Consider the following 115,343-nt stretch of genomic DNA (forward strand, 5'->3'; position numbering starts at 1 on the left):
CGGCCGGGGCTTGATCTTTCAGCCCGTCCGGCGTTTGAGGACGAGGCCGTCCAGGCCGAACGGGGGTCTGGGGGCGGCAGCCCCCAGGGGACGATGGGGGTCCCCCCTGCTCGAGCGAAGCCGAGAGCTTGGGGGAGGGTAGGGGCGGCGGGGGCGAAAGAAACCGGGCGGGCGACGTGGGTCGCGGGGGTGGCGGGACGTGTGTCACAGCGGGACGTGGTTCCGTCGGGCGGGGGCGGAGCCTATCGTCAAGGTCATGTTCGCTGCCTATGCCGCCCGGATTGACCGTGACCAGCCGCTCAGAGGCCTGGAGTTGGGGGAGCGCCCGGCCCCCGAGCCGAGGCCGGGCTGGACGACCGTGAACGTCAGGGCCGCGTCCCTGAATCACCATGACCTTTGGTCCCTGCGGGGCGTCGGTCTGGCCGAGGACAAGTTGCCGATGATCCTCGGGTGCGACGCGGCCGGGATCGACGAGGACGGCAACGAGGTCGTGCTGCATTCGGTCATCGGGCAGACGGGGCACGGGGTCGGCCCCAAGGAGCCCCGCTCCATCCTCACGGAGCGCTACCAGGGCACGTTCGCCGAGCAGGTCACGGTCCCGGCGTGGAACGTCATTCCGAAGCCCAAGGAGCTGTCGTTCGAGGAGGCCGCCTGTCTGCCGACGGCGTGGCTGACGGCGTACCGCATGCTCTTCACCAACGCCGGGGTGCGCCCCGGCGACTCCGTGCTCGTCCAAGGCGCCGGCGGGGGCGTGGCCACCGCCGCGATCGTGCTCGGCAAGGCGGCCGGTCTTCGGGTCTTCGCCACCAGTCGCGACGAGGCCAAGCGGAAGCGGGCCGTCGAACTGGGCGCGGTGGAGGCGCTGGAGTCCGGCGCGCGGCTGCCGCAGCGGGTGGACGCGGTCATCGAGACGGTCGGTGCGGCGACCTGGTCGCACAGCATCAAGTCGCTGCGGCCCGGGGGGACTCTGGTGATCTCGGGTGCCACCAGCGGCGACCGTCCCTCGCACGCCGAGCTCACGCGCATCTTCTTCCTGGAGCTCAAGGTCGTCGGCTCCACCATGGGCACCAAGGATGAGCTGGAGGACCTGTTGTCCTTCTGCGCCGCGACCGGCGTGCGGCCCGTCATCGACGAGGTGCTTCCGCTCGATCGGGCCCGGGAGGGGTTCGAGCGGCTGGAGGCCGGCGATCAGTTCGGGAAGATCGTTCTTGGCGTGGGGTGAGGTTGCGTCTTTTGGCTGCGGCGGGCTCGGGAGTCTTCGAGCCCGCCGTTTGCGTGCCGGGTCGTGTTGTCAACGTCGGTTGACGGGGGCTTGATGTCAATGTAGGTTGACAGTCATGACCGAAGCAACGGATCTCGCCGCGCGCGCGGGTGACCGCGATCCGCGGATCGGGCTGCGGGCGGTCTCCGCGCTGCGGAGGCTGCTGGAGCAGTTGGAAGCGGTGCAGGTGCGCAGTGCGCGCAATCAGGGCTGGTCGTGGCAGGAGATCGCCGCGGAACTCGGAGTGAGCAGGCAGGCCGTGCACAAAAAGTACGGGAGGCAGTGATGTTCGAGCGGTTCACGAAGGATGCCCGGGCTGTGGTCGAGGGCGCGGTCGGGCACTCCGAGCGGGTCGGTGCCGAGACGGTGGAGGAGGAGCACATGCTGCTCGCCCTCTTCGATCGGGAGGGCAGCCGCGGTGCATTCGTGCTGGCGTCGCTCGGGGTGGACCGGCGCCGAGACTCGGTGGAACGGGGGCTCGCCGAGGCGCGTCGGCGTGGCGGGCTCTCCCGTGCCGACGCTGATGCGCTGTCCGGGCTCGGTATCTCCGTCTCGGAGATCGTCTCCAGGGTTGAAGAGGCGCACGGGGTGGGGGCGTTGGAGTCGGGGAAGCGGGGCGGAAGGGGGTGGTGGTCCAGGCATCGGCCGTTCGCGCAGGGGGCCAGGGATGTGCTGACGCAGTCCCTGCGCATCGCGCTGGCTCGCCATGACCGGACCATCGGGGACGAGCATCTTCTGATGGCTCTCACCGTCCGGCCCGGTGTGCTCGCGGAGGTGTTGGCCGACCATGGAGTTACGTACGAGTCGGTGACGCGTGTGTTGTACGGCGGGGGAGTGGCCAAGGCGGGGTGAGGAGGGGGTGGGTGCTCAGGGGGGTTGCAGTGGGTCTCGGTGGGTATTCCGAGCCGTGCACTCCGGGGCGTTGGAGTTCGCCCCCGCCGCCCCTACCCGTCCCATCCGTCCTTGGGGGCTCCGCCCCCAAACCCCCGCCAGGGGCGCTGCGCCCCCTGGACCCCCGCCATCGCCCGAAGGGCTAGTCCTCAAACGCCGGACGGGCTGGATGTCCCCGGCCGGGGCTGAAGGGCTGTCGCCCGGGGCCTGAAGGGCTGTCGCCCGGGGCCTGAAAAATCAAGCCCCGGCCTGGGGCTTCAGCTCTTCGGGGTGCGCAGCGTCGCCCCGATGTGTGCTGCCGCTGTCGACAAGTGGCGGCGGGCCGCTTGGAGTTGTTCCTCCGATACCCCGTGGTCCCGGGCCGCGTCGCGGATGTCGTCGCGGAAGCGGTCCAGGAGGCGGTCGAGGTCTCGGGCGGGGTCGCCGGTGGAGTCCCCGTGGGCCCAGGAGGGTTCGTAGTCGGCGGGGAAGTCCTCGCGGGTGACCGAGTACTCGGGCTTTGAGGTCGATCCGGGTGTTGGTCCCTTTGTTCCCTCGCGGCCGGAGCTGGGCTCCTTGCCGAAGTCCATTCCGAAGCTCTTGCCGAAGTCGCCGAACTCCTTGGCGAGTTCGGTCAGGCCTTCGCTGACCCCCGTCGGCCAGTCGCCGCGCGTGAAGTGGTCCTGGACCTTCTCCTGGACCCGCTTGGCCATGCGCTGCATCTCCTCCTGGGCCTGGGCGCGGACCTTCTCCTGGGTCTCCGTGGCCTGGCGCCGGGCGCGCTGGGCCTCGTCACGAGCCCGGCGGCTCTCGTCCTTCGCGCGCCGGGCCTGCTCCTTCCACTCCTGCTTGACGCGCCGCATCTCCTCCTTCGCGGTCCGCCACGACTCCTTGTCGCGGTAGTCCCCGAAGTCGCCGAACTCGCCTGCCGGGCCCTCGTGTTCGGCGGCGGTGCCGTCGGCGGCCTTGGCGCCGCGCCGGGCCTCCGTGGCCGCCGCCCGCATCTCGCGGCGCAGATCGCCCGCCGCGCCCCGCACATCGGCGCGGATCTCCGCGGCGAGCTCCGCGACCGAATCGCGGATCTCCAGCTCCAGGTCGGCCAGCTCGCCACTGCGGTCGGCCAGTTCGGCGCGGCCCGCGTCCGTGATCGCGTACACCTTGCGGCCGCCCTCGGTGGTGTGGGTTACCAGTCCTTCGGTCTCCAGCTTCGCCAGCCGGGGGTAGACGGTGCCCGCCGAGGGTGCGTACAGCCCCTGGAAGCGCTCCTCCAGGAGGCGGATCACCTCGTACCCGTGGCGCGGGGCCTCGTCCAGCAGCTTGAGCAGGTAGAGGCGCAGGCGGCCGTGGGCGAAGACGGGGGGCATGTCAGAGCACCTTCTTGTCGGTCGGGGCCTGCGGTGAGGCGTCGGTCGTGTCCCGAGGTGCCGGACCGTCCTCGCGCCCAGCGTCTTCATGCCGGTCGTCCCCGTGCCCATCGTCCTCGTAGGGGGCGTCGTCCGTCGGTGGCCTGCGGAGCAGGGCGATGGAGCCCGAGACGGTCATCGCCTTCAGCTTGCCGTTGCCGGCGCCCAGTCGGCCGGTGATCTTCTTGGCGCCCCACTGGCCGCTGACCCGGAGATCCTCGAAGGCGCTGGAGACCGTGCCGCTCGCGGTGTTGGCCTCGACCTCGGCGTCGGCGGGGTGCGGGAGGCGGAGGGCGATCTCGCCCGACATGTTCGACAGGTGGACGTCGGTGGGGGTGCCCGTGGGGTTGAGGTCCACGATCATCGAGCCGCTCACCGAGTCGGCCCGCACGGAGGAGCCCGAGGCCTCGACCACGGTCAGGTCGCCGGAGATGGAGTTGAAGCGGAGGTTGCCGGTGACGGCCTGGGCCTCCAGGCTGCCGGACACGGTGTCCACACGGACGGGGCCGGAGATGCGTACGAGTGTCGTGTCGCCCGTGACGCCCTTCACCTCCACTCGGCCCTCCACCCCGGAGACCACGGCGGCGGCGCCGACCACGCCCACCTCGACCGGCGTGCCCGCGGGGACGGTCAGCGAGACCACCGCGCTGCGGCGCCAGCCTTTGTGGTCGAGCCACTTGAGGAAGCCCTTCCAGGGCAGGTCCTCATACGCCACGGTGAGCGTGCCGTCCTGGTGGGTCACCTGAAGGGGCGGGCCCTCCAGCTCGGACACCTCGAGTCGGGCGGAACCCTCGTCGGTGCCCACGACGTTCACCGTTCCGTTGACGACGCGCACGTGGAGTGCCGTCACGGGGTCGTCGAAGGTCAGCTTCCTCGGCTCTGCGACGGACCACTCGGACATGGTGCAGACCTCCCGTGACTCCCATGGAACCGGCCATGGAACCGACCATGGAACCGGCCATGGACTCGACGCGCCATATCGCGTCTTCCGTTATTCACGATATATCGCGGGTCCGGAAAGTCAAGACACTCGTTTCGGGTCAAGCGGACAGGTCGAGAGGGTCGCGTGGGATCAAGTCGTCTCAAAAGGGGCGACTCGGTCCCGAGTCGCCCTAACCTATGACCATGCCCACGACGCCCGACGCGCCTCAGGCCAAGGCCCCCGGCGCACTGCTGCTCTGCCGGAAGCGGCCCGAGTCCGTCGGTCCCGGGCCCGGGGCCGGCGCCCTCGCGGCCGGGCAGTTGGCTGCCGGGGTGCCGCTCACGGTCTGGGGTGTACGCCGTCGCAGTGCCGGGTGGGTTGTCGTGGGGACGGTGCTGATGGTTCGCGGCGTGCTCGGACTGGCGTACGACCGGCTGCGGGCCTTCGACTGAGGCTCACCTGAGACACAGGGGCTGAAGCTCAGCCCCAGCGCCCTACTCCTCGTCGTCCTCGTCGTCCAGCCGCGCCAGCCACGTCGCCAGTCGTTCCACCGGCACTTCGAAGTCCGGATTGAGGTCGACGAACGTACGCAGCTGCTCGGCGAGCCACTCGAAGGTGACCTCCTCCTCGCCGCGCCGCTTCTCCAGTTCCTCGATGCCACGGTCGGTGAAGTACATGGATGGTGCTCCGTCGGTGAAAGTGAAATGGAAGGCTGGGAAAAGGATAAGTGGGGGCGCGCGGCGCACGGAGGTCCTCTGTCGCGGGCGCCCCCCTGCGACTAGCCTGCGGCAACCGGCGGGCGGTACCACGGGGGCGTGGGGGAACGGGGGAACGGGGGATGTCATGGGTGATGCAGTGACCCGTATCGCACGGATCGAGATGCCGGACGGGACGCCGGTGTGGGCCCGGATATCGGGGGCCGAGGCGCTGGAGGAGCCGTCCGGGGGGCTTTCGTACACGGACACCGGGTTCGGCGAGCGGGTGGAGGCGCAGGTCGAGAGCCTGCAGTCGGTGATCACGAGTGTGGCGCGCTCGCTGGCCGCGCCCCTGCGTGCGGTGCGGCCCGACGAGGTCAGCGTCGAGTTCGGGATCGAGTTGACGGCGAAGGCAGGCAAGGTGGTCGGCCTCCTCGCGGACGGCGAGGCCAAGGCCGGGATCACGGTGACGCTCACGTGGAACGGCGGCCCACCGGACCTCGAGAACCCTGGCGCCTCCGGCCCTGAAGGCACCGGTCCCGGAGACACCGGCCCCGCAGGCCCCGGAAGCCCCGGAAGCCCCGCAAGCCCCAGAGGCACCCGCACCAGGGGCGCGTCACCCGGCGCCCCGGCGCACGGGGGCGCGGCGGACGGCTCCGTCGGAGGCGGAGCATGACGGACGGGCACGCCCGGGGCGCACCGGGCGGCCCCGAGAACGCTCACCGTGCGCTGCGTGATCTCGTCATGGCGGCGACGGTGCGCATCCATCGCGCGGGGGCCGGGTATGCCCTGGAGGAACCCGGCACGTTCCTCGGGAGCGGATTCTTCATCGCTCCGAACTGGGTTCTCACCTGCGCACACGTGGCACGGAGTGGGGAGGGGGGCGAGGTCACGGTGGTGTACGAGACCGGGCCGGGGCGCGGCACGTCCGCCGTCGCCGGTGAGGTGGCGACGGCCCTTCCGGAGGCCCTTCCGCGGCACCTGGAGCGGGCCGTGCGGGGCAGCTGGCCTGCCCCGGACCTGGCCCTCGTCCAGCTGCGCGAGCCCGTCGACCACGACTGCGCGTACATCACCGAACGCCCGGCCGCCTACTACGGCGAGGCGACCGTCCTCTACTCCGGCTGGTCCGTCGTGGGCGGGGAGCTGCGCCGTCTGATCGGGACCTGCTCGGTGCAGGGCACCCTCGGCGGCTGGTCCACGGACGAGCAGATACGGCTGGGCGGCGACGTCCTGCCGCCCGGTGTCTCCGGCGGGCCGGTGGTCGATCCCGTACGTGGTGAGGTCGTCGGTGTCCTGAAGTCGCAGGCGGATCGGGGACTGGGCGGCACGTCCACCGGGGTGGAGCAGTTACGGTCCCTGCCGGTCCCGGCGGGCGCGGTGCGGGCCGAGCACGACGATCCGTACACGGCGGTCTTCCATGCCCACGACCGCTACCACCGCGACCGCCAGCGCCACCCCGACTCTGACCGCAGCACCTGGGCCGACGTGCAGGGCCAGCTCGGCGCGCGGCCCGGCCGCGCCCTCAGCCCGGACGAGCGGACCCAGTTGCTCGGCAGGCTCGCCGATCTGCCGCCCCCGGTCAGCACCCGCGCCCTGCTCGGGCTGCTGGAATCCCTCCTCGGCAGCCAGGCCTCGATCCCGCATCCGGCACCGCGCGGCTGGCGCGACGGACTCGGCGCGCTGTACGAGAGCTCGCGTCAGGACGGCGCGCTGGAACTCGTCCTCGACTACGCGATGCGCGTCATGTCCGCCGAGCGGCCCTTCGTGACGCCCGGCACGCAGAGCGCGGAGCGGGCCCTGTGGGAGTGGGTGCGGCAGGCCGCGGAGGGACTCGGCCTGCGGTACCGGCGCGACCTCGCGCAGCGGCGGATCGAGCTGCTCCGGGTGCCGCCCCGGAGCCAGGAACCGCCGCCCCGGCTCCAGGAACTGCCCCAGCTGCCGCCGGGGCCCGAGCGGTACGGCGTCGTGGATGTCGTCCATGACGCGCCGGGCGGCCGACATGCCGTGCGCGAGCCGGCCGAGGCCGTACCCACGGCTGTATCGACAGCCGTACCGACGGCCGTTCCGACGCATGCCGTCGACCGCGCGCCCCGCCTGTTCGCGCTGCTCGAACTGGTGCAGCGGGGCTGGGAACCGGACCGCTGCGACTGGCGCGTATCGGTGGCCCATCCGACCGGAGAGGTGGTGCGCCTGCACGAGGGTGAGCGCACCCCGCTGGCTGAACTCCCGGGCACTCTCGCGGCCTCCCTCGCGGAGGCCTTCCGCCGCTGCGACGAACCGGGGCGGCCCGCCCTCCTCCAGGTCGCGCTGCCCCATCTGCTGCTCGACCTCGACGTCGATGCCTGGCAGCTCCATCCGGACGAGCCGCCGCTCGGTGCCCACCGGCCCGTCGTGGTGCGCTGCGCCGACCGGGAGCAGCTGCCCGACGGGGAGGATTCCGCCGCCTTCGGGGGGAAGCAGGCACTTGCCTACGGGGCGCACGAGGGCGAGTACGGCGCGCACGGAGAGTACGAAGGGGAGCGCGGTCAGGAACACGGCGAGGAACGCGACAGCGAGTACGGCGGCGAGCGTGGTCCGGAGTACGACGAGGAGCACCTCGAACGCGAGGCCCGCTGGCGCTGGATCCACGCGTACGGGGCGGAGGCCGAAGTCCTGGACTGCGAGGACGGGTTACGGGTACCCGTGCCCCCCGCGCAGTCGCTGCGCGGGCTGCCGCACCGTACGGTTCCGGTGCTCTGCCGTTATGGCGACCAGCGGTTCGAGGACGACCCGGTGGCGCTCGTCCGGATCGTGCACGGCGGTTTCGGCGTGGCGCTGTGGCGGCGCTGGAGGGGGCAGTCGGACGCCGTGTGCGGGGAGTTCCATCGCAGAGCGGGTGACACCGTCGCCGGCGCGGGCAGCGCGGAGCGGCTCCCGGAGCTGGTGCGGGCGCTGCGGGCCGGGGTGCGGGCAGGCAGGGCGGAGACCTACTGGGCGGACGGCATCGCCCTGTTCTACGACGATCCGCGTCGGCCCCTGCCCGGCTCGGGTGACCTGCTGGAGGCGCCATGAGCTCACCCGGTGGGCCACCCGGCACCGTGCCCGGCGCTCTGCGCGACCGGGCCCTTACGACGCGTGGTGAGGGTCGATACCGTGAGCACGTTCGACGGCTGCCGAGCGGACGAGCGGCGAGGACGAGTGACGAGGGACGAGTGACGACGAGGGCTGGGTGGACCGAGCAATGACCGAATCCAGTGAGTGGCTCATCTACCGAGGCGCCGGTGAACCCCATGAGGGCATAGACCGCCTTCCGGCCCCGCCTCCCTGGCGCGACTTCGCGAGCCGGGACGCGGCCCGCAGGAACGGCGGCGGGGACGGTTCCGAGGACCGCAGGCTCGGCGCGCACCGGCACCTGGCCGAACTGCACCGGCCGGGCGCCGAGGAACTCGAGATGATCAACGCGGCGCTCTATCTGCGCCGGCCCCTCCTCGTCACCGGCAGCCCCGGCGCGGGCAAGAGCACGCTCGCGCACTCGGTGGCGTACGAGCTGGGTCTCGGCAATGTGTTGCGGTGGCCGATCGTCAGCCGGTCCACGTTGCAGGACGGGCTCTATCACTACGACGCGATCGCCCGGCTCCAGGACGTGCAGATAGCGGCCGGCGGGGCGCAGACGGGCGCGGCCGGGACGGAGAGGGCCCCCACTCCCGGTTCCGTCGAGGGCATCGGCAGCTATATCCGCCTAGGGCCCCTCGGCACCGCGCTGCTGCCGTCCGACACCCCGCGCGTGCTGCTCATCGACGAGCTGGACAAGAGCGACATCGACCTGCCCAACGATCTTCTCAACGTGCTGGAGGAGGGCGAGTTCGCCGTCCCCGAACTGGAGCGCATCGCCGACCGGCTGCCCGACGGCGAGGCCGAGGTGCTCACCGCGGACGGCACCAAGGCGCGGGTGCGCGACGGCCGGGTGCGCTGCCACGCCTTCCCCTTCGTGGTGCTCACCAGCAACGGCGAGCGGGATTTCCCCGCTCCGCTCATGCGCCGCTGCATCCACCTGGAGCTCGGCAGGCCCGACCACAAGCGGCTGGCCACCTTTGTCCGCGCCCACCTCGGCGACGAGGCGGCGCGCGCCGGGGACGACCTCATCACCCACTTCCTGGAGCGCTCGCGCAGCGAACTCGTGGCCGCCGACCAGCTGTTGAACGCCATCTACCTCACCGACGCGGCCGCTCCGCCCAGTCGTGACCGGCTCGCGGACCTGCTCATCCAGCGACTCGACCGCCCGAGGTGACGCGCTGATGCCCGACGCCGCGGCGCGCCACGGACCTCCCGGCACCTCCGTACCCTCGGCGGGTACCGGTGGCGACCCCATCGCCGAACTCGTCTCCCGGTTGCGGCAGATCGGGCTCGATCCCGACGCCGAGCAGGTGTGCGACGTGCTCTGGCTGGCCCGTTGGGCGCGGTCCACGGACAGTGCCGAGGTGACGGAGGGGAACACGCCGTCGTCGGGCCGGTCGCCCATGGGACGGGACTTCGCCGGGGCGCGTCCGGGTGTTCCCGACGCCGCCGCGGCGCCGCCCGTCGAGCGGCCCGCCGACCGGCCGGTCGCGGGGGCGGACCGGCGGGTGGCGCTGTACCCCGTGCCGCAGGACGGCCCGCCGCGGACCCGCGGGCGGGGCCGGGCGACGGCGCTTCCGGTGGGGGTGCCCGCCGCGCCCGCGTTCCCTTCGCCGCTCGAACTCCAGCGCGCACTACGGCCGTTGCAGGGCTATCGGACCGCGGCGCCGCCGTTGCGTACGACGCTCGACGAGACGGCGACGGCGGAGCGGAGCGCTCGGGCCGGGGGCCTGGTGTTACCCGTCTTCCGCGGCGTGACCCGTGCCGACGCGGCGCTCCAGCTGGTGATGGACGCCTCCTCGTCGATGCGGGTGTGGGACCGGATGTTCGCCGAACTGGAGCAGGTCTTCGGTCAGTTGGGCGCCTTCTGGGACATTCAGGTGAGCCATCTGCATCAGGGTCCGGACGGTGAGCCGGCCGTCAGCCGCAGTCCCGAGCCGCACACCGCCCCCCTGCACTCCGCGGACCGGCTGAGCGACCCCACCGGCCGCCGGATCACCCTTCTGGTCAGCGACTGCGCGGGCCCGCTGTGGCACAGCGGCCACGCCCACCGGCTGCTCCACCAGCTGTCCCGGCAGGGCCCCGCCGCCGTGCTCCAGCCGTTGCCGCAGCGCATGTGGAACCGCACCCGACTGCCCGTCTCGTACGGCGAGTTGACCCGCGGCGAGGGCCTGGCGGGCGCCGCCACGCTGAAGGTCCGCCTCCCGACGGGCACTCCGCCGGACGCCCGCGGTGGCGCGCTCCCCGTGCCCGTGCTGCCGCCCGAGCCCGCGGCGCTGGGTGCCTGGGCGCGGCTGCTGTCCGGGGCCGGTGCCGGGCCGGTGGCCGGCGCGGTCGGCTGGGTGCGCCCGCACCATCCGCCCGCTCCGGCGTCCCGTCCCGGGCGTCGGCTGTCCGCGCTCGAACTGGTCAGCCGGTTCCGTTCCAACGCCTCCAAACCCGCGGGACGGCTGGCCGGTTACCTGGCGGCGGCGCCGCTCAGCCTGCCCGTGATGCAGTTGGTGCAGCGGACCATGCTCCCCGATTCCGGCCCCTCCGAACTGGCCGAGGTGCTGCTCAGCGGCCTGGTCTCGCGGGCGAGGGCGGAGGAGTACGGGGCGGACGGCGCCCAGTGGTACCAGTTCGCGCCCGGCGTGCAGGAGGCGCTGCTGTCGCCGCTCGGCCGGGACGAGGCCATGCTGGTGCTCAAGCACTGCTCGGAGTACATCGAGAACCGCTTCGGCAAGGGCGGCCCCAACTTCCCGGCCCTGGCGCTCGCCCAGCTCGGCGAGGGCGAGGCCGAGGGCGCAAGCGGCATCGGACGCCCGTACACGCCCGGCGCCGCCTACCCCGGCGAGAACGGCGAGAACGGCGACAACGGCGGCGCCCTCCTGGTCCCGCAGCCCTTCGCCGAGGTCGCCGCGCGTGTCCTGGAGCGCTTCATGCCGCTGCCCGAGCAGTTCGCGCTGTACGGCGGTCAGGGCGTCCGGGGGCGCACCGACCCGCCCGACGAGCGGCCCACGCACGCGGCGGTGAGCCGGGCCCGGACCCTGGCCGGGCGGTTCGACACGGACGGCATGGTGCAGGACCTGATCGACGCCGTACAGCTGCTGCGCGGTGCCACCGAACACGAGCCGCTCGCGGGTACGGACCCCGAGCTGTGGGCCGAGTACGCCAACTGTCTGCTGCGGCTGTGGGAGGTGCAGGGCGGCGGCGCGGAACTGCTGCGGGAGGCGGAGACGGCCGCCGAACGAGCCGTCGCACATCCGCGGGCCCTGCGCGAACGGGCCGTGCTGGCCCGGGTGCTGCACGCCGCCGCCACCGACCGCAGGCGCCGCGACGACCGGCGCGGCGCGCTCGACCTGCTGCGCCGCGCCGACCGTGAGTACGCCGTGGCCTGCGCCGCGCCCGACCTGGAGACCACCGAAGCCCTGCGGCTCACCCTGGAGCGGGTGCGCGCGCTGGAGGCGCAGTGGCGGCTGGGCGGCGACAGTGCGCTGCTCCAGGGCGCGGTCGGCATGCTGGAGGCGTTCGCCGACGCCTGGCCCGACCCGCGCAGCCGCCCGCCCGAACTCCCGCTGGCCCACGGCCGCGTCCTGCTGCGCCTGTCGAGCGCCACGGCCGACCCGGAGCAGGCCCGGCTCTACGCCGAACAGAGCGTCCACTCGCTCAGTGACGCCCTCGAGCTCGGCGACGCCCTCGAAACGGGCCCCGGGGCCGTGCCCCCCGACGCGGGCGAACCTCCCCGGAACGCCAACCGCGACCGTGACCGGGACCGCGTGCGCATCCTCATCGACCTCGTCGACGCCCTCCTGAGATCGGGCGGTGCGCTGGACGAGGCCCAGACACGCGTCGACGAGGCCCTGGGCCTCACCCGCGAACAGGGGGCGCGCGCCTCGCTGATGGTGCGCGCCGGGCGCATCCGGGTGGCGCGGTACGCCGAGTCGGGCGACCCACGCGAACTCCAGGAGGCCGCGGAGCGGTTCGAGCACGCCGCCAAGGGCGTGCCCCGGGACGCCCCCGCGCACGCGGACGTGCTCGCCGAATGGGGCGAGGTGCTGCTGCGCCGGGCGGTGCTGGACAACGGACCCCGTACGCGCGAGTCGCTGTCGCAGGCCATCCGGGTGCTGCGGGACTGCCGCACGGAGACCCCGGCGGGTAGCGCGGAGTTGGCGTACCGCCTCCTGCTGCTGGGCGGGGCGCTGATGCTGCGGTACCGGGCCCGGGGCGACCGGGTGGATCTGCGGGAGGCCGAGCATCTCTTCGGGCTGGCCGCGGCCGAGGCGGACGATCCGCTGCTGGCCGCGCGGTGCTCGCTGGAACTGGGGCAGGCCCAGTTCGAGGCGTACCAGAGCCTGGGCCGGCCCGCGCGGCTCGACGAGGCCGTCGACGCCTTCCGCAGTGCCGCGGAGTCGGCGCGCGAGGCGGAGGGCGAGGCAGAAACGGACCGGCGGCGGCAGGACGCCGTGGAGTTGGGGGCGCAGGCGCACCACTGGCGGGGTATGTCCTATGAGGCGGCGGCACGCCCGCGCGCCGCACGCGAGGCCTACCGGGCCGCCCGGGCCGAGTGGTCCAGGCTGCCGGACGACGTGGTGGCCACGGGTGAGCCGACGGCCCGGCAGACGGCGCAGCGGCTGGCCGAGCTGGAGTGACGGAGGAGGGGGAGACCATGGGCGTACGGGACGACGCGTCGGATTCCGAGGCGCGACTTCCGGATCCGGCGCGACTTCCGGATCCGGCGCGGCTGCCGGATGCGGAGCAGCTGCCGGATCCGGAGGGGCTGCCGGATCTGCTGGGGCTGGATCTTGCGGATCTGAGGACCATTCGACATCCCGTGCTGGAAGAGGTGCTGGAGGAACTCAGGGAGCGGGCCGACCGGCCGAGCGAGATGTTGTGGGGGTTCAACAACGCCTTCTGAGGCAGTGCATAGGGCGCAGGAAAGCGGTCAAATGACGTCGCCGAAACGTCGGTTCCGGTCGCCCCCCGTATCCGAACCGGACAATTTCGATCGGGCCGCGTTTGTGTCGGGCCCGCGTCAGGGAATGCGGCCTCGTACGGCAGGGGGCCGTGGCGTGGGACCGCGAGCCGTACGGCATGGGGGTGCGGAGTGTCTGAAGAGGTGACCTCCGTCCGAGCACCCGAACGGACCGCCGTACCACCGCCACTACCCGAACCGCCCTTCCCGTTCCGGCAGTTCATCGTCAAGATGCACGGCCGCTGCAACCTCGCCTGCCGCTACTGCTACCTCTACGAGGGGCCCGACGAGACCTGGCGCACCCGCCCCGCCACCGCCTCACCCGCCGTCCTCGGCCGCACCGCGGACCGCGTGGCCGAGCACGCGCGAGCCCATGACCTGACAGCCCTCTCCCTCGTCCTGCACGGCGGCGAGCCCCTGCTCGCGGGCGCGGACACGCTCGCCCGTTTCACCGACCTCGTACGCGACCGGGTCCCGGCCTCCTGCGCGGTCCACCCGACCGTCCAGACCAACGCCACGCTCCTCACCGAGCGGCGGCTCGCCGTCCTGGCCCGGCACGGCATCCGCGTCGGCGTCAGCCTCGACGGCGGCCTGCCCGCCCACAACGCCCGGCGCACCGACCGCGCCGGACGCCCGTCCTGGCCCGCCGCGTCGCGCGGCGCCCGCCTGCTCGCCGACCGCTTTCCCGAGGCGTACGCCGGCATCCTCATGGTCGTCGACCCGGCGACGGACCCGGTCGAGACGTACGAGTCCCTGCTCGCCCTGCGGCCCCCGGCCCTCGACCTGCTGCTGCCGCACGGCAACTGGGCTGCCCCACCGCCGCGTTGGGTCAGCACCGGTGCCCCGTACGGCGACTGGCTGTGCGCCGTCTTCGACCGCTGGTGGTCGGCCGGGCGGCGGGAAACACGGGTGCGGCTCTTCGAGGAGTGCATCGCGCTGCTGCTCGGGCTGCCAGCCGCCACCGAGTCGCTGGGGCTGGCCCCGTTCGACGCGGTGGTCGTGGAGACGGACGGGGCGATCGAGCAGGTGGATTCCCTGAAGTCCTGTTACGAGGGGGCGGCGGAGACCGGGCTCGATGTCTTCCGGCACGGCTTCGACGAGGCGCTGCGTCACCCCGGCATCGCGGCCAGGCAGGCGGGTGCCGCCTCGCTGGCCGCGCGCTGCCGGGACTGTCCGCTGCTCTCCGTCTGCGGCGGCGGACACTACGCGCATCGATACCGCGCCGGACACGGCTTCGCGAACCCCTCCGTGTACTGCGCCGACCTGCAGCGCTTCATCCGCCACGTGGCCCGCAGGCTCCCGGCGGACGCCTCCGGTGAAAGGAGCGCCTCGTGATCCTGCCGGAGGTCCCCGAGCGGGCCCTGGACGAACTGGGCCGCACCGAAGGCGGCGCCGAGACCCTGGGCCTGCTGGTACGCGATCAGCACACGCGGCGGTTTCTTCTGCTGCGCGCCGTACTCGACGCCGTGGAGGCGGCCGACCCCGCGCTCTGCTCCGCCGCGGCGAAGGGCCGCCTATGGGATGACTGGGCGCTGCTGGTGGCGGCGGACCGGGCGGAAAGGGATGTGCGGCGAGGAGAGGGGAGGGGCGTGCGGCGAGGGGAGGGAAGGGATGTGCGCGGGTTCTCCGGGCTCCCGCCCGACCCCGGTGCCGAGCCCGACAACGCTGCCCTGGACGGACCGGTTGTTCGGTCGGTGGCCCTCGGCGTCGGGGCCGAGTCGGCCCCGTACGAGGGCACCATGATCCCCGGGGTGGCCGGCCTTCCCCTCCCGCCCGTCCGTGCCCTCCTCCTGCACCCCTTCGTGGGCCCCTGGGCCCGGCGCTGTCTGCGTGGGCTCGGTGCGGGCGGCGGCGAGCGGGAGCCGCGTGAACTGCGCCGCGATCTCGCCTACTTCGGCGCACTCGCGGCCGTGGCCGCCGCCCGGGCCGCAGTGCCGTACGCGGTACGGCTGACCGCGCGCGACGGCGTGCTGACCCTGCCCTCCCTCGGCGCGCTGCGCACGGCCGCGCCGGGGGACGCCCCGGTCGACGTCGTCCACCGCCGGCAGAGTCTGACGCTGCGGCAATCGGGGGAGAAGGACATCGTCGTACGTCTGCAGAGCGGTGGTATCGGTGCGTGGTCGGGCGCCGCCGCCTGGACCCCCGCGCACGCGCTGCCCGGTCTGCTGCCCGGAGCGGCCCCCGTACCGCTGGACGACCTCGACCCGTACCGCACCTCACGCGGCGGCCCCGGCCATCACACGCTGAGCGGGCCGGTCACCCTCGACGACGCCGAGCGCAAACACTGGCTGCAGTCCTGGGCGGGCATCGCCACCGTGCTCAGGCAGGGCGGTGAGCAACGCGTCACCGAGGCCGCCGCGCTGCTGCGTTGTGTCGTCCCGCTCTCCGCGCCGCCCGGCTCGACACCCGGCGGCCGCACCACCGGCAGCTGCAGCGGCACCCGGCGCGAGGCGTTCGGCGCCGTCCTGAGCAGCATCCCGCCGACTCCCACGACCTTCGCGGCGACCCTGGTACACGAACTGCAGCACACCAAGCTCGCCGCGCTCAGCGATATGCTGACGCTCCATCACGCAGACGGCCAAGCACGGTACTTCGCGCCCTGGCGCCCGGACCCGCGCCCGTACGACGGTCTGCTCCAGGGCGCCTACTCCCACCTCGCCCTGGCGGACTTCTTCCAGCGCTGCGCGCTCGTGATCACGCACCCCGCCCACCGAGACTCCGCGTGGGCCCAGCACGCGCGCTACCAGGAGCAGGTCGGGGCGGTCCTGCCTGCCCTGGTCGGATCGGGCGATCTCACCGCGCGGGGGCGCCGGTTCGTCGACCGGATGGTCGTGGTCTACGAACGGCTCGCCGAGCATCCCGCGCCTCGCGGACAGGCGGCACGCGCTCAGGCGTACGTCCGGGCGGCCCGCGCGCTCTGGACGCAGCGTCACGCCCCGACGGATTGAGCCATGTGCCGCCGAACGAGCCATGCCGCCGCCGAATGCTCCGGGATCCCGGACGCGGGACGATCATTGCGCCAAGATCGTCGCTTGAAAGGGAACCGTGCGGAAACCGTGGAGCAAGCGACTGGTATCTCGTCAGCGCCCTATCGCGGGACCTCGCCCAGGTTCTAAAATCACGCGCGGGGAGGCCGCTGCATGTCTGGAGCTCGTACGCCGGTCGGGCCAGCCGAGAGGGGGGCCGCGAGGCAGACCGTCACGATCAGCTTCGCCGGTTTCAACCGGGCCTGGGCGGCCTGGATCGGGGACCGTCTGAAGCGGCGCGGCCTGCGCGTCAACTACCTGCTGTGGGAGTCTCCGGCCGAGGTTCCCCTCGTCGACCTGCTGCGTGACCTGAAACTCGCCGAGGGCCGGATCCTGGTCATCGTCAGCGAGTGGTATTTCCAGCTGGGGCCGCGTACCCATGAGGAGTGGAACGCGGCTCTGCGTGAGGTGGTGGTCCCCGACCCTACGCGTTTCGCGGCCGTCTCCGTCACCACGGCCTCGGTGCCCAGCGCCGCCGCGGTCTTCGCCGCCGTCGACGTGACCAACATGGGCGCCGACGAGGCCGAGCGGCGCGTCCTGGACCGTCTGGACCTGCCCGCCGACCCGCTGCCCGAGTCCGCGGAGGGCGCCCGGCGTGGTCCGCGCTTCCCGGCGGCGATGCCCGAGGTGTGGGGCGGCGTACCGCGGCGCAACACCCGTTTCACCGGCCGTGAGCGGCTGCTGAACGACGCCTACCACCTGCTCCAGGGCGCCGAGGCCGGCGCGGGTGTTGTCACGATGCACGGCATGTCGGGGGTGGGCAAGACACAGCTCGCCGCCGAGTACGTGTACCGATTCGGGTCCGAGTACGACGTGGTGTGGTGGGTCAACGCCGAGAAGCGGGTCACCTATCGGCGCCGACTGGCCGAACTCGCACCGCAGTTGGGGCTGTCCACGGGTGCAGAGTACGGCGAGCGGTTGCGCGCGGTCCGGGACTCGCTGCGCCGCGGTGAGCCGTACTCTCGCTGGCTGCTGATCCTGGACGGCGCGGACGAGCCCGACCAGATCTGGGACCTCGTACCCACGGGTCCCGGCCACGTCCTGATCACGTCCCGCAACCCCGAGTGGAGCGAGCACAACAGCAAACTGCTGGAGGTGCCGGTCTACGCCCGCGACGAGTCGGTCGCCTTCATCCGCCGCAGGGCACCCCGGCTCACCGACGCCGAGGCCGACCAACTGGCCGATGCCCTGGAGGACCTGCCCCTCCTCCTCGACCAGACGGCGGGCTGGCTCAACGACTCCGACCTCTCCGTGCAGGACTACATTGCCCTCCTGGAGGGCGGTATCGACGGGGATGTCGTCAAGGTGTCCGCGGACTTCCCGGTCGCCTTCCAGACCGCCTGGTCGATACTGCTGAACAAGCTTCGCGACACCGTCCCGGAGTCCGTCGACCTGCTGCGCCTGTGCACCTTCTTCGCGCCCGGCTTCATCCCCGTACGCCTCCTCAAGGAGATGCCGCACGACGAGCTGCCCGAGCAGATCGCGGGGCTGCTCAATGACCCGCTCCTGTGGAACAAGGCGATCAACCAGCTGCGCCAGTACTCCGTCGTGCGCCTGGAGTCCCACGAGACCGCCACCGACGAGACCACGTCCTCCGGCGAGTCCCTCTACCTGCACCGCATGGTCCACCAGATCGTCCACAAGGACATGCCCGACGAGGACCGCGGCGAGTTCGTCGACGTGGTGCGGCGGGCCCTGGCAGCGGCCGATCCTCGCCGCCCCACGGACACCCGGCTGTGGCCCGGATACGCCGAGATCGTTCCGCACCTGAAGTACGCGGACGTACTGCAGAGCAAGGACCCGGCCGTCCAGGGGCTGGTCTTCAACTGCCTTCGCTACATGTACCTCTCGGGCGAGTACAACGCCGGCATCAAGCTGGGCGAACGTGCCATGAAGGCCTGGACGACGCTGCTCGGCGAGAACCACCCCCGGGTCTGGGAGCTGACCCACCACTACGCCAACCTGCTGCGCGTGGTCGGCGACTACCAGCGCACCGAGGCCATCGAGCGCGCCGCCGTCGAGCATCTGAAGGAAGAACGCGGATCCCAGGACCTGGAGCACCTGCGCGCCGCCACCGGCCTCGCCGCCGACCTGCGGGGCCTCGCCCGCTACGACGAGGCGCTGGAACTCTCCCAGTGGATCTTCACGGCCTATCGGGACCTTCTCGGCGACGCCGACTCGCGCACCCTGGGGGCCCAGAACAACCTGGCGGTGTCCCTGCGCCTGCTCGGCCGCTTCGAAGAGGCCCTGGACATCGATCGGCGGACGATGGAGTCGCGTCGGCTGCTGCTGCGAGGCCGGCACCCGTGGACGCTCTCCTCCCAGATCCACTACGCCACCGATCTGCGCCTCCTGGGCCGCTACACCGAGGCGGAGTCCATTCAGGCGGAAAGTGTGCGCGAACACCGCATCGTCATGGGGATGGACACTCCGCAGACCCTGGACGCCGAGCACAACCTCGCCCTGTGCCAGTACCGCAGCGGCGACCGCAGGGGCGCGGGCCCGCTGTTCGCCCGCGTACTGGAGCGCTGCGAACGCGTGCTGGGCGAGACCCACCCGCAGACCCTGAGGTTCGCCGCCAACACGAGCTGCTTCGTGCGCGAGCACGGCGACATCGACCAGGCGCGGGAGATCGGTGAGTCCGCCATCGCCCGCTACGAGGTGATGCTCGCCGCGGGGCACCCCTACATTGCGGGAGTCCAGGCCAACCACGCCCTGGTCCTGCGCAGCGTCGGCGAACGCGACCACGCCCACGTCGTCATCGAGGAAGCGCTGGCCGACATGACCGCGGCCGTCGGCGAGAACCACCCCTGGACGCTGGGCTGCGCCATCAACGCTGCCGCCCTGCGCAACCTCGTCGGCGACCCCGAGTCGGCCGCCGCGCTCAGCCAGGACGTGGTCACCCGGGCCACCGAGACCCTTGGCCGCACCCACCCGCTGACTCTCTCGGCCCGTGTCGCCCTCGCCGCCGACCTACGGGGCCTGAGGGACCGTCAGCAGGCCGAGAAGGTTGAGGAGGAGGCGCTGACCGACCTGGTCGCCACGCTGGGCCTCCAGCACGTCCACACCATCTCGGCCCGCTCCCGCAACCGGCCCTACTGGGACTTCGAACCCCAGGAGACGTGACCGGCGCCCCTCCACATCTGCCGGAGGCCCGGTTCCTCGCAAGGGAACCGGGCCTCCGGTGTCGTACCAGACCGTGCTTCGAGCTACGCCTCGAACACCTCACGCACCAACTGCTCCTGCTCCGCCTGGTGCCGCTTCGCGGAACCGACGGCGGGCGACGAGCCGGCCGGGCGCGAGATGCGCCGCAGGCGCTCGCCGTGCGGGACGTCGGCGCCGACCGCCAGGTCCAGGTGGTCGATCAGGTTGAGGGCGATGAAGGGCCAGGCGCCCTGGTTCGCCGGCTCTTCCTGGGCCCACAGGTACTTCTCGGCGTTGGGGTACTTGTTGACCTCCGCCTGGAGCTCGGCACCCGGCAGCGGGTACAGGCGCTCGATGCGGATGATGGCCGTGTCCGTGACGCCGCGCTTCTTCCGCTCGGCCTCGAGGTCGTAGTACAGCTTGCCGGCGCAGAAGACGACCTTGCGGACCGCCGCGGCCTCGACCGAGTCGTCGCCGATGACGGGGCGGAAGGCGCCCGTCGTGAACTCCTCCGTCTTCGACGCGGCGGCCTTGAGGCGCAGCATCGACTTCGGGGTGAAGACCACCAGCGGCTTGTGGTGCGGGTTGTGCACCTGCCACCGCAGGAGGTGGAAGTAGTTCGACGGGAGCGTCGGCTGGGCGACCGTCATGTTGTTCTGCGCGCACAGCTGGAGGAAGCGCTCGATGCGGGCGGACGAGTGGTCCGGGCCCTGGCCCTCGTAGCCGTGCGGGAGGAGCAGGGTGACGCCGGACGTCTGGCCCCACTTCTGCTCCGCCGCCGAGATGTACTCGTCGACGACCGTCTGCGCGCCGTTGACGAAGTCGCCGAACTGCGCCTCCCACATCACGAGGGCGTCGGGGCGGGCCAGCGAGTAGCCGTACTCGAAGCCCATGACCGCGTACTCGGAGAGCAGGGAGTCGTAGACGTTCAGGCGGGCCTGGTCGTCCGCGAGGTACTGCAGCGGGGTGTAGTCCTCGCCCGTGACCCGGTCGATCAGCACCGCGTGGCGCTGGCCGAAGGTGCCGCGGCGGGAGTCCTGGCCGGAGAGGCGGACCGGAGTGCCATCGAGGAGCAGGGAGCCGATGGCGAGGGTCTCGCCCATGCCCCAGTCGATCGTGTCGTCCTCGATCATCGACGCCCGGCGCTGCAGCTGCGGGAGCAGCCGCGGGTGCACGGTGACGTGGTCGGGGATGTTGACCTGGGACTCGGCGATCCGCTTCACGACCTCCTGGGAGACCGCGGTCGTCACGGCCACCGGGAACTCGGCCTGCGGGTCGGGGACGTGCACGACGGCCGGAGCGGCGACGGCCTCGCGGACCTCGGTGAAGACCTTCTCCAGCTGGCCCTGGAAGTCCTGCAGCGCCTGCTCGGCCTCTTCCAGGGTGATGTCGCCGCGACCGATCAGGGACTCGGTGTAGAGCTTGCGCACCGAGCGCTTCTTGTCGATCAGGTCGTACATCAGCGGCTGCGTGAACGCCGGGTTGTCGGACTCGTTGTGTCCGCGGCGGCGGTAGCAGATGAGGTCGATCACGACGTCCTTGTTGAACGCCTGACGGAACTCGAAGGCCAGGCGGGCGACGCGGACGACGGCCTCGGGGTCGTCGCCGTTCACGTGGAAGATCGGGGCCTCGATCATCCTCGCCACGTCCGTCGCGTACATGGAGGAACGCGAGGACTCGGGGGCCGCCGTGAAGCCGACCTGGTTGTTGATGACGATGTGGACCGTGCCGCCCGTGCGGTAGCCGCGCAGCTGCGACATGTTGAGCGTCTCGGCGACCACGCCCTGGCCCGCGAAGGCCGCGTCACCGTGCAGGGCGACGGGGAGGACCGTGAAGTCCGTGCCGCCCTTGTTGATGATGTCCTGCTTGGCGCGGGCGATGCCCTCGATGATCGGGTCGACCGTCTCCAGGTGGGACGGGTTGGCGGCCAGCGAGACGTTGATCTGCTCGCCGTCCAGGCCCGTGAACACGCCCTGGGCACCCAGGTGGTACTTCACGTCGCCGGAGCCGTGCATCGACTTCGGGTCGAGGTTGCCCTCGAACTCACGGAAGATCTGCGCGTACGACTTGCCGACGATGTTGGCGAGAACGTTCAGGCGGCCGCGGTGGGCCATGCCGATGACGACCTCGTCCAGGCGCGACTCGGCCGCGCTGTCGATGACCGCGTCGAGGAGCGGGATGACCGACTCGCCGCCCTCGAGGGAGAAGCGCTTCTGGCCGACGTACTTCGTCTGCAGGAAGGTCTCGAAGGCCTCCGCCGCGTTCAGCCGGCGCAGGATGCGCAGCTGCTCCTCGCGCTCCGGCTTGCTGTGCGGGCGCTCGATGCGGTCCTGGATCCACTTGCGCTGCTTGGGGTCCTGGATGTGCATGAACTCGATGCCGGTGGTGCGGCAGTACGAGTCACGCAGCACGCCGAGGATGTCGCGCAGGTTCATCAGGGACTTGCCCGCGAAACCGCCGACCGCGAACTCGCGCTCCAGGTCCCACAGGGTGAGGCCGTGCTCGGTGATGTCCAGGTCGGGGTGCTTGCGCTGGCGGTACTCCAGCGGGTCGGTGTCGGCCATGACGTGGCCGCGGACCCGGTAGGAGTGGATCAGCTCGAAGACGCGGGCTGCCTTGGTGACGTCGTCGTCGTGGCTGGCGTCGATGTCCTTGAGCCAGCGGACCGGCTCGTAGGGGATGCGCAGCGACTCGAAGATCTCGTCGAAGAAGCCGTTCTCGCCGAGGAGGAGGTTCGCGACGACGCGCAGGAACTCGCCGGAGGCGGCGCCCTGGATCACCCGGTGGTCGTAGGTCGACGTGAGCGTCATGACCTTCGAGATGCCGAGCTTGTTCAGGGTGTCCTGGGAGGTGCCCTGGAACTCCGCCGGGTAGTCCATGGAGCCGACGCCCATGATGACCGACTGGCCGGGCATCAGGCGGGGCACGGAGTGGACGGTGCCGAGGCCACCCGGGTTGGTCAGGGAGACCGTGACACCGGTGAAGTCGTCCATCGTCAGCTTGCCGTCACGGGCGCGGCGGACGATGTCCTCGTAGGCCTGCCAGAACTCGAAGAAGTTCAGCGTCTCGGCCTTCTTGATGCCCGCGACGACCAGCTGACGGTCGCCGTTGGGCTTCACCAGGTCGATGGCGAGGCCGAAGTTGATGTGCGGCGGCTTGACGAGGGTGGGCTTCCCGTCCTTCTCCGCGAAGTGCCAGTTCATCGACGGCATGGCCTTGATGGCCTGCACCATCGCGTAGCCGATGAGGTGGGTGAAGGAGATCTTCCCGCCCCGGGCGCGCTTCAGGTGGTTGTTGATGACGATGCGGTTGTCGAAGAGCAGCTTCACCGGGACCGCGCGCACGGACGTGGCCGTGGGCACCTCGATCGAGGCGTTCATGTTCTTCGCGACCGCGGCGGCAGGGCCGCGCAGCGGGATGTACTCCGGGCCCGCGGGGGCCTCGGTGGCCGGCTCGGCCGTCGGCTTCGCGGCGGCCGGAGCGGCCTTCGCGGGCGCCGGAGCGGCCTTCACGGGCGCCGGGGCGGCGGCAGCGGGCTTCGGCGCGGCCGGAGCAGCCGCGGGAGCGGCGGCCGGGGCGGGCGCGGGAGCCGCGGGAGCGGCCTGAGCCGGGGCCTGGGGCGCCGCAGGGGCCGCCGGAGCGGCAGGCGCGGCCTGAACCGCTGTGGTGGTCTCTGCGGCCCCCGCGGCCGCAGTACCCGCCGGAGCCGAGGCAGCAGCCGCCCCAGGCTTGTAATCGGCGAAGAAGTCCCACCAGGCTCGGTCTACCGAATTCGGGTCCTGGAGGTACTGCTGATAGATCTCGTCGACGAGCCACTCATTGGGTCCGAAGGCGGCAGCAGGGTTCTTCCCGGCTTGGTCCTCGGTCGAGATGCTCGATGAGTTACTGGGGGACTGTGGCGACACGGCGGCAACCGCCCTCTTCCGCTTCACAAGGTGATGGACAGCGGAAATAAAGGCTACGCCTCCATGGCCGAGAAGGTCAGGCCGGGCCCGTCCAACGTCGTGTAAGTCACATCGGAAAGTGTGTTTCGGCTGTGGAAATGGCGGGAAACAAGCGGGGTTTCGGCCCGGCTGGGTACGTTCATTCAGGGTCGCGGTACGACTCACGCGGCCCTGTGCCTGATCACACGTGTCCACGAGCGCGGGACTTCGATGGATCCTGTGGCTCCGGTTCGAACTTTACGTCAACTTGGCAAAGATGGAAGCCCCGGAAGGGTGACTTGGATCAGGCAGCCGCGCCTTGATTCGGCCACACCGATCCGGCCGCCGTGCAGATCGACGGCCCAGCGGGCGATGGCGAGCCCCAGGCCCGTACCGCCGTCGCTGCCCGGTCCGTGCGGCGACGGCACCCCGCCCCGGTTGAATCGCTCGAAGATCTGGTGCCACTCCGACTGCGGAATGCCGGGGCCCTCGTCCAGGATCTCCAGGGCCAGCGACTCCGGGAGGTCGCCCCGCCGGGCCTTCACGGTGACCCGGCCGTGCGGCGGGCTGTGCTTCACCGCGTTGTCGATGAGATTGGCGACGACCTGGTGGATCCGCTCCGGGTCCGCGTGCGCGGTCAGCTCCGGAGGCGACACGTCGAGGTGCAGATGGACGTCCGTGCGGGTGTGGCTGCCGGAGCCCGAGGCGATGCCCGCGCGCGCGGAGGCGACCATGTTGGCCTCCTTCAGCACACCCGACAGGTACGGCCACACCTCGAAACGGCGCTTGCGCAGGGGTACGACCCCGTTGTCCAGCCGCGACAGGTCCAGCAGCGTCTCCACCAGCCGTCCGAGGCGCTCCGTCTGCTTGAGCGCCGTCCGCATGGTCTCGGGGTCGGCGGCGGAGATGCCGTCCACGATGTTCTCCAGGACGGCGCGCAGGCCCGCGATGGGGGTGCGCAGCTCGTGCGAGACGTTCGCCACGAGCTCCTTGCGCTGGCGGTCCTGGGCCTCCAGCTCGTCCGCCATGAGGTTGATCGTCTGGGCCAGGTCGCCCAGCTCGTCCCGGCGGTTCTCACTCACCCGGCGCGTGTAGTCGCCGCGTGAGATGGACCGGGCGACCGCGTTCATCTCGTCCAGCGGGGCGGTGAGCGAATGCGCCACGAACTGCGTTATCAACAGTGTGGCGATCATCGAGAAGACCGTGATGAAGCGCAGCTCGGTCTCGGTGCGCATCGCGATCACCATCAGACCGGTGGTGATGAAGACCGAGACGACGACCAGCGTGCCCAGCTTCGTCTTGATCGAGAAAGGACGCACGGAGCCCCAGGGCTCCGTGTTCCTGCGCTCTCCCGGTCCGCCCGGTCCGCTCAATCCACCCGATCCGCCCGGTCCGCTCGATCCACTCATGAGATCTGCCCCCTCAAACAGGTCCTTCAAAAGGCCCCGCTCAGGGAGTCGGGGTCTCCAGCGCGTAGCCCACGCCATGGACGGTACGGATCCGCTCGGCGCCGATCTTCCGACGCAGCGCCTTGATGTGGCTGTCCACGGTCCGCGTACCCGAGGCGTCCGCCCAGTCCCAGACCTCGGCCAGCAACTGCTCGCGGGAGAGTACCGCGCGCGGCGTGTTGGCCAGACAGACCAGGAGGTCGAACTCGGTGGGCGTCAGGTGCACGTCCTCCGAGCGCACTCGTACCCGGCGCTGTGCGTGATCGATCTCCAGCTCGCCCAGGCGCAGGATCCCGGTGCGCGGCGTCGAGGCGGCCACTACGGCGCGCTCGACCCGGCGCAGCAGGACGTGCACGCGGGCAGCCAGCTCGCGCATCGAGAACGGCTTGGTCATGTAGTCGTCGGCGCCGACGCCGAGCCCGACCAGCATGTCGGTCTCGTCGTCGCGCGCGGTGAGCATCAGCACCGGCACCGGGCGCTGGGCCTGCACGCGGCGGCAGACCTCCAGGCCGTCGAAGCCCGGCAGCATGATGTCGAGGATCAGCAGATCGGGCTGCCATGCCTCGGCGGTGTCGACGGCGGCCGGCCCGTCGCCCGCGGTTTGTACGAGAAATCCCTCGGCGCGCAGGCGGGCCGCGATGGCGTCGACGATCGTCGGGTCGTCCTCGACCACCAGCACCCGGCGCTGAGCGCCCGGCGTCGCCGCCGTGCCGTTGTGGGATGTGTGGGTCTGCTCCATCGCCCGCCCCTGAAGTGTGCTTTCCGGAATCCGTGGGGTGATCCCATGACTGCGCTTGACGCTTGAATGATCTGCGTCAGGGAAGCAGGGTACGGGCAGTCACCTTCGCTCGGCTATCCAGGCCCGACCGCGAGATGGACGACGTCCGGAACGCCCCGGGCAACGGGGATCTCTTTGGTACGCACCCGTCGGAACCCGGCATTCCGCAAGGTTCCTTCAAATTCCGGAGAGGGCTGGGCCGACCACACCGCGAGCACCCCGCCGGGCTTCAACGCCCTTGCGCAGCTTGCCAATCCGGCCGGTGCATAGAGGGCCCTGTTGCCCTCCGTGACGGTCCAGCCGGGCCCGTTGTCGATGTCCAGGCACAGCGCGTCATATGTGGCGGAGATCTCATTGACGTGAGCGAGCAGATCGGCCTCGGCAATTTCCGTACGCGGGTCGGCGAGCGCCCGCGCGGAGAGCTCCGCGAGTGGTCCGTCGCGGTGCCAGTCGACGATGGCCCGCTCACGTTCGACGACGGTGATACGTCCCCAGCGGGGGTCCGCGGCGGCATGCGCGAGGGAGAAGCCGACGCCGAGGCCGCCGATCAGCAGGCTCGGCTCCGCCCGCCCGTCCAGGGCCTCGAGCGCCGCGTCGACCAGTAACCGCTCCGAGCGGCCGTCGGAGGTGTCCATCAGGAAGCACCCGTTGGCGATGATCTGCAGCAGCGTGCCGTGGCGCCGCAGCACGACCTCGCCGTACGGGCCCTCGCGACGGTCGATGACTACCGGGGTGTCGTACGAGGTGGGCATCGGCCCATCGTGACAGTTCCTTGACGCCGAGCCGAGGGAATTCCGGATGTCCGACGCGCGCCGCGGCGGACTGAGGGGGGCGGTTCAGGTGCTCCGGGCCGTGGCCAGCCGCAGGGCCAGCTCCGGGATGCCGAGTCGGCGCTCCTGCTCGGCGGAGGCCCCGTGCAGCTTGTTGGTGAGCTGGTAGGGGTCGGCGCGCAGGTCGTAGTACTCGCGGAAGAGCACCTGGCCGCTGTGGGACCCCCGGGGCGGGCGGCCCTGTTTGTCGAGGCGGAGCCGGTAGTACTCCGTGTACTGCTCGGTCTTGCCGATGTACGACGCCCAGCTGTGGATCGGCTGCTTGTCCTGGCGGTTCCACCACCACTCGGCGAGCACATGCGTGCGGTCGTTCGTGCCGAGCAGCGAGTGACCGTCGTGCGGGGTGTCCGGGGTGATCCCGGCGGCGTCGAGGAGGGTGGGCGCGATGTCGACGTGGGCGGCCAGCCGGTCGTCGGCCGCCGCCCCGCCGAGCCCGCCGCCCGGCCACGACAGGTAGAACGGCACTTCCAGGCTCGGCCGGTACGGCACCGACTTGCGCAGCCAGCCGTGGTCACCCCAGAGCAGGCCGTGGTCACTCGTGAACAGCACGAGCGTGTTGTCGAGCTGGCCGAGCGCGCGCAGCTTGTCGCGGAAGTCCCGCATCGCGTCGTCGACGGAGAGCAGGGTGCGCAGCTGACGTGCCCGCAGGGCCTGTCCGTCGGCGAGCGAGTGGTGCGCCGCGCCGCCGCGCAGGAACGGCGGCTTGTCTGCCTTGTCGCTCTTGTCGCTCTCGAAGACGGACGGGCGTCCGTCCCAGTCCGGCACCGGCGTCCGCTCGTACTTCTTCTCCGGGATGTTCACCTCGTGTGCCGCGCGCGGGGCGACGTACGCGAACCACGGCCGGTCGTCGCTCCGGGAGCGCTCCATGAAGGCGAGGGCGTGGTTCTTGATGACGGTGGTGTTGTAGCCGGGGATGTTCCGGACGGTCCCGTTGTCGTTGTAGTGGCCGTTGTAGTAGCTGACCGGCTCCTGCAGCAGCCACTCGTCGAAGTGTGGCGGGTTCACGCCCGGCTGCCAGAAGTTGAGGTACTTCCCGAACATTCCGGTGCGGTACCCGGCCTGGTGCAGCTGCCGCTGCACGGTGGTGTTCTGGTCGAGGCGGGTGGGGTGGCGGGTGTCGAGTACGCCGTGGTGGTGGGCGTACCGGCCCGACATGATCGAGGCACGGGAGGGGGCGCAGAGCGGGGTGTTGGCGTGCGCCCGCTCGAAGGTCACACCGTGCCCGCCGAGCCAGTCGATCGTCTCGGGGGTCGCCCACTCCGTCTCCTTGGGCTGGTCGTCGGTGACGACGACCAGGATGTTGGGGCGGTCGGAGCGCCCCGCGCCGGGGGTCCGGCCGGCGGCCGGCGTCTGCGGAGAGGTGGCGGGCGCCCGGCCGGCGACCGGCGCCGCGGTCCGCCGTACGGTCGCCCTTTCGGCCGCGCCTTCGCCGTCGCCCGCCGTGGCCCGGACGACCACCGTCCCGGCCGCCGCCGCGGCCACCGCCCCGGCCCCCACCACCAGACCGCGCCGCGTCGGCCCCCGCCCCTGACCCTCGCCCACTTGATCCCCCGATTCCCCGTTTTACGACCCTGCTTGCTGTGAATGAGCTTGCAGTGTGAAGGAGTTCGCTGTGAATGCCGTTGCAGTGGTGTAGCGGTGTCCTTGCGGTGGTATGAAGGCGCGGAAGCGCAGGTCGCCGCCTTGTCACCGGGCGATCGCCGAGAGCGAACACGCCTTGGGGAACAATCCAAGGCTCACCTGCATTGAGTCGGCATAGCTCAACTTGCTTGTCGAGAGGAAGATCATGGCTGCCGACTCCACGAAGTCCACTCCGCTGACCCTGCCCGTGCTGCCGCTCGACGACGAGGTCGTCCTGCCCGGGATGGTGGTTCCGCTCGACCTGAACGACGCCGATGTGCGCGCCGCGGTGGAGGCCGCCCAGGCCGCCGCGCGGACCGAGCCCGGCAAGCCGAAGGTGCTGCTGGTGCCGCGCATCGACGGGGCGTACCCGAGCACCGGTGTGCTCGGCACCGTCGAGCAGGTCGGCCGCCTGGCCGACGGTGACCCGGGCGCGCTGATCCGCGGCCGTGGGCGCGTACAGATCGGCGCCGGCACGACCGGTCCGGGCGCCGCGCTGTGGGTGGAGGGGACGCGCGTCGACGAGACCGTGCCGGACCCGCTGCCCGGCCATGTCGCCGAGCTGGTCAAGGAGTACAAGGCCCTCGCCACCAGCTGGCTGCGCAAGCGCGGCGCCTGGCAGGTCGTGGACCGCGTACAGGCCATCGACGACGTTTCCGCCCTTGCCGACAATTCCGGTTACTCGCCGTTCCTGTCCACCGAGCAGAAGGTCACGCTGCTGGAGACCGCAGACCCGGTCGCCCGGCTGAAGCTCGCCACCGAGCAGCTGCGTGAACACCTCGCGGAGCAGGATGTCGCCGAGTCCATCGCCAAGGACGTACAGGAAGGCGTCGACAAGCAGCAGCGCGAGTTCCTGCTGCGGCGCCAGCTCGAGGCAGTGCGCAAGGAACTGCGCGAGCTGAACGGCGACTCCAAGGACGGCGAGGAGTCCGACGACTACCGGGCCCGTGTCGAGTCCGCCGACCTCCCCGAGAACGTTCGCGAGGCGGCGCTCAAGGAGGTCGACAAGCTGGAGCGGTCCAGTGACCAGTCGCCCGAGGGCGGCTGGATCCGGACCTGGCTCGACACCGTTCTCGAGCTGCCGTGGAACGAGCGGACCGAGGACGAGTACGACATCCGGGGAGCGAAGGCGATCCTCGACGCCGAGCATGCCGGTCTCGAGGACGTGAAGGAGCGCATCACCGAGTACCTCGCCGTGCGCAAGCGGCGTTCCGAGCGTGGGCTCGGCGTGGTCGGCGGGCGGCGTGGCGGCGCGGTGCTCGCGCTCGTCGGACCGCCCGGCGTGGGCAAGACAAGTCTGGGTGAGTCCGTCGCGCACGCCATGGGCAGGAAGTTCGTCCGGGTCGCGCTCGGTGGTGTGCGGGACGAGGCGGAGATCCGTGGACACCGGCGTACGTACGTCGGTGCGCTGCCCGGCCGTATCGTCCGCGCCATCAAGGAGGCCGGGTCCATGAACCCGGTGGTCCTGCTCGACGAGATCGACAAGGTGGGGTCCGACTTCCGGGGCGACCCGGCCGCCGCCCTGCTCGAAGTGCTCGACCCCGCCCAGAACCACACCTTCCGGGACCACTACCTGGAGGTGGAGCTGGACCTGAGTGACGTGGTGTTCCTGGCCACGGCCAACGTGCTGGAAGCCATCCCGGAGGCCCTGCTCGACCGGATGGAGCTGGTCCGGCTCGACGGGTACACCGAGGACGAGAAGGTCGTCATCGCACGTGATCACCTGCTGCCGCGGCAGCTGGAGCGGGCCGGTCTGGAGAAGGGCGAGGTCGCGCTCGACGAGAGCGCGCTGCGCAAGCTCGCCGGGGAGTACACCCGGGAAGCGGGCGTACGCAACCTGGAGCGGGCCGTCGCGCGGCTGCTCCGCAAGGTCGCGGCGCAGCACGAACTCGGTGAGCGGGAGCTGCCGTTCACGGTGACCGACGCCGATCTGCGCGGGCTCATCGGGCGGCCGCACCATGTGCCCGAGTCCGCCCAGGACCCGGCCGAGCGCCGCACGGCGGTGCCCGGTGTCGCCACCGGTCTGGCCGTCACGGGCGCCGGCGGTGACGTCCTCTACGTGGAGGCGTCGCTGGCCGACCCGGAGACGGGCGCGGCAGGGCTGACCCTGACCGGTCAGCTGGGTGACGTGATGAAGGAGTCGGCGCAGATCGCCCTCTCCTTCCTGCGCAGCCACGGAGCCGAACTGGAACTCCCGGTCGGCGACCTGAAGGACCGGGGCGTGCACATCCACTTCCCGGCGGGCGCGGTCCCGAAGGACGGTCCGAGCGCGGGCGTCACGATGACGACGGCGCTGGCCTCGCTGCTGAGCGGACGGCTCGTCCGTACGGACGTGGCGATGACCGGCGAGGTCTCGCTCACCGGGCGGGTACTGCCCATCGGCGGCGTCAAGCAGAAGCTGCTCGCCGCGCACCGGGCCGGGGTCACGACGGTCGTGATCCCGAAGCGCAACGAGGCCGACCTGGACGACGTCCCGGCCGAGGTGCTGGACAAGCTCGCCGTCCACGCCGTCACGGACGTCCGTCAGGTCCTGGAGCTGGCCCTCGCCCCGGCGACGAACGGCGCGATCCCGGAGGTGCCGGTGGCGGCGTGACGGACGCCGCCGGACGGCCTCCGGCAGGCAAGGCCCGGATCCCTCACGAGGGGACCCGGGCCTTCGCCGTGCGGCTCAGCCGCCTGCGAGGGAGCCTGATGGAGAAGCTGCGCACGGAGAACGACCGGTGGGAAGGGGCCCGGAGGCTGCCGTTGGTCTGCGCCTGCGAAATACTGACGGAGCTGCGGCCATGGCGATTTTTGGCAGAAACTTTCAGGACCGGGAAACCAGAGCAGGGGTGCTGACGTGCACGAGGGCGGAAACGAGGGCGGGCATCCGGCCGCATCCGACGTGTCGGGAAGTGGTGTGGACCGGCCTGCCCCGCCCGGCGGCGGGGACCCCGAGTTCCTGTCCCTGGAACGCGAGTTGACCGTGTTCCTGCGCCGCGCCCGCGCCAACCAGGGCGAGATGGCCCGCGAGGTCCACCCGGACCTGGAATCCGCCGCGTACGGACTCCTCGTACGCCTCGACCAGTGCGGCCGCCAGCGCGCCACGGAGCTCGCCGGCTACATCGGCGTCGGCAAGGCCACCATGTCCCGCCAACTGCGCGCCCTGGAGGACCTCGGCCTGGTCACCCGCGAACCCGACCCGGCGGACGGCCGGGCGTGGCTGATCCGTCTCACCGAGGAGGGCCGCAGCCGCGTCGGCAAGGTCCGCGAGGCGCGGCGCGCGCGGTACGTCGGCCAGCTGTCCCACTGGGACCGGCGCGAGGTCGCGGAACTGGCGCGGCTGCTGCAGCAGCTCAACCGGGGGATGGAGAAGGACAAGTAGGACCTGTCCGGGCGCGCGAGGCGGTCCGGAGAGCCGTCAGGCAAGTCGGAGCTCGGCGTACACCACCGTCGCGTCGTCGTGCGTCTTGCTCCGCCTCAGGTACGTCCGCGCCTCCGCGTCGGCCCGCTCCAGCGCTCGTACGCGATCCACCAACTCCTGCGCGCCCTCCTTGCGTACGAGGGTGAAGCAGTCCGCCCAGTCGCCCTCGCGGAACTTCTCCACCCACCGTGTCGCCCCGTCCGTCAGCGCGGCCAGGGCGCGGACCTCGGCGCGCGGCAGCACCCCCGTCACCGCCCGCCCCGCCACCGACGGATCCGCCGCCGCCGTATAGAAGCCGCCCTCCTTGTTGCGGACCGTGGCGTCGGCCGAAGCGGCCGTGGCCAGGGAGGCACGGGGGAGACGGGACAGGCGGTCGTCCAGTACGGCGATGACCGCGCCGTCGGGAGACTCCACGAGGAGCGCCGAGTCCGAGAGGACCAGGTACTCGACCGCGTCCGCCGACCAGCGGGCCAGAACCACCGTCGCCTGGGGCGTCCGCGGGTGAGAAAGGTCACAGGTGTCGGAGTGCGTGTCGGCCACTCGGCGTATGGCCCGGGAAAGAATCTCCGGCAGCGTCAGATCCCGGCGGGAAAGGGACAGTTCGGTCAGTGCTCCGCCGAGGCGCGCGGAGAACCAGGGGACGGAATGCAGGCAGCCGTCGTCGCCCTGAGGGGGAGTCACGCCGTCCAGGAGGACCAGTGAACCCCCCTGTCCCGAGGCGGGAAGGCCGACCGATGCGAAGTCCTCATTGGGGCGGGCCGGGTCGCCCGGTTCCGAGACGAGTTCGGTGCGCATGCGATCAGTCTGCACGAGCCCTTCACTCGTTCTACGAAAGGCCCCCATCGGATGCCCCTTGGGCACGGACCTGCAGCTCAGCCGCCGGGTTTGGCATGGAATGATCTGTTCCGGCAAGGCGTGGCGGCGAATATTGCCAAAGCGCGTCGCCGACGTCCAACCGGCCCGCCGGACAAGGGCGCCGCACCCGCCGGAGGAACTTGCCCGGCAACTCCCGTCCGAGGTTCACTCCTTCGGGTGGCGGGCCGGACGATGCGGGATCACTGCCCACCGGCACTGGGAGGGTCGGGAACCGTACGGGGCGGACGCCTCAATTGACGGAACGTCACCCGGGCCCCTTGGGTACACGAGTCAGGAATGCGAGCACCGGTGCAGAAGATGCGGTCTCGGCGCACAGGCAAGCAGTCGGCCCAGCGGTCGGCCGGGCAGTCGCCCCCCGAGGCGGGCGCGGAGCGCACGCCGGGTGCCACGGGAGAGACTCCCGCCGGCAAGGGCCGCTCCGCTCATGTGCGCAATCGGCTGATCGTCGCCGTCGCGGTCGTCGCGGCCGCCATAGCCGGCGCCGGAGCGCCAACGGTGCTGGCCGCCTCCAGCCAACTGAACGACACCCAGAACCTGGTGACGCTCGCCGCGCGGACCCAGCAGGCGGTGACGCTCGCGCACGCGCTGGCCGACGAGCGCGACGAGGTCACCCCGTACATCGCCGCGGGCCGGCCCAAGTCGAAGGCACCCTCCGAGCAGCGCAGCGCCCGGGTCGACCGGCAGGTCGAGGAGTTGCGGGCGGACGAGGACACGCCCGCCGGCCTGCTGACGGACCTCGACGGCATCGCCGCCGTCCGCAGAGCGGCGCTCACCGGACAGAGCACCGCTCTCGAAGCGCACCAGGCGTACACCACCGCCATCGCCGAACTCCACGACCTCGCTGAGGACCTGGCCGAGCAGCTGCCGCCCCGCGCGGGCTCCGGCGGGTACGCCCTCGCCGAGCTCGACTCCGCCGTCCAGCAGTCCGCAGCCGCCCGCGGGCTGCTCCTCGCGGCGCTCGACATCCCGCGTACCACCCAGACCACCATCAGCCCGATCACCGGTCTGCCGGTCACCACCAGCACCTCGTCCGACGCCGACACCAAGCAGCGCGAGGCGCTCAGCGCCGCCGCCCAGCAGGCCCGGCTGCGCTCGGACGCGGCCCTCGCCGAATTCCGCGAGACGGCGTCCAAGGCGGTCCGGACCTCGTACGACTCCACGGTCACGGGACCGGACGTCACGACCGCCGACAAGTACCTCACCGGCCTCACCGACCAGCCGACGCTCTCCGACGGCGAGCTCGACTCCAGCGCGAAGAAGGTGGACGCGGCGCTGTCCGCCCGCGTCGAGCTCATGCGCGGCGCCGAGTCCGCCTTCTACGACCGCCGCACCAAGGACCTGGAACTGCTGCGGGACGACGACGTCACCGCGCTGGAGCTGCGGATCGCCCTGATCGGCACGCTGCTGCTCGTCGCGGTCGGCGTCTCGATGGCCATGGCCCGCACCCTCACCCGCCCGCTGTCCGTGCTGCGCCGCGGCTCGGCCCGCCTCGCCGCCGACCCGGGCGCCGGGGAACCGGTCAAGTTCACCGGCCGCAACGACGAGTTCGCCCAGGTCGTCCGCTCCGTCAACGCGCTGCACGCACACACCGCCGGACTCCACGAGCGGCTCACCACCCTCGACGCCGACCGCAGGCACCTCATCGGGCAGCGCCAGCTGATGGCGGACGAGCGCGACCAGCTCCGCACCGAACTCACCGCCGCGGCCGCCCACCTGGAGCAGGTGCGCGGCACCATCCACGGCACGTTCGTCAACCTCGCGCTGCGCACCCTGGGCCTCGTCGAGCGGCAGCTCGGCGTCATCGAGGGCCTGGAGGAGCGCGAGCAGGACCCGGACCGCCTCGGCACGCTCTTCAAGCTCGACCACTTCGCGACCGTCATGCGGCGCCACAGCGAGAACCTGCTCGTCCTCGCGGGCCACGAACACGTCCAGCACCACGCGGGGCCCGTGCCGCTCGTCGACGTCGTCCGCGCCGCGGTCAGCGAGATCGAGCGGTACGAGCGGGTCCGTATCGCCGCGCTTCCGCCGCACGCACACCTCGCCGGCTTCGCCGCCGACGACCTCTCGCACCTGCTGGCCGAACTCCTCGAGAACGCCTCGTCGTTCTCGCCGCCCGATCTCCCCGTCGAGGTCTCCGGCTGGCTCCTGGAGAACGGCGAGGTGATGCTCTCCGTGCAGGACGAGGGCATCGGCATGGCGGGCGAGCGGATGGACCAGCTCAACGCCAGGCTCTCCGACTTCGATCCGGACGACGCGTACGACCAGGAGAGCGGCGAGGGACTCGGGCTCGGCCTGTACGTGGTGGCCCGGCTCGCGCACCGGCACGGTGTCCGCGTGCAGCTGCGTGAGCAGCGGCAGGGCGGCACCGCGGTCGTGGTGGTCCTGCCGAAGGCCCTGTTCGCCGCCGCCCCGGCCGCCACGGTCCCCACGACCACCTCGTTCGTCGGCGGCGCCCCCTCGCTGTCCCTCCCGGGCGCCGACGCGGAGGCCAACTCCAATGTCCTGTACGGCCGCTCGGGCCGTACGGTGGCGGACCCGGTCGGCCACGAGGACCCGCTGATCGCGGCGGCGGAGGAGTCGGTACGCGAGGCCGCGTCCGAGCCCTCACCCGAGCCGACGCCCGCACCCGAGCCGACCCCCGAGTCGGCGACCGAGACCACGATGTTGCTGCTGGCGCCGGTGGCGCCGGCCGACGAGCCGGGCCAGCCGGATCGGCTGGATCAGCCCGACGAGGCCGGGACAGCCGGGGCTCCTGCCCCGGGCATCGTCGTCCCCGCCCAGACCACCACCGACCCGTACGCCATCGGCCCCGACACTCATGAGCGTGTCCAGGACGACGAGCGCGAGCGGGTCACCGACAAGGGTCTGCCCAAGCGGACGCCGAAGATCTCCGCGCCCGTGCAGGTGCCGAAGCCGCGCGCCGGGGGCGTGGACGCCGAGGCGCTGCGCCGTCGGCTCGGAGGATTCCACCGAGGTGCGGTCGAAGGCCGCCGCGACGTCGAGGCGGAGATCGCCGAGCAGACCGCGGAGACGCACGCACCCGCCGCGCGCGACCACGCGCCGGACCTAGTAGACGCAAGTGACGCATCGGGGGGCACTGTCGAGGAGGCAAGCAGTTGACCGCGACCAGTACGTTCGGCCTGAGCAGTGAAGCCCGCAATCTGCACTGGCTGTTGACGAACCTCGTCGAGGAGGTGCCGGGCCTCCTGTCGGTCGCGGTCGTCTCCTCCGACGGTCTGTTGCTGCTCTCCTCCGACCCCGGAAGGAACGCGGAGGCCCGCACGGGGGCGGAGGAACGCCCCACCGGCCCCAAGGGCTCCTCCGCCGACCTCGCCACCATCGTCTCCGGCATCGGCAGCCTCACCATCGGCGCCGCCAAGCTGATGGACGCGGGCGGTGTCAAACAGACGATGGTCGCGATGGACGAGGGCAGCGTCTTCGTCATGTCGATCAGCGACGGTTCGCTGCTCGGTGTGCACGGCGCCCCGGACTGCGACATGAGCGTGGTGGCGTACCACATGGCGCTCTTCGTCGGCCGCGCCGGACATGTGCTGACCCCCGAACTCCGCAGCGAGCTACGCCAGTCGCTGGAAGCCAAGCCGATGGGGAGTGTCCAGTGAGTACGTCCTCCACGTCCAAGCTCCCGGTCCGAGGCGGCGACCGCAAACCCGCCCGGGTACGCCCCTACTCGCTCACCGGCGGCCGTACCCGCTTCGGGCATGTGCTGCTCGTCGAGACGTTCGTCGCGGCGCTCGAGGCCCCGGAGACCCGCAAGGAGCTGACCAACGGCTCGCTGGAGACCCGGGTGATGCCCGAGATGCGGGCCATCGTCGAACTCTGCCGCCGGATGCGCACGGTGGCCGAGATAGCCGCCCTCCTCAAGATGCCGCTGGGCGTGGTCCGCGTGCTCCTGAGCGACCTGGCGGACCAGGGAAAGATCCGTGTGTACGGAACAGGTCACGGCCCGGGACAGCCGGACCGCGCTCTGCTGGAAAGGGTGCTGAATGGACTCCGTCGTCTCTGAGGGCGCGCCGAGAACCGCCTTCCCCGCCGCCGCGGCACCGGTGCCGCTCCCCGAGGCCGACGAGAACCTCAAGGCCTGGCAGACGGACCGCACCCGCGCCCCGATCGCCACCAAGATCGTGGTGGCGGGCGGCTTCGGCGTGGGCAAGACCACGCTGGTCGCCGCGGTCTCCGAGATCACGCCCCTCCAGACGGAGGCGCTGATGACCCAGGCCAGCGAGGACACCGACGACCTCACCGCGACACCGGAGAAGCTGACCACCACCGTGGCCATGGACTTCGGCCGCATCACGCTCGACGACGACCTGGTGCTCTACCTGTTCGGCACGCCGGGCCAGCAGCGGTTCTGGTTCATGTGGGACGACCTGGTGCGCGGCGCGATCGGCGCGGTCGTCCTCGCCGACACCCGCCGCCTCAAGGACTGCTTCCCGGCGCTCGACTACTTCGAGAGCTGCGGACTGCCGTACGTCGTCGCGGTCAACCACTTCGACGGCAGCGAGCGGTTCGACGCCGACGATGTGCGCGAGGCTCTCACGATCCCCCCACACATACCTGTCATGATCATGGATGCCAGGCGCCGGATCTCGGTCGTCGAGACTCTGCTCGCGCTGGTGGGGCACGCGCTCGACGTGAGCCCCGAATAAGTCGTACGTAGAGTTAGGACGCGCGCATGCGGAAGATACTCGTCGTTGGAGCCGGCCAGTCCGGACTCCAGCTCGCCCTCGGCCTCCAGTCGCACGGGTACGAGGTCACCCTGATGTCGAACCGGACGGCGGACGAGATCCGCACCGGCCGAGTCATGTCGACCCAGTGCATGTTCGACACGGCACTCCAGTACGAGCGCGATCTCCAGCTGAACTTCTGGGAGTCCCAGGCCCCGAAGATCGAAGGACTCGGCGTCTCGGTGGCTGTCCCCGGCTCCTTCGACCCGGGCCCCTCGCAGCGCGCGATCGACTGGGTCGGCAAGCTCGACGGGTACGCGCAGTCCGTCGACCAGCGGGTGAAGATGGCCGGCTGGATGGAGACGTTCGCCCAGCGCGGCGGCCAGCTGGTCATTCACGGCGCCGCGGTCTCCGACCTCGATTACTTCTCCCGTACGTACGACCTGGTGCTGGTGTCCGCGGGCAAGGGCGAGCTGGTGTCGATGTTCGGCCGGGACGCCTTCCGCTCCACGTACAGCGAGCCGCAGCGCGCCCTGGCGGTGGCTTACGTCCACGGTCTGGGGCCGCGCCCGGAGCACCCGGACTACGACGCGGTCCGCTGCAACCTGGTGCCCGGCGTCGGTGAACTCTTCGTCATGCCGACCTTCACCACCTCCGGCCGCGCGGACATCCTTTTCTGGGAGGGCATACCCGGCGGTCCGCTCGACGCCTTCAACGGCGTCAAGGATCCGGCCGAACACCTCTCCCTGACCCTGGAACTCATGGAGCGGTTCACGCCGTGGGAGTACGCGCGGGCCACCAAGGTCGAACTGACCGACGCGCACGGAACGTTGGCCGGGCGCTACGCCCCCACCGTCCGTAACCCGATCGGGCGGCTGCCCGGCGGCGGCCTGGTCCTGGGTGTCGCCGACGTGGTCGTGGCGAACGACCCGATCACCGGACAGGGCTCCAACTCCGCCTCCAAGTGCGCGGCGGCGTACCTCGCCTCGATCCTCGAGCGTGAGGACAAGGAGTTCGACGAGGAGTGGATGCGGGCGACGTTCGATCGGTACTGGGACACGGCACAGCATGTGACCAAGTGGACGAACGCGATGCTGGGGGTTCCGCCGGAGCATGTGCTGAACCTGCTCGGCGCGGCGGGTCAGCTTCAGCCGGTCGCCGATCGGTTCGCCAATGGGTTCAACGATCCGGCGGACTTCGAGAACTTCTTCTACGAGCCTGAGAAGACCGGGACTTATTTGGCTTCGGTGGCGGGGGCCTGAGGGGTCGTTGCCGGGCGCGGGGGGTTTGTGGCCGGCTGCGCCGGCGCGGCGGAGTCGCAGGTGTCACAGCCCCGCGCCGCTTTCGGGGCGCTCAGCGCCGGCGGGGTGTAGTCCTTCAGGGGCTTTGCCTTCGGGTCCGGTCGTACCGCGCCCCGTAGCGGGTTGGCCGCGACGGGGGAGACCTTGATCTTCTCTCCCGGCCTCGGCGCCTGTACCACCAGGCCGTCGCCCAGGTAGAGGGCGACGTGGGTGGCCTCGGGGAAGTAGATCACCAAGTCGCCGGGGCGCAGCTCGTTCAGGGGGATGTGGGGGAGCTTGGCCCACTGTTCCTGGCTGGTTCTGGGGATGGGGCGGCCGGCGCGTTCCCAGGCCTGGGAGGTCAGGCCCGAGCAGTCGTACGACCTCGGGCCCTCGGCACCCCATTCGTACGGCTTCCCGAGCTGCCCCACGGCGTACCGCACCGCCTCCTCGCCCTCCCGGGAGGGCGCCCGCTCGCTGCTCAGTGCCCCGGAGGCCAGGAGCTTCTGCTGGGCCGCGGCCGTCCCCGCCCGTTCCAGCTCGGCGAGCTCGGCGAGCTGATCGGCGCTGAGGGAGGCGAGCAGCTCCTCGACATCCTTGAGCCGGTCGCGTACCTCGTCCCGTTCCTTCTTCCGCCGCTCGGTGAGGGTGAGTTGATCGTCGAGGGCCTTCCGGGCCGCCCGAGCCAGCCCGTCCTTCCGCTTCTCGCTGACCGCCAGCCGGTCCACGGTCTCGACCCGGTCCCGCGAGAGCTGCCCGATCAGGTGCCCTTCGTCCAACGCGTGCTGCGGGTCACGGGCGAGGAGAAGGCGTACGTACGAGGAGATCTCGCTGCTGTTCTGGTACTGCTGCCGGGCGAGCCGCCCCGCCGCGCCACGGCTGTCGAGCAGGGACAGGCGGGCCCTGGTGAGGCTCGCGTCGAGCCGGGCGACCTCGGCCCGCTGCTTCTTCAGTTTCTCCTCGGTCGCGTTGTACGTCTCGGTGGCGCGCTCGGCGTCCCGGTACAGCCGCTGAAGGTCCGTCAGCAGCTGTGTGACGGAGGCCTTTGTGTCCGGGCCGGGGTCCGGGGCGGCCGCCGCGGGCACGGGTGCGAGCAGCGCTCCGGTCGCCGCCATGGTCGTACAGACCTTGAGCAGAAGCCTTCCTGACACGTCATCACCTCCGGTGCCGGGGTGGTCCGTCCACCTCGCACCGGCAGGATCGGGTCGGCGCATCCCGAGCGCGCGCCCGGTGACCGGTTCGGCCCAAGAAGGTCACTCGTCGGCGTGGGGCTCCGGCGTGGCGCCGGGCTCGCTCCTTGCGCCGGGCTTGGACCAGGGCCACTTCCTGCGGCCCCCCGCGTCGCCCTCGGGGTCGTACGCGTACTTCCACCCCTGGTGCAGCCCCAGCCGCTTGCTCTGCCCGGCCTGGACCCGCCGGTAGACGAGCACCGTCGGCGGGCCGCCGTGCGCGTCCGGGACCGGAACCCGGTACACCTTCGGCGGGTGTCCGGTCATGCCGAGCAGGACGGGCAGCACACGTCCGTCCAGCGGGCCGCCCTCGAAGGGGGTGTCTTCGCTCTTCACCGCACCAGTGTCACAAACGCCGCGGTTAAGACCGACCGGCAATTGGAGGGTGGGAGAAGGAGCGGGGTCTGGTGCGTGCAGCTGCAAGGCGGAGGAGGGAGTGATGGCGGAGCCATCGCGACCGACGACAACGCGGCAGATGTGCGTGCCAGGCCCCGCGACGCCGCCCTCCAATTGCCGGTCGGTCTAAAGCAGCCGCGCCGCGTCACTGAGCACCGGAAGGACGCGCCGGGCCAGCACACCCACGGCGCCTTCCCTGGGCTCCAGGGCCAGGGCGGCCCGTACCACGGCGGTGGTCTGCGGATCACGCCCGGCGCTCGCCACGAGCACCGCCACGAACTGCTCCACCAGCCAGTCGCGCAACTCGTCGAGCGGCGGCTCCTTGCCCGCGTCGAGCCAGATGAGCGAGGCGCCCTCGACCGCGGTGATCCACATCCGTACGGTCATGCGCAGCCGGGGCCCCGGGTCCTGGACGGCCAGGTGATCGAGGATGTGCTCGGCGGCGGCCCGCCGCACCCCGTCGACTATGGCCGTGGTCCGCGAGGTCTCGACCACGCTGCCGCCCTGCAACAGGGCGCTGAACCCGGCGTCGTGCTGGTCGACGAAGGCGAGATAGCGGTCCAGGGCCCGGGACAGCCGCTGAGTGAGCGGGCCCTCGGGGGGCTCCGCGAAACAGTGCTCCAGCTCCTCCGCGGCGGACCGCAGGGCGGCCTCGTACAGCTGCTGCTTGCCGCCCGGAAAGTACCGGTACACGAGCGGCCGCGACACCCCCGCCGCCTCCGCCACATCGTCCAGCGAGACCTCTTCCGGCGCCCGGTGCGCGAAGAGTGACAGGGCCGCCTCGAGGAGCTGGGAGCGCCGCTGCTCGACACTCAGTCGACGGTATGCGGGGGTGGGAGCCTGCGGGGTCATGCTGGGCAGCGTAACCGGGACCCCCGGTGGGTGCTGTCAGGCGAGCAGCCCCGACGCCCTCCACAGTCGCCGGCCCACACCCCGCAGCACACCGATGTCGTCCAGGAAGTCCGTCAGCCGCTTCGCCCCGGTCTGCATGACCTCGCGCCGGTGCCCGCTGGCCTGCACCTGCGCCACGGCCTCCCGCCGGTCGAGGCCCACGTTCGTGTAGACCTCGGGATTGACGAAGGCGACGGAGAAGACGCGGGCGAACTCGCCCGAGGTGACCCGGGTGAACTCCTGGGACCAGCGAGGAGCGGTCACCATCTGCCGCCGCAGCTCCTCACGGGCGTAGCGCACGTGCCGCGCCTCCTCCACCACGTGGATGCGCGTGACCCCCCGTATCAGGGTCTGGACCCGCTCGTCCGGGAAGGTCAGCCGCTGCATCCAGTCGAGGACCTCCTCGCCGAGCAGAGTGGCGGTGAAGGACCCCGGTGTGGTCGAGATGGTCTTGAAGACCCGCCCGAGATGCTGATGCGCGCGGCTCACCGGGTAGTACGGCGTGCCGCCCCGGGTGATCAGCCGGGCGAACATCTTCGAGTGCCGGCACTCGTCCTCGATCTCGGTCAGCGCGTAGCGCACGTGCGCGCTCGTGGCCGCCTTGTCGTAGATGTGCCGCACCAGCAGCTGCATCAGGATGAGCTCGAACCAGATCCCGAGCGAGGCGAGCGCCGCGGCCTCGTGCTGGGAGAGCAGGATCCGCTGCTCTTCGCTCATCCGCTTCCACAGCGGGGTGTCGTACAGCGACACGAGCTCCGGCGGCCAGAACCACTTGCCCTCCTCGAAGGGTGCGTCCCAGTCCAGCTCCTTGTCGGGGTCGAAGGAGTGCTTGGCGGACGAGTCGAGCAGCCGCTCGGCCACCTGCTCCCGGTCCTTGAGCAGACCGAGCGCGTCGCGCAGCACATCCGCCTCCGTCGCCGTCGTCATCGCTGTCCCCATCCGAATCCGAGTCGTACCGGATGCCTGTCGGGCTACCGGTGCCGGGTTACCGGCGGTCACGTCTTATGAGACTGCCTGTCAGCAAGCTGGTCAATCCCTCCCGCACCACTTGTTGACGACGCGTCTACCCCATGTGAGCGTGGAACGTATGCCGACGCATGAGCTGTACGCCAAGGATCCGGGAGCTCCCCTCTGGCAGATACCGGCCTCGGGAGCGGCACGCTTCAGCTGGGAGTACGACGACGGTCGCGAACGCCTGCTCGCCCTGTACCAGAAGGGCAAGGACAAGCAGTGGGACGGCCAGAAGCGCATCGACTGGGACCTGGAGGTGGACCCATGCGATGCGCTCGGCACCCCCGAGGAGGCGATGACCCTGTACGGGACGCCGTACTGGGCGAAGATGACCGACCGGGACAAGGGGGAACTGCGCCGGCATTTCGCCTCCTGGCAGTTCAGCCAGTTCCTGCACGGCGAGCAGGGCGCGATGGTCTGTGCCGCGCGCATCGTGGAATCCGTCCCCGACCTGGACGCGAAGCTCTATTCCGCCACCCAGACCATGGACGAAGCGCGCCATGCGGAGATATACGGCCGTTTCCTGCACGAGAAGATCGGGATGCTCTACCCGGTCAACGACAACCTTCAGTCGCTCCTCGGCGACACCCTCCGCGACTCCCGCTGGGACATGCCCTACCTCGGGATGCAGGTCCTGATAGAGGGCCTGGCGCTGGCGGCCTTCGGCATGATCCGCGACACCACGGACAAGCCCCTGCCCAAGCAGATCCTCGCGTACGTCATGCAGGACGAGGCCCGCCATGTCGCCTTCGGCCGCATGGCGCTGCGCGACTACTACAAGCAACTCTCCGACGCCGAACTCCGCGAGCGCGAGGAATTCGTCATCGAGGGCTGCTATCTGATGCGGGACCGGCTGCGCGGGGTGGAGGTGCTGGAGAACTTCGGCATCCCGAAGGCGGAGGCCGAGCAATACAGCGAACAGTCCGAGTTCCTGCACCTCTTCCGCCAGTTGCTCTTCAGTCGCATCGTCCCCTGCGTCAAGGACATCGGCCTGTGGGGCGAACGCCTTCAGCAGGCCTATGTCGACATGGGCGTCTTCGAGATGGGCAACTCCAACCTCGACCTGCTGATGGCCCAGGACGAGGAGATCGCGGAGCGGCTGGACGCGGAGCGGTTCGCGGCGGAGGAGAAGGAGCGCGTGGCGGAGGTGGAGGCGATGATCGAGTCGGGCGCGGACTCGTAAAACAGGTGTACGGCATCCCGTCGAAAACGGCATGATCACACCCATGACGCCCGCCCCGACCGACGCGCTCTCGAACCGGGCCGCGGCCCGCCGCAGCCTCGAAGGCCTGGCCCTCGGCGACGCCTTCGGCGAACGCTGGTTCCCCCTCTTCCGCGACCGCCCCCAGGCGTACGAGGAGATCCGCGCCCGGCGCACCCCGGAGGAGCCGGAGTGGCACTGGACGGACGACACGGCCATGGCGCTCGGTGTCTTCCGGATCCTCGACGAGCACGGTGAGATCCGGCAGCCGGAGCTGGCCCAGGTGTTCGCGCTCGGCTACGACGCGGACCAGGCGCGCGGCTACGGCTACGGCATGCACCAACTGCTCCCGCGCCTCCTCCAGGAGCCGGACCGCTGGGAGGAATTGGCGCGCGAACTCTTCGACGGCGAGGGCAGCCTGGGCAACGGTGCGGCGATGCGGGTGGCTCCGCTGGGCGCCTGGTTCCAGGAAAGCCTCCCGCTCGTCGTCGAACAGGCGACGCTCTCCGCGCAGGTGACCCATGCCCACCCCGAGGGCATCGCGGGCGCGGTCGCGGTGGCCGTGGCGGCCGCGCTGTCGGCCCGCGGCGAGCTGGACATCGACGCCGTCGCGTCCGCGACACCGGCGAGCGCGGTCCGCGACGGCCTCCTCCGAGCGTCCCGGCTCCCCTTCACCACCGAACCCTGGAAGGCCTCCGACCTCCTCGGTAACGGCCAGCGTGTCCGCGCCGACGACACCGTGCCCTTCGCCGTCTGGTGCGCCGCCCGTCACCCCGACGATCTGACCTCCGCCCTGTGGACCACGGCCGAGGGCTTCGGCGACGTCGACACGACCTGCGCCATCACGGGCGGAATCGTGGCCGCGCGTACGGGAGTCGAGGGCGTACCGGAGGAGTGGCTGCGACGCCGGGAGGCGGTACCCGGAGCCGCCTGATCGCCGAACGATCCCTTGGCGCCGGGGATCGCGTCGAGGAGTCGGCCACAGCCCCGGTACATCTCCACCTTCCGGGCGTGCCGCAAACCTCGTCGCTTCGCGTGGCGTGGTCCCCGTCCGTGACTCCAAGAACCCGAGTGGCCCGGTACTGGACTTCCCCGCCGGATCGTTCGCAACTTTCGTCGCAGCGGTTCGAGCCGGGGAGTTCGGCACTGTCTGACCACTCGACCTACCCGCACCGGTTCCTGAACCGGGGCCGGGTCCTTGACGGACACGGCCCCGCTGATCCGACGGAGTGTCAGCCCGCCCAGACCTCGGCCTCGTCGGCCGGGATGGTGGTGGCCAGGCCCAGTTCCTTGCGGGCGGCGACCGACTTGTTCGGGTCGATGTCGGTGAACGCCGGGTCGTAGGCGATGTAGAACGCGTCGGCGTCGGCGGCGTTCGCGGCCTTCTCCCAGTTCCCGGCCGCCTTCGTCAGCGTCGCGCGGAGCTTGCCGACCTCGGTGCCCTCGATGCCGTCCAGTCCCTTGACGTGTGCGTCGAGGGCGGCCGCGACGGCCTTGGCCTGCGCCTTGTAGCCGGCCAGGTCGTCCTCGACGGTGTCGCTCTCGGGCTGGTTCGCCCACAGGGCCTCGTAGACCGCGTTCGAACCCTTGAGGTACGTGGTCTGCTCGGGCTTGAGGGACTTCGCGGTGTTCAGCGAGCCGCTGAACGTGCCCTTCTCCGCGGTGTAGGTGCAGCTCACCGCGCGGTCACCCGTCGCCCAGCTCTCCTTGGTCGGGGTGTAGTAGAAGAGGGCGACGCCCTTGGGAAGCGCCCAGGTGTCCGGGGCGTAATTCTGCACCTCGACCGGGCAGCGGTTGTCCGCGATCGTCGAGACCCCGTCGTCGCCGGGGTACTCCTTGCCCTTGTCGATCGCGAACTCGCCGACGACCTGGCCCTCGTGGGCCTCGTCGCAGGGCACGATCTCGACGGCGTACGCCGTCCCCTCGGCCTTGCCGTTCGGGTTGTAGCAGTCGCCGATGTCCAGCGAGAACACCGAGCGCTGGCGAGCCGCCTTCTTCGCGCCGTCCTTGGCGCTGTCGACGGCGTCGGAGACGTCCGAGCATCCCACCGCGCCGATCGCGAGCAGGGCGGCAACGACGGATATGCCGCGAAGGGGGCGATACGGGGCACGGATTGCCATGATGTGTACATCCTCTTACGTGATCTTTATGAGGGTCGCGCGCATCGTATGCCATTCCTGTGGCCCAGCTGTGCGAAGGCCCTCACCTCATCGCGGCGTCTTTGACTCGCGACGGGCCGCGAGGGTTGTATCCGGGCTGCTCGCAGGTGGGAGTCGGGAGGGCCCTGCGATATTTCTGTGGAGCCGGGCGATGTCGAGCGTGGAGGGACGTGCGCAAGGGCGGGCGTACCGCGAGGTACGGATTCGCCACGAACCGGTCACACGTCTTGTCAGTCAGATGCCCGCAGATTCGGAGAACCTGGAGCGGGTTGAGCTGGGCGGCGAGGGACACAAAGGCACTGGGGTCCCTACAGGGCCGCGTGATCACCTCGGACCCGGGGTGATCCGAACACACCCCCTAGGACCTGTCCGGTCGATCACGGCGGAGACGCGGGGTGGGGTGCGCACATCTGCCGCGTTGTCGTCGGTTGCCGACTCCCCCAAGTTCTCGGCTTCGCTCGAACAGGGGGGACCCCCATCGCGTCGACGCCCTCCTCCGCCTTGCAGCTGCACGCACCCCACCCCGCTCACCGGCACCGACCACACACCGCTGCTTTCCTCCACCGTGATCGACCGGACAGGCCCTGGCGCGCAGTCAATCGCTTACTGGTTCCAGCTCTCGTCGTACGGGTCGCGCGGGGTCGGGACCGGCTTGGCCTCGGTGACGTCGAGGAACGGGATGATGCCGTCGTTGACGGGGTCCTTCGTTCGTTCGGCCGTGTAGGTGCCGGTGACCTGGAGCCAGGTATCGGGTTGCAGGACGGGCGGGATGTGCCCGGTCAGGCCGATCTTGACCGGCTGGGCGTCTGCGGCACAGCAGTTGAGGGCCATCCGGACCAGGTACGGGGTGCCGTCGCGGTCGAGGGCGAGGAAACCGGTGACTTCGAGCCGCCGGTCGCCCAGGGAGCGGCCGTGGTCGTAGGCGGCGCGGCCCGCGTAGTCGACGAGGCTGAGCGGGAGGGGGTCGGTGGTGGGGAGGGCCGGGTAGGCGAAGGGCTTCGTCAGGGCCGTGCCGGTGTGCGTGGCGCTGTAGGAGCCGAGTGCGGGCGGGGCGACCAGGATGAGGGCGAGCAGGGGGAGGACGAGGAGCCAGGCGATACGGGGTTCGCGGTGGGCGTCACCCTCCCCGTCCTGCTGCGGCTGTCTCCGGTCGTACCAGACCGTCGCCACCGCCGTCACGATCAGGACCACCCCGGCCGCGAGCAGCAACGGGCGCAGACCCTCCTTGACGTAGCGCAGATAGAGGTCGGTGAAGCCGGCGTGCAGCACCGCCGCGCCGACCAGGAACAGCACCGCCGCCTGCGCCTGCCGGTTCACAGCAGCACCGCCCCGACCAGGACCGACATCAGGACGGCCAGGACGAAGGTGGCGGGCGCGAACCGCAGCGCGAACCCGCGGCCGAACGTGCCGGCCTGCATGGCGAACAGCTTCAGGTCGATCGTCGGCCCCACCACGAGGAAGGCCAGCCGCGCCGTCAGCGAGAACTGGGTCAGGGACGAGGCCACGAACGCGTCGGCCTCGGAGCAGATCGACAACAGCACCGCCAGGACCGCCAGCGCGAGGATCGCCACCACCGGGTTGTCCGCCGCGGCCCGCAGCCAGTCGGCCGGTACGACGGCCTTGAGCGTGGCCGCCGCCATCGCGCCGACGACCAGGAAGCCGCCGGCGTGCATCACGTCGTGCCGTACGGATCCCCAGAACGCCGCCCCTTTGCCGAGCCCCTCGTGCGGGGGACGGGCGGGCGGCCGCAGCCAGTCGCTGCGCCCCAGCCGCTGCCAGGCCCACCCCATCGCACACGCCACGAGCAGGCTCGCCACGAACCGGGCGAGAACCATCTCGGGGTTGCGGGGGAACGCGACAGCGGTGGCCGTCAGCACGATCGGGTTGATCGCCGGGGCCGACAGCAGGAACGCCAGCGCCGCCGCGGGCGTGACGCCCCGTCGCACCAGCGCCCCGGCCACCGGCACCGACGCGCACTCGCAGCCGGGCAGCACCGCCCCGGCCATCCCCGCGACCGGCACCGCAAGGGCGGGCCGCTTCGGCAGCGCGCGGGCGAAGAACGACGGCGGGACGAAGACCGCGATGACCGCCGACAGCAGCACCCCGAGGACGAGGAAGGGCAGCGCCTGGACGACCACCGCGACGAACACGGTCATCCAGCTCTGCATCACGGGCGCGGACAGTGCCCGGCGGATCGGTCCCTGCGCCACCACCAGCGCGAGCAGCAGCATGATCAGGACGAGGGGGGAGTTGAACTGCCAGCCCTGTGAACCGTGCGCGTGGCCGTGCGGATCGTCCGCGTCGTGGTGGGCGACCTCCGGCGGGGTCGCTTTGGTGGTGCTCACGGGCGAGATACCTCCGGCAGGGCAGGGCTGGGGTTCGGTGGACGGGGTGCCCTCCCCATCAGTACGCCGGTTCAGGCGTGACTGCTCACTCCGGACCGCTCATTTCCGGACCGCTCATTCCGGCCGGAAACGATGTCCGCAACGTGAACGCGTACTCCGTGGGCCCGTGCTCGCGCAGATGCACCAGCCGGGACTCCGCCTCCGCCACCGTGGGCCGATGCCCCGCCGGAACCCACCACAGCGCGGTGACCGCCTCCTCCAGCCGTTCGAACCACTCACGACGGCGGGCCATCAGTTCACGATGCTGCCCCTGGTACATGAACGCCGTCAGGGCGTTCGTGTCCCGCCAGGTGGTCAGGTTGACGATCAGCCAGTCGTCGCCGAAGACGGCCACATCGGTCGCGTTGCCCGAGTCGCTCTGCAGCCGCCAGACGAAGCCGTCCGCCGCGTCCGCGACGGCGTTGACCGGGTCGAGGGCCTCCACGAAATCCTTCAACTGTGGTGAGTCCAGAGGGGCTTTGAGGCGGGCGATGTTGACCTGGGCGAGCTCGTACGCAGCTGCGGTCTGAGTCATGCCCGAACGATAGGTCGAGCGTCGGGTGCGAACCACCCCCCGTCTCAGAACCCGAGCACCGCCTTCATCACCGCCTTGGCGATCGGTGCCGCGTCGCCGCCTCCGCTGATGTCCACGCGGTCGGCCGCCGCGTCCTCGACGACGACCGCGACCGCCACCGCCGCCTCCATGGAGTCGTCCGCCTGGGCCCAGGAGATGAACCAGGCATACGGAATACCGGAGTTGCCGACGCCGTGCTGGGCGGTGCCGGTCTTGCCGCCGACCGTCGCGCCCCGGATCGCGGCCTTCGTCCCGGTGCCCTTGCTCACCACGTCCGTCATCAGCTCGCGCATCTGCGTGGCGGTGGTGGGGTGCATGGCCCGGTGCAGTGTCCGTGGGCCGGTCGTCGACACCGTGGTGCCGTCGCGCGTGGTCGTCCGATCCACCAGGTACGGCGCTCTGACGGACCCGTCGCCCGCCACCGCGGCCGCGATCATCGCCATCTGGAGGGGAGTGGCACGGGTGTTGAACTGGCCGATGGAGGACAGTGCCAGCTGCGCCCGGTCCAGCCGGGTGTCGAAGTTGCTCGGCGCGACGGAGAAGGGGACCTTCAGCTCCCTGTCGTTGAATCCGAAGGCCTCCGCCGCGCGCGTCATGTCGCGCAGCCCCACGTCCACGCCCAGCTTGGCGAAGACCGTGTTGCACGACCACGCGAAGGCATAGCGCAGCGAGGCGTCCTCGCAGCCCTCGACCTCGTTGGTGAGCCGCGTCGTGGTGCCGGGCAGCGTGAACGGGTCCGGGGACCCGGTCTCCGCGTCGACGTCCGTCACCACCCCCGCGTCCAGCGCCGCCGCGGCCGTCACCACCTTGAACGTCGACCCCGGTGGATACGTCTGCCGGATCGCCCGGTTGAGCATCGGCTTGCTCTCGGCCCCGTTCAGCCGCCGCCACGCCTCTTTCACGGCCGAGCCCGTCCCGGAGAGCACCGCGGGGTCGTACGACGGTGTGGAGACCAGCGCCAGGATCTTCCCCGTGGACGGCTGGAGGGCGGCGACCGCGCCCCGGCGTGAGCCGAGTCCGTCGTACGCCGCCCGTTGTGCGGCCGGGTGCAGGGTGGTGACGACCTTGCCGCCCGGGTTCTGGGCGCGGGTGATGTCGTTGTACAGGGGGAGCCGGGAGAGCATCGGGTCGGTGCCGGAGAGGATGCCGTCCTCGGTGTTCTCCAGGAACGACGTTCCGTACAGCTGCGAGGCGAAGCCGGTCACCGGTGCGTACAACGGGCCGTCACGGTAGGTCCGTTCGTAACGGAGCTGCTCGCCGCTGTCCCTGGAGCCGGTGACCGACCGGCCGTCGACGAGGATGGTGCCGCGGGGCTGGCTGTAACGGGCGATCGTCTGGCGGCGGTTGGCGGGGTTGTCGTCGTACGACCGGGCCTGGAAGACCTGGACGCGGGTGGCGTTGACCAGGAGGGCGACGAGCAGCAGGGCGCACAGCGCGGCGGCCCTGCGGATGTACTTGGTCACGGTGAGACCTCCTGGCGACTGACGCGACTGACGCGGCTTGCGCGGCTCACGGCGCCGCCGTCCCGTCGTACTGGCTGCGCGCCGAATCGCTGATCCGGATCAGCAGCGCCACGATGATCCAGTTGGTGACGACCGAGGAGCCGCCCTGGGCGAGGAACGGCATCGCCATGCCGGTCAGGGGGATCAGCCCGGTGACCCCGCCCGCGATCACGAAGACCTGGAGCGCCACGATCGACGCGAGGCCGATGGCGAGGAGTCGTCCGAAGGGGTCGCGCAGGGCGAGGCCCGCGCGGTAGCCGCGCTCCACGAGAAGGGCGTAGAGGAGGAAGATCGCCGACAGGCCGAACAGGCCCAGTTCCTCACCCGCCGTCGCCAGGATGAAGTCCGATTTGGCGGCGAAGCCGATGAGGTGGGAGTGGCCGAGTCCGAGGCCGGTGCCGAGCATGCCGCCGGCGGCGAACGCGAAGAGGGACTGGGCGAGTTGGTTGGGGCCCTGGCCCGCGTCGATCGATGCGAAGGGGTGCAGCCAGTCCTGCACCCTGCTGTGCACATGCGGTTCGAGCCGGCCGACGGTGAGGGCGCCGACGACCGCGAGGAGCAGGCCGACCGCGATCCAGCCGCTGCGGCCCGTGGCGACGTACAGCAGGATCACGAACAGACCGAAGAAGAGCAACGACGTCCCGAGGTCCCGCTCCAGGACCAGCACCAGCACGCTCAGCAGCCAGATCGTGACGATCGGGCCGAGGACGCGCCCGGTGGGGAGCTGGAGCCGTTTGAACCGCCAGATCTGGCGGCCCGCGTAGGCGAGCGCGTTGCGATTGGCCGCGAGATAGCCGGCGAAGAAGACCGCGAGCAGCACCTTCGCGAACTCGCCCGGCTGGATGGAGAATCCGGCGATTCGGATCCAGATGCGGGCGCCGTTCACGGCGGGGAAGAAGATCGGCAGGATCAGCAGGCCCAGCGCGGTGACGACCGAGACGTAGGTGTAGCGCTGCAGGACGCGGTGGTCGCGCAGGAAGAGCACGGCCACGATGAAGAAGGCGACACCGAGCGTCGACCAGACGAGCTGGGTGGTGGCGGCGGCCTGGTCGCCCGGCGTGTCCAGGTCGAGGCGGTAGATCAGCACCAGGCCCAGGCCGTTGAGGAGTACGGCGATGGGGAGCAGCAGCGGATCGGCGTACGGTGCCCGCCACCGCACCGCGAGGTGGGCGAGGAGCGCGAGCACGCCGAGCCCGGCGCCGTAACCGGCGGCGCCGGGCGGGAGGGTGCCGTGTTGGGCGAGTCCGACAGCGCAGTAGCCGTAGACGGAGAGCAGTACGGCGACGACGATGAGGCTGAACTCGATGCCGCGGCGCCTGGGGAGACGTACGGCGGGGGTGGTCGCGGTAGCGGCCGTCGCCGCGGTTGGTTCGGTTGGTCCCTTTGTTCCGGGCATGCCGTGTGTTCCGCGCATTCCGGGCTGGGTCATGTCCGGAACGTAGCAAGCGAGGGGCTTGATGTCCCGTTATGTGGTGACAAACGGGCCGTTCCGGTGTGCCTGGAATCGGATTCAGCACCAGCGCGGTGACTCCCCGATGATGTCGACGTGGCGCGCCGGGGCCCAGGACCAGGTGCCTTCGCTGACCAGGTACCAGAGCGTGTCGCCTTCGACCTGGTGGCCCGATGTCTTGCAGTAGATGTCGAGGCGCTCGCCGTGCGGCGCGACGCGGATGATCCGGCTGCCGCGGTACGGGGCGTTGCGCAGGGAGAGGCCGTTGCGGGCGGTGACGCGGCCCTCGTAGCGGCGGTCGGCGGAGTGGCCGTTGCTGCCGTTGGCGCCGTGGGCGCCGTTGCCGCCGTTTCCGCCGAAGCCGTTGCCTCCATCTCCGCCGAAGCCGTTTCCGTTGCCTCCGAAGCCGTTGTCGTCTCCGTGGTTTCCGTTGCCGCCGAAGTCGTTGCCGTTCCCGCGGTTGCCGTTGTCGTCTCCGCGGTTGCCGTTTCCGTGGCCTCCGAAGTCGTTGTCGTCTCCGCGGTTGCCGTTGTCGTTGCCGCGGTTGCCGTTGTCGTCTCCGCGGTTGCCGTTTCCGTGGCCTCCGAAGTCGTTGTCGTCTCCGCGGTTGCCGTTGTCGTTGCCGCGGTTGCCGTTGTCGTCTCCGCGGTTGCCGTTTCCGTGGCCTCCGAAGTCGTTGTCGTCTCCGCGGTTGCCGTTGTCGTTGCCGCGGTTGCCGTTGTCGTCTCCGCGGTTGCCGTTTCCGTGGCCTCCGAAGTCGTTGTCGTCTCCGCGGTTGCCGTTGTCGTTGCCGCGGTTGCCGTTGTCGTCTCCGCGGTTGCCGTTGCCGTTGCCGTTGCCGTGGCCGCCGAAGCCGTTCCCGTTCCCGTTTCCGTTCCCGCCGAAGCCGTTTCCGTTCCCGTTGCCGTGGCCGCCGAAGCCGTTCCCGTTCCCGTTTCCGTTCCCGCCGAAGCCGTTCCCGTTCCCGTTGCCGCCGAAGCCGTTCCCGTTCCCGTTGCCGCCGAAGCCGTTTCCGTTCCCGTTTCCGTTCCCGCCGAAGCCGTTCCCGTTTCCGTTCCCGCCGAAGCCGTTTCCGTTCCCGTTTCCGTTCCCGCCGAAGCCGTTCCCGTTCCCGTTCCCGTTCCCGTTCCCGTTCCCGTTCCCGTTCCCGCCGAAGCCGTTCCCGTTGCCGTTCCCGCCGAAGCCGTTCCCGTGGCCTCCGAAGCCGTTGTTATTGCCGAAGCCGTTGTTGTTGCCGTTTCCGCCGAAGCCGTTGCCGTGGCCTCCGAAGCCGTTGTTGTTGCCGTTGCCTCCGAAGCCGTTGCCTCCGAAGCCGTTGCCGTATCCGAAGCTGTTGATGCCTCCGATTACTCCGAAGCCTCCGTCGACACCGGTGAATCCGTTGGGGCTGACGCCTGCACCGAGGCTGGTGTCGCCACTTTCGCCTTTGCCGTCCCAGTCGCTGCTGTTGCCGCCCTGGTTGGTGTCCCACTCGTCGTCAGCGATGACAGGAGTCGTTCCGGCGACCGCGATGAGCGTGCCGGCGGCTAGAGCCATTCCGGTGCGGGTGAAGGTGGATCGCAGGGACATGGGGGGGCTCCTCCAATAAGTGTGCAAACCTGACTTATCGCCACATTAGGATCTGGTCAGGGCTGCGCGCAGGTCGCACTGCGCCATCGGGGACGCGCACGTGCTCAGAGTGCCCCGGGTGGCCCTTCACGGACGCTCTCTCCCGGCTCGCGCTGAGGGAGCGTCAAGGTCGCCACCGCGCCGTCCTCGGTAGCGCCCGCGAAGACCGGCCGCACGCCCGGCACCTCCACCTGGCCGAGCGCGTTCGTCAGTCCGTGCCGTGGCGCGGCTGGCTCCCTACTCCGCCAGCTCCTCCAGGAGGCGGGCCGTGGGCAGCCCGGCGCGCAGGTAGTCCACGAACAGCTCGTTGTGCAGGGCCCACGGTGAGCGACGACTCCGTATGAGCCGTATCGCCTCCTCGGTGGTGTGCCCCGCGAGGGCGAGCGCGTGCGCGACGACGAGTCCCGAGCGGTTGTAGCCGTGATAGCAGCGGACGAGGACCCGGCGCCCTTCCTCCAGCGCGTCGTCCGCGGCCCGCGCGAGACGGATCACGCCCGTCAGCTGCGTCCCGTCGAGGGGCCCGTCCGGGATCGGCCACACATGGTGTTCGACGCCCGGCGCGGGACCGTGCCCCGGCAGCCTCAGCAGCGTCAGGACCAGGTCGAACTCATCGCGTACGACGGCGAACTCCGGCTCTCCGGAACGCCCCGCGAACGCGTGCCCGCCCATCCACAGGCCGGGCACGATCTCGCTCCACGGGCTGTCGGGAGCCGGCACATCGGATTGCTTCCTACGGGTTCGCAACGGCGCCTCCAGCCGACTCCCCCAACTCCCACAACTCCTCACAAAGGTAACCGGCTTCTTGCCCCTGGAGCACCCCTCCTGTTCCCATGGTCATGGGGTGATGGTGCATGAATGGACTGCGCGTCATACCGACCTGGCGGCACGGTCAGGAGCGGCTGTACGTCTGCCTGACGGACGGGAGGAACGTCGCCTGGTACGACCGTGAGGCGGCCCGGGTCAACCTGCTCAGCGAGGACCGGCGGGAGGACGTGCTCGACGCGCTCGGCCCCTTTCTGACCGGTCCGGTGACGGTGGGGCCCCCACCGGTCCCGACCCCCGCTGAGCTGGCCCGTCTGACCCTCCACCCGGACGACGACCTCGCGCCGAACCGGCCCGGCGAGGCGCTGGTGATCGCCCTCGACCGCGACCCGGGCCCGGCGCGTCGGCTGCGGCCCGATCCGCGGCGGCGGGCGTTGGCCGCCGAGCAGGCCGTCGGTGAAGCGCTCGATCGGCTGGAGGGCGCGGGGTGGCACACCCTGCACTCGGTTCCGCTGCCCGGCGGTGACCGGATCCACCACCTTGTCGTCGGGCCCGGCGGGCTCTTCTGCGTCCGGGCGCTGTACGCCCGTAAGCAGAGGGTTCTCGTTGCCGATCCCATGGTGACGGTCGGCCGGCGTGAGCCGTCGCCGCTGCTTCGCCGGGTGCGGGCCGATGCCGATCGGGCCGCGTACGCGCTGACCGCGGAGGTTCGTCCCCTCCTTGCCGCGGCGGGTGCCGCGGAGCTGGATGTCTTGGGGCCACTTCGCGATGTCCGTGTCCTCCTCGACGCGGATCTGTCGTCGCTGGCTCGGCTGGGTGGGGTTCTGAAGCCGGGGGATGTGGAGGCGCTGCACGCGATGGCCCGGGACCGGCACACGTGGCTGAAGGCGTGAGGTTCCTCGCCCCCGCCAGGGGCGCTGCGCCCCCTGGACCCCCGCCTTCGCCCGAAGGGCTCGTCCTCAAACGCCGGACGGGCTGGATATCCCGGCCGGGGCTTGATTTTTCAGCCCGTCCGGCGTTTGAGGACGAGGCCGTTCAGGCGAAACGGGGTGTGGGGGCGGAGCCCCCAGGGGACGGGACGGGCAGGGGCGGCGGGGGCGAGAAACCGGGCGCGGCGCCGCTGTCCCACTGGCCTATGCTCGGCGGAAGGCCGGATTCGGACTTGTTCAAAGGACGTGACAACATGCCGTCATGTCCTCCGCACTGACCGATCTCTCCCCTCACCCGATCGTGCAGGCCCCCATGGCGGGCGGCGTCTCCGTACCGGATCTCGCCGCCGCCGTGTCCGAGGCCGGCGGGCTCGGGTTCCTTGCCGCCGGGTACAAGACCGCCGACGGCATGTACCAGGAGATCAAGCAGCTGCGCGGGCTGACGGGCCGCCCTTTCGGGGTCAACCTGTTCATGCCGCAGCCGGAGTACGCGGACCCGGCCGCCGTCGAGGTGTACGCGAACCAGCTCGCCGGTGAGGCCGCCTGGTACGAGACGGAACTCGGGGAGCCGGACTGCGGCCGGGACGACGGCTACGAGGCCAAGCTCGCGGTCCTCCTCGACAATCCGGTCGCGGTGGTCTCCTTCCACTTCGGCTGCCCCAGCCGAGACGTCCTGGACTCCCTCGCCCGCGCCGGCACGCTCACCCTGGTCACCGCGACCACGGCCGAGGAGGCCCTGGCCGTGCAGCGGGCGGGCGCCGCCGCGGTCGTCGTGCAGGGCGTGGAGGCGGGCGGCCACCAGGGCACCCACCGTGACAACCCGGAGACGGACGGCACCGGCATAGGACTGCTCTCGCTGATCGCGCAGGTGCGCGAGACCGTGGAGATCCCGATCGTCGCGGCCGGGGGCATCATGCGCGGCAGCCAGATCGCCGCCGCGCTCGCGGCGGGTGCGAACGCGGCACAGCTCGGCACGGCGTTCGTCGCCACCCCCGAGTCCGGCGCGAACGCCGTGCACAAGCAGGCGCTGACCAACCCCCTGTTCGTACGGACGGAGCTGACCCGGGCGTTCTCCGGACGCCCGGCGCGCGGCTTGGTCAACCGGTTCCTGCGCGAGCACGGGCCGTACGCGCCCGCCGCGTACCCCGAGGTCCACCACCTCACCTCCCCGCTGCGCAAGGCGGCGGCGAAGGCGGGCGACGCGCAGGGCATGGCGCTGTGGGCGGGACAGGGGCACCGGATGGCGCGCGAACTGCCCGCGGGGCAGCTGGTGGAGGTGCTGTGCGCCGAACTGGACGCCGCCAGGGCAGCGTGGTGCGCGCCCGAGGAAGAGGGAGGTGCGGTCCGATGACGGCACCGGTGTTCGTGCTCGATCCCCTGGAACTCCCGGATTTCTGCGGCGGGGAGTTTGTCCTCGACGGCCCCGAGGGGCGTCACGCCGTGTCCGTGAAGCGGCTGCGGCCCGGTGAGGACGTGATCCTCACGGACGGGCGGGGCCACTGGATGCAAGGTGTGGTGAAGGCCGCCGAGGGCAAGGACCGCCTGGTGGTGATGGACCTGGAGAGTGTGCACGAGGAGCCTCCCCAGTCCCCTCGTATCACCGTCGTCCAGGCCCTCCCCAAGGGCGACCGGGGCGAGTTGGCCGTCGAGACGATGACCGAGACCGGCGTCGACGCGATCGTCCCCTGGGCCGCCTCCCGCTGTATCACCCAGTGGAAGGGCGAGCGTGGCTTGAAGGGGCTCGCGAAGTGGCGGGCGACCGCGCGGGAAGCGGGTAAGCAGTCGCGCCGGGTCCGCTTCCCGGAGATCGCGGACGCGGCAACGACCAAGCAGGTTGCCGCACTTCTCGCCACAGCCGATTTCGCGGCGGTGCTGCACGAGGACCGCGAGTACGGCAGCGAGCCGCTCGCCACCGCCGAACTGCCCACCTCCGGGGAGATCGTGCTGGTCGTGGGCCCCGAAGGAGGCGTCGCTCCGGAGGAGCTGGCGCTCTTCGCGGAGGCGGGCGCGAAGGCGTACCGGCTGGGGCGCAGCGTGCTGCGTACCTCGACCGCCGGGACCGCGGCGACCGCGCTGCTGCTGGGACGCACGGGCCGCTGGTCGTAACGTCGGTCACGCGCGTACGCGGGTGACAGTAGCCCGTACGGGGTCTACCGCGACGCGCGGGACAGTGGCACTCTGCCGTCTATGGGGGCATTGATGCGTATACGGCGACGGGTGACGGGTCGTCGGGGACCGGTGCTGGCCGGGCTCGCGGTGGTGACCGTCCTCGGGGTGTCGGCGTGCCAGCCCGGGGACGCGCTGAGCGTCGGCGCGGTGGCGAACACGACGGATCAGGTCGGGACCGAGGAGCTGGAGCGGCAGCACGTCGACGTGCAGTACCTGAGCTGTACCGGGTCGTACAGCGGGGGCAACAAGGCGTACACCCCGGGCCGCACGCCGTCGTCCTCCACGCCGTCCGTGGTGGAGGTGGACTGTCGCGGGCAGACCACCGACCGGCGGGAGATCACCATCACGGGGAAGGTCACCCGCGCGGTCGAGGGCAAGTGCGTACGCGGCGAGCTGACCGCCAAGGTCGGCGGCAAGGAGTGGTTCCACGTGAGCGGGCTGGGCAACTGCAACGCCACGAGTACGCCCACGTACACGCCGCCCACCTACGGGAAGCCCTCCGACGACGGGCCGGGACCCACGGTCACCGTCACCGTGACGAAGAGCATCTGGTGCAAGGGCGATCCGACCTGCTGGCCCTCCCAAGGCAAGTGACATGGGGATCAAGTGATCCAAACCCCTTTCAGGGGAAGCTGTCCCTGCATAGGGTGATCGGGTGACACAGTCTGCGCCGTCCGTATCGTCCGCGCCGTCCGTATCGTCCGCGCCCCCCGCGTATCTCCGGTTCCCGGACCTGCGCGGTGATCTGGTCGCCTTCACCGCCGAGGACGACATCTGGGTCGCGCCCCTCGAAGGCGGCGGCCGCGCCTGGCGGGTCAGCGCCGACAACGTCCCGGTGAACCACCCGCGCATCTCCCCGGACGGCGAGACCGTCGCCTGGACCTCCACCCGCGACGGCGCCCCCGAGGTGCACGCCGCCCCGCTGGCCGGCGGACCGTCCACCCGCCTGACGTACTGGGGGAGTTCACGCACCCAGGTGCGCGGCTGGACCCCCGACGGGCAGGTGCTCGCCCTCAGTACACAGGGCCAGGCCAGCCTGCGGCGCAGCTGGGCCAGGGCCGTGCCGCTCGACGGCGGTCCCGCGACCACCCTGCCGTACGGGCCGGTCGGCGACGTCGCCCACGGCGGCCCGGGTGTGCTGCTGCTCTCCGCTCCCATGGGGCGCGAGGCCGCCTGGTGGAAGCGGTACCGCGGCGGTACGGCGGGCAAGCTGTGGATCGACCGGGAGGGGGACGGGGAGTTCGTACGGCTGCACGAGGAGCTCGACGGGAATCTGGAGTACCCCTTGTGGGTGGGGATGGGGGTCCCCCCTGTTCGAGCGGAGCCGAGAACTTGGGGGAGGGTCGCTTTCCTGTCCGATCACGAAGGGGTCGGGGCCCTCTACTCCTCCCTCGCCGACGGGTCCGATCTGCGGCGGCACACGCCTGTCGACGGTTTCTACGCCCGGCACGCGGCGACCGACGGCACCCGGGTCGTGTACGCGTCCGCCGGTGAACTGTGGCTGCTCGACGACCTGGACGGCGCCGAGCCGCGGCGGCTCGACATCCGGCTCGCCGGACAGCGCGTCGATCAGCAGCCGCACCTCGTGAGCGCGTCTCGCTGGTTCTCGGCCGCCGCGCCCGACCACACCGGACGCGGCAGCGCGCTCTCCGTCCGCGGCGCCGTCCACTGGGTCACCCACCGCTCCGGCCCCGCCCGCGCGCTCGCCGCCCGGCCCGGCGTACGCGCCCGGCTGCCCCGGACCTTCCGGGTGGAGGGCGAGGAGTACGTGGTGTGGGTGACGGACGCGGCCGGTGACGACGCGTTGGAGTTCGCCCCGGCGACCGGGGTGGCGCCCGGAGCGACCCCGCGCCGGCTCGCCGCCGGGCAGCTCGGGCGCGTCCTCGGCCTGGCGATGGCGCCCGACGGCAGCCGCGCCGCCGTCGCCTCGCACGACGGGCGGGTGCTGCTCGTCGAGCGGGAGACCGGAGAGGTACGGGAGGTCGACCGCAGTGCGGACGGCGACGTCACCGGGCTCGTCTTCTCACCGGACTCGGCCTGGCTCGCCTGGTCGCACCCCGGCCCGCGCCCGCTGCGTCAGCTCAAGCTCGCCAACACCGCCGACCTGTCGGTGACCGAGGCGACGCCGCTCCGGTTCCGCGACTACGCGCCCGCGTTCACCCTCGACGGCAAGCACCTCGCCTTCCTCTCGGCGCGCTCCTTCGACCCCGTCTACGACGAACACGTCTTCGACCTCGCGTTCGTCGGGGGCTCCCGGCCGCATCTGATCACGCTGGCCGCGACCACCCCGTCCCCCTTCGGACCGCAGCGTCACGGCCGCCCCTTCGAAACACCCGACAAGGACGAGACACCCGACAGCGAGGGCGCCCCCACGACCCGGATCGACCTCGACGGACTCGGCGACCGGATCGTTCCGTTCCCCGTCGAGGCCGCCCGCTACTCGACCCTGCGGGCCGCCAAGGACGGCCTGCTGTGGCTGCGGCACCCGGTGCGCGGTGTGCTCGGCGCCTCCCGCGCCACCCCGGACGACCCCGACCCCAAGACCGAGCTGGAGCGCTACGACCTCGCCCAGCAGCGCATCGAGCACCTCGCCGCCGACGCCGACCACTTCGCCGTCACCGGCGACGGCAAGCGGGTGCTGCTGTGGACCGACGGCAAGCTCAAGGTCGTACCGAGCGACCGTCGCGCCTCGAACGACGACGAGAGCGACACGAACATCACCGTCGATCTGTCGCGGGTGCGGCAGACCGTCGACCCGGCCGCCGAGTGGCGGCAGATGTTCGACGAGACCGGCCGCCTCATGCGGGACAACTTCTGGCGGCCCGACCTGGGCGGGGTCGACTGGGACGGCGTACTCGACCGCTACCGCCCGATCCTTGACCGGATCGCCACCCACGACGACCTGGTGGACCTGTTGTGGGAGGTGCAGGGCGAGCTCGGGACCTCTCACGCCTACGTCACTCCACGCGGCGGATGGGGCGGCGGCGACCGGGGACAGGGACTGCTCGGCGCGGACATCTCCCGGTACGAGGACGGCAGTTGGCGCATCGACCGGATCCTCCCGTCGGAGACCTCCGACCCGGAGGCGCGGGCACCGCTCGCCGCACCCGGGGTCGCGGTGCGCGCCGGGGACGCGATCCTCGCGATCGCCGGGCAGCCGGTGGACCCGGTGGCCGGGCCCGGGCCGCTGCTCGTCGGCACGGCGGGCAAGCCGGTCGAGCTGACCGTCTCACCCTCGGGAGGCGGCGATCCGCGTCACGCGGTCGTGGTGCCCCTCGCCGACGAGGAGCCGCTGCGCTACCACGCGTGGGTCGCGGACCGGCGTGCCTACGTTCACGAGAAGTCCGGGGGCAGGCTGGGATACCTGCATGTGCCGGACATGGTCGGCTCCGGATGGGCCCAGCTCCACCGCGACCTGCGCATCGAGGTGTCCCGGGAGGGACTCGTCGTGGACGTCCGGGAGAACCGCGGCGGGCACACCTCTCAGCTGGTCGTCGAGAAGCTTGCGCGCAAGATCGTGGGCTGGGACCTGCCGCGCGGGATGCGGCCGTACAGCTACCCGGAGGACGCGCCGCGCGGCCCGGTCGTCGCCGTCGCCAACGAGTTCTCCGGTTCGGACGGCGACATCGTCAACGCGGCGATCAAGGCGCTGGGCATCGGGCCGGTGGTCGGTACCCGTACGTGGGGCGGTGTGATCGGCATCGACAGCCGCTACCGGCTCGTCGACGGCACGCTCGTCACCCAGCCCAAGTACGCGTTCTGGCTGGAGGGTTACGAGTGGGGCGTGGAGAACCACGGCGTCGATCCGGACGTCGAGGTCGTCCAGGCCCCGCAGGACTACGCGGCCGGCCGCGACGCGCAGCTGGACGAGGCGATCCGGATCGCGCTGGCCGCGCTCACGGACCACCCGGCGAAGACGCCGCCGTCGTTGCCGGAGCCGCGGTGACCGCTCCTGGTGCGGTCCCGGTCCGTCCCCTCGCGCGGTAGGGGCCGATACGATGCGGGCGTAATGATCGGCAGGCCCGAGGAGGCATACGCATGGCACAGGAGGCGTCCCCGAGGCGACAAGAGGGCGGCGAACCGCAGGACGACTGCTTGTTCTGCAAGATCGTCGCGGGGCACATTCCGGCGACCGTCGTCCGGGAGAGCGAGACGACCGTCGCCTTCCGCGACATAAACCCCCAGGCGCCCACCCACATCCTGGTCATCCCCAAGGTGCACCACCGGGACGCGGCGTCCCTGGCGATCGCCGAGCCCCAGATCGCGGCGGACCTCCTGCGCGAGGCCGGCGAGGTCGCGGGCGAGGAGAAGCTCGAGAGCTACCGGGTCGTGTTCAACACCGGCAGCGGCGCGGGCCAGACCGTCTTCCACGCGCACGCGCACCTGCTGGGTGGCCGCGGCATGCACTGGCCTCCGGGGTAACCGACCTTGTCCGTACGTGAATTGGTGGTCCTCGGTACCGCCAGCCAGGTCCCGACCCGGCACCGCAACCACAACGGCTATCTGCTGCGCTGGGACGGGGAGGGCCTGCTCTTCGACCCCGGCGAGGGCACCCAGCGGCAGATGCTGCGCGCCGGGGTCGCCGCGCACGACCTGCACCGGATCTGCGTCACCCACTTCCACGGCGACCACTCGCTCGGACTCGCCGGGGTCATCCAGCGCATCAACCTCGACCGTGTGCCGCACGGGGTCACCGCGCACTATCCCCGCTCCGGGCAGCGCTTCTTCGACCGGCTGCGATACGCGACCGCCTACCGCGAGACCGTCGCGCTGACCGAGGCGCCGGTCGAGGTGGACGGGGTGCTCGCCACCACCCCGTCGTACACCTTGGAGGCCCGGCGGCTGTCCCACCCCGTCGAGTCGTTCGGGTACCGCCTGATCGAGCCGGACGGACGGCGCATACTGCCGGAGCGGCTCGCGGAGCGCGGGATCAAGGGACCGGACGTCGGGCGGATCCAGCGGGAGGGCGCGCTGGGCGACGTCTCCCTCGACGACGTGAGCGAGCTCCGGCGCGGGCAACGGTTCGCGTTCGTCATGGACACGCGGCTGTGTGACGGGGCGTACGCGCTCGCCGAAGGGTGCGACCTGCTCGTCATCGAGTCGACGTTCCTGGACGGGGATCGGCAACTCGCCGAGGATCACGGTCATTTGACGGCCGGCCAGGCGGGGCGGGTGGCGAGGGACGCGGGCGTACGGCATCTCGTGCTCACCCACTTCAGTCAGCGGTACTCCGAGCCGGACGAGTTCGAGCGGCAGGCCCGGGCCGCCGGGTTCGAGGGGGAGCTGACCGTGGCGCACGATCTGGTGCGGGTGCCGGTGCCCAAGCGACGGTGACGTGATCCCCGTGCCCTTTCCGAAACGTCGGCGCATCGGCCGTACCATGCTCTGATGCCCCTCCCCAAAGCAGAACTGCACCTCCACATCGAAGGCACCCTCGAACCCGAGCTGGCCTTCGAGCTCGCCGCTCGCAACGGTGTCACGCTGCCGTACGCGGACACCGAGGAGCTGCGCAAGGCGTATCTCTTCGACGACCTCCAGTCGTTCCTGAACCTGTACTACGAGCTCATGGCCGTCCTGCGGACGGAGCAGGACTTCGCCGACCTGGCCGACGCGTATCTCGCGCGGGCCGCCGCCCAGGGCGTGCGGCACGCGGAGATCTTCTTCGATCCGCAGGCGCACCTCGCGCGCGGTGTGGCCATGGGGACGGTCGTCGAGGGGCTGTCCCGCGCGCTCTCCCACAGCGAGGAGACCCACGGCGTCTCCACCCAGCTGATCATGTGCTTCCTGCGCGACGAGTCCGCCGAGTCGGCCATGGAGACGCTGGAGGCGGCGAGGCCGTACCTCGACCGGATCGTCGGCATCGGCCTCGACTCCGCCGAGGTCGGGCATCCGCCGGTCAAGTTCCGCGAGGTGTACGAGGCCGCCGCCGCGCTCGGGCTGCGGCGTGTCGCGCACGCGGGCGAGGAGGGGCCGCCGGCGTACATCACCGAGGCGCTGGACGTCCTCGGCGTCGAGCGCATCGACCACGGGCTGCGCTGCATGGAGGACCCGGAGCTGGTCCAGCGGCTGGTACGGGACCGGGTGCCGCTGACACTCTGCCCGCTGTCGAACGTACGACTGCGCGCCGTCGACGTCCTGGAGGACCACCCGCTGCCCGCGATGCTGGACGCCGGGCTGCTGTGCACCGTCAACTCCGACGACCCCGCGTACTTCGGGGGCTACGTCGGCGACACCTTCCACGCCGTCCACGAGGCGCTCGGCCTCGACCGGGAGCGGCTGCGGGAGCTGGCGCGCAACTCGTTCGTGGCGTCCTTCCTGGAGCACGACGAGGAGCGGCGGGCGCGGTACATCGCCGAGGTCGAGGCGTACGAGTTCGACTGACCGTCAGGTGGTTCCGGGCCCCGGCGCGGCTGCTGTGGCTGACTGCCGGGGTCCCGCCGTGTCGTACGCCGTCCGCCGGGCGGGCACGGCCTCCAACGGGATCTCCACGACCTGCTGTTCGCGTGGTGTGCCGTGTCTGCCGCGCAGCGCCACCGCCGTCATCGGGACGGTGATCAGGAGCAGGCCGAGCGCCAGGATCACGCCCATCGCCGGGTAGCCCGCCCGCGCGGCGAGCAGACTGCCCGTGAGCGGGCCGCACGCCGTGCCGAGCGAGGAGGCGGAGCCGACCAGGACCGCCCACCGTCCGCGCCGGTCCAGGGACGCGGCGAGGCCGATGACGTAGGAGAGCACGACCGGGTAGAGGGTGTTCCAGGCGATCTCGCCGCTCGCGAAGGACGCCAGGTCGTCGGCGGCGGCGCTGAGCGCGATGCAGCCGGCGATCAGGGCCGTGCCTGCCCCGATGGGCAGCGCGAGGCCGAGACGCGGGCCGAGCGCGCCCGCAGCGACCACCCCCAGCAGCCCGGCGCCGAGCGCCGCCGCGAAGACCGCGCCGACGGTCACCTCCGTCAGTCCTGCCTGGGTCAGGCCGATACGGCCGCTGACACCCCACAGCGAGTTCTGGGCGAGGGACCAGAAGAACATGGCGGCGGCGAGGACGAGGCCGGAACGGGCGTGCGGGAGGGGAGTCGCGGCGCGCGACGTCCGGGCGGGGTGGGTGGGTGTGTGGGCGGGGTGCGGGGGTGTGTGGGCCGGGAGGTGCCGGGTCACGGACAGGACGAGCAGCGCGGTGACGGCGATCGCGGCGAGCGGCTGGCCGTGGCCCGGGCCCAGGTGGGGGATCGTCAGATACAGCGCGCCGGCGAGGGCGGAGACGCCCAGCAGACCCTGGGTGGTGGTGCGGTGGGGGTCGCGCTGGGCGGCGATTCCGGTGGCGGCGACGGTGGTGGCCGCGCCGGAGCCGAGGCCGCCGACGATCGCACCGGCGACGACCAGCGGGATGGTGGTGGTGAGGGCGGCGGTGCCGTAGCCGGCGGCCGCGAGGAGCAGCCCCGTACGGGCGAGCCCGCGGGGGCCGAACCGGTCCACACGGGAGGCGAGCACGAAGCCTGCCGTCGCCGAACTCAGCAACAGGGCACTGCCGAGGGAACCGGACTGGGTGGCGGAGAGAGGCAGCCCCGCGTTCAGCCTGCCGACGGTGGTCGGGAGGAGGTACGGGGCGAGGTACCCGGCCGTGAAAAGGGCGACGAGGGGCCAGGCAGGGGTGGGGCGGGCAGACACGGGCGTTCCCAGGGCATGCGAAAGAAGCGGCTCGGAAAGGGGATTGGGCGGCTGTCGACGGACAGGAACGCGCGGGCAATTTGTATCAAGCGGGTGGGGGCGCGAAGAAGGTGGGGTGGCGTGACGTGGGTCACGTTCTGTTTGGGGTGGGGGAGGCGGGGTAGACAAGGCGATTTCACTACCCGCTCAAGGCGGATGCGACAGGTGCCTCCGGCGTGACCGGCGTCGTCCGGGGAGTCGTTTGGTGCAGACTGTCCTGCATCCGCACCACGTCAGGGAGCGCACCGTGATCCCGTCCAACGGAGAGCGACCGTACCGCCACGCCCACGTCGACCCGCTCGCCGGGCTGCGCTCTCCCGCGGACCCGCCCTGGGACGTCTACCTCACGGGCACCGTCTTCCTCGACATCATCTTCACCGGGCTCGACTCCGCCCCGGTGCGCGGAACCGAGTCCTGGGCGCGCGGGATGGGGTCGAGCCCCGGCGGCGTGGCGAACATGGCGACGGCACTGGCCCGGCTGGGTCTGAAGACCTCCCTGGCGGCGGCCTTCGGGGACGACCACTACGGGGAGTACTGCTGGGATGCCCTGGAGCAGGGCGAGGGCATCGACCTCACCACGTCGCGCACCGTGCCCGGCTGGCATTCGCCCGTCACCGTGTCGATGGCGTACGAGGGCGAGCGGACGATGGTCAGCCACGGGCACGAGCCGCCGCCGGAGGAACCCGCGCCGGAACACGCCCCACGCGCGCGTGCCGCCGTCGCCTCGCTGACACCCGGCACGCGCGCGCACTGGATCGCCGAGTCCGCGCGCGCGGGCACCCGGATCTTCGCGGACGTCGGCTGGGACGACACCGGCCGCTGGGACCTGGCCGGGCTCGCCGACCTCGAACACTGCGAGGCGTTCCTGCCGAACGCGGAGGAGGCGATGCGGTACACCGGGGCCGACTGCCCCCGGACCGCGGCGCACGCGCTGACCGAGTATGTTCCGCTGGCCGTCGTCACCCTCGGCTCCGAGGGCGCCTACGCGGTGGACCGCCGCACCGGGGAGAGCGCCGAGGTCCCGGCCATCGCCGTCGAGGCCCTCGACCCCACCGGTGCCGGTGACGTCTTCGTCGCGGGCTTCGTCATGGGCACCCTCGCCGACTGGCCTCTCGCCGACCGCCTGGCCTTCGCCGGCCTCACCGCCGCCCTCTCCGTCCAGGAGTTCGGCGGCTCCCTGTCGGCCCCCGGCTGGTCGGAGATCGCGGCCTGGTGGCGCCGGGTGCAGTCCGTCGACGACCAGGATCCGACGGCGCTGCGCCGGTACGCGTTCCTGGAGGGTCTGCTGCCGGAGGTGACGCGGCCGTGGCCGCTGCGGCGGGCGGTGCCGACGATCGGCTTCGGACGCTCCGCGTGAGGTTCCGGGGTTCCGCGTGAGGTTCCGCGTGGGGTGAGGAAAAGCCCTACGGCTCTGTCAGTGCGGCGACGTACTCTTGGAATCGCAAGGCTGCCCCCGTGGCAAGCGTGCCGATCGAGGAGGAAAAGCAGGCCTACAGAGCCGGCCCATGACTCAGACACCCACAGCTCACGACCCCGCTCAGGGGCAGGCACGAGCGCATTTCACCGTTCCGGCCAAGCACCCCATGGTGACCGTGCTGGGATCCGGAGACGCGCTTCTGCGCGTGATCGAAAAGGCCTTCCCGGCGGCCGACATCCATGTCCGGGGCAATGAGATCAGTGCGGTCGGCGACGCCGGTGAAGTAGCCCTCGTCCAGCGACTGTTCGACGAGATGATGCTGGTGCTCCGCACCGGGCAGCCGATGACGGAGGACGCAGTGGAACGCTCGATCGCCATGCTCCGGGCGAGCGAGAACGGGGAGGGCGACGGCCAGGAAACCCCTGCCGAAGTGCTCACGCAGAACATCCTGTCCTCGCGCGGCCGCACCATCCGACCCAAGACGCTCAACCAGAAGCGGTACGTCGACGCCATCGACAAGCACACCATCGTCTTCGGCATCGGCCCCGCGGGCACCGGCAAGACCTACCTGGCCATGGCCAAGGCGGTCCAGGCCCTCCAGTCCAAGCAGGTCAACCGCATCATCCTGACCCGCCCGGCGGTGGAGGCGGGCGAGCGGCTGGGATTCCTCCCGGGCACGCTGTACGAGAAGATCGACCCGTACCTGCGCCCGCTGTACGACGCGCTGCACGACATGCTCGACCCCGACTCGATCCCCAGACTGATGGCAGCGGGGACGATCGAGGTCGCGCCGCTCGCCTATATGCGGGGCCGTACGCTCAATGACGCCTTCATCATCCTGGACGAGGCGCAGAACACGAGCGCCGAGCAGATGAAGATGTTCCTCACCCGCCTCGGCTTCGATTCGAAGATCGTGGTCACGGGTGACGTGACGCAGGTCGACCTGCCGAACGGGACGAAGTCGGGTCTGCGGCAGGTCCAGGACATCCTGGAGGGCCTCGACGACGTCCACTTCTCGCGGCTCACGTCCCACGATGTCGTACGGCACAAGCTGGTCGGCCGTATCGTCGACGCGTACGAGAAGTACGACAGCGAGAACGGCACCGAGAACGGCTCCCACAAGGGTCGCGGTCACAGAGGGAAGTAGACAGAACAGCGCCATGTCGATCGACGTCAACAACGAGTCCGGAACCGAGGTCGACGAGCAGGCGATCCTCGACATCGCCCGCTACGCGCTCGCGCGGATGCGCATCCACCCGCTCTCCGAACTCTCGGTGATCGTCGTGGACGCCGACGCCATGGAGCAGCTGCACATCCAGTGGATGGACCTGCCCGGCCCGACGGATGTCATGTCCTTTCCCATGGATGAGCTGCGGCCGCCGTCCAAGGACGACGACGAGCCGCCGCAGGGCCTCCTCGGTGACATTGTGCTCTGCCCCGACGTCGCCGAGCGGCAGGGCAAGGAAGCTCCGACGCAGCACTCCATGGACGAGGAGCTCCAGCTCCTCACCGTCCATGGAGTGCTGCACCTGCTCGGCTACGACCACGAGGAGCCGGACGAGAAGGCCGAGATGTTCGGCCTTCAGGCGGCCATCGTGGACGGCTGGCGCGAGGAGAAGGGCATGACGGGTCCCTCGCCGGCCCCGACCGTGTCATGAGTCCTCAACTCGTCCTCGGCGCCGTCCTGCTGGTCGTCGTCGCCTGGCTCGCCGCCTGCGCGGAGGCGGGCCTCGCGCGCGTCTCCAGCTTCCGCGCCGAGGAGGCCGTACGGTCCGGGCGGCGCGGCAGCGCCAAGCTCGCGCAGGTCGCCGCCGACCCGACCCGCTATCTGAACGTGGCGCTGCTCGTGCGCGTGGCCTGCGAGATGGCCGCCGCCTCGCTCGTCACGTACGCCTGTCTGAAGGAGTTCGACGAGACCTGGGAGGCGCTGGCCATCGCCATCGGGGTCATGGTCCTCGTCTCCTACGTCGCGGTGGGCGTCTCGCCGCGCACCATCGGCCGCCAGCACCCGCTGAACACGGCGACGGTGGCGGCGTACGTCCTGCTGCCGCTGGCGCGGATCATGGGACCCATCCCGCCCCTGCTCATCCTCATCGGCAACGCGCTGACGCCCGGCAAGGGCTTCAGGCGCGGCCCGTTCGCCTCCGAGGCCGAGCTGCGCGCGATGGTCGACCTCGCCGAGAAGGAGTCCCTCATCGAGGACGACGAGCGCCGTATGGTGCACTCCGTCTTCGAGCTGGGCGACACCCTCGTACGCGAGGTGATGGTGCCGAGGACCGACCTCGTCGTCATCGAGCGGTACAAGACCATCCGGCAGGCCCTCACCCTGGCCCTGCGCTCGGGCTTCTCGCGCATACCCGTCACCGGGGAGAGCGAGGACGACATCGTCGGGATGGTGTATCTGAAGGACCTGGCCCGCAAGACGCACATCAGCCGCGACGCCGAGTCCGAGCTGGTGTCGACGGCCATGCGGCCCGCCACCTTCGTGCCCGACACCAAGAACGCGGGTGATCTGCTGCGCGAGATGCAGCAGGAGCGCAACCACGTCGCCGTCGTCATCGACGAGTACGGCGGCACGGCCGGCATCGTCACCATCGAGGACATCCTCGAGGAGATCGTCGGCGAGATCACCGACGAGTACGACCGCGAGCTGCCGCCCGTCCAGGAGCTCGGCGACGACCGCTACCGCGTCACCGCCCGCCTCGACATCGGCGACCTCGGCGAGCTGTACGGCTTCGAGGCGTACGACGACGAGGACGTGGAGACCGTCGGCGGGCTGCTCGCCAAGGCGCTAGGGCGGGTGCCGATCGCCGGGGCCTCCTCGGTGGTCGAGCTGCCCGACGGACGGGAACTGCGGCTGACCGCGGAGGCCGCCGCCGGGCGCCGGAACAAGATCGTCACGGTGCTCGTCGAGCCGGTCGGCCCCGCGGATCCGCCCGATGAGGAGAAGCCGGATTGACCCCGAAGCAGCTGCGCGCGTTCTGTCTGTCCTTCAACGCGGCCGTCGAGGACTTTCCCTTCAGCCCGGAGATCTCGGTCTTCAAGGTGGTCGGCAAGCTCTTCGCGCTGACCTGGCTGGACGCGCGTCCGCTGACGGTCAACCTGAAGTGCGACCCGCAGGACGCGGTCCGGCTGCGCGGCGAGTACCCGGGTCTGATCATCCCCGGCTACCACATGAACAAGCGGCACTGGAACACGGTGACGGTCGACGGCGAACTCCCGGACCGCCTGGTCCGGGAGCTCATCGAGGACTCGTACGATCTCGTCGTCGCCGGGCTACCGAAGGCCGAGCGGCTCCGGCTCGACCGGCCCTGATTCCTCGACCGGCCCTGAGCCGCGCTTACGGAGTCCCACGCCGACCAGCACCGCCGCCGCCAGGACGATCCCGTTGCCGGACAGCGCCGGGGACTTCGTATGCTCAGGGCATGACCGACAGCAGCGCGCTTGATTCCGAGGACCGCAAGATCGTCACCCTGGCCCGTTCCGCGCGGGCCCGCAACGCTGTGCCCGAGGGGGCGGCCGTGCGGGACGAGACGGGGCGTACGTATGTCGCCGGGACGGTGGATCTTCCGTCGCTGCGGCTGAGTGCGTTGCAGACCGCGGTGGCGATGGCGGTGGCTTCGGGGGCGAAGTCCTTGGAGGCCGCGGCGGTGGTGTCCGAGGCGGAGGACGCGTCCGCGGAGGACCGTGCGGCGGTACGGGATCTTGGTGGGCCTGAGACGCCGGTGCTGGTGGCGGGGCCCGACGGGACGGTGCGGGGCGTCGTCACTGCGGGCTGAAGGGTTTTCGCCCCCGCCGCCCCTACCTTCGCCCGAGCTCTCGGCTTCGCTCGAGCAGGAGGGACCCCTATCATCCGTACCTGGGGGCTCCGCCCCCAGACCCCCGTTCGGCCTGAACGGCCTCGTCCTCGAACGCCGGACGGGCTGGAGGGTGTCGGCCGGGGCCCGGGGGCAGGGCTGTCGTCAGTTTGACATCCTCCCCCTCTTAAAAGAGGGGGATTCCAACCCAGGTGGGTTGAGGTTCACGGACGCTCGGACGGCCGGTGGCCGCTGTCGTCCCTCCGGCACCGGCTGAGCGCCGGGGGCGGGGAATCCCGCCCTGTCCTGCCGCGACATTCATTGCTGCGTTCTCATCGGCGTTGCAGGTGAACCCGCAGGACACGCAGACGAACTCGGCTTGGCTCTTGCGCGAGTTCTTCTCGATCCAACCGCACGCACTGCACCGTAAAGACGTGAAGGGTGCGGGTACGTCCTCGACCCGTCCGGGGGCCTTGTGCCCGGTGCGCTGCCGAAGCAGACCCCAGCCCTGGGCGAGGATCGCCCGGTTCAGCCCGGCCTTCTGGCGCACCTTCTTGCCGGGCTGTCCGACCGTCCCCTTGGCGGAGGCGGTCATGTTCTTGATGTCCAGCTTCTCGAACCGCACCAGGTCATAGCTGCGGGCAAGCATCGTCGAGGTCTTCTCGCACCAGTCCTTGCGCCGGTCGGCTTCACGGGCCTTGAGCCTGGCGATCGTGGCGTACTCGGCGGACTTCTGCTTGCTGCCCTTCGGGGCGCGGGCGGCGCGGCGCTGGTGCTTGCGGATCTGCGCGCGCTCCCTGGTCGTGAGCTGCGGGCAGTTCAGTTTCCGGCCGTCCGACAGTGCGGCGGTGATCTTCACGCCCCGGTCGATCCCGATGACCTCGCCCGTACCGGGCGCGTCAACCGGTTCGGGGATGACCGCGAACGCGATGTGCCACTGGCCATTGCGGAAGGTGACCCGGAACGACTTCGCGCTCGGCAGCCCGGAACGAGTGAGACGCAAGCGCACCCAGCCGCAGCCGGGCACCTTCACCTGAGCCCAACGCCGGTTGAGCTTGTGCACCACCACCGACCGGCCCATGACCTGCTTGCCGGTCTTCGCGTTCAGCTTCGCGCTGCCGTCCTCGTTGAACTCCGGAACACGGTCGGTGCCGATGACCCGGAAGCCTTCGTGCTGGAACTTCTTCCGCCAGGTCGGCTCACCGAAGCCGGACGTGAAGCGGGCCTGCTTGGCCTTGGCGAAGTCCTTGAGCGCCTGCTGCTGCACGTCAGCGTTGCCGGCCCCGAGCCAGTCATTCGCCCGGCGGGCTTCGGTGAGCTGGCGGCACTGCTCGGCGAAACCGGGTGCGGCTTTGCGGCCCTTGTACCAGTGTGAGTGCTGCTCGACTGCGAGGTTCCACACGTACCGGGCGTGCGTGCAGTGTTCGAGCATCTGCTCTTCCTGCGCTCGCGTCGGGTACATACGGAAACGTGACATGCCGCCATAGTGGCGGCACAATGACGGCATGGTCAAATTCACACTCCGCATTCCCGACAACCTCCACAACCGGATGACCGCTCAGGCGGCTACCGACCGGCGGTCCCTCAACTCCGAGATCCTGTATCTGCTTGAGGTCGGCCTCGCCAACGTGACTCCGGACGCCGAATCGCCCGGCGGCTATTCGGCTACTCCTGCCCCGCTACGCGGGAGCGGGCATTCACCCCGGCCCTGAAGGGCCGGGCATCCTGCCCGGAAGCTAGGTGGTGGGTCCTCGCCCACCAGGCCGTCCACCGACTCTCGGATGAGGTCGGCGTGGCCGACATGGCGGGCGTACTCCTCGATGAGGTCGATGAGGATGCGGCGCAGGCTGGGGGCCCGGCCATCGGGCGAGCGCCGGTCGGCGAGGCGGTCCAGGCCGCCGTCGGCCAGTGCCTCGGTGACCAGGACGCGGGAGCGGGCCACGGTGTCCCGCCACAGGGCGTAGAGCTCGTCGGGGGTGTCGTCGGCGGCCGAGTGCCAGTCCCACTCGGGGTCGGTGGCCCAGTCCGCCGTGTCGAACGGGGGACTGGGCCGGCGTGCGAACAGCCGCCCGGAGAAGTAGTCGTCCTCGACATGGGCCAGGTGCTTGAGCAGCCCGCCCAGGGTGATCGAGGAGACGCCGACCGTCGCCTTCAGCCCAGCCGCGTCCAGCCCGCCGCACTTCCACGCGAGGGTCGCGCGTTGCCGTTCCAGGGAGCCCAGCAGGGTCGCGGTCTCGTCCCCCGCGACGGGAGGCTCCGGATGCACGTGCTCGTCCACGTAGGTCATGGGCGGGGAGTGTAGGCGCGCCCACTGACATCGTGCCGGTGTCTCACTCGTTGTGCAGGACCTCGGCGATCGTCAGGCGGGCCGCGCTGCGGGCCGGGACGAGGGCGCCGATCAGGGCGATCGCGACGCCTGCCAGGGCCAGGGCGGACAGGGTCGGGGCCTGCCAGACGTCCGTCATGTACGGGGGCAGGGTGATGTCGACGGCGTCCGCCATCCGCGGCACCACGAGGTGGTGGCCCAGGATGCCGAGCGGGATGCCGAGGACCGAGCCGATCGCGCCGAGGACGGTCATCGACGTCACCATCATTCCCGTGACCTGCCGTGGCGTCATGCCGATGGACTTGAGCATGCCCAGGTCGCGGCGGCGGTCACGGGTGTTGAGGACGACCGTGTTGAAGACGCCGAGCGAGGCGACCACGGCGAGCATCAGGGTGAGCACCGACGCGGAGCCGACAATGGTCTGGGTGATGGCGTTCGGATTGTTCGGGGTGGGGCTCACCCCGGGGTCGGCAGCCCGGGCCGCGTGCGCGTAGGCCGCGGGGTCCGCGCCGTCGCGGAGCTCGACGTGGTAGGCGATGGGCTTCTCCCGAGGGGCGAGGGCCATCAGTGTCGACCAGTCGCCGATGATCCGGCGCGCGTCGCTCTCCATGAACTCGCCGACGATGGTCAGCGTCTCCTGGCGGTCGCCCTTCTCCAGGCGGATGTGGTCGCCGACGTGCAGGTCGTGCCCGCGCAGGAAGGCAGATCCGGCCACGATCTCGCCGGCACGACGGGTCCACCGGCCCTCGGTCAGCACACTGTCCAGCTGCGGCCGGTCCCCGCGACGGCCCTCGAAGTTCACCTTCTGGGCGGAGCCGGCGATGCGTGCGTCGGCGTTCGCCCTGGCGGTGACCCCGGTGGCGTCCGGCAGTGAGCCGAGCAGCGACTGGAGTGCGCGGTCGCCGTGCTCCGGCTGGATCTCCTTGCCGTGTTTGAAGTTGCTCGCGTAGACCGTGACCTGGTAGGAGTCCTGCCCCGCACTCCCGAACCGGGTCATCGTCGTGGCCAGGCCGCTCGCGAACGTCACCGTGGTCACCCCGAGGACGACCGCGGCGAGCGTGAGGGCGCTGCGGCCCGGCCGGGCGAACGGCAGCCCCACGCCCAGGCTGACCGCCCGCGGCAGCCCACTGCCCGCCAGCCTGCGCTGGATGCCCAGCGCCCGCCCGGTACGCGGGGCGCTGCCCGCGCTGATCGCCCGTGCCGCGGACAGCCGGTGGGCGCGCGCTGCGGGGGCGAGAGCGGCGAGCAGGCACAGGGCGGGCATGCCGAGCAGGGCGAGGGCGTTCACCCAGGGCGCGATGCCGACGTTGCCGTGGAACACCCCCGCGTCGGGCCCGGTGAACACGAACTCGAAGAACGGGCGCGCCAGGACATTGCCGAGGGCGGTGCCGAGCGCGCAACCGGCGCACGCGGGAACGGAGATCATCGTGAGGTAGACGGCGACGACCTGGCCCGGTGTGAACCCCAGCGCCTTGAGGATCCCGATGTGCTTCAGGCCGGAGATCACCGCGCCGCTCACCACATTGGCGACGATGAGCACCGCCACCACGATGCCGAGGATGCCGAAGGTCATCAGGTACGGGGCGTACGCCCGGGCCGAGTTGCCGATCTGATCCTTGAGGGTGAGATACGACTGGGGGGCGGTCAGCGCGTCCTTCGGCAGCCCTTCGGTGACGGACGCCAGGTGTGCGCGGATCCGGCTCTCCGACGACGCGTCGGTGAAGCGGAGGAGCATCTGGGCGGCGGTCGGGTGCAGGGCCGCGATCTGGTCGGGGGCGACCCAGGCGTCCGCCGTCCGGCTCAGGTCGAAGGCGAACCCGACGATGGTGAGAGTGGGGCCCGAGGGCACCTGGATCTTCTTGCCCAGGTCGTCCGGGGTCCAGTCCGACTGCCGGTTCACCACGATCTCGCCCGGCCCGGTGGCCCAGCGGCCCGCCCAGAGGTCGAGCCGGTCCACCGGCCCCCCGGGTCCTGGCCGGCCCACGACCGTGACCTCGCTGCCGAGGGCGTACTGATCGTGCTCCCTCGGCAGTTCGACCGTCGCCTGCGCGAAGGGTCCGGCGGCGGCCTCGACGCCGGGCCGCCGGGCGGCGCGGGCCAGCTGCTCGTCCGAAACCTTGGCGGCGTCGAACGCGGCGACGACATGGGGGCCGCGCTGGGCGGCGAAGGCCTTGTCGAACGGGGCGGAGGCCGCGTCGACCAGGCCGAGCGCGACCACGATCGCCCCGGTCGAGGTCAGGGTGACCAGCGCGATGACGAGTGTCTGGAGCCTGCGCCGTCGTACGGCCGCGCGCGCGGCTCGCCATACCGCCCTCATGCGGACGGCTCCAGGGTGTGCTCGCCGGTCACCCGGCCGTCGGCGAGTTCGACCAGCCTGCTGGCGCAGCGCCGTGCGAGGTGTTCGTCGTGCGTCACCAGGATCAGCGTCTGGCCGATCTGGTTGAGGTCGAGGAGCAGGTCCATCACCTGTTCGCCGGCCCGGCTGTCCAGGGCGCCGGTCGGCTCGTCGGCCAGCAGCAGGGCGGGGCGGTTCATCAGCGCCCGGGCCACGGCGACGCGCTGTCGCTCACCGCCACTGAGGACCCCGGGGTAGGCGTTCCTGCGGTCCGCGATGCCGAGTTCGTCGAAGAGTTCCAGGGCGCGGCGGCGGGCCTGCCGGGCGGGAGAGCCGGTCAGCTGCGCGGCGAGGGCGACGTTGTCGAGCGCCGACAGGTCGTCGATGAGGTTGAAGAACTGGAAGATCATGCCGATGCGGCGCCGCCTGTACAGGGCGAGGTGCTTCTCGTTCAGCGCGCTCACGTTCTCGCCGTGCACGACGATCGTGCCGCCCGTCGGACGGTCCAGGCCGGCGATCATGTTGAGCAAGGTGGACTTGCCGCACCCCGAAGGGCCCATCACCGCGACCGCTTCCCCGGCCCGGATCTCCAGCGACACGCCGTCCAGCGCCGTCGTCTCCCCGTACTCCTTGCGCACGCCGTCGAGCCGTACGACGGTGTCTCCGCCGTCGAGTCGTACGACGGCCTCTCTCCTGCGGTCCTCAGTGGCCATGCACAGGACGCTAGAGGGGGACCGGGCCCGGAACATCCCTCCCCGGGTGGCAAACGACCCCGCACCTCAACCCTGAGTCGCAGATCCCTGCATCCGCGGGCTGATGCCGGATCGGGCGCGGTCTGCGAAGGTGAACCCCGTGTGGGAGTGGGAGCCGGACGGGCTGGTGGCGGTGCTGGGGGCGGCGGGTGCGGCCGTGGGATGGCTGGCGGTGGCGCTGGTGCGTACGCGGCGCAAGTGGCAGGCGGCGGTGGGGGAGCGCGGCTGGCTGCTGGAGCGGGAGCGGGAGAGCGCCACCCGTGACGCGGTCGCCGCCGAACGCGACCGTATCGCCCGGGAGTTGCACGACATAGTCAGCCACAACGTCAGCCTGATGGTGGTTCAGGCCGGGGCCGCCCGCGAGGTGATGGGCACGATGCCGGACGAGGCCGCGGCCGCTCTCAGGGCCGTCGAGGACGCCGGGCGGGGCGCGATGACCGACCTGCGGCATCTGCTGGGTCTGCTGGCGCCGTCGCCGAACGGCGAGGACCCGGAGCCGAGTTCGGGCGGGGGCCTGGGCGGCGACGTCGGTACGGCGGGTCTGGCGCCGCAGCCCGGACTCGACCGGCTGGGCCCGCTCGTCGACCGGATATCGTTCGCCGGTCTGCCCGTCGAGGTGCGGATCTCGGGTGAGCCGCGCCCGCTGCCGGAGGGGATCGACGTGACCGCGTACCGGATCGTCCAGGAGGCGCTGACTAACGCGCTCCGGCACGGTGACGGCGGCAAGGCCGAGGTGACCGTGCGCTACGCGGACCATGCGCTGCGCGTGGAGGTGCTGAACACCGGCCCGAGCGTGCTGACCGGCGCGGTGCCCGCGCCGATGCTGCGGTCCGCGCCGAGGTCGAGGCCCGGGGCGGGTGCCGGCCGCGGGCTCCTCGGCCTGCGCGAGCGGGTCGCGGTGTACGGAGGGGACCTGGACGCCCGGCGTCGCCTCGGCGGCGGGTACCGGGTGCGGGCTCGCATCCCCTTGGACCGCCCGTGACGGCGGCCACGACCGAGCGGGCTCCTCGGGTGCTCGTCGTCGACGACCAGACACTGATCAGAACGGGTTTCCGGCTGATCCTGACGGCCCGCGGCATCGACGTGGTGGGCGAGGCCGCCGACGGCGGGGAGGCGGTGGCGGCGGCGCGCGAACTCCGCCCGGACGTCGTGCTGATGGACATCCGCATGCCGAACATGGACGGCCTGGAGGCCACCCGCCGCATTCTGGCGCAGGCTCCGGACTGCAGGGTGCTCATGCTGACCACGTTCGACCTGGACCGCTATGTGTACGCGGCTCTGTCGCTCGGGGCGAGTGGCTTCCTGCTCAAGGACGTCACCCCCGAACACCTGGCGGCGGCCGTACGGCTGGTCGACACCGGGGACGCCCTGCTGGCCCCGTCGATCACGCGGAGACTGGTGGAGCGCTTCGCCTCGGACCCGCCCGAGTCGCCCGCCGTGCCCGCCGATCTCGCGGCCCTGACACCCCGCGAGCTGGAAGTTCTGACGCTGCTGGGCCGCGGTCTGTCCAACGCGGAGCTGGCGAGGGAGCTGACGCTGAGCGAAGCCACCGTGAAGTCCCATGTGACCCGGATCTTCGCCAAGCTGACCCTGCGCGACCGGGCCCAGGCCGTCGTCCTCGCCTACGAGACGGGGTTGGTCAGGCCGGGGGGCCACGCCTGAGGACGAGCCGTCCCGTCCGGGGGCGGAGCCCCCAGGGACGGGACGGGTAGGGGCGGCGGGGGCGAGAGGAAACTCAGAAGCCCAGCTTGCGCAGCTGGCGCGGATCCCGCTGCCAGTCCTTCGCCACCTTCACATGCAGGTCGAGGAAGACCGGCGTACCCAGCAGCGCCTCGATCTGCTTGCGGGACTTGATGCCGACCTCCTTCAGGCGCTTGCCCTTGGGGCCGATGATGATGCCCTTCTGGCTGGGGCGCTCGATGTAGACGAAGGCGTGGATGTCGAGGAGGGGCTTGTCGGCGGGCCGGTCCTCGCGGGGGAGCATCTCCTCGACGACGACGGCGATGGAGTGCGGCAGCTCGTCACGGACACCCTCGAGCGCGGCCTCGCGGATCAGCTCCGCGATCATGACCTGCTCGGGCTCGTCGGTGAGGTCACCCTCGGGGTAGAGCGCGGGGCCCTCCGGCAGCAGCGGGACGAGCAGGTCGGCCAGCAGGCCGACCTGCTTGTCGCCGACCGCCGACACCGGCACGATCTCCGCCCACTCGAAGCCCAGCTCCTTGCCGAGCTGATCGATCGCGATCAGCTGCTCGGCGAGCGTCTTGCTGTCGACGAGGTCGGTCTTCGTGACGATCGCGATCTTCGGCGTCTTCTTGATGGACGCCAGTTCCTTCGCGATGAAGCGGTCGCCGGGGCCGAGCTTCTCGTTGGCCGGCAGGCAGAAGCCGATGACGTCGACCTCGGCCCAGGTCGTGCGGACGATGTCGTTCAGCCGCTCACCGAGCAGTGTGCGCGGCTTGTGCAGACCGGGGGTGTCGACAAGGATCAGCTGCGCGTCCGGGCGGTGCACGATGCCCCGTACCGTGTGCCGCGTGGTCTGCGGCTGGTTCGCGGTGATCGCCACCTTCTGGCCGACCAGAGCATTCGTGAGGGTGGACTTGCCCGCGTTGGGGCGGCCCACGAAGCAGGCGAAGCCGGCGCGGTGGGTGGCCTCGGACGGCTCGGATGACTGGGTACGAACGCTCATGGCGCCCATTGTCCCTGATCCACAGGCGCCTGCCGCACGTCGAGCATCCCGGCAGGTGCCGGCAGGGGATCGGTGAGGTTCCCGAAACCACCACGCAACACGAAACACTGCGGAAACGCGCACGTGCACAACCGGAAATGCGGGCCGGTGACCCTCGGACGACGCCCCCACCCGTCGGAGAGACCGGAGAGACCGTGACCCTGGCCGCCGCCCAGATCGACACCGGAGACACCGCCTGGCTGCTCGCCGCCACCGCGCTCGTCCTGCTGATGACTCCGGGCCTGGCCCTGTTCTACGGCGGCATGGTCCGCACGAAGAGCGTCCTCAACATGCTGATGATGAGCTTCGTGTCGATCGCGCTGGTCACGGTGGTGTGGCTGGTGGCCGGGTACTCGCTCGCCTTCGGCGACGACGCCCTCGGTGGACTCATCGGCGGGCTCGAGCACGCGGGCATGGCCGGTCTCGGGCCGGACAGCGTCCAGGGGACCGTCCCCACCCTCCTCTTCGCCACCTTCCAGCTGACTTTCGCGATCATCACGGCCGCGCTGATCAGTGGCGCGATCGCCGATCGGGCGAAGTTCGGCGCGTGGCTGGTGTTCGTGCCCGTCTGGGCGCTGCTCGTATACGTTCCCGTCGCGCACTGGGTCTGGGGCCCCGGCGGCTGGATCCTCGAGGACCTCGGCGCCCTCGACTTCGCGGGCGGTCTCCCCGTCGAGATCACCTCCGGTGCCTCCGGCCTCGCCCTCTGCCTGGTCCTCGGCCCCCGCCTCGGCTTCAAGAAGGACGCCATGCGGCCGCACAACCTGCCGATGGTGATGCTGGGCGCCGGGCTGCTGTGGTTCGGCTGGTTCGGGTTCAACGCCGGGTCGGCGCTCGGCGCCAACGGTCTCGCCGCCGCCGCGTTCCTCAACACCCTCGCCGCCGGTTGCACCGGCCTGCTCGGCTGGCTCTTCGTAGAGCAGCGGCGCGACGGCCACCCCACCACCCTGGGTGCCGCGTCCGGCGCGGTCGCCGGCCTGGTCGCCATCACCCCGTCCTGCGGCTCGGTGTCCCTGCTCGGCGCCCTCGTCATCGGTCTCGCCGCCGGTGTCGTCTGCTCGTACGCCGTGAGCTGGAAGTTCAAGCTGAACTACGACGACTCCCTCGACGTCGTCGGCGTTCACCTGGTCGGCGGAATCATCGGCACCCTGCTCATCGGCGTCTTCGCGACGGAGACGATGACGGGCGGCGCGGAGGGGCTCCTGTACGGCGGGGGGCTCGGGCAGCTCGGCAAGCAGCTGGTCGCCGTGGTGGCCGTAGGGGCGTACGCCTTCGCCGTCACGTACGGCATCGGGAAGCTGCTCGACAAGCTCATCGGTTTGCGCGCGGACGAGGACCACGAGCACACCGGCCTGGACCTTACGGTGCACGCCGAGACCGCTTACGATCACGGGGTCCTGGGCCACGGCGCCCCGGTCTCGTCTTCTCTCTCCTCCGCTTCTCTCTCTTCCGCGCAGAAGGTCAAGCCCCAGGCATGAAGCTCATCACCGCGATCGTCAAGCCGTACCGTCTCGACGAGGTCAAGACCGCTCTCCAGGAACTCGGCGTGCACGGTCTGACCGTGACCGAGGCCAGCGGGTACGGGCGCCAGCGAGGCCACACCGAGGTGTACCGCGGCGCCGAGTACCAGGTCGACCTCGTCCCCAAGGCCCGTATCGAGGTCGTCGTCGAGGACGCGGACGCCGACCCGGCCATCGACGCCATCGTCAGGGCCGCGCAGACGGGGAAGATCGGCGACGGGAAGGTGTGGGCGGTGCCGGTGGAGACGGTGGTGCGGGTACGGACCGGAGAGCGCGGCCTCGACGCCCTCTGAGCGTCCACCGTCTCGTACGGTCCCGACGCCTTCCGAGCGTCCACCGTCTCGTACGGTCCCGACGCCTTCCGAGCGTCCACCGTCGCGTACGGTCCCGACGCCCTATGATCACCAGCACCGCCACCGCGATCCCCAGCACCACTGCCACCGCCACCAGCCACGGCAGTGCGAAGAAGGATGTGCTCGCCGACTCCCGGGTGCCCCACGCGCTCGCCGTCAGCGTCACGTCGCCCCAGTCGAGCTGGGGTGCCCCGCGCCACGGCTCGCTCAGCCGTACCCGCTGCCCGGGGAGCAGCTCCGAGGGGATCTTCGTCAGCCCCCGTGACAGCAAGGTACGGCCGAACAGGCCCTGGGCCCGCAGCCGCACCTTCGGGGCGAGGGTGACGTTGCCCGTGTTGTGCAGGGTGTACGAGATCGTCGCCGCGCTGTCCCCGAGGCCGGGGACGAGGGGCTGGTGGTGGGTGACGCGGACGTTCTCGACGGCGATCGCGGGGACCGAGGGCCCGCTCACCCGGAGGTAGACGCGGGCGCCCACCGCTCGCTGCACCCCGACCGCGAGCGATCCGTCGCCCGCGTCGACGCGCTCGTCGAGCGCCACCAACGCGCCCGGATGGTCCCCGGGCTCGGCCTTCTCCGGCACCCGGAGGGTGAACGGCACGGTGACCGAGCCGTGCGCGGGAACCGTCACCCGGGAGCGCGCGGGTCGCGCCCATGCGCCCACCCCGCGCTGTTTCTCCTTCACCGTGCGCACGGCGAAACCACCGTCGCGCGCCGTGTTGTACGCGTCGGCGGCGTACAGCCGGAAGGTCAGCGGCTTCCCGGTCTTGTTGGCGACGGTGACCTTGTCCTCGATGGTCTGCCCGGGGTCGACGGACAGGGAGAAGTACGGGCGGGCGGCGACGGTCGAGGAGACGGGGTAGACGGACCAGCTGCCGTTGTCGGCGGCGTGGGCGGGGGCGCCCGGCACCGCCGACAACAGGCACAGGCTCAGCCCCAGGCACAGGCCCAGGAGGAGACCGTAAGGCTTGCGCATGTCAGGTGAGCGTCAGCGTGAGCACGCCGGAGTAGGAACCCGGCGGGGTGAACGCCGGTACGTTCAGGGACAGCCCGGCGTCGACGGTGAACTCGCCACCGGTGAGCGTGCCGCCGGGGGCGGACGCCAGGGTCGCTCCCGAACCGCCGACCGTGCCCGCCGAACCGGCCTGGCAGGTGCTCGGGCTTCCTGCCTTGGTCGCGCAGGCCGGGGTCCAGCTGAGCTTCCCGGCGTCGATCTTGGTGCCGGGACCGGTGAAGTCGGTGACCTTGCCGGTCAGGGACCAGCCCGCGGGTCCGCCGCGGAAGTCCTTGACGGTCACCGTCTTCAGGGCGCCGTCCGAGGCGCCGCCCTTGCCGAAGTCGACCGCCGACAGCTGGACGGCGTCCCCGGCCTGCGACATCGACAGCGTTCCGGCCCGCACCGTGGTGGTGAGCTTCTGGGAGCCGTCGGGGACGGGCGTGTCGTCGATGACGACGTACGCCGCCGGACCCGCGCCCTTCTCGTCGCTCCAGCTCGCTCCCTCGTACGCCACCACGCCGGTCGTCGTCCTGTCGTTGACGGTCAGCGTGCCGCTGAACGAGCCCTGCGCGTCCGCGGTCGCGGTGCTCGTGTCGGCGGTCTGGGCGGCGCCGGAGCGTCCGGCGAGGGTGACGGTCGCGCCGGGGGTGAAGTCGCTGCCGGTGACGGTCACGCCGGCACCGGGCTGTCCGGAGGCCGAACCGAGGGTGATGGCACGGTTGTCGGTCTCGCCGCCGCCGTCCGTCGCGGTGATCGTCTCGGACACCGGGGCGGGCGGGTCGGTGACCGTGCAGGGGGTGTCCAGTTCGAGGATGTAGCTGGTGTGGATGTTGTAGTCGCCGGGCGAGAGCGTGATGGCGCCGGGCGCGGTGACCGTGAAGCTGCCGGTCATGCTGAACCCCGGGAAGGGGGCGTTACCGGCCACCGGGTCGTTCTTTCTGGGGCCCGTGACGGTGATGCTTCCCGTCTGCGCTCCGCCGAGGGCGACCTTGCCGGAGGGCGTCATGATGTCGGCCGGCAGGGCGAGGGCGGTGGGGTTGTTCGCGGCGGGCGTGACCACCTCGTAGGTCACGTTGACGGTGTCACCGACCTCGGGGCTGGCGTTGTCCACCGTGATGATCGCGGTGGTGGTGCCGTCGATCGGCGGGATGCCCGCGATGTCCGGCGGGATGCAGTGCGTGGCGAAGTCCACGTTCTGGGATGCCGTGGACACGGCTCCTGCCGGGGCGGCCAGCGCTCCTCCCGCGGTGACCGCCAGGGCGGTCACCCCCAGCAGCGCCACCCAGCGACGTCTTCGGGCGTTCGAACCCTTGGTTCCCGTGGCTCTCATGCTGCCCCCTCCTGAGGGATGTGGGCGCGGCGGCTCGTCCGCGCCGACAGGGGCCATTGATGTGCGGGTTGTGTGAGAAGTCAATGGAGGGCCGACGCGTTGACTGATGGGCCATCAGATCGCGTCAATATCGCCAACTCATGTCAGAAGTAGGGCAGTTGGCTGTGTGGACAGTACGAGAACCGGTGCCGCCCGAACGCGGCGACACCGGTCTTCACGCATGACGTGTCAGTGTCCGTCTCAGCTGAAGACGAACGGGCCCGGCGACTGCGGTGCGCTCGCGGTGCACGTCACGGTGATTCCGAAGATCACCATGTTCAGTGAGCCGCCGAACGCGTCGAGGGTGTCGCCGGAGGCGACGGTGCCGTCGAGCGGGCCCACGGAGACCCCGCCGCCCATCGGGATGGCGGGATTCTTCGTGCCGGTGAACACGACCGTGCCGCCGCCGGCCTTCGCCATGGTCAGCGTGGAGGCGATGGAGTCCTGCGCCAGGGGGAGAGGCGCGGTGATCGCGGTGGAGCTGAGGGTGATGGTCGCGGCCGTGCCGGTCTGCGTGGCCGTGAGGGTGGCCGCGCCGCTGCCGCCGATCGTGCAGGTCGCGTTGATGGTCGCGGTCAGTGGGGTGACCGCCGCGGCGGTCGGCGCGAGGGCCAGACCGGTCGCGGCGAGCGAGCCCGCGGCTAACGCCGCGGCGATTCCGAGTCGCTTGCGTCTCATCGGATTCCCTTCCCTTGTACGGGAATTGCCATGTGGGGATGGAGGGACGGCACCGTCTTCCTTCCGGGGCCGGGCACACAGGGGCGCGTCACCGGAGTTCCGGTGCGGGTGCGGAGAGATGTGTACGCGGACCGTCCGCGAGAGCGGGGTGCGGGACGCCGTGCGGCGGTATATCTGACGGTCCGTCGGAACTAACGGTTCCATTGATGCGCGTGCGGCTCGGGATTGCAAGGCATGCCCGGGGGTTTCCTCCAAGGGGCAGCGAAAGTGGCCGAAGTTCACCGCCGGGGGTCCTCACTCGGCCGGTTCCGCGATCAGCGCCGTGGCCACCTCCCGGAACCCCAGCCGTCCGTACATGCGGGCCACGTCGTCGTCACCGGCCGACAGGAACACCGTGTCGACGCCCCGCGCCTGCGCGTCGGCCACGAGGGCGGCGGTGACGGCGAAACCCAGGCCGCGGCGGCGTGCGGTGGGCAGGGTGCCGACGCCCGCGATCTCGCTCACACGGCCGACCGGGAGATGCATCCCGGAGCAGAGCGCGACGCCGTCCTCGACGGCCGCGGCCAGTACGGTGCGGCCCGCGCGGATACGGTCGGCGGCGCCGGGCACCTCGTCGGCGCGGGCGGTGATCTCGGCCGCCAGCTCGGCCGGTCCGGCCTCGCCCACCGCGGTGCCCGGCGCCGCGAAGGCCACGTGCGGGAGGGCCAACGCACCGGCCAGGAAGGGGTCTTCGGGGCCGAGGACGCGGACGGCGGGGTGCGGGTCGGGCAGTGGAGTGCCCTCGGCGCGGATCATCAGGGGATGCGCGTGCACCCGTAGCCCTGTCGCCTCGACGGCCGCCCGCAGGTCCGGCGTCACCTCCGCCACCCACTCGAAGGCCTCGGGCACCCCCAGCTCCCGCTGCCGTGCCCGCACCCGTTCGACGTCCTCGGCGGTGGCCGCCGGGCCCGTCCGGTCCAGGGTGGGGCGCGCGTAGTACGGGTGGCCCGGGGACTCCCGCACGAAGAGGGTGAGCGGGCCGAAGTCCTCGGTTCGCGCGGCGGCGCGCGGTACCGAGTCGTAGTAGTGCTCGAGGCCGCGGAGGGATGCGTTCACAGGGGTCATGACGTCATCCAAGACGAACGGACCCTGCCGGAGCACCCGAATTCAGCGCACGGTGTTCAGTCCACGCCCTTGATCCGCCGCACCAGCAGCGCCCCCGCCAGACCGATCACCGCCGCCACCAGGTACAGCACCCGGTATCCGCCCAGGTACGTCACGATCGGTGCCGCCAGGGCCGGGGCGGCGACCTGGGGGAGGGCGTTGGCGACGTTGATGACGCCGAGGTCCTTGCCGCGGTCCAGGGCCTTGGGCAGGACGTCCGTCATCAGGGCGAAGTCGACCGAGGTGAACACGCCGAAGCCGATGCCGAGGACGGCCGCCGCGACGATCGCGCCCGGCCAGGTCTGCCAGCCGGCCAGGGCGGCCGTGGCCACTGCCATCAGGACGCCCGACCAGATCACGAAGGGCTTGCGGCGGCCGACCCGGTCCGACCACACCCCGCCGACCACGACCGTGGCGAGCAGCGTGACGCCGTTCACCGCGGTGAGGATCAGCACACCGCTCTCGGGGTCGTCGTGGTGCAGCCGGTCCCGCAGGTAGTACAGCAGGTAGAGCAGGACGAGCGCGTTGCTGAGGTTGATCAGGAAGCGGGTCAGCCAGGCCCAGGCCAGGTCCGGGTGATCACGGGGGCTGAGCCGGAAGGAGGTGAGGAAGGAGCGCCAGGACCACGCCGGGCGGGCCGACGGGGGAAGGCGTAGATCCTGGTAGCGCAGTACGTACGGCAGTACACCCACCAGCGTGAACACCGCGCACGCCGCATAGCCGCCGCCCACGCCTCCCGCCAGCGTCGCCAGGCCCGTCCCGCCGATCACGCCCAGAATCTGTGCCGCGCCCAACCAGCCGCCCACGGAGCCTCTTTGGAGCCGCGGCACCCGGTCGGGAACGGCCGCTGTGATCGCGGCGAAGGCGGCGTTCAGGGTCAGCTGGACCAGGCACCAGCCGAGCGCCATGGTCCAGACGCCGCCCGCGCCCCCCAGGAGCAGCAGGGACAACGCGCCGCCCGCCGCCCCCGCCACGATCCACGGCGTACGGCGGCCCCGGCGCGCCGTGGTCCGGTCGGAGAGCGCGCCGAAGAACGGGTTGGCGACCAGGGAGACGACCGCGCCCGCGCCCGTGACCCACGCCAGCATCGTCTCCTTCGACATGCCGGTGCCCGGCGCGAAGTCCTCCGCCTGGGAGGCGAGAAGGATCTGCAACGGGCCGTACCAGCCCACCCAGATCGCCCCGTTGGCGAGCGAGAGCGCCGACGTCCAGCCCCGGCCGACCCGCTCGACGGGCTCGGCGAGAGCCCCTACCGGGACGACCGGGTCCGCGGCCGTCACCCCCGCGCCCGCAGGGCGTCCCGCAGCCAGCCGTACGACGCCTTCGGGGTCCGCTCCAGCGTGTCGTAGTCGACGTGGACCAGACCGAAGCGGCGCGTGTACCCCTCCGCCCACTCGAAGTTGTCCAGCAGGGACCACACGAAGTAGCCGCGTACGTCGACGCCCTGCTCCACCGCCCGGTGCAGCGCCCGCACATGGCTGTCGAGGAACGTGATCCGCTCCTGGTCGTCGATCCCGTCGTACGAGCAGCCGTTCTCGGTGATGACCACCGGGGGGAGCCGGTTCCCGTAGCGCTCGTGGAAGCCCACCAGGAGCTCGGTCAGCGCCTCGGGGACCACCGGCCAGCCGAAGTCGGTGACCGGGTAGCCCTGCAGTTCCCTTACGGAGAAGGGCAGTTCGGCGGGCAGCGTGAGTCCACTGAACTCGATCTCCGCGCCCTCGGGGGCGCCCACCTTGGTCGGCTGGTAGTAGTTGACGCCGTACCAGTCCAGTGGCTCCGAGATGACCTTCAGGTCCGACTCGACGTCGCCCGGCATCAATGCGGCGATGCCTTCCGGGTACCGGCCCAGCAGCAGGGGGTCGGCGAAGAGGCGGTTGAGGAGGAGGTCGTAGAAGTCGGCGGCCTCCACGTCCTCGGTCTTGCGTGACGCGGCCCAGGTCGGCCCGTGGGAGTTGGCGATCCCGATGTCCGTGACCCCGGCCGCGCGCAGCGCCCGCACGGCCAGACCGTGCGCGAGCAGCTGGTGGTGGGCCACCGGCAGCGCGTCGAACAGCAGCTGTTTGCCGGGGGCGTGCGCGCCGAGCGCGTGGCCCAGCAGGGTGTGTTCGGCGGGCTCGTTGAGGGTGATCCACTTCTTCACACGGTCGCCGAGACGGGCGGCGACCGTGGCGGCGTACTCGGCGAAGCGCTCCGCCGTGTCCCGGGCCAGCCAGTCCAGCTCCAGCGGCAGATCCCAGTGGAAGAGGGTCGGTACGGGGCGGATGCCCGCGGCGACCAGCTCGTCCACGAGGCGGTCGTAGAAGTCGAGGCCGCCGGGGGAGTTCACCCGGGGCCAGGAGATCGAGAAGCGGTACGCGTCCACGCCGAGGTCGGCGAGGAGCGCGACGTCCTCGCGGTAGCGGTGGTAGTGGTCGCAGGCCACCGCCGCGGTGGAATGGTCTTTGACTCGGCCGGGCTCGGCCGTGAAGGCGTCCCATACCGACGGGTCGCGTTCGTCCACGGCCCCCTCGATCTGGTGGGCCGAGGTGGACACGCCCCAGAGGAAGCCGGGCGGGAACTGCGGTAGGGGGTTCGTCGCCATGCGCGCGATCATCCTTACCGGCAGTAAGCGAAGTCAACGGGGCGGTGTGAACTACGAGTTACGGCTTTTTTGGGGGCGCCTTTGCGGAGGGGCGGTGGGGTTATCGGGCGACTACGGGTCGTGTGTGGCTGGTCGCGCAGTTCCCCGCGCCCCTAAAGGGGCGTCCCTCGCGCCCCCAGTTATTACGCACCCTCCTTCAGGACCCGCGAAATCAGCCTTCTCTGCTCCTCCGTCAGTCGGGGATCCGCGGCGTAGAACGTCTTGCCGTCGACCGTGATCTCGTAGCTGAAGCCGTCCGGGACGCCGATGGGGGGTGTGCCCCGGCCGGCGGCGGTTGCCTGCTCGGCCAGGGCGTGCCACTCGCGGGCATCGGGGCGCCCCGAGGTGTCCACCTCGGCATGGCGCTCGATGCCCGCGAATCCGCCCGTGCGCCTCACCTGAATACGCATGGGTCCTGTCTAGTACGGATCGGAGGGCAGGGCTACGACGTCGCCACGCCGACCTGCTCCCAGGCCTTCAGTACTCCCTGGAGCTCCTCGCCCTCCCCGTACCGGGCGCGCGCCTGCGCGACCGTCAGCTTGGCGAAGTCGGAGAAGTTCGCCTGCGTCTCCAGCTCGCCGCCGGTGAGGACGTCGTACCAGATCTGTCCGGCGCGCTCCCAGGCGTGGCCGCCGAGTGCGTCGGCGACGAGGTAGAAGGCGTGGTTGGGGATGCCGGAGTTGATGTGGACGCCGCCGTTGTCGCGGCCGGTGCGGACGTAGTCGTCCATGGTCCCGGGCTGCGGGTCCTTGCCGAGCACGTCGTCGTCGTACGCGCTGCCCGGTGCCTTCATGGAGCGCAGCGCGGTGCCGGTGACCCGCGGGGCGAGGAGGCCGGCGCCGATCAGCCAGTCGGCCTCGGCGGTGGTCTGGCCGAGGGTGTACTGCTTGATGAGCGAGCCGAAGACGTCGGACATGGACTCGTTCAGGGCGCCGGGCTGGCCGAAGTAGGTGAGGTTCGCCGTGTACTGGGTGACGCCGTGGGTCAGCTCGTGGCCGATGACGTCGACCGGGATGGTGAAGTCGAGGAAGATCTCGCCGTCGCCGTCGCCGAACACCATCTGCTCGCCGTTCCAGAAGGCGTTGTTGTAGTTCTCGTCGAAGTGCACCGTGGCGTCGAGCGGCAGGCCCTCGCCGTTGATCGAGTTGCGGCCGTACGCCTTCAGGTACAGGTCGAAGGTCGCGCCCAGACCGGCGTACGCACGGTTGACGGTGGCGTCCTTGCCGGGCTTGTCGCCCTCGCCGCGGACCTTCTTTCCCGGCAGGTCCTGGCGGTGGCGGGCGTCGTAGATGGTGCGGTGCGGCTTTTCCGCGGGCGCCTCCGCCGGCGGGGCGACGGTCGGGGCGCCGATGACCGTGGTCAGGCGGCGGTGGGTGCGCTCGTAGGCGTCGCGCTCCAGGGTCTGGCGGGCGGGACCGGCGAGTGCGGGGTCCTCGCTCTGGGCGAGCTTGTCGAGGACATGCGGCGGGATGATGGTGCAGAAGACGGGCTCGAGGCCCCCGTTGGTGGTCATGCCCGGCACCATTGCACTGAGTTATCTCTCTGTCACTACCTGCAACCATGATTGATGAAATGCGGTGATAGGGGGCCCTGGAGTCCGGCTGGGAGTGGTATGGCGCACTTTTTGTGCATCTTTTCCCTTTTTGTCCCCGCGATCCCGCATACTGATACGGCCCCCCGCACGGAGCACGGCTCGGCTAGGCTGCGGAGCACTATGCGTTTCGGGCTGCTTCTCCTTAGCTGCCGCGGCGAGGGCCTGTAAGTCGAGGCCGACCCCCTCCCCGCGGAGTCTGGCGTTGCGCCGTCGGCCGTCCTTTCGGTCACCCTGAGGAGCCCACGCATCATGGCGAACAGCCAGAACCGCCAGCAGCCCACATCCATGCCGATCCACAAGTACGGCCAGTACGAGCAGGTCGACATCCCCGACCGCACCTGGCCCGACAACCGGATCACCGTCGCCCCTCGCTGGCTGTCGACGGACCTGCGGGACGGCAACCAGGCACTGATCGACCCGATGTCCCCGGCCCGCAAGCGCGAGATGTTCGACCTGCTCGTGAAGATGGGCTACAAGGAGATCGAGGTCGGCTTCCCCGCCTCCGGACAGACCGACTTCGATTTCGTCCGCTCGATCATCGAGGACGAGAACGCGATCCCGGACGACGTCACGATCTCCGTCCTGACCCAGGCCCGCGAGGACCTGATCGAGCGCACGGTGGAGTCCCTGGTCGGCGCCAAGCGCGCCACCGTCCACCTGTACAACGCCACGGCCCCCGTCTTCCGCCGGGTCGTCTTCCGCGGCTCCAAGGACCAGATCAAGCAGATCGCCGTCGACGGCACGCGGCTGGTCATGGAGTACGCCGAGAAGCTGCTGGACGAGCGGACGACGTTCGGCTACCAGTACAGCCCCGAGATCTTCACCGACACCGAGCTGGACTTCGCCCTGGAGGTCTGCGAGGCCGTCATGGACGTCTGGCAGCCGGGCCCGGACCGCGAGATCATCCTCAACCTGCCCGCCACGGTGGAGCGTTCGACCCCGTCCACGCACGCGGACCGCTTCGAGTGGATGAGCCGCAACCTGTCCCGACGCGAGTACGTGTGTCTGTCGGTCCACCCGCACAACGACCGCGGTACGGCCGTCGCGGCGGCCGAGCTGGCGCTGATGGCCGGCGCCGACCGCATCGAGGGCTGCCTGTTCGGCCAGGGCGAGCGCACCGGCAACGTCGACCTGGTCACCCTGGGCATGAACCTCTTCTCGCAGGGCGTCGACCCGCAGATCGACTTCTCGAACATCGACGAGGTCCGCCGCACCGCCGAGTACTGCAACCAGATGGAGGTCCACGCCCGCCACCCGTACGTCGGCGACCTCGTCTACACCTCCTTCTCCGGCTCCCACCAGGACGCCATCAAGAAGGGCTTCGACGCGATGGAGGCCGACGCCGCCGCCAAGGGCGTCACCGTCGACGACATCGAGTGGGCCGTCCCGTACCTGCCGATCGACCCGAAGGACGTCGGCCGCTCCTACGAGGCCGTCATCCGCGTCAACTCGCAGTCCGGCAAGGGCGGTATCGCGTACGTCCTGAAGAATGACCACAAGCTGGACCTGCCGCGCCGGATGCAGATCGAGTTCTCGAAGATCATCCAGGCGAAGACGGACGCCGAGGGCGGCGAGGTCACCCCGAAGGACATCTGGGCCACCTTCCAGGACGAGTACCTGCCGAACCCCGAGAACGCGTGGGGCCGTATCCAGGTCAAGACGGGCCAGACCACGACCGACCGCGACGGCGTCGACGCGCTCACCGTCGAGGCCTCGGTGGACGGCGTCGACACGGTCCTGACCGGTACCGGCAACGGTCCGATCTCCGCGTTCTTCGACGCCCTGCAGTCCGTCGGCATCGACGTACGCCTGCTCGACTACCAGGAGCACACGATGAGCGAGGGCGCGTCCGCACAGGCCGCGTCGTACATCGAGTGCGCTATCGGCGACAAGGTCCTGTGGGGAATCGGCATCGACGCGAATACGACACGTGCTTCGCTGAAGGCCGTGGTCTCCGCGGTCAACCGCGCGGCCCGCTGACCTCGTTCACCTGGTTCTTTCCGGCTCCGTCCGCCTTTCGAGGCGGGCGGAGCCGCGTCGTTTACCGGCCAAACCGTGTGCAGGTCACGAGCGGGTCTCGTCCGGGGTGCTGACTATGCCTCAACGATGTGGCTAACATCACGCCAGCGCGCGGCGATGTTGCCGCGGCGTTACGGAGGTGTGCGACGTGCTGCCAGGATGGGGACGAAACGGTCGTTCAGTGCAGATTTCCCGCATCCTAGGCACCCGTACCGCGTGGACCACCATGGGGGACGGCGAGTTCTTCTGCCCGGGCTGCGGGGGCGACCGCAACTACCAGCGGCTCACCGGCCGCCGCCGCTTCACACTCCTCGGTGTGCCGGTCCTGCCGCGCGGCGAGGCCGGCCCCGTCGTCGAGTGCGCCGCCTGCCGTCACCACTACGGCGCCGACGTCCTCGACCACCCGACCACCACCCGCTTCTCCGCGATGCTCCGCGACGCCGTCCACACGGTCGCGCTCGCCGTGCTCGCCGCGGGCGGAACCTGCTCCCGTACGTCCCTGGAGACCGCCGCCGGCGCCGTGCGCTCGGCCGGCTTCGACGACTGCACGGTGGACCAGCTCGCCGCCCTCGTCGAGGCCCTCGCCGCGGACACCGGGCGCTTCTTCGGGGAGCCCTGCGGGGCGAGCCTGGCCATAGAGCTGCACGAGGCCCTGGACCCGCTGGCACCGCACCTCGCCCCGACGGGACGGGAGGCGATCCTCCTCCAGGGCGCCCGCATCGCACTGGCCGACGGGCCCTACACACCGGCCGAGCGGGACGCCCTGGCCACCGTGGGCGCGGCGCTGACGATCTGCGCGGACGATGTGACGCGGTTGCTGGTGGCGGCGCGCACACCGTCCTGAACCGTCGCACTCGAATCTTCGTACCCGATACTCCCCAGGGAGTAGTCCCGCCGTCCCGCCACCCCTCGTAGTACCCCCGAACTCGCCCTCCCGCGCGACGAATCCGGCCCCGCGCACCGGAAGTCTGGTGCGTGTCCAGACATCCGTCCAGGAGGGGAGGACCCCACCATGGGGCCCGGAAAGACAACCACGCGTACGCGGCGCAAGGCCGTGCCCTGGCTGCTGCTCGGGCTCTGGGTGGCCGTGCTCGCCGTCGTCGGGCCGTTCGCGTCGAAGCTCGCGGACGTACAGCACGACCGGGCGGTGGACTACTTGCCGGCCAGTGCGGACTCCACCCAGGTCGCCAGGATCGAGGACCAGTTGCCCGGGGGAGAGACCACCGAACTGGTGCTCGTCTACCACCGCGACGGCGGGCTGAGCGCCGCCGACCGCGCGACGGCCGCCCGCCAGGTCGCCGAGATCACCGAGCGGAACCCGCTCACCGCGACCCCGAAGGGCGTGCCGTCCCAGGACGGGACCACGCTGATGTACCCGGTGGCCAGCTCCGCGCCGGGGACCGACGAGGAGAAGCGGGACGCGTTCGTCAACGACGTACGCGACCTCGCACGAGGGGAGGACGGGCTGAGCGTCGACGTCGGCGGGCCGGGAGCACTCGCCACCGACGCCTCCGAGGTCTACAACTCCCTCGGCGGGCCACTGCTCTACACCACCGTCGCCGTGGTCGCCCTCCTGCTGATCCTCATCTACCGCAGCCCGCTGCTGTGGCTCGTGCCGCTCGCCGTCGCGGGCATCGCGGACTATCTGTCGATGGGCGTCGCGTACGGGCTCCACCAGGCGTTCGGCACCACCATCTCCGGACAGAGCTCGGGTGTGATGACGATCCTGGTCTTCGGCGCCGGGACCGACTACGCGCTGCTGCTCATCTCCCGCTACCGGGAGGAGCTGCGGCGCGTCGAGCGGCCGTACGACGCCATGTGGGTCGCCCTGCGCGGCTGCGGGCCCGCCGTGCTCGCCTCCTCCGGAACCGTCGCCGCCGGACTGCTGTGCCTGCTCGCCGCCGACCTCAACAGCAGCCGGGGCATGGGCCCGTTGGGCGCACTCGGAGTACTGTGCGCGCTCGTCGCCATGCTGACCCTGCTGCCCGCCGTACTGGTACTGCTCGGACGACGGGTGTTCTGGCCGCTCGTGCCCGCCTTCGGGAGCGAACCCAAGCAGCGGCGCAGCCTCTTCACGGCGATGGGGAGTTCGGCCGGACGCAGGCCGCTCGTCGTCCTCGCGGGCGGGGCCGTACTGCTCGGCGCGCTGGCCCTCGGCACACTGAACCTGCCCGGCTCGCTCAAACAGCAGGACTCCTTCGTCGACAAGCCCGAGGCCGTCGCCGCGATGGAGACGCTCGCCGCCGCCTACCCCGAGCAGGGCACCCAGCCCATCACCGTCATCACCCCCACCGGCCGGGCCGACGCCACCCTGGCCGCGGTCCGCGACCACCAGGGCGTCGTCGCCGCCGAACGGGGGCGCACCGGAGACGGCTGGACGGAGGTCTTCGTCACGGCGAAGGGTGCGCCTCAGTTGGCGGCCGAGACCGCCACCATCACGTCCCTGCGGGACGACCTCGCGGGCTCCTACATCGGCGGCCCGAGCGCCGAGCAGATCGACCTGAAGGACACGAACGCCCGGGACCAGCTCATCGTCGTACCCATCGTCGTCGTGTCCGTGCTGCTGATTCTGATCGCGCTGCTGCGCAGTCTGATCGCCCCGCTGCTGCTCGTCGCCGCCGTGATCGCGGTGTGGGGCGCGACGCTCGGGATCGGCGGACTGGTCTTCGGACCGCTGTTCGGGTTCGAGGGGACCGATCCGGGGCTCGGGCTGCTGTCGTTCGTCTTCCTCGTCGCCCTCGGCGTGGACTACGGGATCTTCCTCATGCACCGGATGCGGGAGGAGTCCCTGTCCGGTGCCGAGCCGGCCGCCGCGGCGCTGACCGCGCTGCGGACCACCGGCGGTGTGATCGCCTCCGCGGGACTCGTCCTCGCCGCGACCTTCGCGGTGCTGACCAACATGGGGCTCGTACAGCTGGTCCAGCTGGGGTTCGTGATCGCGGTGGGGGTGCTGCTCGACACGTTCCTCGTCCGGACGTACCTGGTGACCAGCGCGAGTGTCGCGTTGGGGCGGAAAGTCTGGTGGCCGGGGCGGTTGTCGCGGGAGCCCGAGCCGGTGCCGCGGGCCCGTCAGCCCGAACCCGTATGAGCCATGAGGCATGAGCCACTGGGCGCCTCTCCCTGTCGGAGGGGCGCCCGCTGACGGAGGATGAGCCCGTGCAGGCAACCACCACGGCGGCGCGGCCCCGCCACAGCGAGCGGATCATGGCGGCGATCAACCGCGATCCCCGAACCGCCCCGCACGCCACCCGCAACGACGCGCTGCTGGCGGTGACCGTCGCCGCCATCGGCACGGCCATCGCCCTGTTCACCGACCAGGGCCGCCGGCCCGACGCACTGGGCTGGGCGCTGCTGCTCTCCTGCCATGTGCCGCTCGTGTGGCGGCGGCGCCACCCGCCGCTCGTGCTGGCCCTGTTGGTGATGATGGTCGTGCCCTACCACGGCCTGGACAACAACCACAGCGCGCCGACCCCGGCCTCGTACGTCGCGCTCTACACGCTCGCCGTCACCGGCCGCCCGCTGCGCACCCTGTTGGCGGGCATCTCCGTCCTCGGCATCTCCGTGAGCGTGATGCTCAGCGTCAGCACCCACCAGGCCGTCGAACTGCTGCAGATCTCCGGCTGGGTCATCGCCGTGCTCTTCTTCGGCGTCGACGTCCGCTTCTACCGCCAGTACGTCGCCTCGATCGTCGAACGCGCCGAACGCGCCGAACGCACCCGCGAGGAGGAGGCACGCCGCCGGGTCGCCGAGGAGCGCCTGCGCATAGCGCGCGACCTGCACGATCTGCTCGCCCACAGCATCACGCTCATCGGCGTCCAGTCGTCCGTCGCCGCGCACGTCCTGGCCGCCGACCCCGACCGCCTCGACCGCGAGGCGGTCGCCCGGGCCCTCGACGACATCTCCGGGACCTGCCGCACCGCGCGCGGTGAACTGCGCACCACGCTGAAGGTGCTGCGCGCTTCGGAGTACGGCTCGGACGGGCGCGGGCCGCTGGCCGGGCTCGACGGGGTGCCGGACCTGGTGGCCGCGGCACGGAGCGCGGGCGCCAAGGTGGCGACCCAGGTCGAGGTGGACGCGGGCGGCATACCGTCGGCCGTGGGCGCCGCCGCCTACCGGATCGTCCAGGAGGCGCTCACCAACGCGGTACGGCACGCGGGCCCCGACGTGACGGTGAGCGTGGACCTGCGCGTGGAGGGCTGGGCGCTGCGGGTGACGGTCACGGACGACGGAGTCGGTGACGCGGGCGGCACGCCGGGGTTCGGGCTCGTGGGGATGCGGGAGCGGGCTCGCAGTGTGGGCGGGACGCTGGAGGCCGGGGTGCGGGAGCGCGGTGGCTTCGGCGTGTCGGCGCTGCTGCCCCTGGGAGGCGAGGTCCGATGACCGTCCGCGTACTCCTCGCCGACGACCAGACCCTCGTGCGGGCCGCGTTCGCGATGCTCGTCGAGTCGGCGCGGGACATGGAGGTCGTCGGGCAGGCCGCCACCGGGCGGGAGGCCGTGGAACTGGCGCGCGGCGTGCGGCCCGACCTGATCGTCATGGACATCCGCATGCCCGACCTGGACGGTATCGAGGCGACCCGGCTCATCGCGGCCGACGAGAACCTGGCCGGGGTCAGGGTCCTGGTCCTCACCACGTACGACACCGACGAGTACATCGTGGAGGCGCTGCGCGCGGGCGCCTCGGGCTTCCTGGTGAAGGACACGAGGCCCGCCGAACTCCTCGACGCCATTCGTACGGTGGCCGCGGGGGAGGCCCTGCTCTCACCGGGTCCGACCGCCCGGCTGATCGCCCGTTTCCTGCGCAGCCCGTCGGGGCCGCCCGCAGCGGGCGGCCCCGACGGGCTGTCCGACCGTGAGCGCGAGGTGCTGACGCTGGTCGCGCGCGGACTCAACAACACCGAGATAGCCGGCGCGCTGGGCCTGAGCCCGCTCACCGCGAAGACCCACGTCAGCCGCATCATCGGCAAGCTGGGTGCCCGCGACCGGGCCCAGTTGGTGATCGTGGCGTACGAGTCGGGACTGGTCACTCCCGGTAAGATGTGACCTACGTACCGTCAGTTCTCCTTGTCGTCAGTCCTTTTGTCGCACCGGTGAGAGTGAGAAACGCCCTGAGCCGCACCCTCGTCGCCGCAGCCACCGCCGGGCTCCTCGCCGCGCTCGCGGTCACCGGCAAGGCATCGCCCGCCTCGCGTGACTGCGCCTCCTCCGTGCCGTACACCGCGGGCGAGGACGGCTATGACACGTTCCGTATCCCGGCCGCGGTCGCCACCGGCGCCGGCACGCTGCTCGCCTTCGCCGAGGGCAGACACGACGGCGCCGCCGACACGGGAGACATCGACGTCGTCCTCAGACGCTCCTTCGACGGCGGCTGCACCTGGGATCCGCTGCGGGTCGTCGTGGCCGGGGAAGGGGACACCCGGGGCAACCCGGCGCCGGTGGTGGACCCCCGGACCGGCCGCGTCGTCCTGCTCACGTCGTACAACAGCGGTGCCGTGACCGAGGCGCAGATCATGCGGGGCGAGGTCACGCCGGAGCAGAGCCGCCGCGTCTTCGTCCAGATGAGCCTCGACGACGGCGGGCACTTCTCCCTTCCCCGTGACATCACGGACGAGGTGAAGCCGCCGGACTGGCGCTGGTACGCGACCGGGCCGGGCCACGCGGTCGTCCTTGGCGGCGGCCCGTACGCCGGTCGTCTGGTGGTCCCCGCCAACCACTCCTCCGCCCCGCCCGAGGGCTCCACCGACACCGGGCGGGAATCCAAGTACTACGGCGCCCACGCCCTCTACAGCGACGACGGCGGCTGGACCTGGAGCCTGGGCTTCGTGGACGACGCGTACGACGGTCTCGACAACGCCAACGAGAACAGCGTGGCCGAACTCCCGGACGGGCGGCTGTACTTCAGCGCACGTGACGAGAACGGCACGAGCGTCGGCAACCGGCTGGACGCGTACTCCAGCGACGGCGGCCGGACGCTGGACCGCCCCTACGCGGTCCAGCCGGCCCTGGACGACGTCCCGGTGGTGCAGGGCAGCGTCCTCCAGCTCCCCGGCCCGGACGCCCCGCTCCTCTTCTCCGGCCCCTCCGTCCCCACCGTCCGCCAGTCGATGGCGATCTGGCGCAGCACGGACCACGGCGCGACCTTCGTGAAGGCGATGACGCTTTCCGCATGGCGGGCCGCGTACTCCGATCTGGTGCAGCTCGACACCGGCCGGGTCGGGATTCTCTATGAGACGGGTGTGGCGGGGGCGTACGAAACAATCGAGTTCAGGCGACTCCGCATCGACGAACTCAGTTGAGTCATATTCTCGGGGAACTGACTGAGCCCTTTCCAACCTGGCGGCAGGGGCTCACTCTTTCCCGATGCCAGCCCCAGAGCGGTTGTGTTGGTTCCAGAGAAGTCCCGTTCGTTCTAGAGCAGCCCCGCCGCGGCCAGATACTTCCCCACCCGCTCCATCTCCCCCTCCGACAACGGCACCTGTGGTTCCGCGGTGGCCGGACAGGAGATCACGCCCCGCAGGTACAGCGCGGCCTTGAACGCGCCGAGCGCCGATGAGCTGCCTCCCATGCGGTGCCCGCCGACTTTGACCATCCCGAACAGCGCGCACAGCCGCTCCTGTGCGGCCCGCCCCCGTTCCCAGTCGCCCTCTCGGCAGAGCCGGTCGAGGTGGACGTAACCCTGCGGGTCGACGTTTGCGAGACCGGGCACGGCACCGTCCGCGCCCAGGGCGAGCGCCGAGTCGACGACGAGTTCGGAGCCGGTGAGGACGCTGAAGCCGGTGATGCCGGTGTGCGTCCGCGCGCCCGTCACGACCGCGCGGAAGCCGGCCAGGTCACCGCTGGAGTCCTTGAGGCCGGCCAGCACACCGTCGGCGGCGAGCTCGAGGATCAGGTGCGCGTCGAGCTTGCTGTGGACGGATGCCGGCAGGTCGTAGGCGAAGACGGGCACGGAGGAACGGGCGGCGATCAGGCGGAAGTGGCGGGCGATCTCCGCCGGATGGGTACTGGTGTAGAAGGGCGCGGTCACCACGACCGCGTCCGCGCCCGCCGCCGTCACCTGCGCGACATGGTCCAGTACGCGCGGCGTCGTCATATCGATCGCCCCGGCCAGGACGGGGAGCTGACCGTCCACGTGGTCCACCACCGTGGACACGATGAGCCGCCGGTGGGCGTCCGTCAGATACGCCGCCTCCGAGGACGAGCCCAGCACGAACAGGCCGTCGACACCGCCCGCCACCAAGTGGTCCACGAGCCTGATCAGCGACGGGACATCCACCTCGCGGTCCGGTGTCAGGGGCGTACAGACGGGCGGAACGACACCGGTCAGCGGGGCGGGGATCGTCATGAAGGCTCCCGGATGTGCTGCGGGGACAAGACCTCGGCCACGGCGGCGGCCGGGGCGGCGGCGGACTCGGCCTCCGCCACCAGCGTGCGCGTCGACCGGCCCTCCTCCACAGGATGGTGGCACCGATAGCGGTGACCGGGGCGCAACGCGGCCGTGAACTCGGGCATCGCTCCCCCGCACACCTCGTCCGCCTTCCAGCACCGGGTCCGGAACGGGCAGCCGCTCGGCGGCCGGGTCGCCGACGGGACGGGACCGACCAGCGGGATCGGGTCGACAGGGTCGAGGAGGCCGGGGGTCGCGGAGAAGAGGGCCCGGGTGTACGGATGCCGGGAGCGGTCGGTGACCTGGTCGGCCGGTGACTCCTCCACGATCCGCCCGAGGTACATGGTGATCACCCGGTCGCTCATCCGCCGTACCGTCTGGATGTCGTGCGAGACGAACACCAGAGCCAGGCCGAGGCGCTCCTTCAGGTCCAGCAGCAGGTTCAGGATCTGGGCGCGGACCGACACGTCCAGCGCGCTCGTCGGCTCGTCGGCCACGACGAGGCCGGGGTCGAGGGCGAGCGCCCGCGCGATCGCCACCCGCTGGCGCTGGCCGCCGGACAACTGGCCGGGCAGGGCGTCCGCCAGAGCGCGGGGCAGGCCCACGAGGGCCATCAGCTCCCGGACCCGGTCGGCTCGTTCGGCCGGGGTGCCGCGCCGGTGCACGTCCAGGGGGTCCCGCAGGATCTGTCGTACGGGCAGCCGGCGGTTCAGCGCGGTCGACGGGTCCTGGAAGATCATGCCCGTGCTGCCGCCCACCGCCGTGCGGCGCTCGGCCGGTGTCATGGACCACAGATCGCGGCCACCGAACGACACCGTGCCGGACGTCGGCCGCTCCACGCCCACCAGCACCTTCGCCAGCGTCGACTTCCCGCACCCCGACTCGCCGACCACGCCGACCGTCTCGCCGGGCGCGACGCTGAGGTCGGCGCCGGTGAGCGCGTACACCTTGTCCCGGGTGAACAGGCCGCCGCTGCGGGCCTTGTGGACGACGTGCGCATCGGACAACGCCACCAGTGCGGTCATGTGACGGCCTCGCTCTCCGTGGTCATCAGGTCGATCGCGGGGTGGTGGCAGGCCGCCGTGTGCGTACGTGTCCCCACCAGGTCCGGCGTCGTCGTACGGCACACCTCGCTCGCCCTCGGGCAGCGGTCGGCGAACCGGCAGCCGGCCGGGAAGTCGGCCGGGGAGGGCACGACGCCCTTGATCTGGGTCATCCGCTCGGCCGCCGACTCCAGCGAGAGCACGCTGCCCAGCAGCCCGCGCGTGTAGTGGTGGGCCGGGGCCTCCACCAGGTCGGCCGTCACCCCGGTCTCGACGATCTGCCCGCCGTACATGACGACCACCCGGTCGGTGACCGCCGAGACCAGCGCCAGGTCGTGCGAGACGAGGATCAGCGCGAAGTCCAGCTCCTCGCGCAGCCGGAGCAGCAGCTCCATGACCTGCGCCTGGACGGTCACGTCGAGGGCCGTGGTCGGTTCGTCGGCGATGATCAGTCTGGGGCTCCGGGACAGGGCCATCGCGATCAGGACGCGCTGGCGCTGGCCGCCGGACAGCTCATGGGGGTAGCTGCGCAGGGTGCGTTCGGGGTCGAGGCCGACCAGTTCAAGCAACTCGGTGGCGGTGCGCGTGCCGCCCCGGCGGACGAGTTGCTTCAGCTGCGCCCTGATCGTCATCGCCGGGTTCAGGGACGACAGCGCGTCCTGGTAGATCATCGCCATCTCGTGGCCCAGCAGGCGGCGTCGTACACGCATCGGCTCGCCGACCAGCTGCCGCTGGTGGAAACGGACATGGCCGCGGACCCGGGCTCCCTTCGGCTCCAGGCCCATCACCGTCAGCGCCGTCAGCGACTTGCCGCAGCCGGACTCGCCGACCAGTCCGAGGACCTCACCCGGCTGCACCTCGAAGCTGATGCCGTCGACGATGTCCACCCCCGCATGGCGGGCGTCGAAGCCGATGGCCAGGTTCTCGACGGCGAGGACGGGCTGCGCGGACGAAGGGAGGGGGCGGGCCCGTGTCCGCAGCCGCGCGGCCGCCTCCGTCAGCCCCGGCAGTTCCAGGACCTTCCCGTCGCCGGGCTCGGGGGCCGCCGGCCGGTCCTCCTCGGCAGCGGGCGCGGACACGTCCCGGGCCGCCGGTGCGGCCCACGCGTCCGAGACGCCCTCGGAGAGGATGTTCAGCGACAGTACGGTGACCAGCATCAGCAGGCCCGGGAAGACTGTGGCCCACCAGCCGCCGGTCAGCACCATGTTCTTGCCGTCCGCGATGACGCTGCCCCAGGACGGGTCCGGGGGCCGCACACCCGCGCCGATGAAGGACAGCGACGCCTCGAAGACGATGGCCTCCGCTACCTGCACGGTGCAGAACACCAGCACGGGGGCGGCGCAGTTGACCGCCACGTGCTTGATGACGATGTGCGGGGTGCGGGCGCCGATGACGTGCTCGGCGGTCACATAGTCCTCGCCGTACTGGTCGAGGACGTTCGCCCGTACGACCCTGGCGACCGGCGGGGTGAACAGGAACGCGATCGCGCAGATCAGCACGGTGATGCCGCCGCCGAAGACGGCGACCAGGACAGCGGCGAGCGCGATGCCCGGGAACGCCATCACCATGTCCAGGCAGCGCATCAGCGTCTCGTCGACCGCCTTGCGGGAGGTGGCGGCGACAGCGCCGAGGAGCGCCCCGACGACGAGGGCGAGCGCGGTGGCTCCGAGCCCGATCGCGAGCGACCAGCGGGCGCCGTACATCAGGCGGCTGAGGATGTCCCGGCCTAGGCTGTCCTGCCCCATCCAGTGCCCGGCCGACGGATGTCCGGTGCCGTCCACCGGCGGCTGCTGGCCGAGCGGGTCGTGCGGGGCGAGCAGCGGCGCGAACAGCGCCACCAGCACGACGACGGCCAGGAAGCAGACCGCGACCTTCGACAGCGGCGGCAGCCGGCGCCATCCCCGCAACCGGACGCCGGGCCGGGAGAGGGCCTCGGTGAGGCGCTTGCGGGTGAACATCAGGTCGCATCCCTCAGTCGCGGGTTGACCAGCAGATACAGCAGGTCGATGACGAGGTTCACGACCACGAAACCGGTGGCCGTGGTCAGTACGACGCCCTGCACGACCGCCGGGTCGCCGTTCTTCACGGCGTCGATCATCAGCTTCCCCATGCCCGGCAGCGAGAAGATCGTCTCGATGACGACCGCGCCGCCGAGCAGATAGCCCACGCGCAGACCCAGCACGGTGAGCGGGTTCATCAGGGCGTTGCGCAGGACGTTGCGGCCGACGACCACGCGGGGCGGCAGACCGCTGCCGATCGCCGTCCGTACGTAGTCCTTGTCCAGCTCCTCCACCACGGAGGTCCGCACGATCCGGGTGAGCTGCGCGGCGACCGGCAGGGAGAGCGCGAGCGCGGGCAGGGCCATGGTCTTCAGCCAGCCGCTCAGTGAGTCGGCCGGGTTGATGTAGCCGCCGGTCGGGAACCAGCCCTTCTCGACGGCCAGGTACTGGATCATCAGCAGCGCCAGCCAGAAACCCGGCGCCGCCACTCCCACGAGCGAGACGACCCGGATGATCTGGTCGGGCAGCCGGTCGCGGTGGATCGCGGCGGTGACCCCGCCGAGCAGCGAGAGCACCACCGCGATGCCCAGTCCCAGGAAGGTGAGCTGGAGGGTGAGCGGCAGCGCGGTGCCGACCTGCTCGATCACCGGCGCCCTGGTCAGTGTGCTGGTGCCGAGGTCGCCGTGGAGCAGGTCGCCCACGAAGCCGACGTAGCGGACGGGGAAGGGGTCGAGCAGGCCGTTCTGCGCCCGGAAGTCGTGCAGTTGCCGCGGGGTCGGATTGGCTCCCTGGAAGAACGCCGACGCCGGATCGACGTCGGAGAACCGCATCACGAGGAACACGAACAGGACGATCCCGAGCATCAGCGGCACGAGCAGCGCGACGCGCCGCAGCAGGATTCTGGCGATGGCGACCACGTACGAACTCCCCTGTCGCCTAAGCCCACTTGGCTTGCAGCAGATTGATGCCCGGGTACGGCTGTGCCCTCATCCCCGTGAGCCTTTTTGCGTCCCACGCCGTCATCAGCTCGTTGTGCACGACCGGGTAGAGGACGGCCTGTTCGGCGACGATGTCGATGTAGTCCTGGATCATCGTCTTCTTCTTGCCGGCGTCCGGTTCCCGCGTCGCCCGGTCCATGTCCCTGAAGAGCCGCCGCGCCACGGGGTTGTCCGCCCACCGGGCATAGCCCATCCAGAGGTTCTGGGGGCCGTAGTTGTAGTGCATGATCAGGTCGGCGTCCAGCCCGAACTGATTCGGGTTCGAGGCCGCCACGACGACCTGGTAGTCCTGCTTCTGGTCCATCTTGGTGAAGACGGCCGTGGTCTCCTGCGGCGACAGCGTCGTCTCGACGCCGATCGCGTCCCAGGACGCCTTGATGGTCGGCAGGCAGTCCACGATCCAGCTGACGTTGACCGCCAGGATGTCGATCTTCAGCCCCTTGACCCCGGCAGCTTCGAGGAGCTGCTTCGCTTTCTTGGGGTCGTACGAGTAGACGATCTTCGCGGGCCGGTAGCTCGGGTTGCCCTCGTCGAGGAACGACGTCGACGGCTTCCCGTGCCCTTTCAGGGCGACCTCGACCATCGTGCCGGTGTCGATGGCGTGGTGCAGCGCCTGCCGGACCCGTACGTCGTCGAAGGGTTTGTGCCGGGTGTTGAACATGAGGAAGAGGTTGTTCATCCCCGCGGCGCCCCGGACGGTCATGCCGCCCTTCGTGAGCTGGGCGATGTTGGCGTACGGGATGTTGTCCGCGATCCGCGCGCCGGCGCCGGCCCCCGAGATCTTCGCGACGCGGGGTGCGGCGTCCACCATGGTCTGCCAGTTCATCTTCTTGAACGCGGGCCTGCGCGGCCCGTTGTAGGCGGCGAACGCCTCGAAGACGGTGTTCGACTTCGGGTGGTGCGCGGTCTGCCGGTACGGGCCCGAGCCGATCGCCTTGCCCCTGATCGCGTCGTCCCAGGCGCCGGGCCGGGAGAAGACGTGCCGGGGCATGATCTTCGCGAGGGTGAGTCGCGCAATCCCTTCGGGGAAGGGGAATTTCAGCACCAGCTCGACGTTGTGCGCGTCGATCTTCCGGACCTCCCGCAGCCAGCCGGCGAAGAAGCCCTTCGCGAGGGTCTGCGTCTTCGGGTCGAGGATCCGGTCGAAGACGAAGACCACGTCGTCGGCGGTGACCGGCGTCCCGTCGTGGAACGTGGCGCCCGCGCGCAGCCGGAACGTCCAGGACGTGCCGCTGAGGTCGGCGGGTACCCGCGTGGCGAGCGCGGCATATGGCTCGCGCGAGATCGGATCGGTGTCGACCAGCCCCTCGTAGATGTGGTTGTTGGCGGCCGTGGCGAACGCGGACGCGGTCTGTGTCGGATCCCAGCTGCCGTCGTTCCCGTAGCCGATGACGGCCATGAGCGTGGCGTTCTTGCCGCCGCCCGAACCGCCGGTGTCGTTCGTGGACTCCGGACCCCACGAGCAGGCGGCCGACGACGCGGACAGGGCGGCGGCCGCGCCGAGCGCACCGGTGTACTTCAGGAACGACCGGCGGTGCGGCGCCGGGGGGTCGGGCGTCATAGGGGGCAGCGTGACATAAAAGGGTCCGTGGGGGCGGACAAGGCATCGCACACGAATGGCGTATTTTCCAGAAATTCGACCGGTGGAGGAGTGTCGGAGGAGTGCCGGAGGAGTGCCTCCGCCCCTGTTTACTCTGGCCCTGTGACCTCTGACCCTGTGACGGAGACCTGGAACCCGAGCGGCGCGGGCGTCCTGTGCCTGCCCTCCGGTCGACTGGTGCGGGGCCGTGCCCTGCGCCGGCCGTTCCCGCCCGACGGCCCACTACCGACGTACGCCGTCCATCTGCTCGGCAGACAACCCCCCGAAGTCCCTTGGGAGGCACACTGGTTGCGCTGGCCGGACTTCCGGCTGCCTGCCGACCGGGCCGAGGCCCGGGCGGTACTCGCCGAGGCCTGGAACCGGGCGCCCGTCGACCGCGTCGAGATCGCCTGCGGCGGCGGCCGGGGCCGCACCGGCACGGCCCTGGCCTGCCTCGCCGTCCTCGACGGAGTCCCGCCCAAGGAGGCGGTGGACTTCGTCCGCCGCCACTACGACCGGCGGGCGGTGGAGACGCCCTGGCAGCGCGGGTACGTACGCCGCTTCGCCGACTGACCGCTCAGGGGCGGGCGGCCCGGAAACGGAGCCCGCCGGCCTCCGGGTGCAGACGCGTCGTCATCGGGCTCATGCGACCGGCCGACTGGGCCTGCCGCGTTTACCGTTGCGGGTCAGCGCCGGACTCTCACCGAACTTCCCCCCACGGGACGCGTCGGCGAGCGGCACACCGGCGGATTGCGGGGGCACCGGGTGGAGTACGGGGACCCCGGTGAGGTTACGCGCGCTTGCGAGGAGGCTGGACCTTGATGTGCAGCGGTGCGAGCAGGTCGTTCAGGTAGGCGCGGCCCGCCGTGGTGTTCAGCTCCAGCGAGGGCTCCGACGACGGCTTGAGCAGGGCGGGGCCGTCCTCCCGCTCGTACAGGGCGCAGACCTCGCCCGACACCAGGCCGAAGTCCTGGCGCGACGGCCAGCGCAGGCCCACGGCCCAGGAGGCCTGGCCACGGATCCAGGAGCCCCAGCGGCGGGTGCGCGGATAGGCCGGGGCCTCGGACTGGACGAGCCAGATGTCCTGATGGACCGCTGCCAGATGGGCGTTGTCCGTCAGGTCGACCAGCGGCAGGTCGATGGCCGCGACGACCTTGGACAGCACCATGTCCCGCACCTTCGGCTGGGTGATGCGCCGCCGCCCGTCCGGCCGCGGCCGCAGATCGCGGGCCAGGGTCTCGCACACGGCGGTCAGCGGGGACAGACCGGCGTACAGATACGGGAGCTTCTCGGGGCTCAGCCCGTCCTTGATGTGGCAGAACCGTCCGCCGTCCCAGTGCAGATCGGCCGGTACGGACTTGAACTCGGTGGCTCCGCGCCGGGAGCTGTGCACACGCCACAGCTCGGTACCGGCAGGCAGCACATGGCGGTGCGGCTTCGCCCGGACGGTCGGGGCGGGGATCATCTGGTCGGGCACGTGCTCACCACTCCGGGATCTCGGCTCGCGCGGCGGACAGCAGAGCGTGGTCCACTCCGGTGCCCAGCAGCCTCGCGGGCGCGGCGTCGAGCCACACGTTGGAGCCCAGCCACCAGTCGGCGGCACCCCAGGGGTCCACGTCGGCCGACAGCAGTCGGTTGATCTCGACGACGACCTCGTACGGTGTCCCGGACTCCGGATCGAGCTGGAACGCGGGGACACGCTCCACCTCGTGCTCGTCGGTCAGCAGGATCAGGTCGTGGGTCTGCTCGGGGGGGAGGGTGAGAGAGGCAGCCGGGAGGGCGGGTTCGGCGAGGAGCCAGGCGTCGTCGGAGTCGGGGCGGTAGGCGGGGTCGGATTCAGGTTCAGGGTCGGGTTCGAGTTCGAATTCGAGTTCGGTCGCGTCGCTCGTCGCATCGCTCGTCGCGAATGCCGGGCCCGTCACGTCCATGAGCAGAAGCCGGAGTGCCGCGAGCAGATCGGTGCTGTCCTGCGCCATCGGCGGCGCGATCTGGAAGCGGACTCCCGGCGGCGCCAGTGCCTGGCGCAAGGGGTGGTCGGGCGGCGTGAACGGTTTGACCAGATCGCGTACGTCACTGGCGGCGGCCACGGGATCCGACTCGGCGTCCGCCAGGATCTCCGCCAGTTCCTCGCGTGCGGGCGCGTCCAACAGGCTGGAGAGCTCCGCCCAGTGAGCATGGATCGCCTCAACGGCATCTGCCAGGAAGGACATACCGACGACCCCCTCTCCCGGCAGGCACCGTAACAGCAGTGGAAGAAGACCGGGTGGGGATCGTCGAATCGGAGTCGGGCACGCGCCGCGTGATGCATCATGGGCGCCTGGCATCGCCCGAGGGAGTCGGTGCACGTCGTCGATCGCCCGCCGACCGGGCCCCGGGCCCGCCCCGAACCGACGATGAGCCCTCTCCCGCGCGGTTCAACTGCGACCCTGGGGGAGGGTCCTTGAGCAACTCCGCGGCATACGAGTGGACTTACGTCGACGTCGAGGCCGAACGACGCCGGGACCTGCGCGCCCAGCTCGCGCAGGAGACCACCCGCTCACGCGACCTGCGCGGACAGGCCAAGTCGCTGCGCCGGGCTTACGGTACGGACAAGATCGACGTGTACGTCGTCACCGTGGCCTCCGGCGCCGACTCGACGGAGCTGGCCGCCGCCCTGGAGTCGGCCCGCCGGATCAACCAGCGGGCGGAGGCCGACCTGAGCCGGGCCGCCGCCGACGTCTGGTCCCTGCCGCCCGCCGAGACCGAGCAGCGCAAGGAGTCCCGGCCGGCCGCGCGCCCGGCACCGGTGTCGGCCGACCGGGCCGGCGAGGACCGCGCCGCGCGGGCCAGGGCGTCGGCTCTGGTGGAGGCCGAGGCGCTGCTCAAACGCGACGGACCGGCCTGCGAGCCGGACGACCTGCCCGTCTTCGCCCGCCGCCTGGAGGCGTTGCGGCAGGCGCGCGGCGCCGAGGAGGCCCGGACCCTCTTCCATGACCTCGGCGTCCTCGTCCACAAATCGACGCAGCGGCAGCGGAACGCCGCCCGGACGGCCGCGTTGCGGGCCGCGCTGCTCGACCGGCTGGAGGACGCCGCTCCGGAGGACCGGGAGCGGCTGGCGACAGCCGTCGCCGAGGCTCCCGATCCGGCCCACCTGGAGCGGGAGGTGGAGTGGGCGGTGGCGCGCGAGGACACCGCCCGGTACCGGTCCGCGGTCGCGGACACCGTGATGCGGGTGCTGCGCGAGCGCGACTACGCGGTGGGCGACGACTTCGCCGACCTGCTGGCCGAGGACGGCAGCGTCGTCGTGCCCTTCGGCGCGGCGGCCGAGGCGTCCGGCGAGGCGGCGGTTCCCGACGGCTACGGGCTGCGGGTGGTGCTCGCTCCGGACCGGCCCGGCCTCACCACCGTGCTGGTGGCCGAAACCGAGACCGAGGCCGAGACCGACCACCGGGTCCAACAGTGGTTCTGTGAGGGCCAGTTGCCCACCATCGAGGACGCGGTGCGCGCACAGGGCGTGGAGCTGGCCCGCAAGTCCGCGCTGCCGCCCGGGGTACGGCCCACGGCCGTGGTACCGGACGGTTCATGGCCCGACACCGGCCGCGCCCATGACCGTACGGAGGACCAGGCGGACGAGACGGGTCGGGTGGACCAGACGGATCAGGCGGACGAGACGGGCCGGACGGAGGAGACCGGCGGGGCGGACGAGACGGACCGGGCGGAGCCGCGTCGCAAGAAGAAGGCCAAGCCCGCGCGGCGTACCTCGTACGGACAGGAGTGGTCGCGTGAGCGCTGACACCAGCGGTGCCGGTGGGCCGTTCGACAAGGCAGGGCCGTTCCACAAGGAGCCCCCGGCACCCGCAGCCCCGCCCCTGGCCCCCGCCTGGATCCGTGAGCTGGACATGGCCCTCACGGTGTACCCGCAGATCCTGCTGACCGGCAACGTCCGCGATGTGTTCCTGCTGCCCGAGGACGGCGAGGGCGGGGTGGCCGCGCCCGAGCCGGATCACGCCCTCATGCCCTACAGCCTGGAAGAGGTCATCGAATCGGTCTGCCGCACCCGGGGTTACGGCGCCCTGGCCCGGCAGAGCATGGTGATCGACCACGTGGTCGCCTGGCGGCTCACCGGCGAGAAGTTCGAACTCCCGCCCGCCCTGCGCCGTATGGCCGAGGAGGACGCCCGTGCCGCACGCGGGCACGACGAGAACCCCGACGGCGCCGACGACCAGGACGACGACGACATCGAGGCGGGCATCGCCCGGATGCGCGAGATCATGATCGGTACGGTCCAGCACACCGGCCCCGCGATCGGCCTGATCATTCCCTACACCGCCCGCCTCGGATCGCCGCGCAACCCCGTGGCCGGCGAGGCGGCCCGACTGCTGGCCGCCGCCGAGGAACTGGGGCACACCGCGCGTCCGGTCCGCGGCAGCGGGGGCGTGACGCCGTACAACACGATCTTCTGGGTGGTCGAGAAGCAGGAGGACCTGCCCCTCGAATTCGCCATCGGCAGCCGGGCGGTGCGCGTGATCACCGTGCCCGAACCCCCGCACGACCAGCGCCACGCGGCCGGCCGGTTCGTGGTCGAACGGCTCGCCCGGCGCCGGACGAGCGAGGGCGCGGCGCCCGCCGCGGAGGGGGAACAGCTCCAGGCGACCGAGGCGCTCGCCCGCTCCTCGTACGGCATGGGCGTCGGCGAGATCCTCGCGGTCGGCCGGATGGCCGCCGACCGGGGGCTGCCCCTGAGCCGCCTGGACGAGGCCGCGCGGCTGTACCGGGTCGGCGTACTCGACAACCCCTGGGCCACCCAGGCCGTGCGCGAGAACATCCTCAACGGCGAGGCCTACCTCAACGCCCAGGTCATCGGCCAGCCGCACGCCGTACGGCGCACCATCGAGATCTTCATGCGCTCGGCGGCCGGACTGACCGGCGCCCAGTCGTCCAGTTCACCGAGCCGACCGCGCGGCACGCTCTTCCTGTCCGGGCCCACCGGCGTCGGCAAGACCGAACTTGCCAAGGGCGTCGCCAAGATGATCCTCGGCGAGGACGCCCGGCCGATCCGCTTCGACATGAGCGAGTTCGCCGAGGAGCACGCCCGGGACCGGCTGATCGGGGCGCCGCCCGGCTTCGTCGGGCACAGCGCCGGCGGTGAGCTGACCAACGCGGTGCGCGCGCACCCGATGAGCGTGCTGCTCTTCGACGAGATCGACAAGGCGCACCCACGGTTGTTCGACCTGTTCCTGCAGATCCTGGAGGACGGCCGGCTCACCGACGGACAGGGCGCCACGGTCCACTTCACCGAGTGCGTACTCATCTTCACCTCGAACCTGGGCGTGTCGGCGGAGGTGCTCAGGCCGAAGAACCGGCGCGGCGCCAAGCCGGACGGCGGTGGAGGCGAGGGCAGCGGTGACGAGGAGGCCACCGAGGCCAAGCCGGGGTCGCGGCTCTCCCGCCACGACAAGCCCGAGGATGTGCGCGAGGCCCTGCGGGCAGCGTTCGACGCCTTCTTCAACGACCACATCGGACGGCCCGAACTGCGCAACCGGTTCGGCGACAGCTTCGTCCCGATGGACTTCATCCAGCCCGACTCGGTGCGGCTGATCCTCGACAAGGCCCTGGCGTCCGTGATCGGGCGCGTCAAGGAAGCCCACGGCGCCGAACTGACGGTGGCCGACGACCCCTGGGAGGTCCTGCGCGTCGAGGCCACCCGCCGCCTGGACCACGGCGGGCGCGGCGTGGTCACCGCCGTGGAGTCCGCGCTGGTCAACCCGCTCTCCCGAGAGCTGTTCCACCAGCCCGCCCGGCCCGGGGAGCACATCGAGATCGAGGCCGTGGACGGCCAGGACGAGGCGTACACGGTGAAGGTACGGCGATGGATGTGAGGGACGGTACGGCGGGGGAGAGTGCGGACGGTACGGCGGGGGAGACGCCGGACGGTACGGCGGGGAAGGCGCCGGACGGTACGGCGGGGAAGGCGCCGGACGTACGGGACGCGCCGGGGCCGGTGTTGCGTGTGTCCCAGGTGCTCGGGCCCATCACCGCGCTCGGTCCGGGCCGGCGCCTCGGCGTGTGGGTGCAGGGCTGTCCGCTCGCCTGCGCCGGGTGCATGTCCCGCCACACCTGGGATCCGCGCGGCGGTCGTGACGTCGGTGTCGAGCGGCTGGTAGGGCTGTGGCACCGGGGGCTGGCCGATGGCTACGACGGACTGACCGTCAGCGGCGGTGAACCGCTGGAACAGCCGGAGGCCCTGGCCGCGTTGCTGGACGCGGCCGACCGGGTGCGCCGCGGGGCGGGCCGTGCGGACGCCGACCTCCTCGTCTACACGGGCTGGGAGGACGCCGAGATCGCCGCCTCGCCGCAGGCCTTGGCCGCCCTCGACCGCGCCGACGCCGTCATCACCGGGCGCTACCGCGCGGGCGAACCGACCCCGCTGGTCTGGCGCGGCTCGGCCAACCAGCGGCTGATCCCACGGACCCCGCTCGGCCGCCGCCGCTACGGTCCTCATCTGCGCCGCCCCGCCGACCGCCCCGAGCTCCAGGTACGGGTGACGGACGGGGCCGTGCACATCGTCGGCGTCCCCAGGCCTGGTGAACTCAACGCGCTGGAACGGGATCTGGCCGCACGCGGCGTGACCTTCCGGGAGAACACATGGCGACCGGAGAAGACATCATGACGACCGAGACCACCCGCTACCGCTGTCCCGTGACCCCCGACGAGTGCCCGTCGTCGACACGCCGCGGCTTCTGCCAGATCCACGAGTGGGAGCGGCTGGTACCCGAGCGGGTCTATCTGGTGGCCGGGTCGGAGGACGACGCGGCACAGACGTCCGGGCCGAGCGGAGACGGTCCGGGGGCGGCCGGGCAGGGTTCCGGTGGGTCCGGGGTGGCCGGGAGCGGCTCCGACGGCTCCGGCGCGGACGCCCGGAGTACGGACGCCCGCAGGGGAGGCCCGGCGCGGGTGGCCGGGCCCGGCCGCCGGAACCAAGGGCCAACCGCCCCGAACTATGAGAGCACTGCTCCGAATCGAGAGCGCCGCGCCTCGAACCGAGAGAGCACTGCTCCGAATCGAGAGCGCCCCGCGCCGAACTACGAGAGCACTGCTCCGAACCGAGAGCGCCCCGCGCCGAATCGCGACCGCCCCGCCTCAGGCCAAGGAGACGGCCGCCGCAACCGCCCGCCCCGCCCCGCCGGTCCGACCACCGACGGCCCCCACGCACCCAGCGGCCGATCCACCCCCGCCGCGCCCCCCACCCGGCTGCAATCGACGCCCACCCCCACGACCCGCCCCCGCCAGGACACGCCCCGCAGAGCGGCCCCCGCCCCGGCCGCTCCCTGCCTCGCGCTCGTGCTGGCCGGTGCGCTGATCCCCGTACGCGGTGTGGACCAGGACCCCACCCGGCTGGGCCGGGACGCCCCCGAGTGCGCTCACGTGCCGGGCCTGGCCGCGCTCGACCAGCTCTCCCGGGACCACGCCGAACTGCACTGGCACGCTGGCCGCCTCTACATCACCGACACCGACTCGTCCAACGGCACCTACGTCGACGACGAGCTCATCACCCGCCCCACCCAGCTCTGGCCCGGCGGCCACCGCCTCCGACTGGCCGAGGACGTGGACGTGGACGTCGTCGAACTCGACGCATACGGCGCGCCGCGCTGACCCGTACGACGACGCCACCGCACCGCCGCACTCGTTGAACCACCGTCACCCGTATTCGTACGACGCCACGACGCCCGGCAGCGCGCCGGGCACCAAGTACCCCTTCGAGGACCCCGCATGGCCGACAACTCGACCGAGGAACCGGCAGGCCCCGCCAAGCCGCCGCGAAAGCCACCGAGCCCGCCGACCCGCAAGCAGCGCTCAGGCGCTCTACCGCCGAGCCCCCCGACCCGCGTGCAAGGGACGGGCTCCACACCCCCGAAGCCCGAGACCCCTCCGATGCCCGCGAGCCCCCCGACACGCCAACAGGCCCAGGCCCCCGGCGTCGTCCCCCCGAGCCCGCCCACGCGCAAACAGCGCCCCCCGGCCAAGCCCGCGAATCCCGATGCCCCGCCCCGTGTCGTCCACCCCCGCCACACCGACCCGCCCACCCGCCGCGAGGCCCACAACACCGCCCGCGCCGAATTCCCCCAGGCCCTGCTCGACCGTTACGAGCCCCACAACATCGCCGGCGCCGGCAGCGAGGGCACCGTCTGGCACGTGCGGCGGCTCGCCGACGGCACCGACGCGGCGGTGAAGATCGCGCACCCGGGCCAGGCCATGGACATGGACACCCTGGAACACCTCGCGACCCCCGAGTTCCGCCGACACGTGCCCCGCATCCACGAGTTCGGTGACATCGCGATCGGCCCCACCGTGTGCGGCTGGGTGGCGATGGAGTATCTGCCCCTCACGTTCGAGGACCATCTGACCCGGCGACTGCGCGACGGAAAACCGCGCGAGGACCGGGCGCAGACCGAGCGGACCGTACGTGAACTCGCCGAGCTGCTGGACTTCTGGCAGACCCGCATCGACCGCAACCCCCTGGACCTGAAGCCCGCCAACATCCTCGTAAGACCGAGCAACGGCGCTAAGAGCGGCGGTAGGAACGGCGGCCGGTTCCAGCTCGTCGTCGCGGACTTCGGCGGCGTCGCACGGTTCACCGCGAGCCAGAGCTACCGCGACTTCCAGATCACCGCCCTCTACATGGCGCCCGAACAGATCGTCAACCAGAACCTGAAGGCCACCCCCTGGTGGACCCTCGGCCTCGTCCTCTACCAGGTGTTCACCGGACGCCCCCTCTACGTCCTCGGCGACGACGCCCGCATCACCGACGAGGCCTGGACCAGGCGACTGATCCTCAACAACGAGGTCGACCTGTCCGCCGTCACTGACGCCCAGCAGAACCTGCTGCTCCAGGGCCTGCTCACCAAGGACCCCGACGACCGCTGGACCGCGGCCGAGGTACGCCGCTGGCTCAAGGGCGAACAGCCGCCCGTCATCAGGCCGGACGCCCCGCCCACCGCACCCACCGCCCGCCACGCCAACCGCCCCATCACCTTCCGTGGCACCGCCCACCACGAGGCCGAGAGCCTCGCCGCCGCGATGGCCCAGCACTCCCAGGAGGCCGCGGACTGGCTCATGGGCGAGGACGGCCCACGGCTGGCGGCCTGGCTGCGCGACGACCTCAAGGACACCTCGTACGACAGCGGCCAACTGCTCGCCCTCAAGCGCGGCCCGGACCGGCCGATCCGGGCCGCCGTCGCCGCGCTCGCCTTCGTCGCCGTCTTCGCGCCCACCGCGTCACCGCAGTACCGGGGCCGTCGCGTCGACGCGGACGGCATCGCCCGGATCGCCCAGGGGCAGGGCGCGGTCGCGTTCGTCGACGAGCTGCTCAAGGCGAACGTGCCGACCATCGCGGCCGGCTTCCGCTGCGCCCACCCCGAGTGCGCCGAGGGCCGCTGCGAGGTGCTGCTCACCCTCGCCGACGAACTGCCCCGCACGATCGAGGAGGTCCGCAACCGGGCCCGTACGCTGGGCCGCCGGGGCGGCAACGGTAACGGCGGCGACCCCGACGCGCGCGAGACGAACGCCGCGTACGGCCTGGCCGCCGCGCTGATCGCGCACCCCGGGCAGCGGGGGCAGGCCCTCCGCCCGCTCACCGGACTGCCCGCCCCGCTCGCCTCGCTCATCGCGAAGGCGCCGGTGGGTGTGCTCGCCGCGTTGGCCGGACTGGGCGCGCTGCGCCACCGACTGGGCGCCACACTGAGCCGCCGCGGGCAGGACACCGGGTTCCTGAGGCGCTGGGCCGACCTGCACCGGCGGGCGGCGGGCGGCGACGTGCGGACGGTATCGGGCCGGGCGGCGCTGGTCGCCGCGGCCGTACTGCTGCCGCGGGTGCTGCGCGCCGACGCGATCGGGCAGGACCACGCGGTCACCCTCGGCGAATGGTGGTCCACCGCCTGGCGGCCACTGGCACGGCGACTGGCCGCCGCGGCCGCGCTGTTCGCGATGCTCTGGCTGCTGATCTGGTCCGGGGCGATGCTCCGGTTCGTCCACGACACCGGGCTCGGCTGGGACGCTCTGGACCCCGCCGACACGCTCACCGCGCCGCTCGCCCGCGCTGTCGACGCCGCCGCGGCGACCCAGACCGGCCTGTGCGCGGTGGCGCTGGCCGGTGCGGTGGCCTTCGCGGCGGCCCCCGCCCGGGTCTCCGCACGCCTGCTGCCGATAGGGGCGGCCCTCGCGGCGTACGTCGGCTACGCCCGCCCGGACCTGCCCCCGCTCGACCCGCTGCACGCTCCCGACTGGCTGACCGAGCGCATGCGTCACCTGCTGGGCGGCTGGCACAGCTGGAACGGCGTCACGGCCCTGCTCGTCCTCCCGGTGGCCTGCCTGCTGCTCATGAGCCTCGCCCGATGGCTGCTCGGCCAGGCCGGCACCGCGGAGGGGGAACAGACCAGGCTCCGGCGCGAACGAGCCGAGCAGCGCCGGGCCCGCGCCGGCCTGCCCCGGCGCCCCTACCAGAACCCGACGCGCTGGCGCACCGGCCCGCTCGGTACCCGAGACCGCGCCCTGTTCGCCCTCGCCGCCCTGCTCACGCTGGTCACCCTGTTGTGGGCGGCGGTCGAGGTACGCGTCGCGTTCACCGGGGAGCACCCCACCCTCGCCTCCTGGGGGACCGGGCAGCAGGGCGCCTCGTACCAGTCGCAGTACGTCCTCGCCTGCGCCGGAGTCTGCGGGCTGGCCGCGCTGGGCTCGCCCGCCGCCGCTCGCCGGGTGCTGAAGTGGGCCGTCGTCGTGGTTGTCGCGCTCGGCCTCTGGCCGCCCCCGGTGGAGCCCGCCCGCGCCGTGAGCATGCCTGTACTCCCCGACCTGTTCACCGAGTTCGCGACCACCTGGGGACACGCGTCGTTCTGGGCAGCCCTGTTGCTGGCCCTGCCGCTGAGCCTCTACGCGGCCGGTTTCGCCGTACGCCGCACCCGGCGAGCCGCGCGATGACCAGCCCGCCTCCGCCGGTTGCCGTGCCCGGCCCCCCGGAGATCGCTCCCGGCGCCGGACCGCTCGAACTGCTCGACCACGCCGAGCGGTTGCTCGAACACCATGACGAGCAGGATCGCCCCGAGGAGGCGGGCGGTTCGTGGCGGCGGTGTCGGGACGTGTTGCTGCGCGCCCGGGACCTGCTGGAGGGGCAGGCGGCCGACGCCGACCCGGCCGCGCTGGCCCGCGTCCGGTTCCTGCTGGGCCTCACCCTCTCGGTGGGGTACTGGCAGGCCCTGGCCGGGCACGGCGAGGCCTACGGCGTCCAGGATCCGCCCGGTATCCGGCGCACGGCGGCCGACCTGCTCGACCTCGGCCGAGCCACCCTGCCGCAGGACGCCGAGGCGTACGCCACCGCCTGCGTACGCCTCGGCCTGCTGCTGCACTCCCGGTACGAGGACACGCTCGCTGCCGAGGACGCCGAGGGCACTCTCGATGCCGAGGACGCCGAGGACGTACGACAAGCAGCCGTCCCCGACGCCCGCCCCGACGACCTCGACGAGGCCCTCACCGCCTTCGACGACGGCATGCCGTTGCTCGACGAAGATCTCCACCCCGGCCTGTTCGTCACCTACGGCTGCGCGCTCGCCGACCGCTACGACCGCGACCGCGCCCCCGACGACCTGCGGGACGCGGCGGCCGTCCTGGAGGCGGTGCTCGACGCGCTGCGCCCGCCCGGCTGGGAGCCCGCCGAGACCGGTGCGGGCTCCTGGGCGGACGAGGCCGACCAACTGGAGATCGACGCCCGGGTACGGCTGGTCAAGCTGCTCCAGGAGTCCCCCGAGGCCGCCGACGTCCGACAGGCCCACGACCACCTTGAGTTGCTGGCCGCGACCGTCCCGGACGAGCACTCCGCCCGGATCTTCGCCGCCGGCCACCTGGTCGACGTCTACCGCGAGCGCGGCGGCGGCCCCGTACGGCCCGAGGACCGCCCGGCGTACCTCGCGCGGCTGCGCGATCTGCACCGCCTCCTCGACCCCGAGGGCCCCTACCACGCCCAGGCGGCGGCGATGCTGGGCGCGGCCCTCGCGGAGCGGGACGAGTCGGCCGGGCCCGGTTCGGCGCCCACGGCGGAGAACGAGGAGGCCGTCGGGCTCCTGAGCGAGGCCCTCGACGGCCTGGCCGACGACGACGGCCTGCGCCCGCCGAGCCACGCCGTCCTCGGCTGTCTGCTGAACACCCTGCACGAGCGTCATCCCACGCGGTACGACAACGACGAGGCCCTGCGCCACCTGGAGCGCGCCGTCGAGCTGTACCCGCCCGACGACCCGATGCGCAGCGACCTGCTCAACCAGCTCGCGCACGCCGCCATCGTGCGGGACGACCGGGGCCGCGGCGACCTGGAGGGCGTCGACCGCACGATCGCCGTGCTGAACGAGTCCATGCGGGTGCCGTCCGCGACGCCGGGCTTCGGCTCGCAGGCCCACGGGGCGTACGCCGCCGCGCTCAGCCAGCGCCACGCCCTGTCCAACTCCGCCGACGACCTGGACGCGGCGATCCGCCATCTGACGGCGGCGTTCCGGCAGACGGCC

Annotated in this window: 95 protein-coding genes and 1 pseudogene (1 of these 96 running past the window's edge); 54 read left to right on the forward strand and 42 right to left on the reverse strand. The window is 71.3% G+C overall.

Annotated features, from left to right (window positions below; genetic code table 11):
• Positions 1 to 256 precede the first annotated feature (256 nt).
• The 3 genes from ACX28W_RS12180 (at position 257) to ACX28W_RS12190 (ending at position 2,113) form a co-directional block, all read left to right on the forward strand.
• Entirely contained in the window at positions 257 to 1,222 is a 966-nt protein-coding gene (locus ACX28W_RS12180) for a zinc-binding dehydrogenase (protein ID WP_458998922.1), read from the forward strand.
• 115 nt (positions 1,223 to 1,337) lie between these two features.
• Positions 1,338 to 1,547 (forward strand): helix-turn-helix domain-containing protein, encoded by a 210-nt coding sequence (locus tag ACX28W_RS12185; RefSeq protein WP_458998923.1) that lies wholly within the window; start codon positions 1,338 to 1,340, stop codon positions 1,545 to 1,547.
• The gene (locus ACX28W_RS12190; protein WP_458998924.1) at positions 1,547 to 2,113 is read left to right on the forward strand and encodes a Clp protease N-terminal domain-containing protein; all 567 of its coding nucleotides are present in this window, start codon (positions 1,547 to 1,549) and stop codon (positions 2,111 to 2,113) included. Before ACX28W_RS12185 ends, ACX28W_RS12190 begins: the two co-directional genes overlap by 1 nt.
• Positions 2,114 to 2,409: 296 nt before the next feature.
• Here the strand turns inward: ACX28W_RS12190 and ACX28W_RS12195 are convergent, their stop codons facing one another.
• Together ACX28W_RS12195 and ACX28W_RS12200 are read right to left on the reverse strand one after the other, a co-directional pair.
• Entirely contained in the window at positions 2,410 to 3,495 is a 1,086-nt protein-coding gene (locus ACX28W_RS12195; RefSeq protein ID WP_458998925.1) for a helix-turn-helix transcriptional regulator, read from the reverse strand.
• Between the two features lies 1 nt (position 3,496).
• Positions 3,497 to 4,435: a DUF4097 family beta strand repeat-containing protein gene (locus tag ACX28W_RS12200; protein WP_458998926.1), complete on the reverse strand. Its 939-nt coding sequence runs from the start codon at positions 4,433 to 4,435 to the stop codon at positions 3,497 to 3,499.
• A gap of 224 nt (positions 4,436 to 4,659) precedes the next feature.
• Between ACX28W_RS12200 and ACX28W_RS12205 the strand changes: the two genes are divergently transcribed.
• Positions 4,660 to 4,908 carry a hypothetical protein gene (locus tag ACX28W_RS12205; protein ID WP_458998927.1) on the forward strand — a complete coding sequence of 83 codons (249 nt, stop codon included), beginning with the start codon at positions 4,660 to 4,662 and terminating at the stop codon, positions 4,906 to 4,908.
• A 42-nt stretch (positions 4,909 to 4,950) separates the two neighbouring features.
• Here ACX28W_RS12205 and ACX28W_RS12210 read toward each other — a convergent pair whose 3' ends face one another.
• Positions 4,951 to 5,133, reverse strand: coding sequence for a DUF6104 family protein (locus ACX28W_RS12210; protein WP_005312030.1), 183 nt, complete (start codon positions 5,131 to 5,133; stop codon positions 4,951 to 4,953).
• A gap of 166 nt (positions 5,134 to 5,299) precedes the next feature.
• On the opposite strand from ACX28W_RS12210, the gene ACX28W_RS12215 reads away from it, so the two are divergent.
• From ACX28W_RS12215 to fxsT, 8 genes are all read left to right on the forward strand, one after another.
• Complete coding sequence (locus tag ACX28W_RS12215) at positions 5,300 to 5,827, forward strand: CU044_2847 family protein (protein ID WP_458998928.1); 528 nt, start codon at positions 5,300 to 5,302, stop codon at positions 5,825 to 5,827.
• Entirely contained in the window at positions 5,824 to 8,202 is a 2,379-nt protein-coding gene (locus tag ACX28W_RS12220; RefSeq protein ID WP_458998929.1) for a VMAP-C domain-containing protein, read from the forward strand. The genes ACX28W_RS12215 and ACX28W_RS12220 overlap by 4 nt, the downstream gene beginning before the upstream one ends.
• A 169-nt stretch (positions 8,203 to 8,371) precedes the next feature.
• Entirely contained in the window at positions 8,372 to 9,418 is a 1,047-nt protein-coding gene (locus ACX28W_RS12225) for an AAA family ATPase (RefSeq protein WP_458998930.1), read from the forward strand.
• Between the two features lie 7 nt (positions 9,419 to 9,425).
• Positions 9,426 to 12,875: an SAV_2336 N-terminal domain-related protein gene (locus ACX28W_RS12230; RefSeq protein WP_458998931.1), complete on the forward strand. Its 3,450-nt coding sequence runs from the start codon at positions 9,426 to 9,428 to the stop codon at positions 12,873 to 12,875.
• Positions 12,876 to 12,892: 17 nt separating this feature from the next.
• A complete protein-coding gene (gene fxsA, locus ACX28W_RS12235) occupies positions 12,893 to 13,141 on the forward strand; it encodes an FxSxx-COOH cyclophane-containing RiPP peptide (protein WP_458998932.1) in 249 nt (82 codons plus the stop codon).
• A 288-nt stretch (positions 13,142 to 13,429) separates the two neighbouring features.
• On the forward strand, positions 13,430 to 14,533 hold the full coding sequence (locus ACX28W_RS12240; RefSeq protein ID WP_458999087.1) for an FxsB family cyclophane-forming radical SAM/SPASM peptide maturase: 1,104 nt from the start codon (positions 13,430 to 13,432) through the stop codon (positions 14,531 to 14,533).
• On the forward strand, positions 14,530 to 16,146 hold the full coding sequence (locus ACX28W_RS12245; protein WP_458998933.1) for an aKG-HExxH-type peptide beta-hydroxylase: 1,617 nt from the start codon (positions 14,530 to 14,532) through the stop codon (positions 16,144 to 16,146). The genes ACX28W_RS12240 and ACX28W_RS12245 overlap by 4 nt, the downstream gene beginning before the upstream one ends.
• Positions 16,147 to 16,338: 192 nt before the next feature.
• Positions 16,339 to 19,350 (forward strand): FxSxx-COOH system tetratricopeptide repeat protein, encoded by a 3,012-nt coding sequence (fxsT, locus tag ACX28W_RS12250; protein ID WP_458998934.1) that lies wholly within the window; start codon positions 16,339 to 16,341, stop codon positions 19,348 to 19,350.
• A gap of 83 nt (positions 19,351 to 19,433) precedes the next feature.
• Here fxsT and ACX28W_RS12255 read toward each other — a convergent pair whose 3' ends face one another.
• The 5 genes from ACX28W_RS12255 to ACX28W_RS12275 form a co-directional block, all read right to left on the reverse strand.
• Positions 19,434 to 23,273 (reverse strand): multifunctional oxoglutarate decarboxylase/oxoglutarate dehydrogenase thiamine pyrophosphate-binding subunit/dihydrolipoyllysine-residue succinyltransferase subunit, encoded by a 3,840-nt coding sequence (locus ACX28W_RS12255; protein WP_458998935.1) that lies wholly within the window; start codon positions 23,271 to 23,273, stop codon positions 19,434 to 19,436.
• 281 nt (positions 23,274 to 23,554) lie between these two features.
• The gene (locus tag ACX28W_RS12260) at positions 23,555 to 24,700 is read right to left on the reverse strand and encodes a HAMP domain-containing sensor histidine kinase (RefSeq protein ID WP_458998936.1); all 1,146 of its coding nucleotides are present in this window, start codon (positions 24,698 to 24,700) and stop codon (positions 23,555 to 23,557) included.
• A gap of 40 nt (positions 24,701 to 24,740) precedes the next feature.
• Positions 24,741 to 25,478: a response regulator transcription factor gene (locus tag ACX28W_RS12265; protein WP_362083054.1), complete on the reverse strand. Its 738-nt coding sequence runs from the start codon at positions 25,476 to 25,478 to the stop codon at positions 24,741 to 24,743.
• Between the two features lie 113 nt (positions 25,479 to 25,591).
• Positions 25,592 to 26,269, reverse strand: coding sequence for a spermidine synthase family protein (locus ACX28W_RS12270; RefSeq protein WP_458998937.1), 678 nt, complete (start codon positions 26,267 to 26,269; stop codon positions 25,592 to 25,594).
• Between the two features lie 84 nt (positions 26,270 to 26,353).
• On the reverse strand, positions 26,354 to 27,889 hold the full coding sequence (locus tag ACX28W_RS12275; protein WP_458998938.1) for a sulfatase family protein: 1,536 nt from the start codon (positions 27,887 to 27,889) through the stop codon (positions 26,354 to 26,356).
• Between the two features lie 244 nt (positions 27,890 to 28,133).
• On the opposite strand from ACX28W_RS12275, the gene lon reads away from it, so the two are divergent.
• Positions 28,134 to 30,560 (forward strand): endopeptidase La, encoded by a 2,427-nt coding sequence (lon, locus tag ACX28W_RS12280; RefSeq protein WP_458998939.1) that lies wholly within the window; start codon positions 28,134 to 28,136, stop codon positions 30,558 to 30,560.
• Between the two features lie 246 nt (positions 30,561 to 30,806).
• On the forward strand, positions 30,807 to 31,331 hold the full coding sequence (locus ACX28W_RS12285; protein ID WP_458998940.1) for a MarR family winged helix-turn-helix transcriptional regulator: 525 nt from the start codon (positions 30,807 to 30,809) through the stop codon (positions 31,329 to 31,331).
• 36 nt (positions 31,332 to 31,367) lie between these two features.
• Here ACX28W_RS12285 and ACX28W_RS12290 read toward each other — a convergent pair whose 3' ends face one another.
• Complete coding sequence (locus ACX28W_RS12290; RefSeq protein ID WP_458998941.1) at positions 31,368 to 32,165, reverse strand: hypothetical protein; 798 nt, start codon at positions 32,163 to 32,165, stop codon at positions 31,368 to 31,370.
• A gap of 369 nt (positions 32,166 to 32,534) precedes the next feature.
• Between ACX28W_RS12290 and ACX28W_RS12295 the strand changes: the two genes are divergently transcribed.
• The 5 genes from ACX28W_RS12295 to ACX28W_RS12315 are packed head-to-tail and all read left to right on the forward strand — an operon-like array spanning position 32,535 to position 38,193.
• Positions 32,535 to 35,366 (forward strand): sensor histidine kinase, encoded by a 2,832-nt coding sequence (locus ACX28W_RS12295; RefSeq protein WP_458998942.1) that lies wholly within the window; start codon positions 32,535 to 32,537, stop codon positions 35,364 to 35,366.
• Positions 35,363 to 35,866, forward strand: a complete 504-nt coding sequence (locus ACX28W_RS12300; protein ID WP_458998943.1) for a roadblock/LC7 domain-containing protein — start codon at positions 35,363 to 35,365, stop codon at positions 35,864 to 35,866. The genes ACX28W_RS12295 and ACX28W_RS12300 overlap by 4 nt, the downstream gene beginning before the upstream one ends.
• Positions 35,863 to 36,270 (forward strand): DUF742 domain-containing protein, encoded by a 408-nt coding sequence (locus ACX28W_RS12305; RefSeq protein WP_458998944.1) that lies wholly within the window; start codon positions 35,863 to 35,865, stop codon positions 36,268 to 36,270. The genes ACX28W_RS12300 and ACX28W_RS12305 overlap by 4 nt, the downstream gene beginning before the upstream one ends.
• Positions 36,251 to 36,913, forward strand: coding sequence for a GTP-binding protein (locus ACX28W_RS12310; RefSeq protein ID WP_458998945.1), 663 nt, complete (start codon positions 36,251 to 36,253; stop codon positions 36,911 to 36,913). The genes ACX28W_RS12305 and ACX28W_RS12310 overlap by 20 nt, the downstream gene beginning before the upstream one ends.
• A gap of 26 nt (positions 36,914 to 36,939) precedes the next feature.
• On the forward strand, positions 36,940 to 38,193 hold the full coding sequence (locus ACX28W_RS12315; protein WP_458998946.1) for a styrene monooxygenase/indole monooxygenase family protein: 1,254 nt from the start codon (positions 36,940 to 36,942) through the stop codon (positions 38,191 to 38,193).
• Here ACX28W_RS12315 and ACX28W_RS12320 read toward each other — a convergent pair.
• From ACX28W_RS12320 to ACX28W_RS12335, 4 genes are all read right to left on the reverse strand, one after another.
• Positions 38,166 to 39,362 (reverse strand): C40 family peptidase, encoded by a 1,197-nt coding sequence (locus tag ACX28W_RS12320; RefSeq protein ID WP_458998947.1) that lies wholly within the window; start codon positions 39,360 to 39,362, stop codon positions 38,166 to 38,168. The genes ACX28W_RS12315 and ACX28W_RS12320 overlap by 28 nt on opposite strands.
• Positions 39,363 to 39,464: 102 nt before the next feature.
• On the reverse strand, positions 39,465 to 39,776 hold the full coding sequence (locus ACX28W_RS12325; protein ID WP_458998948.1) for a hypothetical protein: 312 nt from the start codon (positions 39,774 to 39,776) through the stop codon (positions 39,465 to 39,467).
• A gap of 186 nt (positions 39,777 to 39,962) precedes the next feature.
• Positions 39,963 to 40,688, reverse strand: a complete 726-nt coding sequence (locus tag ACX28W_RS12330; RefSeq protein ID WP_458998949.1) for a TetR/AcrR family transcriptional regulator — start codon at positions 40,686 to 40,688, stop codon at positions 39,963 to 39,965.
• A gap of 36 nt (positions 40,689 to 40,724) precedes the next feature.
• Positions 40,725 to 41,654, reverse strand: a complete 930-nt coding sequence (locus ACX28W_RS12335) for an AurF N-oxygenase family protein (protein ID WP_458998950.1) — start codon at positions 41,652 to 41,654, stop codon at positions 40,725 to 40,727.
• 160 nt (positions 41,655 to 41,814) lie between these two features.
• Between ACX28W_RS12335 and ACX28W_RS12340 the strand changes: the two genes are divergently transcribed.
• From ACX28W_RS12340 to ACX28W_RS12350, 3 genes and pseudogenes are all read left to right on the forward strand, one after another.
• Positions 41,815 to 42,921 carry a ferritin-like domain-containing protein gene (locus tag ACX28W_RS12340; protein WP_458998951.1) on the forward strand — a complete coding sequence of 369 codons (1,107 nt, stop codon included), beginning with the start codon at positions 41,815 to 41,817 and terminating at the stop codon, positions 42,919 to 42,921.
• Between the two features lie 43 nt (positions 42,922 to 42,964).
• On the forward strand, positions 42,965 to 43,873 hold the full coding sequence (locus ACX28W_RS12345; RefSeq protein ID WP_458998952.1) for an ADP-ribosylglycohydrolase family protein: 909 nt from the start codon (positions 42,965 to 42,967) through the stop codon (positions 43,871 to 43,873).
• 79 nt (positions 43,874 to 43,952) lie between these two features.
• Positions 43,953 to 44,093, forward strand: a pseudogene (locus ACX28W_RS12350) (DUF397 domain-containing protein); the annotation flags it as partial.
• Between the two features lie 78 nt (positions 44,094 to 44,171).
• Here the strand turns inward: ACX28W_RS12350 and ACX28W_RS12355 are convergent.
• The 8 genes from ACX28W_RS12355 to ACX28W_RS12390 all read right to left on the reverse strand — a co-directional run bounded on the left by ACX28W_RS12355 (position 44,172) and on the right by ACX28W_RS12390 (position 53,360).
• Entirely contained in the window at positions 44,172 to 45,059 is an 888-nt protein-coding gene (locus tag ACX28W_RS12355) for a septum formation family protein (protein ID WP_458998953.1), read from the reverse strand.
• 642 nt (positions 45,060 to 45,701) lie between these two features.
• Entirely contained in the window at positions 45,702 to 46,415 is a 714-nt protein-coding gene (locus tag ACX28W_RS12360) for a TIGR03943 family putative permease subunit (protein ID WP_458998954.1), read from the reverse strand.
• The gene (locus tag ACX28W_RS12365; RefSeq protein ID WP_458998955.1) at positions 46,412 to 47,443 is read right to left on the reverse strand and encodes a permease; all 1,032 of its coding nucleotides are present in this window, start codon (positions 47,441 to 47,443) and stop codon (positions 46,412 to 46,414) included. The genes ACX28W_RS12360 and ACX28W_RS12365 overlap by 4 nt, the downstream gene beginning before the upstream one ends.
• 85 nt (positions 47,444 to 47,528) lie before the next feature.
• The gene (locus tag ACX28W_RS12370; RefSeq protein ID WP_458998956.1) at positions 47,529 to 48,017 is read right to left on the reverse strand and encodes a DUF3291 domain-containing protein; all 489 of its coding nucleotides are present in this window, start codon (positions 48,015 to 48,017) and stop codon (positions 47,529 to 47,531) included.
• 44 nt (positions 48,018 to 48,061) lie between these two features.
• Positions 48,062 to 49,519, reverse strand: coding sequence for a penicillin-binding transpeptidase domain-containing protein (locus ACX28W_RS12375; RefSeq protein WP_458998957.1), 1,458 nt, complete (start codon positions 49,517 to 49,519; stop codon positions 48,062 to 48,064).
• Between the two features lie 46 nt (positions 49,520 to 49,565).
• The gene (locus tag ACX28W_RS12380) at positions 49,566 to 50,954 is read right to left on the reverse strand and encodes an FtsW/RodA/SpoVE family cell cycle protein (RefSeq protein ID WP_458999088.1); all 1,389 of its coding nucleotides are present in this window, start codon (positions 50,952 to 50,954) and stop codon (positions 49,566 to 49,568) included.
• Between the two features lie 114 nt (positions 50,955 to 51,068).
• Complete coding sequence (locus ACX28W_RS12385) at positions 51,069 to 52,577, reverse strand: hypothetical protein (RefSeq protein WP_458998958.1); 1,509 nt, start codon at positions 52,575 to 52,577, stop codon at positions 51,069 to 51,071.
• Between the two features lie 276 nt (positions 52,578 to 52,853).
• Entirely contained in the window at positions 52,854 to 53,360 is a 507-nt protein-coding gene (locus ACX28W_RS12390) for a protein-tyrosine phosphatase family protein (RefSeq protein WP_458998959.1), read from the reverse strand.
• 107 nt (positions 53,361 to 53,467) lie between these two features.
• Between ACX28W_RS12390 and ACX28W_RS12395 the strand changes: the two genes are divergently transcribed.
• The 8 genes from ACX28W_RS12395 to ACX28W_RS12430 all read left to right on the forward strand — a co-directional run bounded on the left by ACX28W_RS12395 (position 53,468) and on the right by ACX28W_RS12430 (position 62,857).
• Positions 53,468 to 54,271, forward strand: a complete 804-nt coding sequence (locus tag ACX28W_RS12395) for a nuclease-related domain-containing protein (protein ID WP_458998960.1) — start codon at positions 53,468 to 53,470, stop codon at positions 54,269 to 54,271.
• A 298-nt stretch (positions 54,272 to 54,569) separates the two neighbouring features.
• Entirely contained in the window at positions 54,570 to 55,658 is a 1,089-nt protein-coding gene (locus ACX28W_RS12400; protein ID WP_458998961.1) for a nitronate monooxygenase, read from the forward strand.
• Complete coding sequence (locus ACX28W_RS12405) at positions 55,655 to 56,413, forward strand: 16S rRNA (uracil(1498)-N(3))-methyltransferase (RefSeq protein WP_458998962.1); 759 nt, start codon at positions 55,655 to 55,657, stop codon at positions 56,411 to 56,413. Before ACX28W_RS12400 ends, ACX28W_RS12405 begins: the two co-directional genes overlap by 4 nt.
• An 81-nt stretch (positions 56,414 to 56,494) precedes the next feature.
• Positions 56,495 to 57,070 carry a hypothetical protein gene (locus ACX28W_RS12410; protein ID WP_458998963.1) on the forward strand — a complete coding sequence of 192 codons (576 nt, stop codon included), beginning with the start codon at positions 56,495 to 56,497 and terminating at the stop codon, positions 57,068 to 57,070.
• 61 nt (positions 57,071 to 57,131) lie between these two features.
• Positions 57,132 to 60,422, forward strand: coding sequence for a S41 family peptidase (locus ACX28W_RS12415; protein WP_458998964.1), 3,291 nt, complete (start codon positions 57,132 to 57,134; stop codon positions 60,420 to 60,422).
• 92 nt (positions 60,423 to 60,514) lie between these two features.
• Positions 60,515 to 60,898, forward strand: a complete 384-nt coding sequence (locus ACX28W_RS12420) for a histidine triad nucleotide-binding protein (protein ID WP_458998965.1) — start codon at positions 60,515 to 60,517, stop codon at positions 60,896 to 60,898.
• A 6-nt stretch (positions 60,899 to 60,904) separates the two neighbouring features.
• Positions 60,905 to 61,810 carry a ribonuclease Z gene (locus ACX28W_RS12425; RefSeq protein WP_458998966.1) on the forward strand — a complete coding sequence of 302 codons (906 nt, stop codon included), beginning with the start codon at positions 60,905 to 60,907 and terminating at the stop codon, positions 61,808 to 61,810.
• Positions 61,811 to 61,864: 54 nt separating this feature from the next.
• Entirely contained in the window at positions 61,865 to 62,857 is a 993-nt protein-coding gene (locus tag ACX28W_RS12430; protein WP_458998967.1) for an adenosine deaminase, read from the forward strand.
• Positions 62,858 to 62,860: 3 nt separating this feature from the next.
• On the opposite strand, the gene ACX28W_RS12435 is transcribed toward ACX28W_RS12430, so the two are convergent.
• Positions 62,861 to 64,135, reverse strand: a complete 1,275-nt coding sequence (locus ACX28W_RS12435; protein ID WP_458998968.1) for an MFS transporter — start codon at positions 64,133 to 64,135, stop codon at positions 62,861 to 62,863.
• A 286-nt stretch (positions 64,136 to 64,421) separates the two neighbouring features.
• Here ACX28W_RS12435 and ACX28W_RS12440 point away from each other — a divergent pair, with 286 nt between their 5' ends.
• From ACX28W_RS12440 to ACX28W_RS12465, 6 genes are all read left to right on the forward strand, one after another.
• Complete coding sequence (locus tag ACX28W_RS12440) at positions 64,422 to 65,531, forward strand: carbohydrate kinase family protein (protein WP_458999089.1); 1,110 nt, start codon at positions 64,422 to 64,424, stop codon at positions 65,529 to 65,531.
• Positions 65,532 to 65,679: 148 nt separating this feature from the next.
• On the forward strand, positions 65,680 to 66,738 hold the full coding sequence (locus ACX28W_RS12445) for a PhoH family protein (RefSeq protein ID WP_458998969.1): 1,059 nt from the start codon (positions 65,680 to 65,682) through the stop codon (positions 66,736 to 66,738).
• A 13-nt stretch (positions 66,739 to 66,751) separates the two neighbouring features.
• Positions 66,752 to 67,249: an rRNA maturation RNase YbeY gene (gene ybeY / locus ACX28W_RS12450; protein WP_458998970.1), complete on the forward strand. Its 498-nt coding sequence runs from the start codon at positions 66,752 to 66,754 to the stop codon at positions 67,247 to 67,249.
• Entirely contained in the window at positions 67,246 to 68,550 is a 1,305-nt protein-coding gene (locus tag ACX28W_RS12455; protein WP_458998971.1) for a hemolysin family protein, read from the forward strand. Before ybeY ends, ACX28W_RS12455 begins: the two co-directional genes overlap by 4 nt.
• Entirely contained in the window at positions 68,547 to 68,906 is a 360-nt protein-coding gene (locus ACX28W_RS12460; protein WP_458998972.1) for an MmcQ/YjbR family DNA-binding protein, read from the forward strand. Before ACX28W_RS12455 ends, ACX28W_RS12460 begins: the two co-directional genes overlap by 4 nt.
• A gap of 110 nt (positions 68,907 to 69,016) precedes the next feature.
• The gene (locus ACX28W_RS12465) at positions 69,017 to 69,370 is read left to right on the forward strand and encodes a cytidine deaminase (RefSeq protein WP_458998973.1); all 354 of its coding nucleotides are present in this window, start codon (positions 69,017 to 69,019) and stop codon (positions 69,368 to 69,370) included.
• Between the two features lie 205 nt (positions 69,371 to 69,575).
• On the opposite strand, the gene ACX28W_RS12470 is transcribed toward ACX28W_RS12465, so the two are convergent.
• The gene (locus ACX28W_RS12470; RefSeq protein WP_458998974.1) at positions 69,576 to 70,865 is read right to left on the reverse strand and encodes an RNA-guided endonuclease InsQ/TnpB family protein; all 1,290 of its coding nucleotides are present in this window, start codon (positions 70,863 to 70,865) and stop codon (positions 69,576 to 69,578) included.
• Between the two features lie 28 nt (positions 70,866 to 70,893).
• On the opposite strand from ACX28W_RS12470, the gene ACX28W_RS12475 reads away from it, so the two are divergent.
• Positions 70,894 to 71,100: an Arc family DNA-binding protein gene (locus ACX28W_RS12475; protein WP_458998975.1), complete on the forward strand. Its 207-nt coding sequence runs from the start codon at positions 70,894 to 70,896 to the stop codon at positions 71,098 to 71,100.
• Here ACX28W_RS12475 and ACX28W_RS12480 read toward each other — a convergent pair.
• The 3 genes from ACX28W_RS12480 to ACX28W_RS12490 are packed head-to-tail and all read right to left on the reverse strand — an operon-like array spanning position 71,046 to position 74,762.
• A complete protein-coding gene (locus ACX28W_RS12480; RefSeq protein ID WP_458998976.1) occupies positions 71,046 to 71,675 on the reverse strand; it encodes a DinB family protein in 630 nt (209 codons plus the stop codon). The genes ACX28W_RS12475 and ACX28W_RS12480 overlap by 55 nt on opposite strands.
• A gap of 43 nt (positions 71,676 to 71,718) precedes the next feature.
• Positions 71,719 to 74,031 (reverse strand): ABC transporter permease, encoded by a 2,313-nt coding sequence (locus ACX28W_RS12485; RefSeq protein ID WP_458998977.1) that lies wholly within the window; start codon positions 74,029 to 74,031, stop codon positions 71,719 to 71,721.
• Positions 74,028 to 74,762, reverse strand: coding sequence for an ABC transporter ATP-binding protein (locus ACX28W_RS12490; protein WP_458998978.1), 735 nt, complete (start codon positions 74,760 to 74,762; stop codon positions 74,028 to 74,030). The genes ACX28W_RS12485 and ACX28W_RS12490 overlap by 4 nt, the downstream gene beginning before the upstream one ends.
• A 139-nt stretch (positions 74,763 to 74,901) precedes the next feature.
• Between ACX28W_RS12490 and ACX28W_RS12495 the strand changes: the two genes are divergently transcribed.
• The gene (locus ACX28W_RS12495; RefSeq protein WP_458998979.1) at positions 74,902 to 75,783 is read left to right on the forward strand and encodes a sensor histidine kinase; all 882 of its coding nucleotides are present in this window, start codon (positions 74,902 to 74,904) and stop codon (positions 75,781 to 75,783) included.
• Positions 75,780 to 76,463 (forward strand): response regulator, encoded by a 684-nt coding sequence (locus tag ACX28W_RS12500; RefSeq protein ID WP_458998980.1) that lies wholly within the window; start codon positions 75,780 to 75,782, stop codon positions 76,461 to 76,463. Before ACX28W_RS12495 ends, ACX28W_RS12500 begins: the two co-directional genes overlap by 4 nt.
• A gap of 73 nt (positions 76,464 to 76,536) precedes the next feature.
• Here ACX28W_RS12500 and era read toward each other — a convergent pair whose 3' ends face one another.
• Positions 76,537 to 77,496 (reverse strand): GTPase Era, encoded by a 960-nt coding sequence (gene era, locus ACX28W_RS12505; RefSeq protein WP_458998981.1) that lies wholly within the window; start codon positions 77,494 to 77,496, stop codon positions 76,537 to 76,539.
• 185 nt (positions 77,497 to 77,681) lie between these two features.
• On the opposite strand from era, the gene ACX28W_RS12510 reads away from it, so the two are divergent.
• Both ACX28W_RS12510 and ACX28W_RS12515 read left to right on the forward strand, forming a co-directional pair.
• Positions 77,682 to 79,004: an ammonium transporter gene (locus ACX28W_RS12510; protein WP_458998982.1), complete on the forward strand. Its 1,323-nt coding sequence runs from the start codon at positions 77,682 to 77,684 to the stop codon at positions 79,002 to 79,004.
• Positions 79,001 to 79,339: a P-II family nitrogen regulator gene (locus tag ACX28W_RS12515; RefSeq protein WP_458998983.1), complete on the forward strand. Its 339-nt coding sequence runs from the start codon at positions 79,001 to 79,003 to the stop codon at positions 79,337 to 79,339. The genes ACX28W_RS12510 and ACX28W_RS12515 overlap by 4 nt, the downstream gene beginning before the upstream one ends.
• Here the strand turns inward: ACX28W_RS12515 and ACX28W_RS12520 are convergent.
• The 8 genes from ACX28W_RS12520 to ACX28W_RS12555 form a co-directional block, all read right to left on the reverse strand.
• Positions 79,233 to 80,372, reverse strand: coding sequence for a WxL protein peptidoglycan domain-containing protein (locus ACX28W_RS12520; protein WP_458998984.1), 1,140 nt, complete (start codon positions 80,370 to 80,372; stop codon positions 79,233 to 79,235). The two genes, ACX28W_RS12515 and ACX28W_RS12520, sit on opposite strands and share 107 nt — an antisense overlap.
• A gap of 1 nt (position 80,373) precedes the next feature.
• Complete coding sequence (locus ACX28W_RS12525) at positions 80,374 to 81,723, reverse strand: WxL domain-containing protein (RefSeq protein WP_458998985.1); 1,350 nt, start codon at positions 81,721 to 81,723, stop codon at positions 80,374 to 80,376.
• 240 nt (positions 81,724 to 81,963) lie between these two features.
• On the reverse strand, positions 81,964 to 82,440 hold the full coding sequence (locus tag ACX28W_RS12530) for a hypothetical protein (RefSeq protein WP_458998986.1): 477 nt from the start codon (positions 82,438 to 82,440) through the stop codon (positions 81,964 to 81,966).
• A gap of 294 nt (positions 82,441 to 82,734) precedes the next feature.
• The gene (locus ACX28W_RS12535) at positions 82,735 to 83,544 is read right to left on the reverse strand and encodes a GNAT family N-acetyltransferase (RefSeq protein WP_458998987.1); all 810 of its coding nucleotides are present in this window, start codon (positions 83,542 to 83,544) and stop codon (positions 82,735 to 82,737) included.
• A gap of 56 nt (positions 83,545 to 83,600) precedes the next feature.
• Complete coding sequence (locus ACX28W_RS12540) at positions 83,601 to 84,863, reverse strand: MFS transporter (protein ID WP_458998988.1); 1,263 nt, start codon at positions 84,861 to 84,863, stop codon at positions 83,601 to 83,603.
• A complete protein-coding gene (locus ACX28W_RS12545) occupies positions 84,860 to 86,176 on the reverse strand; it encodes a GH1 family beta-glucosidase (RefSeq protein ID WP_458998989.1) in 1,317 nt (438 codons plus the stop codon). The genes ACX28W_RS12540 and ACX28W_RS12545 overlap by 4 nt, the downstream gene beginning before the upstream one ends.
• A 170-nt stretch (positions 86,177 to 86,346) precedes the next feature.
• Entirely contained in the window at positions 86,347 to 86,613 is a 267-nt protein-coding gene (locus ACX28W_RS12550; RefSeq protein ID WP_458998990.1) for a protealysin inhibitor emfourin, read from the reverse strand.
• Positions 86,614 to 86,645: 32 nt separating this feature from the next.
• Positions 86,646 to 87,716, reverse strand: coding sequence for a M4 family metallopeptidase (locus ACX28W_RS12555; protein WP_458998991.1), 1,071 nt, complete (start codon positions 87,714 to 87,716; stop codon positions 86,646 to 86,648).
• 330 nt (positions 87,717 to 88,046) lie between these two features.
• Here ACX28W_RS12555 and leuA point away from each other — a divergent pair, with 330 nt between their 5' ends.
• The 6 genes from leuA to ACX28W_RS12585 all read left to right on the forward strand — a co-directional run bounded on the left by leuA (position 88,047) and on the right by ACX28W_RS12585 (position 96,111).
• The gene (gene leuA, locus ACX28W_RS12560) at positions 88,047 to 89,777 is read left to right on the forward strand and encodes a 2-isopropylmalate synthase (RefSeq protein WP_458998992.1); all 1,731 of its coding nucleotides are present in this window, start codon (positions 88,047 to 88,049) and stop codon (positions 89,775 to 89,777) included.
• Positions 89,778 to 89,964: 187 nt separating this feature from the next.
• The gene (locus ACX28W_RS12565) at positions 89,965 to 90,660 is read left to right on the forward strand and encodes a TerB family tellurite resistance protein (RefSeq protein WP_458998993.1); all 696 of its coding nucleotides are present in this window, start codon (positions 89,965 to 89,967) and stop codon (positions 90,658 to 90,660) included.
• Positions 90,661 to 90,828: 168 nt separating this feature from the next.
• Entirely contained in the window at positions 90,829 to 92,904 is a 2,076-nt protein-coding gene (locus ACX28W_RS12570) for an MMPL family transporter (RefSeq protein ID WP_458998994.1), read from the forward strand.
• A gap of 68 nt (positions 92,905 to 92,972) precedes the next feature.
• Positions 92,973 to 94,196 (forward strand): sensor histidine kinase, encoded by a 1,224-nt coding sequence (locus ACX28W_RS12575; protein ID WP_458998995.1) that lies wholly within the window; start codon positions 92,973 to 92,975, stop codon positions 94,194 to 94,196.
• Complete coding sequence (locus tag ACX28W_RS12580) at positions 94,193 to 94,858, forward strand: response regulator (protein WP_458998996.1); 666 nt, start codon at positions 94,193 to 94,195, stop codon at positions 94,856 to 94,858. Before ACX28W_RS12575 ends, ACX28W_RS12580 begins: the two co-directional genes overlap by 4 nt.
• Before the next feature lie 47 nt (positions 94,859 to 94,905).
• On the forward strand, positions 94,906 to 96,111 hold the full coding sequence (locus ACX28W_RS12585) for a sialidase family protein (RefSeq protein ID WP_458998997.1): 1,206 nt from the start codon (positions 94,906 to 94,908) through the stop codon (positions 96,109 to 96,111).
• A gap of 113 nt (positions 96,112 to 96,224) precedes the next feature.
• On the opposite strand, the gene ACX28W_RS12590 is transcribed toward ACX28W_RS12585, so the two are convergent.
• From ACX28W_RS12590 to ACX28W_RS12610, 5 genes are read right to left on the reverse strand one after another with little or no spacing between them, the layout of a single operon-like run.
• Positions 96,225 to 97,157: a dihydrodipicolinate synthase family protein gene (locus ACX28W_RS12590; RefSeq protein ID WP_458998998.1), complete on the reverse strand. Its 933-nt coding sequence runs from the start codon at positions 97,155 to 97,157 to the stop codon at positions 96,225 to 96,227.
• A complete protein-coding gene (locus ACX28W_RS12595) occupies positions 97,154 to 98,224 on the reverse strand; it encodes an oligopeptide/dipeptide ABC transporter ATP-binding protein (protein WP_458998999.1) in 1,071 nt (356 codons plus the stop codon). The genes ACX28W_RS12590 and ACX28W_RS12595 overlap by 4 nt, the downstream gene beginning before the upstream one ends.
• Positions 98,221 to 100,200, reverse strand: coding sequence for a dipeptide/oligopeptide/nickel ABC transporter permease/ATP-binding protein (locus ACX28W_RS12600; RefSeq protein WP_458999000.1), 1,980 nt, complete (start codon positions 100,198 to 100,200; stop codon positions 98,221 to 98,223). Before ACX28W_RS12600 ends, ACX28W_RS12595 begins: the two co-directional genes overlap by 4 nt.
• On the reverse strand, positions 100,200 to 101,159 hold the full coding sequence (locus tag ACX28W_RS12605) for an ABC transporter permease (RefSeq protein WP_458999001.1): 960 nt from the start codon (positions 101,157 to 101,159) through the stop codon (positions 100,200 to 100,202). Before ACX28W_RS12605 ends, ACX28W_RS12600 begins: the two co-directional genes overlap by 1 nt.
• A gap of 19 nt (positions 101,160 to 101,178) precedes the next feature.
• The gene (locus tag ACX28W_RS12610; RefSeq protein WP_458999002.1) at positions 101,179 to 102,801 is read right to left on the reverse strand and encodes an ABC transporter substrate-binding protein; all 1,623 of its coding nucleotides are present in this window, start codon (positions 102,799 to 102,801) and stop codon (positions 101,179 to 101,181) included.
• A gap of 156 nt (positions 102,802 to 102,957) precedes the next feature.
• On the opposite strand from ACX28W_RS12610, the gene ACX28W_RS12615 reads away from it, so the two are divergent.
• Positions 102,958 to 103,392 (forward strand): protein-tyrosine phosphatase family protein, encoded by a 435-nt coding sequence (locus ACX28W_RS12615; protein WP_458999090.1) that lies wholly within the window; start codon positions 102,958 to 102,960, stop codon positions 103,390 to 103,392.
• A gap of 217 nt (positions 103,393 to 103,609) precedes the next feature.
• Here the strand turns inward: ACX28W_RS12615 and ACX28W_RS12620 are convergent, their stop codons facing one another.
• Positions 103,610 to 104,296 carry an RES family NAD+ phosphorylase gene (locus tag ACX28W_RS12620; RefSeq protein ID WP_458999003.1) on the reverse strand — a complete coding sequence of 229 codons (687 nt, stop codon included), beginning with the start codon at positions 104,294 to 104,296 and terminating at the stop codon, positions 103,610 to 103,612.
• A gap of 4 nt (positions 104,297 to 104,300) precedes the next feature.
• Complete coding sequence (locus tag ACX28W_RS12625; protein WP_458999004.1) at positions 104,301 to 105,029, reverse strand: hypothetical protein; 729 nt, start codon at positions 105,027 to 105,029, stop codon at positions 104,301 to 104,303.
• Between the two features lie 230 nt (positions 105,030 to 105,259).
• Between ACX28W_RS12625 and ACX28W_RS12630 the strand changes: the two genes are divergently transcribed.
• From ACX28W_RS12630 to ACX28W_RS12655, 6 genes are all read left to right on the forward strand, one after another.
• Complete coding sequence (locus ACX28W_RS12630) at positions 105,260 to 106,591, forward strand: hypothetical protein (protein WP_458999005.1); 1,332 nt, start codon at positions 105,260 to 105,262, stop codon at positions 106,589 to 106,591.
• A complete protein-coding gene (locus tag ACX28W_RS12635; RefSeq protein WP_458999006.1) occupies positions 106,581 to 108,677 on the forward strand; it encodes an AAA family ATPase in 2,097 nt (698 codons plus the stop codon). Before ACX28W_RS12630 ends, ACX28W_RS12635 begins: the two co-directional genes overlap by 11 nt.
• A complete protein-coding gene (locus ACX28W_RS12640) occupies positions 108,668 to 109,468 on the forward strand; it encodes a 4Fe-4S cluster-binding domain-containing protein (RefSeq protein WP_458999007.1) in 801 nt (266 codons plus the stop codon). Before ACX28W_RS12635 ends, ACX28W_RS12640 begins: the two co-directional genes overlap by 10 nt.
• The gene (locus ACX28W_RS12645) at positions 109,444 to 110,451 is read left to right on the forward strand and encodes an FHA domain-containing protein (protein ID WP_458999008.1); all 1,008 of its coding nucleotides are present in this window, start codon (positions 109,444 to 109,446) and stop codon (positions 110,449 to 110,451) included. Before ACX28W_RS12640 ends, ACX28W_RS12645 begins: the two co-directional genes overlap by 25 nt.
• A gap of 279 nt (positions 110,452 to 110,730) precedes the next feature.
• Complete coding sequence (locus tag ACX28W_RS12650; RefSeq protein ID WP_458999009.1) at positions 110,731 to 113,772, forward strand: protein kinase domain-containing protein; 3,042 nt, start codon at positions 110,731 to 110,733, stop codon at positions 113,770 to 113,772.
• On the forward strand, positions 113,769 to 115,343 hold the 5' end (the start) of the coding sequence (locus tag ACX28W_RS12655) for a CHAT domain-containing protein (protein ID WP_458999010.1). The gene runs 2,463 nt beyond the window's last position; the window shows 1,575 of its 4,038 coding nt (coding positions 1-1,575); the start codon lies at positions 113,769 to 113,771; its stop codon lies off the right edge, out of view. Before ACX28W_RS12650 ends, ACX28W_RS12655 begins: the two co-directional genes overlap by 4 nt.

The organism is Streptomyces sp. SD15 (assembly GCF_054462255.1).

Coding starts and splice junctions, on each gene's coding strand:
- ACX28W_RS12180 (WP_458998922.1), top strand. CDS start 257: ATGTTCGCTGCCTATGCCGCCCGGATTGACCGTGACCAGCCGCTCAGA.
- ACX28W_RS12185 (WP_458998923.1), top strand. CDS start 1,338: ATGACCGAAGCAACGGATCTCGCCGCGCGCGCGGGTGACCGCGATCCG.
- ACX28W_RS12190 (WP_458998924.1), top strand. CDS start 1,547: ATGTTCGAGCGGTTCACGAAGGATGCCCGGGCTGTGGTCGAGGGCGCG.
- ACX28W_RS12195 (WP_458998925.1), bottom strand. CDS start 3,495: ATGCCCCCCGTCTTCGCCCACGGCCGCCTGCGCCTCTACCTGCTCAAG.
- ACX28W_RS12200 (WP_458998926.1), bottom strand. CDS start 4,435: ATGTCCGAGTGGTCCGTCGCAGAGCCGAGGAAGCTGACCTTCGACGAC.
- ACX28W_RS12205 (WP_458998927.1), top strand. CDS start 4,660: ATGCCCACGACGCCCGACGCGCCTCAGGCCAAGGCCCCCGGCGCACTG.
- ACX28W_RS12210 (WP_005312030.1), bottom strand. CDS start 5,133: ATGTACTTCACCGACCGTGGCATCGAGGAACTGGAGAAGCGGCGCGGC.
- ACX28W_RS12215 (WP_458998928.1), top strand. CDS start 5,300: ATGGGTGATGCAGTGACCCGTATCGCACGGATCGAGATGCCGGACGGG.
- ACX28W_RS12220 (WP_458998929.1), top strand. CDS start 5,824: ATGACGGACGGGCACGCCCGGGGCGCACCGGGCGGCCCCGAGAACGCT.
- ACX28W_RS12225 (WP_458998930.1), top strand. CDS start 8,372: ATGACCGAATCCAGTGAGTGGCTCATCTACCGAGGCGCCGGTGAACCC.
- ACX28W_RS12230 (WP_458998931.1), top strand. CDS start 9,426: ATGCCCGACGCCGCGGCGCGCCACGGACCTCCCGGCACCTCCGTACCC.
- fxsA (WP_458998932.1), top strand. CDS start 12,893: ATGGGCGTACGGGACGACGCGTCGGATTCCGAGGCGCGACTTCCGGAT.
- ACX28W_RS12240 (WP_458999087.1), top strand. CDS start 13,430: ATGCACGGCCGCTGCAACCTCGCCTGCCGCTACTGCTACCTCTACGAG.
- fxsT (WP_458998934.1), top strand. CDS start 16,339: ATGTCTGGAGCTCGTACGCCGGTCGGGCCAGCCGAGAGGGGGGCCGCG.
- ACX28W_RS12260 (WP_458998936.1), bottom strand. CDS start 24,700: ATGAGTGGATCGAGCGGACCGGGCGGATCGGGTGGATTGAGCGGACCG.
- ACX28W_RS12265 (WP_362083054.1), bottom strand. CDS start 25,478: ATGGAGCAGACCCACACATCCCACAACGGCACGGCGGCGACGCCGGGC.
- ACX28W_RS12270 (WP_458998937.1), bottom strand. CDS start 26,269: ATGCCCACCTCGTACGACACCCCGGTAGTCATCGACCGTCGCGAGGGC.
- lon (WP_458998939.1), top strand. CDS start 28,134: ATGGCTGCCGACTCCACGAAGTCCACTCCGCTGACCCTGCCCGTGCTG.
- ACX28W_RS12290 (WP_458998941.1), bottom strand. CDS start 32,165: ATGCGCACCGAACTCGTCTCGGAACCGGGCGACCCGGCCCGCCCCAAT.
- ACX28W_RS12310 (WP_458998945.1), top strand. CDS start 36,251: ATGGACTCCGTCGTCTCTGAGGGCGCGCCGAGAACCGCCTTCCCCGCC.
- ACX28W_RS12315 (WP_458998946.1), top strand. CDS start 36,940: ATGCGGAAGATACTCGTCGTTGGAGCCGGCCAGTCCGGACTCCAGCTC.
- ACX28W_RS12330 (WP_458998949.1), bottom strand. CDS start 40,688: ATGACCCCGCAGGCTCCCACCCCCGCATACCGTCGACTGAGTGTCGAG.
- ACX28W_RS12335 (WP_458998950.1), bottom strand. CDS start 41,654: ATGACGACGGCGACGGAGGCGGATGTGCTGCGCGACGCGCTCGGTCTG.
- ACX28W_RS12340 (WP_458998951.1), top strand. CDS start 41,815: ATGCCGACGCATGAGCTGTACGCCAAGGATCCGGGAGCTCCCCTCTGG.
- ACX28W_RS12345 (WP_458998952.1), top strand. CDS start 42,965: ATGACGCCCGCCCCGACCGACGCGCTCTCGAACCGGGCCGCGGCCCGC.
- ACX28W_RS12355 (WP_458998953.1), bottom strand. CDS start 45,059: ATGGCAATCCGTGCCCCGTATCGCCCCCTTCGCGGCATATCCGTCGTT.
- ACX28W_RS12370 (WP_458998956.1), bottom strand. CDS start 48,017: ATGACTCAGACCGCAGCTGCGTACGAGCTCGCCCAGGTCAACATCGCC.
- ACX28W_RS12380 (WP_458999088.1), bottom strand. CDS start 50,954: ATGCCCGGAACAAAGGGACCAACCGAACCAACCGCGGCGACGGCCGCT.
- ACX28W_RS12385 (WP_458998958.1), bottom strand. CDS start 52,577: ATGTCCCTGCGATCCACCTTCACCCGCACCGGAATGGCTCTAGCCGCC.
- ACX28W_RS12395 (WP_458998960.1), top strand. CDS start 53,468: ATGAATGGACTGCGCGTCATACCGACCTGGCGGCACGGTCAGGAGCGG.
- ACX28W_RS12400 (WP_458998961.1), top strand. CDS start 54,570: ATGTCCTCCGCACTGACCGATCTCTCCCCTCACCCGATCGTGCAGGCC.
- ACX28W_RS12405 (WP_458998962.1), top strand. CDS start 55,655: ATGACGGCACCGGTGTTCGTGCTCGATCCCCTGGAACTCCCGGATTTC.
- ACX28W_RS12410 (WP_458998963.1), top strand. CDS start 56,495: ATGGGGGCATTGATGCGTATACGGCGACGGGTGACGGGTCGTCGGGGA.
- ACX28W_RS12420 (WP_458998965.1), top strand. CDS start 60,515: ATGGCACAGGAGGCGTCCCCGAGGCGACAAGAGGGCGGCGAACCGCAG.
- ACX28W_RS12430 (WP_458998967.1), top strand. CDS start 61,865: ATGCCCCTCCCCAAAGCAGAACTGCACCTCCACATCGAAGGCACCCTC.
- ACX28W_RS12445 (WP_458998969.1), top strand. CDS start 65,680: ATGACTCAGACACCCACAGCTCACGACCCCGCTCAGGGGCAGGCACGA.
- ybeY (WP_458998970.1), top strand. CDS start 66,752: ATGTCGATCGACGTCAACAACGAGTCCGGAACCGAGGTCGACGAGCAG.
- ACX28W_RS12455 (WP_458998971.1), top strand. CDS start 67,246: ATGAGTCCTCAACTCGTCCTCGGCGCCGTCCTGCTGGTCGTCGTCGCC.
- ACX28W_RS12465 (WP_458998973.1), top strand. CDS start 69,017: ATGACCGACAGCAGCGCGCTTGATTCCGAGGACCGCAAGATCGTCACC.
- ACX28W_RS12470 (WP_458998974.1), bottom strand. CDS start 70,865: ATGTCACGTTTCCGTATGTACCCGACGCGAGCGCAGGAAGAGCAGATG.
- ACX28W_RS12475 (WP_458998975.1), top strand. CDS start 70,894: ATGGTCAAATTCACACTCCGCATTCCCGACAACCTCCACAACCGGATG.
- ACX28W_RS12480 (WP_458998976.1), bottom strand. CDS start 71,675: ATGACCTACGTGGACGAGCACGTGCATCCGGAGCCTCCCGTCGCGGGG.
- ACX28W_RS12485 (WP_458998977.1), bottom strand. CDS start 74,031: ATGAGGGCGGTATGGCGAGCCGCGCGCGCGGCCGTACGACGGCGCAGG.
- ACX28W_RS12490 (WP_458998978.1), bottom strand. CDS start 74,762: ATGGCCACTGAGGACCGCAGGAGAGAGGCCGTCGTACGACTCGACGGC.
- era (WP_458998981.1), bottom strand. CDS start 77,496: ATGGGCGCCATGAGCGTTCGTACCCAGTCATCCGAGCCGTCCGAGGCC.
- ACX28W_RS12515 (WP_458998983.1), top strand. CDS start 79,001: ATGAAGCTCATCACCGCGATCGTCAAGCCGTACCGTCTCGACGAGGTC.
- ACX28W_RS12520 (WP_458998984.1), bottom strand. CDS start 80,372: ATGCGCAAGCCTTACGGTCTCCTCCTGGGCCTGTGCCTGGGGCTGAGC.
- ACX28W_RS12525 (WP_458998985.1), bottom strand. CDS start 81,723: ATGAGAGCCACGGGAACCAAGGGTTCGAACGCCCGAAGACGTCGCTGG.
- ACX28W_RS12530 (WP_458998986.1), bottom strand. CDS start 82,440: ATGAGACGCAAGCGACTCGGAATCGCCGCGGCGTTAGCCGCGGGCTCG.
- ACX28W_RS12535 (WP_458998987.1), bottom strand. CDS start 83,544: ATGACCCCTGTGAACGCATCCCTCCGCGGCCTCGAGCACTACTACGAC.
- ACX28W_RS12545 (WP_458998989.1), bottom strand. CDS start 86,176: ATGATCGCGCGCATGGCGACGAACCCCCTACCGCAGTTCCCGCCCGGC.
- ACX28W_RS12550 (WP_458998990.1), bottom strand. CDS start 86,613: ATGCGTATTCAGGTGAGGCGCACGGGCGGATTCGCGGGCATCGAGCGC.
- ACX28W_RS12555 (WP_458998991.1), bottom strand. CDS start 87,716: ATGACCACCAACGGGGGCCTCGAGCCCGTCTTCTGCACCATCATCCCG.
- leuA (WP_458998992.1), top strand. CDS start 88,047: ATGGCGAACAGCCAGAACCGCCAGCAGCCCACATCCATGCCGATCCAC.
- ACX28W_RS12570 (WP_458998994.1), top strand. CDS start 90,829: ATGGGGCCCGGAAAGACAACCACGCGTACGCGGCGCAAGGCCGTGCCC.
- ACX28W_RS12580 (WP_458998996.1), top strand. CDS start 94,193: ATGACCGTCCGCGTACTCCTCGCCGACGACCAGACCCTCGTGCGGGCC.
- ACX28W_RS12590 (WP_458998998.1), bottom strand. CDS start 97,157: ATGACGATCCCCGCCCCGCTGACCGGTGTCGTTCCGCCCGTCTGTACG.
- ACX28W_RS12595 (WP_458998999.1), bottom strand. CDS start 98,224: ATGACCGCACTGGTGGCGTTGTCCGATGCGCACGTCGTCCACAAGGCC.
- ACX28W_RS12600 (WP_458999000.1), bottom strand. CDS start 100,200: ATGTTCACCCGCAAGCGCCTCACCGAGGCCCTCTCCCGGCCCGGCGTC.
- ACX28W_RS12610 (WP_458999002.1), bottom strand. CDS start 102,801: ATGACGCCCGACCCCCCGGCGCCGCACCGCCGGTCGTTCCTGAAGTAC.
- ACX28W_RS12625 (WP_458999004.1), bottom strand. CDS start 105,029: ATGTCCTTCCTGGCAGATGCCGTTGAGGCGATCCATGCTCACTGGGCG.
- ACX28W_RS12640 (WP_458999007.1), top strand. CDS start 108,668: ATGGATGTGAGGGACGGTACGGCGGGGGAGAGTGCGGACGGTACGGCG.
- ACX28W_RS12645 (WP_458999008.1), top strand. CDS start 109,444: ATGGCGACCGGAGAAGACATCATGACGACCGAGACCACCCGCTACCGC.
- ACX28W_RS12650 (WP_458999009.1), top strand. CDS start 110,731: ATGCCCGCGAGCCCCCCGACACGCCAACAGGCCCAGGCCCCCGGCGTC.